The 115,343-nt window shown below is 72.5% G+C and carries 95 protein-coding genes and 1 pseudogene (1 of these 96 running past the window's edge); 65 read left to right on the top strand and 31 right to left on the bottom strand.

The window, feature by feature from the left end; all coding sequences use genetic code 11:
* Nucleotides 1-941 carry the 3' portion of an MFS transporter gene (locus ABGB05_RS08015; protein ID WP_347652551.1) on the top strand. 343 nt of this gene lie to the left of the window's left edge, so 941 of the gene's 1,284 nt are visible here — the last part of the coding sequence; its start codon lies beyond the left edge, outside the window; the stop codon is at nt 939-941.
* Nucleotides 942-958: 17 nt separating this feature from the next.
* Here ABGB05_RS08015 and ABGB05_RS08010 read toward each other — a convergent pair whose 3' ends face one another.
* The 3 genes from ABGB05_RS08010 to ABGB05_RS08000 are packed head-to-tail and all read right to left on the bottom strand — an operon-like array spanning nt 959 to nt 3,638.
* The gene (locus tag ABGB05_RS08010; RefSeq protein ID WP_347652550.1) at nt 959-1,720 is read right to left on the bottom strand and encodes a DUF4097 family beta strand repeat-containing protein; all 762 of its coding nucleotides are present in this window, start codon (nt 1,718-1,720) and stop codon (nt 959-961) included.
* Complete coding sequence (locus tag ABGB05_RS08005) at nt 1,720-2,364, bottom strand: response regulator transcription factor (protein ID WP_347652549.1); 645 nt, start codon at nt 2,362-2,364, stop codon at nt 1,720-1,722. The genes ABGB05_RS08010 and ABGB05_RS08005 overlap by 1 nt, the downstream gene beginning before the upstream one ends.
* Entirely contained in the window at nt 2,352-3,638 is a 1,287-nt protein-coding gene (locus ABGB05_RS08000) for a sensor histidine kinase (protein WP_347652548.1), read from the bottom strand. Before ABGB05_RS08000 ends, ABGB05_RS08005 begins: the two co-directional genes overlap by 13 nt.
* A gap of 133 nt (nt 3,639-3,771) precedes the next feature.
* Between ABGB05_RS08000 and ABGB05_RS07995 the strand changes: the two genes are divergently transcribed.
* From ABGB05_RS07995 to ABGB05_RS07960, 8 genes are all read left to right on the top strand, one after another.
* Nucleotides 3,772-5,955: an MMPL family transporter gene (locus ABGB05_RS07995; RefSeq protein ID WP_347652547.1), complete on the top strand. Its 2,184-nt coding sequence runs from the start codon at nt 3,772-3,774 to the stop codon at nt 5,953-5,955.
* Between the two features lie 257 nt (nt 5,956-6,212).
* Nucleotides 6,213-7,154, top strand: a complete 942-nt coding sequence (locus ABGB05_RS07990; RefSeq protein ID WP_347652546.1) for a TauD/TfdA family dioxygenase — start codon at nt 6,213-6,215, stop codon at nt 7,152-7,154.
* 4 nt (nt 7,155-7,158) lie between these two features.
* Complete coding sequence (locus ABGB05_RS07985) at nt 7,159-9,072, top strand: acyl-CoA dehydrogenase family protein (protein ID WP_347652545.1); 1,914 nt, start codon at nt 7,159-7,161, stop codon at nt 9,070-9,072.
* On the top strand, nt 9,069-10,790 hold the full coding sequence (locus tag ABGB05_RS07980; RefSeq protein ID WP_347652544.1) for an acyl-CoA dehydrogenase family protein: 1,722 nt from the start codon (nt 9,069-9,071) through the stop codon (nt 10,788-10,790). Before ABGB05_RS07985 ends, ABGB05_RS07980 begins: the two co-directional genes overlap by 4 nt.
* Before the next feature lie 29 nt (nt 10,791-10,819).
* Nucleotides 10,820-11,083: an acyl carrier protein gene (locus ABGB05_RS07975; RefSeq protein ID WP_347652543.1), complete on the top strand. Its 264-nt coding sequence runs from the start codon at nt 10,820-10,822 to the stop codon at nt 11,081-11,083.
* Nucleotides 11,084-11,245: 162 nt separating this feature from the next.
* Entirely contained in the window at nt 11,246-12,256 is a 1,011-nt protein-coding gene (gene sbnA / locus ABGB05_RS07970; protein WP_347652645.1) for a 2,3-diaminopropionate biosynthesis protein SbnA, read from the top strand.
* Nucleotides 12,250-13,278: a 2,3-diaminopropionate biosynthesis protein SbnB gene (gene sbnB / locus ABGB05_RS07965; protein WP_347652542.1), complete on the top strand. Its 1,029-nt coding sequence runs from the start codon at nt 12,250-12,252 to the stop codon at nt 13,276-13,278. Before sbnA ends, sbnB begins: the two co-directional genes overlap by 7 nt.
* Nucleotides 13,279-13,310: 32 nt before the next feature.
* The gene (locus ABGB05_RS07960) at nt 13,311-13,526 is read left to right on the top strand and encodes an MbtH family NRPS accessory protein (protein ID WP_347652541.1); all 216 of its coding nucleotides are present in this window, start codon (nt 13,311-13,313) and stop codon (nt 13,524-13,526) included.
* Nucleotides 13,527-13,671: 145 nt separating this feature from the next.
* On the opposite strand, the gene ABGB05_RS07955 is transcribed toward ABGB05_RS07960, so the two are convergent.
* Together ABGB05_RS07955 and ABGB05_RS07950 are read right to left on the bottom strand one after the other, a co-directional pair.
* Complete coding sequence (locus tag ABGB05_RS07955; RefSeq protein WP_347652540.1) at nt 13,672-15,873, bottom strand: BTAD domain-containing putative transcriptional regulator; 2,202 nt, start codon at nt 15,871-15,873, stop codon at nt 13,672-13,674.
* Nucleotides 15,874-16,121: 248 nt separating this feature from the next.
* The gene (locus ABGB05_RS07950; protein WP_347652539.1) at nt 16,122-16,904 is read right to left on the bottom strand and encodes an alpha/beta fold hydrolase; all 783 of its coding nucleotides are present in this window, start codon (nt 16,902-16,904) and stop codon (nt 16,122-16,124) included.
* Nucleotides 16,905-17,538: 634 nt separating this feature from the next.
* Here ABGB05_RS07950 and ABGB05_RS07945 point away from each other — a divergent pair.
* The 15 genes from ABGB05_RS07945 to ABGB05_RS07875 are packed head-to-tail and all read left to right on the top strand — an operon-like array spanning nt 17,539 to nt 31,920.
* Entirely contained in the window at nt 17,539-17,808 is a 270-nt protein-coding gene (locus ABGB05_RS07945) for an acyl carrier protein (RefSeq protein ID WP_347652538.1), read from the top strand.
* A 28-nt stretch (nt 17,809-17,836) separates the two neighbouring features.
* A complete protein-coding gene (locus ABGB05_RS07940; RefSeq protein WP_347652537.1) occupies nt 17,837-19,090 on the top strand; it encodes a beta-ketoacyl-[acyl-carrier-protein] synthase family protein in 1,254 nt (417 codons plus the stop codon).
* Nucleotides 19,087-20,253: a beta-ketoacyl synthase N-terminal-like domain-containing protein gene (locus tag ABGB05_RS07935; protein ID WP_347652536.1), complete on the top strand. Its 1,167-nt coding sequence runs from the start codon at nt 19,087-19,089 to the stop codon at nt 20,251-20,253. The genes ABGB05_RS07940 and ABGB05_RS07935 overlap by 4 nt, the downstream gene beginning before the upstream one ends.
* Complete coding sequence (locus tag ABGB05_RS07930) at nt 20,254-21,366, top strand: beta-ketoacyl synthase N-terminal-like domain-containing protein (protein WP_347652535.1); 1,113 nt, start codon at nt 20,254-20,256, stop codon at nt 21,364-21,366.
* Nucleotides 21,363-22,121, top strand: a complete 759-nt coding sequence (locus tag ABGB05_RS07925; protein ID WP_347652534.1) for an alpha/beta fold hydrolase — start codon at nt 21,363-21,365, stop codon at nt 22,119-22,121. Before ABGB05_RS07930 ends, ABGB05_RS07925 begins: the two co-directional genes overlap by 4 nt.
* Before the next feature lie 42 nt (nt 22,122-22,163).
* Nucleotides 22,164-23,123 carry a thioesterase gene (locus tag ABGB05_RS07920; protein ID WP_347652533.1) on the top strand — a complete coding sequence of 320 codons (960 nt, stop codon included), beginning with the start codon at nt 22,164-22,166 and terminating at the stop codon, nt 23,121-23,123.
* Nucleotides 23,124-23,127: 4 nt separating this feature from the next.
* The gene (locus ABGB05_RS07915) at nt 23,128-24,297 is read left to right on the top strand and encodes a beta-ketoacyl synthase N-terminal-like domain-containing protein (RefSeq protein ID WP_347652532.1); all 1,170 of its coding nucleotides are present in this window, start codon (nt 23,128-23,130) and stop codon (nt 24,295-24,297) included.
* Nucleotides 24,294-25,322, top strand: a complete 1,029-nt coding sequence (locus tag ABGB05_RS07910) for a beta-ketoacyl synthase N-terminal-like domain-containing protein (RefSeq protein WP_347652531.1) — start codon at nt 24,294-24,296, stop codon at nt 25,320-25,322. The genes ABGB05_RS07915 and ABGB05_RS07910 overlap by 4 nt, the downstream gene beginning before the upstream one ends.
* Nucleotides 25,319-26,185, top strand: coding sequence for an SDR family oxidoreductase (locus ABGB05_RS07905; RefSeq protein ID WP_347652530.1), 867 nt, complete (start codon nt 25,319-25,321; stop codon nt 26,183-26,185). The genes ABGB05_RS07910 and ABGB05_RS07905 overlap by 4 nt, the downstream gene beginning before the upstream one ends.
* A 55-nt stretch (nt 26,186-26,240) precedes the next feature.
* Nucleotides 26,241-27,365 (top strand): beta-ketoacyl synthase N-terminal-like domain-containing protein, encoded by a 1,125-nt coding sequence (locus ABGB05_RS07900; RefSeq protein ID WP_347652529.1) that lies wholly within the window; start codon nt 26,241-26,243, stop codon nt 27,363-27,365.
* Nucleotides 27,362-27,643: an acyl carrier protein gene (locus ABGB05_RS07895; RefSeq protein WP_347652528.1), complete on the top strand. Its 282-nt coding sequence runs from the start codon at nt 27,362-27,364 to the stop codon at nt 27,641-27,643. The genes ABGB05_RS07900 and ABGB05_RS07895 overlap by 4 nt, the downstream gene beginning before the upstream one ends.
* Nucleotides 27,640-28,605 carry a hypothetical protein gene (locus tag ABGB05_RS07890; protein ID WP_347652527.1) on the top strand — a complete coding sequence of 322 codons (966 nt, stop codon included), beginning with the start codon at nt 27,640-27,642 and terminating at the stop codon, nt 28,603-28,605. The genes ABGB05_RS07895 and ABGB05_RS07890 overlap by 4 nt, the downstream gene beginning before the upstream one ends.
* A gap of 11 nt (nt 28,606-28,616) precedes the next feature.
* The gene (gene fabG / locus ABGB05_RS07885) at nt 28,617-29,402 is read left to right on the top strand and encodes a 3-oxoacyl-ACP reductase FabG (protein ID WP_347652526.1); all 786 of its coding nucleotides are present in this window, start codon (nt 28,617-28,619) and stop codon (nt 29,400-29,402) included.
* Between the two features lie 17 nt (nt 29,403-29,419).
* Entirely contained in the window at nt 29,420-30,130 is a 711-nt protein-coding gene (locus ABGB05_RS07880; protein WP_347652525.1) for a DsbA family protein, read from the top strand.
* Nucleotides 30,131-30,138: 8 nt separating this feature from the next.
* On the top strand, nt 30,139-31,920 hold the full coding sequence (locus ABGB05_RS07875) for a fatty acyl-AMP ligase (RefSeq protein WP_347652524.1): 1,782 nt from the start codon (nt 30,139-30,141) through the stop codon (nt 31,918-31,920).
* Here ABGB05_RS07875 and ABGB05_RS07870 read toward each other — a convergent pair.
* Nucleotides 31,898-32,146: a hypothetical protein gene (locus ABGB05_RS07870; protein ID WP_347652523.1), complete on the bottom strand. Its 249-nt coding sequence runs from the start codon at nt 32,144-32,146 to the stop codon at nt 31,898-31,900. The two genes, ABGB05_RS07875 and ABGB05_RS07870, sit on opposite strands and share 23 nt — an antisense overlap.
* Before the next feature lie 436 nt (nt 32,147-32,582).
* Here ABGB05_RS07870 and ABGB05_RS07865 point away from each other — a divergent pair, with 436 nt between their 5' ends.
* The 3 genes from ABGB05_RS07865 to ABGB05_RS07855 are packed head-to-tail and all read left to right on the top strand — an operon-like array spanning nt 32,583 to nt 34,225.
* Entirely contained in the window at nt 32,583-33,395 is an 813-nt protein-coding gene (locus tag ABGB05_RS07865) for a Scr1 family TA system antitoxin-like transcriptional regulator (RefSeq protein ID WP_347652522.1), read from the top strand.
* Nucleotides 33,386-33,577, top strand: coding sequence for a DUF397 domain-containing protein (locus ABGB05_RS07860; protein WP_347652521.1), 192 nt, complete (start codon nt 33,386-33,388; stop codon nt 33,575-33,577). The genes ABGB05_RS07865 and ABGB05_RS07860 overlap by 10 nt, the downstream gene beginning before the upstream one ends.
* An 18-nt stretch (nt 33,578-33,595) precedes the next feature.
* Nucleotides 33,596-34,225 carry a hypothetical protein gene (locus tag ABGB05_RS07855; RefSeq protein ID WP_347652520.1) on the top strand — a complete coding sequence of 210 codons (630 nt, stop codon included), beginning with the start codon at nt 33,596-33,598 and terminating at the stop codon, nt 34,223-34,225.
* A 260-nt stretch (nt 34,226-34,485) separates the two neighbouring features.
* Here ABGB05_RS07855 and ABGB05_RS07850 read toward each other — a convergent pair whose 3' ends face one another.
* Complete coding sequence (locus ABGB05_RS07850) at nt 34,486-34,998, bottom strand: hypothetical protein (protein ID WP_347652519.1); 513 nt, start codon at nt 34,996-34,998, stop codon at nt 34,486-34,488.
* A 168-nt stretch (nt 34,999-35,166) separates the two neighbouring features.
* Between ABGB05_RS07850 and ABGB05_RS07845 the strand changes: the two genes are divergently transcribed.
* Both ABGB05_RS07845 and ABGB05_RS07840 read left to right on the top strand, forming a co-directional pair.
* On the top strand, nt 35,167-35,301 hold the full coding sequence (locus ABGB05_RS07845; protein WP_347652518.1) for a hypothetical protein: 135 nt from the start codon (nt 35,167-35,169) through the stop codon (nt 35,299-35,301).
* 9 nt (nt 35,302-35,310) lie between these two features.
* Nucleotides 35,311-35,826 (top strand): metallophosphoesterase, encoded by a 516-nt coding sequence (locus ABGB05_RS07840; RefSeq protein WP_347652517.1) that lies wholly within the window; start codon nt 35,311-35,313, stop codon nt 35,824-35,826.
* Between the two features lie 84 nt (nt 35,827-35,910).
* On the opposite strand, the pseudogene ABGB05_RS07835 reads toward ABGB05_RS07840, so the two are convergent.
* Nucleotides 35,911-36,297: pseudogene (locus ABGB05_RS07835) on the bottom strand (GNAT family N-acetyltransferase); the annotation flags it as partial.
* Nucleotides 36,298-36,436: 139 nt separating this feature from the next.
* On the opposite strand from ABGB05_RS07835, the gene sthA reads away from it, so the two are divergent.
* Both sthA and ABGB05_RS07825 read left to right on the top strand, forming a co-directional pair.
* Nucleotides 36,437-37,840, top strand: coding sequence for a Si-specific NAD(P)(+) transhydrogenase (gene sthA, locus ABGB05_RS07830; RefSeq protein WP_347652516.1), 1,404 nt, complete (start codon nt 36,437-36,439; stop codon nt 37,838-37,840).
* 101 nt (nt 37,841-37,941) lie between these two features.
* Entirely contained in the window at nt 37,942-38,670 is a 729-nt protein-coding gene (locus ABGB05_RS07825) for a CHRD domain-containing protein (protein ID WP_347652515.1), read from the top strand.
* Between the two features lie 161 nt (nt 38,671-38,831).
* Here ABGB05_RS07825 and ABGB05_RS07820 read toward each other — a convergent pair whose 3' ends face one another.
* Nucleotides 38,832-40,151, bottom strand: coding sequence for a glycosyltransferase (locus ABGB05_RS07820; protein WP_347652514.1), 1,320 nt, complete (start codon nt 40,149-40,151; stop codon nt 38,832-38,834).
* Between the two features lie 241 nt (nt 40,152-40,392).
* Between ABGB05_RS07820 and ABGB05_RS07815 the strand changes: the two genes are divergently transcribed.
* From ABGB05_RS07815 to ispH, 8 genes are all read left to right on the top strand, one after another.
* Nucleotides 40,393-41,781, top strand: coding sequence for a glycosyltransferase (locus ABGB05_RS07815; RefSeq protein ID WP_347652644.1), 1,389 nt, complete (start codon nt 40,393-40,395; stop codon nt 41,779-41,781).
* Nucleotides 41,782-41,796: 15 nt separating this feature from the next.
* Nucleotides 41,797-42,639: a DMT family transporter gene (locus tag ABGB05_RS07810; protein WP_347652513.1), complete on the top strand. Its 843-nt coding sequence runs from the start codon at nt 41,797-41,799 to the stop codon at nt 42,637-42,639.
* Between the two features lie 220 nt (nt 42,640-42,859).
* A complete protein-coding gene (hpnC, locus tag ABGB05_RS07805; protein WP_347652512.1) occupies nt 42,860-43,789 on the top strand; it encodes a squalene synthase HpnC in 930 nt (309 codons plus the stop codon).
* Complete coding sequence (gene hpnD, locus ABGB05_RS07800) at nt 43,786-44,664, top strand: presqualene diphosphate synthase HpnD (RefSeq protein WP_347652511.1); 879 nt, start codon at nt 43,786-43,788, stop codon at nt 44,662-44,664. Before hpnC ends, hpnD begins: the two co-directional genes overlap by 4 nt.
* Complete coding sequence (hpnE, locus tag ABGB05_RS07795) at nt 44,661-46,010, top strand: hydroxysqualene dehydroxylase HpnE (protein ID WP_347652510.1); 1,350 nt, start codon at nt 44,661-44,663, stop codon at nt 46,008-46,010. The genes hpnD and hpnE overlap by 4 nt, the downstream gene beginning before the upstream one ends.
* A 99-nt stretch (nt 46,011-46,109) precedes the next feature.
* A complete protein-coding gene (locus ABGB05_RS07790; protein ID WP_347652509.1) occupies nt 46,110-47,147 on the top strand; it encodes a polyprenyl synthetase family protein in 1,038 nt (345 codons plus the stop codon).
* A gap of 1 nt (nt 47,148) precedes the next feature.
* On the top strand, nt 47,149-49,353 hold the full coding sequence (shc, locus tag ABGB05_RS07785) for a squalene--hopene cyclase (RefSeq protein ID WP_347652508.1): 2,205 nt from the start codon (nt 47,149-47,151) through the stop codon (nt 49,351-49,353).
* Nucleotides 49,350-50,864, top strand: coding sequence for a 4-hydroxy-3-methylbut-2-enyl diphosphate reductase (gene ispH / locus ABGB05_RS07780; RefSeq protein ID WP_347652507.1), 1,515 nt, complete (start codon nt 49,350-49,352; stop codon nt 50,862-50,864). Before shc ends, ispH begins: the two co-directional genes overlap by 4 nt.
* A gap of 13 nt (nt 50,865-50,877) precedes the next feature.
* Here ispH and ABGB05_RS07775 read toward each other — a convergent pair whose 3' ends face one another.
* Nucleotides 50,878-52,086: an RNA-guided endonuclease TnpB family protein gene (locus ABGB05_RS07775; RefSeq protein ID WP_347652506.1), complete on the bottom strand. Its 1,209-nt coding sequence runs from the start codon at nt 52,084-52,086 to the stop codon at nt 50,878-50,880.
* A 240-nt stretch (nt 52,087-52,326) separates the two neighbouring features.
* Here ABGB05_RS07775 and hpnH point away from each other — a divergent pair, with 240 nt between their 5' ends.
* On the top strand, nt 52,327-53,331 hold the full coding sequence (gene hpnH, locus ABGB05_RS07770) for an adenosyl-hopene transferase HpnH (RefSeq protein WP_347652505.1): 1,005 nt from the start codon (nt 52,327-52,329) through the stop codon (nt 53,329-53,331).
* A gap of 83 nt (nt 53,332-53,414) precedes the next feature.
* Here the strand turns inward: hpnH and ABGB05_RS07765 are convergent, their stop codons facing one another.
* The 3 genes from ABGB05_RS07765 to ABGB05_RS07755 all read right to left on the bottom strand — a co-directional run bounded on the left by ABGB05_RS07765 (nt 53,415) and on the right by ABGB05_RS07755 (nt 55,743).
* Nucleotides 53,415-54,176, bottom strand: coding sequence for an SDR family NAD(P)-dependent oxidoreductase (locus ABGB05_RS07765; protein ID WP_347652504.1), 762 nt, complete (start codon nt 54,174-54,176; stop codon nt 53,415-53,417).
* Between the two features lie 125 nt (nt 54,177-54,301).
* Nucleotides 54,302-55,141, bottom strand: a complete 840-nt coding sequence (locus ABGB05_RS07760) for a helix-turn-helix transcriptional regulator (protein ID WP_347652643.1) — start codon at nt 55,139-55,141, stop codon at nt 54,302-54,304.
* A gap of 365 nt (nt 55,142-55,506) precedes the next feature.
* Nucleotides 55,507-55,743: a DUF397 domain-containing protein gene (locus ABGB05_RS07755; RefSeq protein WP_347652503.1), complete on the bottom strand. Its 237-nt coding sequence runs from the start codon at nt 55,741-55,743 to the stop codon at nt 55,507-55,509.
* A 466-nt stretch (nt 55,744-56,209) separates the two neighbouring features.
* On the opposite strand from ABGB05_RS07755, the gene ABGB05_RS07750 reads away from it, so the two are divergent.
* The gene (locus ABGB05_RS07750) at nt 56,210-57,109 is read left to right on the top strand and encodes a GGDEF domain-containing protein (RefSeq protein ID WP_347652502.1); all 900 of its coding nucleotides are present in this window, start codon (nt 56,210-56,212) and stop codon (nt 57,107-57,109) included.
* Between the two features lies 1 nt (nt 57,110).
* On the top strand, nt 57,111-57,392 hold the full coding sequence (locus ABGB05_RS07745; protein ID WP_347652501.1) for a hypothetical protein: 282 nt from the start codon (nt 57,111-57,113) through the stop codon (nt 57,390-57,392).
* A 69-nt stretch (nt 57,393-57,461) separates the two neighbouring features.
* On the opposite strand, the gene ABGB05_RS07740 is transcribed toward ABGB05_RS07745, so the two are convergent.
* A complete protein-coding gene (locus ABGB05_RS07740) occupies nt 57,462-57,860 on the bottom strand; it encodes a hypothetical protein (RefSeq protein WP_347652500.1) in 399 nt (132 codons plus the stop codon).
* 218 nt (nt 57,861-58,078) lie between these two features.
* Between ABGB05_RS07740 and ABGB05_RS07735 the strand changes: the two genes are divergently transcribed.
* From ABGB05_RS07735 to ABGB05_RS07715, 5 genes are all read left to right on the top strand, one after another.
* A complete protein-coding gene (locus ABGB05_RS07735) occupies nt 58,079-59,020 on the top strand; it encodes a hypothetical protein (protein ID WP_347652499.1) in 942 nt (313 codons plus the stop codon).
* Nucleotides 59,021-59,025: 5 nt separating this feature from the next.
* On the top strand, nt 59,026-60,612 hold the full coding sequence (locus ABGB05_RS07730) for an asparagine synthase-related protein (protein WP_347652498.1): 1,587 nt from the start codon (nt 59,026-59,028) through the stop codon (nt 60,610-60,612).
* 111 nt (nt 60,613-60,723) lie between these two features.
* Nucleotides 60,724-61,911 carry a hypothetical protein gene (locus ABGB05_RS07725; protein WP_347652497.1) on the top strand — a complete coding sequence of 396 codons (1,188 nt, stop codon included), beginning with the start codon at nt 60,724-60,726 and terminating at the stop codon, nt 61,909-61,911.
* 246 nt (nt 61,912-62,157) lie between these two features.
* Nucleotides 62,158-62,751 carry a response regulator transcription factor gene (locus tag ABGB05_RS07720; protein ID WP_347652496.1) on the top strand — a complete coding sequence of 198 codons (594 nt, stop codon included), beginning with the start codon at nt 62,158-62,160 and terminating at the stop codon, nt 62,749-62,751.
* A gap of 142 nt (nt 62,752-62,893) precedes the next feature.
* Nucleotides 62,894-63,499 carry a response regulator transcription factor gene (locus ABGB05_RS07715; protein ID WP_347652495.1) on the top strand — a complete coding sequence of 202 codons (606 nt, stop codon included), beginning with the start codon at nt 62,894-62,896 and terminating at the stop codon, nt 63,497-63,499.
* Nucleotides 63,500-63,530: 31 nt separating this feature from the next.
* On the opposite strand, the gene ABGB05_RS07710 is transcribed toward ABGB05_RS07715, so the two are convergent.
* The 6 genes from ABGB05_RS07710 to ABGB05_RS07685 all read right to left on the bottom strand — a co-directional run bounded on the left by ABGB05_RS07710 (nt 63,531) and on the right by ABGB05_RS07685 (nt 72,610).
* On the bottom strand, nt 63,531-65,012 hold the full coding sequence (locus ABGB05_RS07710; RefSeq protein WP_347652494.1) for a carbamoyltransferase C-terminal domain-containing protein: 1,482 nt from the start codon (nt 65,010-65,012) through the stop codon (nt 63,531-63,533).
* A gap of 19 nt (nt 65,013-65,031) precedes the next feature.
* Entirely contained in the window at nt 65,032-66,891 is a 1,860-nt protein-coding gene (locus tag ABGB05_RS07705) for an ABC transporter ATP-binding protein (RefSeq protein ID WP_347652493.1), read from the bottom strand.
* Complete coding sequence (locus ABGB05_RS07700) at nt 66,888-68,747, bottom strand: ABC transporter ATP-binding protein (protein WP_347652492.1); 1,860 nt, start codon at nt 68,745-68,747, stop codon at nt 66,888-66,890. Before ABGB05_RS07700 ends, ABGB05_RS07705 begins: the two co-directional genes overlap by 4 nt.
* 76 nt (nt 68,748-68,823) lie before the next feature.
* Complete coding sequence (locus ABGB05_RS07695) at nt 68,824-68,949, bottom strand: SapB/AmfS family lanthipeptide (protein ID WP_347652491.1); 126 nt, start codon at nt 68,947-68,949, stop codon at nt 68,824-68,826.
* Nucleotides 68,950-68,978: 29 nt separating this feature from the next.
* Nucleotides 68,979-71,747, bottom strand: a complete 2,769-nt coding sequence (gene lanKC / locus ABGB05_RS07690; protein ID WP_347652490.1) for a class III lanthionine synthetase LanKC — start codon at nt 71,745-71,747, stop codon at nt 68,979-68,981.
* A 656-nt stretch (nt 71,748-72,403) separates the two neighbouring features.
* A complete protein-coding gene (locus ABGB05_RS07685; RefSeq protein ID WP_347652489.1) occupies nt 72,404-72,610 on the bottom strand; it encodes a hypothetical protein in 207 nt (68 codons plus the stop codon).
* A 282-nt stretch (nt 72,611-72,892) separates the two neighbouring features.
* Between ABGB05_RS07685 and ABGB05_RS07680 the strand changes: the two genes are divergently transcribed.
* The 4 genes from ABGB05_RS07680 to ABGB05_RS07665 all read left to right on the top strand — a co-directional run bounded on the left by ABGB05_RS07680 (nt 72,893) and on the right by ABGB05_RS07665 (nt 76,439).
* Nucleotides 72,893-73,732: a methyltransferase domain-containing protein gene (locus ABGB05_RS07680; protein ID WP_347652488.1), complete on the top strand. Its 840-nt coding sequence runs from the start codon at nt 72,893-72,895 to the stop codon at nt 73,730-73,732.
* A gap of 79 nt (nt 73,733-73,811) precedes the next feature.
* On the top strand, nt 73,812-74,819 hold the full coding sequence (locus tag ABGB05_RS07675; RefSeq protein ID WP_347652487.1) for a hypothetical protein: 1,008 nt from the start codon (nt 73,812-73,814) through the stop codon (nt 74,817-74,819).
* Nucleotides 74,819-75,472, top strand: a complete 654-nt coding sequence (locus tag ABGB05_RS07670) for a hypothetical protein (RefSeq protein WP_347652486.1) — start codon at nt 74,819-74,821, stop codon at nt 75,470-75,472. The genes ABGB05_RS07675 and ABGB05_RS07670 overlap by 1 nt, the downstream gene beginning before the upstream one ends.
* Nucleotides 75,473-75,515: 43 nt before the next feature.
* Nucleotides 75,516-76,439 carry an inositol monophosphatase family protein gene (locus tag ABGB05_RS07665; RefSeq protein WP_347652485.1) on the top strand — a complete coding sequence of 308 codons (924 nt, stop codon included), beginning with the start codon at nt 75,516-75,518 and terminating at the stop codon, nt 76,437-76,439.
* A gap of 164 nt (nt 76,440-76,603) precedes the next feature.
* Here ABGB05_RS07665 and ABGB05_RS07660 read toward each other — a convergent pair whose 3' ends face one another.
* Nucleotides 76,604-77,905, bottom strand: coding sequence for an SLC13 family permease (locus ABGB05_RS07660; RefSeq protein ID WP_347652484.1), 1,302 nt, complete (start codon nt 77,903-77,905; stop codon nt 76,604-76,606).
* 120 nt (nt 77,906-78,025) lie between these two features.
* On the opposite strand from ABGB05_RS07660, the gene ABGB05_RS07655 reads away from it, so the two are divergent.
* Both ABGB05_RS07655 and ABGB05_RS07650 read left to right on the top strand, forming a co-directional pair.
* Nucleotides 78,026-83,863: a TIR domain-containing protein gene (locus tag ABGB05_RS07655; protein WP_347652483.1), complete on the top strand. Its 5,838-nt coding sequence runs from the start codon at nt 78,026-78,028 to the stop codon at nt 83,861-83,863.
* A 153-nt stretch (nt 83,864-84,016) separates the two neighbouring features.
* Complete coding sequence (locus ABGB05_RS07650) at nt 84,017-85,207, top strand: glycosyltransferase family 4 protein (RefSeq protein ID WP_347652482.1); 1,191 nt, start codon at nt 84,017-84,019, stop codon at nt 85,205-85,207.
* 33 nt (nt 85,208-85,240) lie between these two features.
* On the opposite strand, the gene ABGB05_RS07645 is transcribed toward ABGB05_RS07650, so the two are convergent.
* Nucleotides 85,241-86,503 carry a nucleotide sugar dehydrogenase gene (locus tag ABGB05_RS07645; protein ID WP_347652481.1) on the bottom strand — a complete coding sequence of 421 codons (1,263 nt, stop codon included), beginning with the start codon at nt 86,501-86,503 and terminating at the stop codon, nt 85,241-85,243.
* A gap of 502 nt (nt 86,504-87,005) precedes the next feature.
* Between ABGB05_RS07645 and ABGB05_RS07640 the strand changes: the two genes are divergently transcribed.
* Nucleotides 87,006-87,317, top strand: coding sequence for a CU044_2847 family protein (locus tag ABGB05_RS07640; RefSeq protein WP_347652480.1), 312 nt, complete (start codon nt 87,006-87,008; stop codon nt 87,315-87,317).
* The gene (locus ABGB05_RS07635) at nt 87,307-91,566 is read left to right on the top strand and encodes a trypsin-like peptidase domain-containing protein (RefSeq protein ID WP_347652479.1); all 4,260 of its coding nucleotides are present in this window, start codon (nt 87,307-87,309) and stop codon (nt 91,564-91,566) included. The genes ABGB05_RS07640 and ABGB05_RS07635 overlap by 11 nt, the downstream gene beginning before the upstream one ends.
* Before the next feature lie 37 nt (nt 91,567-91,603).
* Here ABGB05_RS07635 and ABGB05_RS07630 read toward each other — a convergent pair whose 3' ends face one another.
* From ABGB05_RS07630 to ABGB05_RS07590, 9 genes are all read right to left on the bottom strand, one after another.
* Nucleotides 91,604-93,043, bottom strand: a complete 1,440-nt coding sequence (locus ABGB05_RS07630; RefSeq protein WP_347652478.1) for a serine/threonine-protein kinase — start codon at nt 93,041-93,043, stop codon at nt 91,604-91,606.
* Nucleotides 93,044-93,196: 153 nt separating this feature from the next.
* Nucleotides 93,197-95,182 (bottom strand): hypothetical protein, encoded by a 1,986-nt coding sequence (locus ABGB05_RS07625; protein WP_347652477.1) that lies wholly within the window; start codon nt 95,180-95,182, stop codon nt 93,197-93,199.
* 60 nt (nt 95,183-95,242) lie between these two features.
* Nucleotides 95,243-97,603, bottom strand: coding sequence for a polysaccharide lyase family protein (locus ABGB05_RS07620; RefSeq protein ID WP_347652476.1), 2,361 nt, complete (start codon nt 97,601-97,603; stop codon nt 95,243-95,245).
* A gap of 392 nt (nt 97,604-97,995) precedes the next feature.
* Nucleotides 97,996-99,084 (bottom strand): ABC transporter ATP-binding protein, encoded by a 1,089-nt coding sequence (locus ABGB05_RS07615; RefSeq protein ID WP_347652475.1) that lies wholly within the window; start codon nt 99,082-99,084, stop codon nt 97,996-97,998.
* 60 nt (nt 99,085-99,144) lie between these two features.
* Nucleotides 99,145-99,996 carry a carbohydrate ABC transporter permease gene (locus ABGB05_RS07610; RefSeq protein ID WP_347652474.1) on the bottom strand — a complete coding sequence of 284 codons (852 nt, stop codon included), beginning with the start codon at nt 99,994-99,996 and terminating at the stop codon, nt 99,145-99,147.
* Nucleotides 99,993-100,901 carry a sugar ABC transporter permease gene (locus tag ABGB05_RS07605; RefSeq protein ID WP_347652473.1) on the bottom strand — a complete coding sequence of 303 codons (909 nt, stop codon included), beginning with the start codon at nt 100,899-100,901 and terminating at the stop codon, nt 99,993-99,995. The genes ABGB05_RS07610 and ABGB05_RS07605 overlap by 4 nt, the downstream gene beginning before the upstream one ends.
* Nucleotides 100,898-102,250 carry an ABC transporter substrate-binding protein gene (locus ABGB05_RS07600; protein ID WP_347652472.1) on the bottom strand — a complete coding sequence of 451 codons (1,353 nt, stop codon included), beginning with the start codon at nt 102,248-102,250 and terminating at the stop codon, nt 100,898-100,900. The genes ABGB05_RS07605 and ABGB05_RS07600 overlap by 4 nt, the downstream gene beginning before the upstream one ends.
* Before the next feature lie 198 nt (nt 102,251-102,448).
* Nucleotides 102,449-103,336 (bottom strand): SRPBCC family protein, encoded by an 888-nt coding sequence (locus ABGB05_RS07595; RefSeq protein ID WP_347652471.1) that lies wholly within the window; start codon nt 103,334-103,336, stop codon nt 102,449-102,451.
* Entirely contained in the window at nt 103,333-103,683 is a 351-nt protein-coding gene (locus ABGB05_RS07590; protein WP_347652470.1) for a metalloregulator ArsR/SmtB family transcription factor, read from the bottom strand. The genes ABGB05_RS07595 and ABGB05_RS07590 overlap by 4 nt, the downstream gene beginning before the upstream one ends.
* Before the next feature lie 133 nt (nt 103,684-103,816).
* Between ABGB05_RS07590 and egtA the strand changes: the two genes are divergently transcribed.
* The 10 genes from egtA (at nt 103,817) to ABGB05_RS07540 (ending at nt 115,191) form a co-directional block, all read left to right on the top strand.
* A complete protein-coding gene (gene egtA / locus ABGB05_RS07585) occupies nt 103,817-105,049 on the top strand; it encodes an ergothioneine biosynthesis glutamate--cysteine ligase EgtA (RefSeq protein ID WP_347652469.1) in 1,233 nt (410 codons plus the stop codon).
* Nucleotides 105,046-106,422: an ergothioneine biosynthesis protein EgtB gene (gene egtB / locus ABGB05_RS07580; RefSeq protein WP_347652468.1), complete on the top strand. Its 1,377-nt coding sequence runs from the start codon at nt 105,046-105,048 to the stop codon at nt 106,420-106,422. Before egtA ends, egtB begins: the two co-directional genes overlap by 4 nt.
* The gene (gene egtC, locus ABGB05_RS07575) at nt 106,423-107,187 is read left to right on the top strand and encodes an ergothioneine biosynthesis protein EgtC (RefSeq protein ID WP_347652467.1); all 765 of its coding nucleotides are present in this window, start codon (nt 106,423-106,425) and stop codon (nt 107,185-107,187) included. It abuts the gene before it with no gap.
* A complete protein-coding gene (gene egtD / locus ABGB05_RS07570) occupies nt 107,184-108,155 on the top strand; it encodes an L-histidine N(alpha)-methyltransferase (protein ID WP_347652466.1) in 972 nt (323 codons plus the stop codon). The genes egtC and egtD overlap by 4 nt, the downstream gene beginning before the upstream one ends.
* Nucleotides 108,156-108,394: 239 nt before the next feature.
* Nucleotides 108,395-108,982, top strand: a complete 588-nt coding sequence (locus ABGB05_RS07565; protein ID WP_347652465.1) for a TMEM165/GDT1 family protein — start codon at nt 108,395-108,397, stop codon at nt 108,980-108,982.
* A gap of 138 nt (nt 108,983-109,120) precedes the next feature.
* Nucleotides 109,121-109,336, top strand: coding sequence for a hypothetical protein (locus ABGB05_RS07560; RefSeq protein WP_347652464.1), 216 nt, complete (start codon nt 109,121-109,123; stop codon nt 109,334-109,336).
* A gap of 301 nt (nt 109,337-109,637) precedes the next feature.
* Nucleotides 109,638-111,125, top strand: a complete 1,488-nt coding sequence (locus ABGB05_RS07555; RefSeq protein WP_347652463.1) for a polysaccharide biosynthesis tyrosine autokinase — start codon at nt 109,638-109,640, stop codon at nt 111,123-111,125.
* A gap of 39 nt (nt 111,126-111,164) precedes the next feature.
* Nucleotides 111,165-112,409: a glycosyltransferase family 4 protein gene (locus tag ABGB05_RS07550; RefSeq protein WP_347652462.1), complete on the top strand. Its 1,245-nt coding sequence runs from the start codon at nt 111,165-111,167 to the stop codon at nt 112,407-112,409.
* Between the two features lie 277 nt (nt 112,410-112,686).
* Nucleotides 112,687-114,477: a DUF4012 domain-containing protein gene (locus ABGB05_RS07545; RefSeq protein WP_347652461.1), complete on the top strand. Its 1,791-nt coding sequence runs from the start codon at nt 112,687-112,689 to the stop codon at nt 114,475-114,477.
* Nucleotides 114,478-114,546: 69 nt separating this feature from the next.
* Nucleotides 114,547-115,191: a hypothetical protein gene (locus ABGB05_RS07540; protein ID WP_347652460.1), complete on the top strand. Its 645-nt coding sequence runs from the start codon at nt 114,547-114,549 to the stop codon at nt 115,189-115,191.
* The last annotated feature ends 152 nt before the right edge of the window (nt 115,192-115,343 follow it).

Raw genomic sequence — 115,343 nt, 5'->3', positions numbered from 1 at the left:
TGGTCTGGGTCTGGCACCTGGTGGTGGTCGCCTTCGTCCAGTCGAGTCTGGCCATCGTGCACCAGCTCGCCGAGCGATCGGCGGTCCGGAACCTGGTCACCCCCGGCCAACTGCCCGCCGCGCTGAGCCAGAACGAGGCCCGGCAGCGCGGCGCGATGCTGCTCGGCCGGCCGGCCGGCGGCGCCCTGTTCGAGCTGGTCCGCTGGGCGCCGTTCCTGGCCACCACGCTGGCCCACCTGGTTTCGCTGGTGTCGCTGCTGCTGATCCGCCGGCCGTTCCAGTCCACCGCGCCGGCCGGCGTCCCGGGCACCGCCCGGACCCTGCGGGCGGACCTCGTCGAGGGGATCGGCTGGGTGTGGCGCCGCCGGTTCCTGCGTACCGTGATGATCTTCATCGCGATCAGCAACATCCCGTTCGAGGGGCTGGCGCTGGCCGTGATGTACGTGGTCAAGCAGGACGGCGGCTCGGGCGCGGTGGTCGGCCTGCTCGCCGGGGTGAGCGGGGTGGGCGGCCTGCTCGGCGCGCTGGGCGGCACCTGGTGGCTGCGCCGGCTGGACCTGCGGGCGGTGGTGATCGGCGGCCTGGCCGGCTGGGCGCTGGTCATGCCGGCGATGGCGTTCACCCGCGACGTCTGGGCACTCGGTGTTCTTTTCGCCGCGATGAGCTACATCGGCGGGGTGTTCAACGTGGCCGGCGGGATCTACCTGGTCCGGATCACCCCGGACGCGCTGATGGGCCGGGTCGGCGCGGTCGCGACGCTGCTCGGCTCGGGGACGAACTTCCTCGGCCCGCTGCTCGCCGGCTACCTGCTCGCCGCGCTGCCGGTCGCCACCGCCGTGCTGGCGCTCAGCGGGGTGATGGTGGTGTTGGTCGCGGTCGCGGTGCTCAGCCCGGCGGTCCGGGCCGTGGTCGACACCCCGGAAGGCCGTCGGCTGAGCTGACCGGGGCCATCGGGGAATCAGCCGCCGGTGTAGGCGACCCGGACGTTGCCGTCCCCGGCCTGGGCGTCGATCCGGCGGGGCGCGGTCGGCTCCTCCCGTACGCTCACCGTCCGGGTTCCGGACCTCGCGCTGGCGTGCAGGTTGTAACCGTCCGGCGGCGGCACGGCGACGGTGATCCCGCCGGAGCCGGTCCGGACCAGCACCGTGGTCGGTGGCGTCGCGAAACGCAGCGCCACGTCACCGGCGCCGGACCGGGCCTGCACCTGGGGCGAGTGCAGGTCGGCCCCGTCGATCCGGCCGGAACGGGCGTCCAGCCGCAGGTCGCCGGCGACGTTCTCCACCCGTACGTCGCCGTTACGGCTGTGCAGGGTCAGTGGGCCGGTCACGTCCCGGACCGAGACGGTCCCGGAGCCGGTCCGCACCGTCACCGCCACCTCCGGCGGCACCTCGATCCGGTACGCCACCGCACAGCCGGGCAGCCGTGGCCGCGTACCGCAGTCGGCGGTGACCGACAGCCGGCCGTCGGCGTGCTCCTGCCGGACCACCGGCCGGCCGTACGACCAGGTGAGCCGCTGCTCGACGGTGGCCCGCCCGGGCGGGCCGGTGGTCACCTCGGCGCTGCCGTTGCCCAGCTCGACGGTGAGTTCGGTGACCGTGCCCTGGTAGCCGGTCCGCTCGGTGACCGTCTGCCGGGCCAGCCAGGACCAGGCCGACACCCCGCCGGCCAGGACGGTGACCACGGCCAGGGTGTGCCCGAACGGCCGCCAGAACCCGGCCATCACACCTCCCGCAGGAAGTGCAGCACGGCGAGCACCCGCCGGTGGTCGGCGTCGGCGGCGGCCAGCCCGAGTTTGGCGAAGATGCTGTTCACGTGCTTCGCCACGGTGCTCTCGCTGACCACCAGCGCGGCGGCGATGCCGGCGTTGGAGCGGCCCTGCGCCATCAACGCCAGCACCTCGGACTCCCGCTGGGTGAGCCGCTGCAGAGGGTTGGCCCGGGAGCGGATCAGGATCTGCGAGACCACCTCGGGATCCAGCACGGTGCCGCCGGCGGCCACCTGCCGCAGTGCGGCCAGGAACTCGGCGACGTCCGCGACCCGGTCCTTCAGCAGGTAGCCGACCCCACGGGTCGGCCCGGAGAGCAGTTCGGCGGCGTACCGCTCCTCGACGTACTGGGAGAGCACCACCACCGCGGTCTCTGGAAAACGGGCCCGTACCGTCAGCGCGGCCCGCAGTCCCTCGTCGACGAAGGTCGGTGGCATCCGGACGTCCACCACGGCCAGGTCGGGCCGGTGGTCGGCGACCGTGGCGAGCAGGCCCTCGGCGTCGCCGCTCGCGCCGACCACGGTCTCCCCGGCCGACTGCAGCAGCCGGACCAGCCCCTCCCGGAGCAGGACCGAGTCCTCGGCGATCACGACCCGCACGGCAGCTCCACGGTGATCCTCGTCCCGCCGCCGAGTGGGCTGGTGATCTCCAGGGTGCCGTCCACCGAGGCCACCCGCTGGGCCAGCCCGTGCAGGCCGGTACCGATACCGGGCCGGGCACCGCCCCGGCCGTCGTCGCTGATCTCCACGTGCAGCCGGTCGGCCCGACGCTCGGCGCTGACCACGACCCCGGTGGCCCCGGCGTGCCGGGCCGCGTTGGTCAGCGCCTCGGCGACCACGAAGTACGCCACCGCGCCGACCGCCGGTGGTGGTCGGTCCGGCAGGTCGACCCGGAGCCGGACCGGGACCGGGGCGCCGGCGGCCAGTCCGGAGAGCGCGGCGTCGAGCCCCCGGGCGTCCAGCACCGCCGGATGCAGGCCCCGGACCAGCCGGCGCAGTTCGGCGAGGGCGAGCTTGGCGTCCTCGTGCGCCCGGACGATCTCGGACCGCACCGGCTCCGGCAACCCGGTGGCCTCCTGGCGCAGCATGCCGAGGTTCATCGCCAGCGCGGTCAGCCGCTGCTGCGCGCCGTCGTGCAGGTCCCGCTCGATCCGGCGGCGTTCCGCGTCGGCCGCGTCCACCAGCGCGTTCCGGCTGGCGGTGAGCGCCTCGACCCGGCGGCTCAGCCGCTCGGTGCGGCTCGGGCCGAGCAACGCGCCGGCGGCCCGGGTGTCCCACGCGACCAACCGGATGGCCAGCCAACGTACGGCGAGGCAGCAGACCAGCCCGGCGCCGGTCAGCGCGGTCAGGATCACCGGCTCACGCGGACTGAGTCCCAGCACGTTGCGGTCCGGCAGCGTCCAGGCGTACGCCCAGACGGTGGTCAGGGAGAGTCCGACCGCCCAGCCGACCGCGCAGACCAGGAAGCTGACCGGGGCGAGGACCGCGGCGGCCAGGTGGTAGCCGAGCTGCCGCCAGGTGGTGGCGGCCCGGGCCTCGGCGAGCACCCGGCCGAGCCAGCTGGGCGCGGCGAACCGGTCGGCCCGGGGCGGCACCGTCACCCCGAGGCACTCCGCGAACCGGGCCCGGTGCCACCGGGTGAACAGCCGGACAGCGGCCAGCAGCACCCCGAGGGTGGGCAGGCCGAACAGCGGCAGTACGAGCAGGGCGGGGGCGCTCAGCACCGCGATCGGCAGCCCGGCCGCCAGGTGGGCGGTGCCGCGCCAGGCGGCGTACCAGCCGTCGGCGCGCAGTGCGGCCCGGAGCAGACCGTCGGACCGGGCGGCGTACGCGCGGCCGGCCGGCCCGGTCGGGGCGTAGCTGTCCGGAACCACCTGACCACCATAGGCAGTCCGGACCGGGGTGACCATCCGGTCAGGACCCGGACCGGTATGGAACCTGGTACCCAGAGGAAGACGGATACCGCCGCTACCGACTTTCGGTCTTCCGACCGGAAAACTCGACCGCATGGTGGCACGTATAGGACGTTTCTGTTACCGGCACCGACGCCTGGTGCTGATCGGCTGGCTGGTGGTGATCGTGGCCGGCGGGGTGGCCGCCGGCCCGGTGCTCACCAAGGTGGGATCGACCCGGGCCGTCCAGGGCACCGAGTCCGACGACGCACAGCATGTACTCCGCGCCGAGGCCGACCACGGCCTGCGGATCGTGACCCTGGTCGACGGGATCGACCCGGGCGGCGGCGCCGACGCCGCCGCGCTGGCCCGGGCCCGCGCCGACGTGGCCGGCCGCCCCGACGTGACCGGGGTGACCGGACCGGTGGCGGCCCGGGCCGGCGACGGCGCCAAGGTGGTCGTTACCCTGGACCGGTTCGAACGCTCCGAACGGGAGGCCGAGACGGCCGCGCTGGAGGCGGTCCAGGACCGGTTCCGGCAGCTCGAGACGGAACTGCCGGGCGCCACGGTCCGGTTCGGCGGCGCCGACCTCGTACCCCGACAGGCCGGCGGGGCCTCGCAGAACGATCTCACCCGGGCCGAGATCCTCGCCCTGGGCCTGACCCTGATCGTGCTGATCATCATCTTCCGGGGCTTCGCCGCCGGCAGTGTGCCGGTGATCGCCACGATCGCCACGATGACCGGCGCGTTGATCGTGGTACTCGCCTTCTCGTACGTCGTCGACCTGGACAACACCGTACTCAGCGTGGTGTCGCTGCTCGGGCTCGGCCTCTCCATCGACTACGGGCTGTTGCTGGTCTCCCGCTACCGGGAGGAGTTGGCGGCCGGTCTGGCACCTCCCGACGCGCTCGGTCGGACCTGGGCGACGGCCGGACGTACCGTCGCGTTCAGCGGCCTGACCATCGTCTTCGCCCTCGCCGGCCTGCTGCTGTTCGACATGCCCCGGCTGCAGGCGATGGGTGCGGCCGGCATCTCCGCCGCGCTGCTGGCGATGTTCTCCGCGCTCACCCTGACCGCCGCGCTGCTGCGGGTGTTCCGCCGGTTCGTCAAGCCGTCCCGGCGGGCGGTCCGCCTCACCGCGCTGGCGGCCGAGCGCGGCCAGTCCCGCGACGAGGTGGAACGGGGCTTCTTCAGCCGGGTGGCCCGGCTCGCCCAGCGCCGGCCCCGGCTGGTCGTCCTCGTCGTCACCGCGTTGCTGCTGATCGCCGCACTGCCGGTGCTGACCCTGTCCAGCCGGCTGCCGCAGCTCGCCGGCCTGCCCCGCAGCATCGAGTCGGTGCGGGTGGCGGACGAGCTCAGCGAGCGGTACGGGGAGAGCACCTTCCCGGCCGTCCGGGTGCTGGCCCGGACCGACCCGGCCACCCTGGGCGCCTGGGCGCAGCGGTGGCGCGACGACCCGCTGGTCTCCCGGGTCGCCCCGGCCGAGGCGGAGGGACCGAACCTGGCCAGCGTGGCGATCGACGTGCGCGGTGACAACCAGTCCGACGCGGCCCGGGACCTGGCGCTGCGGATCCGGGCGGACCGGCCGCCGGGCGTACAGAGCTGGGTCGGCGGGGACGCGGCGATCCTGCACGACCTGATGGTCCGGATCGAGGCCGGGCTGCCCCGGGCGATCGGGCTGACCGTGCTGGTGATGGTGCTGCTGCTGTTCCTGATGACCGGTTCGCTGCTGGTGCCGGTCAAGGCGGTGCTGATGAACGTGCTCTCGCTGGCCGCCACGTACGGGGTGCTGACCGCGATCTTCCAGCACGGCTGGCTCGCCGGTCCACTGGACACCCTCACCATCGGCGGGCTGACCCCGTACCTGATGGTCACGGTCTTCGCGTTCGCGTTCGGGTTCTCGATGGACTACGAGGTCTTCCTGCTCGGCCGGATCAAGGAGTACGTCGACGCCGGCCGGGACACCGACACCGCGGTCCGGCACGGGCTGCAGCGTACCGGCGGGGTGGTGACCGCCGCGGCGCTGCTCATGATGATCGTGTTCGCCTGTTTCGGCGCCGCGCAGGTCGGCGACATCGAACAGATCGGGGTGGGCCTGTTCGTGGCCATCCTGATCGACGCGACGATCGTGCGCTGCCTGCTGGTGCCGGCGACGATGACGCTGCTCGGCCGCTGGAACTGGTGGGCACCGGGACCGCTGCGTCGCCTCCACCGGCGGGCCGGGATCCGGGAGGGCGGGACGGTGGTCCCGGCCGGGCACCGGGACGCCGCGCTGACCGGCCCGGCCGCCGGCCGGTAGCCGCGGAGTCGGCCGGCGTCCGGGGCCGGGGCGTCGGCCGGCCCCGACCCGGCGTGCCGGCCGACAGCGGCCGAGCTGCCCGGCCACCCGTCCGTGATCCCCCGCACGGGCGCGGTGGCCGGGCCCAGCCGGTGAAACCGCCGGTCAGCCCCGGTGTTGCGGCTGGACACGGCGGTATAGCCCGGGTATAGGAGAGGCCCCCATGCTGCCCTCAGCGTCATCGACGTGTCGTGTCGTCTGGCGGAGAGGGACAGAACATGGCTGGCGTAGACACCTGGGCTCCACTGGAGATTCACCCGTTCGACGTCGCGGCGGAGCCGACGGCGGAGGGGCTGCGAGGCTTCCTCTCCGACACCGCGAAAATCGACGAGCTGCTGGTAAACGAGAAGGCCCTGGTGTTCCGCGGTTTCGGGATCACCGAACAGACCCTCGACCCGGTGCTGGACCTGGCGCTGCCGAACCGGCTGGCGTACGTGCACGGCAACACGCCGCGCACGAAGGTGGGCGACAACGTCTACACCTCCACCGAGTACCCGGCCGAGTTCACCATCTCGATGCACAACGAGTTGTCGTACGCGCACACCTGGCCGGCCCGGCTGATGTTCTTCTGCCAGCTGGCCGCGACCACCGGCGGGGCCACCCCGGTGGTGGACGGCGCCCGCTGGCTGGCGGCGCTGGACCCGCAGGTGCGGGCCGCGTACGCGGACGGGGTCTGCTACCGGCAGAACCTGCACGGCGGCCGGGGTTTCGGCAAGAGCTGGCAGGACACCTTCGAGACGAACCGCCGCGACGAGGTGGAGAACTTCCTCGCCCCGACCGGCGCGACCTGGGAGTGGCGCTCCGACGGGAGCCTGCGGATCAGCCAACTCCGTCCGTCGACGATCCGGCATCCGGTGACCGGGGTCGAGGTCTGGTTCAACCAGTCGGACCAGTGGCACCCGGCGTCGCTGGGTGAGGACACCGCCTCGGCACTGGCCCAGATCCTGCCCGAGGACGAGCTGCCGCAGTACGTCACCTTCGCCGACGGCACCCCGATCCCGCCGGAGTACGTCATCCAGGTGCGCGACCGTGGTCTGGAGGTCGCGGTCAACGTGGACTGGCGTGCCGGCGACCTGCTGCTGATCGACAACATCCTGGTCGGGCACGGTCGACGGCCGTTCACGGGTGCCCGCCGGGTGCTCGTGGCGATGTCGGACTGAGCCGGTGTCCGCCATCAACCTGCGGCACGACACCCCGGGGTCCCGTGACGGTACGTCCTCACGGGACCGCCGGCGTGGGCCGGACAGCCGGCACGCCGGCGGCCCCGACCACCACGCCGCCGGCGGTCCCGACCCCGACGTCAGCCGGGCCGGCGCCGTCGACCGTCACCACGCCGGCATGGAACGGCTCGAGCGGGCGCTCGGCGATCCGCGCGACCCGGCCGGAATCTTCTCCTACGCCGGCGCGGTGGCGCTGGACGAGCGGGGCGGGTTCCCGGACCGGGCCTGCCGCAGGCTGGACGAGCTGGGCCTGCCCCGCAGTTACGTACCGGCCGCGCTCGGCGGCGACCAGGCCGACTCCGAGCAGCTTCTGCAGGTGATCCGGGTGTTGTCCCGGCGGGACCTGACCCTGACGATCGCGCACTGCAAGACCTACCTGGGCGCGGTCTCGGTGTGGCTCGCCGGGACGCCGGAGCAGGCCCGCCGGCTGGCCGGTGAGGTGTCCCGGGGCGCCGTGGTGTCGTTCGCGCTGACCGAGCGGGCACACGGCAGCGACCTGCTGGCCGGCGACGTCTCCGCGACGCCCGGTGACGACGGCGGCTACCGGGTCGACGGCGAGAAGTGGCTGATCAACAACGCCACCCGGGCACGCTGGATCTGTCTGCTCGCCCGTACCGACCCGAAGGGCGGGGCGCGCGGCTTCAGCCTGCTCCTGGTCGACAAGGAGGCGCTGCCGGCCGGGGCGTACCGGTGCCTGCCAGACGCGCTGACCCACGGGGTGCGGGGCGCGAACATCAGCGGCATCGGGTTCCACGACGCCCGGGTGCCGGCCGACGCGGTGGTCGGGCCGCCCGGCACCGGCCTGGAGATCGCGCTGAAGAGCTTCCAGATCACCCGTACGCTCTGTGCCGGTATGTCGCTCGGGCTGGCCGACCGGGCGCTGCGGATCGCCACCGACTTCGCGGTGGCACACCGGCTGTACGGCCGGGCGCTGGTCGACCTGCCGCACGCCGGCCGCACCCTCGCCGAGGCGTACGCCGACGGCTTCGTGGCGGAGGCGGTGGCGTTGGTCTCCACCCGGGGCATCCAGGCGCTGCCCGGGGAGCTGAGTGTCGCCTCGGCGGTGGTGAAGTACCTGGTCCCGACCCGGACCGACCGGACCGTCGCCGAGCTGGGGCAGGTGCTCGGCGCCCGGGCCATGCTGACCGAGGGGTTCGCCGACGGCGGCTTCCAGAAGACCCAGCGGGACCACCGGATCGTCGGCATCTTCGACGGCAACACCACGGTCAACCTGAACGCCCTGATCAACCAGTTGCCGCAGTTGGCCCGCCGGTACGCCACCGGCACCGTCGACCCCGGGCTCGTCGCCGCCGCCACCCTCGACGCGGCACTGCCCACCCTGGAGCCGTCGCGGCTGGCCCTCACCTCGCGGACCGGGTGCAGCCTGGTGCAGGGGCTGCCGGCGCTGCTCGACGAGATGGCCGCCGACGCGGGGCTGCCGGACGGGCTGCTCGGGCAGCTCACGCAGGTCCGCGGCATGGTGGACGAGCTGCATGCCCGGATCGGCGCGTACCGGCCGGCGGCCCGCCAGGTGCCGGCGGAGGCGTTCGACCTGGCCCAGCGGTACGCGACCTGCTACGCCGTCGCCGCCTGCCTGCGGCTGTGGTGGCACAACCGGTCCAGCATCGGTGGTCCGACCGCCGGGCTCTGGGCCGACGCGCTCTGGCTGCGGGCGGCGCTGTCCCGGCTCCTCGACGACCTGGCACCGGACCTGGACCGTCAGTTCGCCGACGGCGAGCTGTACGACCGCCTGCTGCCGTGGCTGCGTGCCCAGCACCGCGACCACCGGCTCTTCTCGGTGCTGCCCTGCCGGCTCGGCGAGCAGACCGGCGCGGGGCCGGGGGAGGGGACGCCGTGACCCCGCCGCCGACGCCGGTGCGGCAACCGCCGGCCGGGCCCGACCTGGAACTGCTGCTCGGTGACCCGACGCAGACCGCCAACCCGCTCGGGTACGCCGCGCTGGTCGCCGCCGACGAGCGGGGCGAACTCTCCACGGCGGGGGAGCGGGCCCTGCACGACCACGGACTGAACGCGGAGTTCGTCCCGGCGGCGCTGGGCGGACGGCTCGTCGGCGCGGACCACCTGATGCGCCGGCTCCGCGCGGTCTTCCGCCGGGACAGCGCACTCGCCATCGGGTACGGGCTGACCAGCCTGATCGCCTCGGTTCCGGTGTGGACCTCGGGGCGGCCCGCGCAGCGGGCCCGGCTCGCCGAGCTGCTGCTCGCCGGTGGTCGGGCCGCGGCCTGCTACACGGAGCTGCCGCACGGCACCGACTTCGGTCGGGCCGAGTTCGCCGCCCGGGCGCAGGCCGGCCGGCTGGTGCTGACCGGGCGCAAGGACCTGGTCAACAACGTCGCGCGGGCGGACCTGTTGCTGCTGTTCGCCCGGACCGACGACCGCCCTGGCAGCCGCAGCCACTCGCACCTGCTGCTGGACCGGTCGACGCTGCCACCGGACCGGGTCACCTTCGGCCCCCGGTACCCCACCTCCGGGGTACGCGGCTGCCAGCTCGGCGGGGTGGCCTTCGACAACTGCCCGGTCTCCCCGGACGCCGTCCTCGGCGAGGCGGGGACCGGCATCGAGACGGTGCTGCGCGGCTTCCAGGTGACCCGCAGCGTGCTGCCCGGCATGGTGGTCGGCTCGCTGGACACCATGCTGCGGACGGTGACCCGGTTCGCGCTGGACCGTCGGCTCTACGGCGCTCCGGTGGCCGACCTGCCGCAGACCCGGGCCGTGCTGGGTGGGGCCTTCGCCGACCTGCTGGTCGCCGACTGCCTGGCCACGGTGGCCGTCCGGGCGCTGCACGTGCTGCCGGAGCAGGCCCCGGTGCTCGCCCCGGCGGTCAAGTACCTGGTGCCGAAACTGCTGCAGGACGCGGCGTACCAGCTCTCGGTGGTGCTCGGGGCGCGCGGCTACCTGCGCGAGGGCGACTACGCGATCTTCCAGAAGCACCTGCGTGACCTGCCGGTGGTGACCCTGGCCCACGCCAGCTCCGCGGTCTGCCTGGCCTCGATCATCCCGTCGCTGCCGGTCCTGGCCCGACAGGCGGGGGACGGGCCGGGGGAGGTATCGGATCAGCTGTACCGGTGGGAGGAACCGCTGCCGGCCCTCGACTTCGCCGGCCTGCAGCTCACTGCCCGCCGCGACGACGTCTGCGCCGACCTGCGCGCCGCGCACCGGGAACTGGCCGGGACGGGGGAGCCGCACCGGCTCACCGGGATCTTCGTCGCCGAGCTGGACCGACTGCGGGACCGTGCCCTGGCCCTGCCGCCCCGGGACCGGACGGTGACCGCCGGCCGACCCGGCTTCGCGCTCGCCGCCCGCTACACCGTGCTGCTCGCCGCCGCCGCCTGCGTCGGTGTCTGGCGGCACGCGCCGGCGGCCTCGTTTCTGGCCGAACCGACCTGGCTGGTCACCGCGCTGACCCGGCTGGCAGACCGGCTGGGCGCCGACGGCGGGCAGCGGTGGAGCACCGGGGCGGACGCCGAGCGGTACCGCCGGCTCTGCGCCGAACTGTCCGACCGGGTGGCCGACGCCCGGTCGCTCGACCTGGCCGACCGGCGGCTCGCCGGCTGAACGGCCCCTCACCGAACGGAGTCAGCGCCATGTCCGACACCACCATCTCCAGCACCCCGGCGGTGGCCGGGTGGCTCGCCGAGCGGGTCGCATTCTACCTGGAACGGCCGGCCGACGAGATCGACCCGGACGCCCCCCTGGTGGAACTCGGGCTCGACTCGGTGTACGCGCTCACCCTCTGTGGCGACATCGAGGAGCGGTACGGCCTCGTCGTGGAGCAGACCCTGCCCTGGGACTACCCGACCGTCAACGCGTTGGCCGGGCACCTCAGCGGGGTGCTGGCCGGGCGCTGAGCCCCCGACGGCCGGATATAGAAGCGCGATAGGCGCCGATCGCAGGATCGAATCGGCCCATGGCTGTGGCTTATGAACCAGCGGGATGGGCCTTCGCGTCGGAGTCGACCGGACCCGGCAGTGCTGAGGGGTAGGCCTGTGGCGACACAACCGCTAGACGGAATTCTCGCGACGATCGGGAACACACCACTTGTTGAACTGCGTCGGTTGTACCCGGACACCGACACCCGCGTCTTCGCCAAGCTCGAACGCGCCAATCCCGGTGGCAGCATCAAGGACCGCTCGGCGCTGAGCATGCTGCTGGACAGGGTCAGGTCCGGTGAGCTGGCGGCGGGCCGGTCGGTGGTGGTCGAGTCCAGTTCCGGCAACCTGGGGATCGGGCTCGCCCAGATCTGCCGCTACTTCGGGCTCAGGTTCATCTGCGTGGTGGACGCCAAGACCACCGAGCAGAACCTCAACATCCTGCGGGCGTACGGCGCCGAGCTGGAGGTGGTCACCGAGCGCGACCCGCTGACCGGGGAGTACCTGCCGGTGCGGATGCGCCGGGTACGGGAACTGCTCGCCGAGCTGCCGCACGCGTACTGGCCCAACCAGTACGGCAATCCGCTGAACCCCCGGGCACACGAGAAGACCATGCGGGAGATCGACGAGGCGTTGGACGGGCGGGTCGACTACCTGCTCTGCGCCACCAGCACCACCGGTACCCTCAGCGGCTGCGCCCGCTACGTACGCGAGCACCGGCTGCAGACCGAGGTGGTGGCGGTCGACGCGGTCGGCAGTGTCCTGTTCGGACAGCCGCCCGGCCGCCGGCTGCTGCCCGGACACGGCGCCTCGATCCGGCCCACCCTGCTCGATCCGGCCGACGCCGCCGAGGTGATCCACGTCAGCGACCTGGACAGTGTGGTCGGCTGTCGGCGCCTGGTGATGCGCGAGGCGATCCTCGCCGGCGGCTCCTCCGGGGCCACCGTGGCCGCGCTGGACCGGTTGATCCGACGGGTGCCGGCCGGCGCCACCTGTGTCCTCATCTTTCCGGACGGGGGCGACCGTTACCTGGGCACGATCTACTCCGACGCCTGGGTCAACCAGCACTTCGGCGAGGTCGGCCACCTGTGGAAGGAGCCCGCACCGGTCCCGGTCGGGGCGGTACGGGCGGCGGGAGCGGACGGATGCTGATCCTCGGACACGACGACGTACGGGCCCTGCTGGGTGGGGCCGAGCGGGAGATTCTCGACCTGGTCCGGGAGACGTACCGGCGGCACGAGGAGGGGCGGACGACGGTGCCCTTCTCGACGTTCCTGCGCTTCCCGGACTCGGAACGCAACCGGATCATCGGTCTGCCGGCGTACGTCGGCGGCGCCGAGCCGACCGCCGGGATGAAGTGGATCTCGTCGTTTCCCGGGAACCTGGCGCTGGGCCTGGAACGCGCCAGCGCGGCGATCCTGGTCAACTCGATGCGTACCGGTCGTCCCGAGGCGCTGGTCGAGGGCTCGGTCATCTCGGCGAAGCGGACCGCGGCCAGTGCCGCCCTCGCCGCCGACCTGCTCACCTCGGCCGCGCCGCCGCGCGGGGTGACCCTGTTCGGGTGCGGCGTGATCAACCGGGAGATCCTGCGTTTCCTCCGGGTGGCGCTGCCCTCGCTCACCTCGGCCACGCTCTACGACACCGACCCCGACCGGGCGGCCGAGTTCGCCCGGCGCTGCCCGGAGGTGGCACCGGGGATCGGTGTCGGGGTCGCCCGTGACGCGGCGGAGGCGCTCGCCGCGCAGCCGCTGGTCTCGTTGGCGACCACGGCGGTGCACCCGCACCTGGACCTCGCGGAGTGCGGGCCCGGCAGCACGGTGCTGCACGTCTCGCTGCGGGACGTGTACCCGGAGGCGGTGCTGCGGACCACGAACGTCGTCGACGACGTCGACCACGTGCTGCGCGAGCGGACCTCGCTGCACCTGGCCGAGCAGCTCACCGGCGGTCGCGACTTCGTCTCCGCCACCATCGGGCAGCTGATCGTGGGGTCCGTGCCGGTGCCGAGGCAACCGGACCTGCCCGTGGTCTTCTCCCCGTTCGGCCTCGGCGCCCTGGACATCGCGCTGGCCGACCACGTACTCCGCGCGGCGCGTCGGCTCGGCGCCGGCGTCTCCGTACCCGGATTTCTTCCCGGTGAGGTGCCCGCCGCGGCGGGCACCGGTCCGGTGGCATGAGGAACAGCCCGAACCACGAGGGAGGCGGCAGGATGGCCGACGAGGAGAACGAGAGTACGTACCGGGTGGTGCTCAACGAGGAGGAGCAGTACTCGATCTGGTGGAGTGACCGCGAGCTGCCCGCCGGTTGGCGGGCCGAGGGGACCGTTGGCACCCGCGAGCAGTGCCTGGCCCGGATCAACGAGGTGTGGACCGACATGCGCCCGGCGAGCCTGCGGTGGCGGATGGCCGAGTCCGGGGCGGTCTGACGCGCGCGGCGGGCCGAGGTACGACCGGTGGGTGGCCCGGACGGGGAGGTCCGTCCGGGCCACCTGCGTGCTGCCGCGACGGCGCCGGCGACGGGCGGCGCCCGAGTGGTGACTCGGGGGTGCCCGGCCGCCGGCGGTGGTGGTCTCAGCCGGCCCGGGCCGGCCGACCCGGTTCGGACCAGCTCGGTGCCGGACGACCGATCGCCCCCTCGGCCAGCCCGGTCACGTCGAAGAACGACCGCAGGACGTCCGCGAGGTCCCAGGCAGCCTGGTGCCGGCCGGTGGCCGAGGCCTGGTGCAGCAGGCCCACCAGTACGTCACGCTCGCCCTCGAACCAGTTCCGGGCGGTCTCCGCGGCGATCGACTCGGCGTACGAGCCGGGCCAGCCGACTCTCGGCCCGACCAGCCCGGGAACGCTGAGCAGCTTGCGGGCCTTCAGCGCGCGACCGAGCCAGCCGTCCAGGCCCCGGTCGATCGCCATCCGTCGCCGCTCCCGGTTGTCCTCCCGGAACGCCTGCTCCCGGGCGAAGACCGAGACCAGCGGTTGGAACCGGTAGCGGGGCCGTCCCTGGTACACCAGGCCGACCTCCAGCAACTGCGCGTCGACCAGGGTCTCCAGGATCTCCTCCACACGGCGTTCCGGCCGGCCGAGCATGGCGGCCGCGGCCCAGGCCGGGAAGTCCGGGATGTCGAGCAGGGCCATCTGTCGGAACGCCTGGCGGCTCAACTCGTCCAACCGCTCGTACGACAGGTGGAGGCTGGTGCGTACGTCCAGTTCGCCGCAGCGTAGCTCGTCCAGCCGGCGGCTCCGGTCGGCCAGCCGGACGGCGAACCGGTCGAAGCTCCAGGTCGGCTTGGCGGCGATCCGTACTCCGGCGATCCGGACCGCGAGTGGCAGACCGGCGCAGAGTTCGACGATCCGCTGGGCGGGACGGAGTTCCATGGCGACCCGTTGCGGGCCGACGATCGTGCGGAGCAGCCCGAGCGCCTCGTCCGCCGCCATCGGTTCCAGGCGGGTCACCTGGGCGCCGGGTGGGGCGGAGAGCCGGGTCCGGCTGGTCACGATGACCCGGCAGCCCGGTCCGCTGGGCAGCAGCGGACGTACCTGTACCTCGCTGGCGGCGTCGTCGAGCATCACCAGGGTCCGCTGCCGGGCGAGGTGGCTACGGTAGAGCTGGATCCGTTCGTCCAGTGAGCACGGTATGGCCAGTTCGTGCACGCCCAGGGCGCGCAGGAACCAGCCGAGCACCTCGAACGGGTTCTTCGGGTGCGGGCCCATCCCGTCCAGGTCCACGTAGAGCTCGCCGTCCGGGAAGTCGCGTCGGACGAGGTGGGCCACGTGCACCCCGAGGGCGGTTTTGCCGACTCCCGCCGCACCGGTGATCAGGATCGGCGCCGGCAGGTTGGCGGCCCCGGCCGCCGGTGGCCGGAGTGCGGCGGTGAGGTGCGAGACCTCGGCGGCCCGGCCGGTGAAGTCGACGGTACGCGGCGGAAGCATGGCGGGTCCGGTGTCCGCCCAGACCGCGCTGACCGGATCCCGGCTGCCGCCGCCGGCCCGTCCCCGGTCGAGGTCGCCGGTGAGGATGGCGTGGTGGACCGCGTTCAGCGTGGCGCCGGGATCCACCCCGAGTTCTTCGGCGAGGATCCGCCGTCCCTCCTGGTAGACGGCGAGTGCCTCGGCCTGGCGGTCGCACCGGTAGAGGGTGGTCATCAGCTGCGCGCGGAGGCGTTCCCGCATGGGGTGCTCGGTGACCAGGGCGCTGAGTTCGGTGACCAGCGGTCGGTGCCGACCCAGCGCCAACTCGGCCTCGATGCGACCCTCCAGGGTCAGCATCCGGGCCTCCTCCAGGTGCGGCAGTTCGGCGTCGGCGAGGTACTCGGTGACGTCGGCGAGGGCCGGTCCCCGCCAGAGCGCGAGGGCCTGGCGGAAGTGGTCCGCCGCGGTCTCGAAACGTCCGCCCCTGAGGTCGGCCTGCCCCTGCCCGCTGAGCCGCTCGAACTCGTCGTAGTCGAACCGGGCCCCGCCGATCCGCATACAGTAGCCGGGGCGCTGCCGGACGATCTCGACGGACGGACCGAGATACTTCCGGAGCCGGGAGATGTAGGTGTAGATCTGGGCGTTGATCGTGCTCGGCGGGTGCCAGCCCCAGAGCAGTGAGCTGAGCCGGTCGTCGGAGACCAGCCCGCCGCGGGCCAGCAGCAGTGCGGTCAGCACGGTCCGCTGTTTGGAGCCGTCGAGGGTGGCTTCGCCGCCGTCGTCGCCGAAGACCTTCACCGGGCCGAGGATGGCGAATCGCAGCTGTCGCTCCGTCGCCGCCGTTGTCTCAGCAACCGGACGGATCGGCATGGCCGATCACCCCACTGTCCACTGCCGGTGACGACGGTCGCACCCGTCGTCCGTCTCGTGTGGAAGTTCCACCCGGGTTAATCAATTGTCTGCGTACCGTTCGCCGCATCGCTTTCCCCCCGATAAAGCAATATAGATTGTCGCGAATCTAATGACGTCGTGTGCGGGTGTCAAGGTCATCCCGATTTTCGGAAGTCGGCCGGTCCTGGTCTATCGGACACCCGACACTGGCGATAGTGCGTCTGACGTCAAGCGGCGCGACCGCCCGTAATGCCGGCCAGGTGGCTCGCTATATTACTGACAAGTTTTCTTTCCTGTGGGTGCAGATAGAAGTGCCCGCCCGGCAGGACGTGGACCGTGCAACCGGCGGTGGTGACCTCCGCCCAACTCGCCATGTCGTCCGGCCGGTACGCCGGGTCGGCGTCGCCCAGGTATCCGAAGACCGGGGTGCCCACCGTCGGCGGCCGGTCCGGCCGGTAGGTCTCGATGAGTCGGTAGTCGGCGCGCAGCGCGGGCAGCAGCAGCTCCCGTAGGTCCGGATTGTCGTATACCGAGGCGTCCGCCGCACCGAGCGCGCGTACCTCGCGCACGAGTGCATGGTCATCCTGTCTGTGCAGTTCACCGTGGTTGGTTCGGGCCGGCGCGGGGCGTCCGGACAGGAACAGGGCGACCGGGCGGACGCCGTGCCGGGCCTCCAGTCGGGCGGCGGTCTCGTGGGCGATCGCCGCTCCCATGCTGTGGCCGAACAGGGCGAGTGGCCGGTCCGCGTACGGCAGCAGTGCCGCGCAGATCCGGTCCGCCATCTCGTCCATCGTGGTGATGCACGCCTCGGCCAACCGGTCCTGTCGTCCGGGGTAGCACACCGCGAGCACCTGTACGCCCTCGGGTAGCAGTGGCGGCCATCCACGAAAGGCGGTCGGCACCCCGCCCGCGTGTGGCAGGCAGATCAGCCGGAGAGTCGGGTTGTCGACCCGGTGATACGCGCGGAACCACACGTTGTCGGATATTCGGACGACCTGATTTGTGGGCACAAACGTCACTTCCCCCCAGCTTTCGGCGCGATATGTGAGATGCTTTCACAAGCATCCGTCGCGGCTCCCGGAGGCGGTTCCGCGAGGACCTTCCGTCGCTTCCCTCGGGCGGGGACAGCGTAGCCAACCGGTTCTCCCGGACGGTCCTCCGAGGACGCTTATGCGGTCATTAGCAAAATGAATTGCGACCGGTAAGGGTCTTGTGTCCGGTGCGTAGAGGGTGTCCGTCCGGTTAGCCGGGTGTTGCGGTCCGGTGACCGTGGACGGTTCCCGGTGATCCGGACGCGGTGACCGTGAAACGTCCCGTAACCGCTGTTGGTGACGGTGATGGCGGCCGATCCGTCCGCCCCGGCGGTGACCCGCCGGAGCCGACCCGCCGCCGCCGGCCCGACGAACGGCGAACCGGGGTCAGCGATTCGCGAAACCGATACGGAGATGCCGCAGGTTTCACCACATGAAACCGGGAGGGCTTGTGTCTCCGGCTCGTCTGATGTAGACGCGGCAGGCGGCGGCGTGGCCCGGCGGTGTCCCGGCCGGCCTATAGGAAACGTATAGCCACCGATCCCAGGCTCAGTGTCGTCGGTACCCCGGTCCCGGGGTGCACCGCACCCGTACCCATTCCCACGGAGGCGACATGACCAGCGCGAACCCGACCGTCACCCTCGACGACGAGCAGCGGCGGCAGATCAAGGACATCGTCTGCGAGATCCTCGAGATCGAGCCGTCGGAGGTCACCGAGACCAGCCTGTTCAAGGAGGACCACGAGGCCGACTCGCTGCGGGCGATCGAGATCCTGGCCGCGCTGGAGCGGAGCCTCAACATCACGATCGACCAGGCCGAGCTGAGCCGGATGGTGAACCTGGCGGGGGTCTACACCGTCGTCACCGAGGCCTCGGCGCGCTGATCGCGGCCGGACGCCCGCGGGGACTCTTATGAGCAGATCTTCGATCGACGCCGAACCGGCCGCCCGACGGGTCGTCATCACCGGCATCGGCGCGGTGACCAGCATCGGCACCGGCGTGCCCGAGTTCACCGCCGGGCTGCGGGCCGGGCGCAGCGGCGTACGGCCGATCACCGCCTTCGACACCAGCGGTTACGCGTACGCCAACGGGTGTGAGGTGGCCGGCTTCGAGCCGGACCGCTGGATCCACGAGCAGAAGGTCGACGAACTGGGCCGGGCGAGCCAGTTCTCGGTCGCGGCGGCCCGGATGGCGGTCACCGACGCCGGCCTGACCCCGGCCGGACTGCGGGACCGGCGGACCCTGGTCTCGGTCGGCACCACCGACGGCGAGTCCCGCGACCTCGACCAACTCGTCGGCCAGCAGGTCGCCGCCGGCCCCCGGCAGTTGGATCCGGTGCTCGCCCGGCGGGCGGTGGCCGGCCGGCTCTCCGCCGGCATCGTCCGCGAACTCGGCCTGGTCGACGTGGAGGCGGTCACCATCCCGACCGCCTGCGCGGCCGGCAACTACGGCGTCGGGTACGGCTTCGACGCGATCCAGTGCGGTGACGTCGACGTGGCGCTCTGCGGCGGTGCCGACGCCCTGTGCCGCAAGACCTTCACCGGCTTCTACCGGCTGGGCACCATCGCCCCGGAGTTCTGTCAGCCGTTCGACCGCAACCGCAAGGGCATCCTGACCGGTGAGGGCGCCGGACTGCTGCTGATGGAGAGCCTCTCCTCGGCGCTGGACCGGGGCGCCCGGATCTACGCCGAGGTGCTCGGCTACGGCCTCAGCTGCGACGCCCACCACCCGGTGGCACCGGACCGGGACAGCATCGCCCGATGTATCCGACTGGCCCACCGCAACGCCGGGATCACCGCCGCCGACGTGGACTTCATCTCCGCGCACGGCACCGGCACCAAGGCCAACGACGTCACCGAGGCCGGGGCGATCCGGGAGGTCTTCGGCGCCGACGTACCGCCGACCATCTCGATCAAGGCGATGATCGGGCACACCATGGGCGCGGCCAGCGCGCTGGCCACCGCCGCCTGCGCGATCGCGCTGACCGAGGGTTTCATCCCGCCGACCGTCAACCACGTGGAGACCGACCCGGCGTGCGGGCTGGACTGCGTACCGAACGAGGCCCGGCCCGCCCGGCTGGACGTGGTGCAGAACAACGCGCTCGCCTTCGGCGGCAACAACGCGGTGGTCATCCTCGGCCGGTACCCGACCGGCGGTCCGGCATGACCCGGCCGGGCGCCGACCCCGGCGTCCTGATCAGCGGTGCCGGGGCGGTGGCGAGCACCGGTGCGGAGAGCGGGGAGATCTACCGGGCGCTCTGCGCCGGCCGCAGCGGCCTGGCCCCGCTGCGCGGCTTCGACCCCTCCCGGTTCCGGGCCACCCACGCGTACGAGATCGACGACCGTCCGGCCCCGGGGGTGGACGAGCCGATGCGGGCCACCCGCTGGCTGCTCGAGGCGGTGGCCGCCGCCCTGCGGGACGCCGGGCTCGACGAGGACCTCGGCGACATCCCCGTGCTGGTCGGCACCACCCTGCGCGAGTTGCGCTCGGTGGAGCTCAGTTGGCGGGACCGGACCCCGGTCGACCCACGGCACCTGCACTTCGGCGCGGCCCTGCGCCGACGGTTCGGCGCGGTCGACACGCACACCGTGGCGAACGCCTGCGCCGCCTCGCTCTACACCCTCGCCCTCGGGGTGGAACTGCTGGCCGCCGGACGCGCCGACACGGTGGTGGTGGCCGGCACCGACACCATCACCGAGAGCACGTACGGGATGTTGGACCGCTGCTACCCGGAGGCGCCGGACCGGGTGCGGCCGTTCGACCGCAACCGCCGGGGCATGCTGCAGGGGGAGGGCGCGGCCGCGGTCGTGCTGCGCCGGGAGCAGGCCGGCTACACCGGCCCGGTACTGGCCCGGCTGCGCGGGGTCGCGGTCAACTGCGACGCGTACCATCCCTCGGCTCCGGACGCCAAGAGCATCGCGCTGGTGATCCGGGAGGCGCACCGCCGGGCCGGAGTGGGCCCGGCCGAGGTCGACCTGGTGATGCTGCACGGCACCGGGACGCCGCTGAACGACGAGGCGGAGGCGGAGGCGATCCGGGACGTCTTCGGCAGCCACGCCGGCACCCCGCTGATGACCGCGATCAAGTCGATGCTCGGGCACACCGCCGGTGCCTCCGGCCTGCACAGTCTGCTCACCGCCGCCCACGCGCTACGGGCCGGCCGGGTGCCGCCGACCCTCGGGATCACCGACCCGATCGACGAGATCGCCGACTTCCGGCTGGTCCGGGACACCGCGGTCGCCTCCGGTGACGCCCTGCGGGTGGCGCAGGTCGACTCGTTCGGGTTCGGCGGCCTCAACGCCGTCGCGGTACTGGAGAAGGTGGCCTAGGTGGACGTGGTGGTCAGTGGTCTCGCCGCGGTCGGTGTCGGCCTCGACTCGGTGGCCGACCTGCTCGCCGGTACGCCCGGCGGTGGGCGGCCGGCGACCGGCGGTGCCGGTCCGGACACCACGCCGGACGGCGGCGCGCCGGACGGCACCGCCCGCCCGGCGGACCCGACCCGCCGGCTCTCCGGGCGGGGGATGCGCTACAAGGACCGGGCCACCAAACTGGCGCTGCTCGCCGGACGGGACGCGCTGACCGACGCCGGCCTGCTCGCCGACGACCTGCTCACCGTGCCGGGCGAGTCGGTGGGGGTGGTGGTCAGCACCAACTACGGCAACGTGGACACGGTCTGCGAGGCGGTCGCGACCATCGCCGAACACACCTACCTCGGCACCAGCCCGATGGCCCTGCCGGCCACCTCCAGCAACGTGACCGCCTCCTGGCTCGCGATCACCCACGGCCTGCGGGGCGCCAACCTGACGCTGTGCAACGGCGCCACCTCCGGGCTCGACGCGGTCTTCTGGGCCGGCCTGCTGATCCGGTCCGGTCGGATCCGGGCCGCGCTGGTCGTCGGGGTCGAACCGGTGAACGACCCGGTCCGGTACGTCGTCGGGGGTGGCGACCCGGCCGCCCGGCCCCGGCTGCTCGACGGTGCGGCGGCGGTGGTGCTGGAGTCGGCCGACGCGGTGCGGGAACGGGGCGGGAAGCCCCGGGCCGTCCTCGGGCCGTACGCCCGCCGGGCCGAGCCGGCCGCGGCGGTGGCCGCGGTCCGCGCGGTCGAATCCCGACCGGTCGGTCTCTGGTATCCGCCCGGCCCCGCCCCGGTGCCGAACACCGGTGCCATCCCGCACGCCGGGGACGGCCCCGCCACCCCGGACGACGGGCCGGTCGGTGTTGGCGTCCTGCCCGACGAAGGCGCGCCGGCCGCCCGGGTCGACGACCTGACCCGCCGGTTCGGCGAGTGCTCCGGCGCACTCGGCGTGCTCCAGTGCGCCGCCGGCGCGGCCTGGCTCGCCGACCACCCGACCGAGGCGGTGTTGGCCACCGCCGGCACCGGCGACCGGGGCGGCGAGGACGCCGCCGCCGCGTTGATCCTCACCCCGGCGGGTACGCCGTGACGCCGTTGCCGGGCTCCGACACCCGGCTGCTCACCGCCGTCCGGTCGGCACCGCCCCGGGCCCTGCTGCTGCCCGGACTGGCCGGCAGCCCGGCCATCTGGCGGCCGTTCGCGCAGCGGGCCGGCAGGTGGCTGGAGGTCGAGACCGCCGCGCCGCCGTGGGCTGGTCCGGCCGGCTGGGCGTACGAGACCGACCCCGGCCGGTACGTGCGGGACGCGGTACGGGCCCTGCCCCGGCCACCGGACCTGCTGGTGGCGCACTCGTTCGCCGCCACCCTGGTGCTGGACCTGATCAGTCGGGGCGAGCTCGACGAACCGGTGGCCCTGGTGCTGGTCTCGCCGTTCTACCGGCCGAGCCCGACCGCCTTCGACTGGCGCACCATCGCCGGCTACCTCAACGGCTTCCACACCATCCTCGACGAGGGGCTGCGGGTCGGCTCCGGCGGGCGGCTGGCCGACGACGTACGCCGGGCGATGGCGCGACAGGTGCGGGAGCGGGTCGGGCCGTACGGCTGGGTCCGGTTCTTCGACCTCTACCTGCGTACGCCGTTCATGGACCTGACCCGGGTGCACAACCCGCTGCTGGTGGTCACCGGGGACCGCGACTTCGCGGCCGGTGCCGACGACGGCCGGACGCTGGCCGGGGCGGTACCCGGCGCGCGGTTCGAACTGTTCGACGACTGCGGTCACTTCGCCATGGCCGAGCAGCCGGACCGGTTCGCCGCCCTGCTGCACGAGTTCGTCGAAACGCTGTAGTCACCCGACCACAGACACCTTCCGACCATCCACGGAGCTGGAATGAACACAGTCACCGCCGCCCACCCGGTTGTCGCACCGGCCGCGACCGAGCCGACCCGGCTGGAGCTCCGGCCGCGCTACGAGGGCTCGAACATCTGCACCTGGATCGGCTTCAAGCACGTCAACTACCTGATCGAGGAGGCCGTCCTCGACCACCTGCGCCGCAACGGGCTGGCGCCGGGCTGGCTCTACGAGCGGTACGCGCTCGGCGTGGACCTGGTCGACATCGACACCCGGATCCTGCACGCGTACCACATCGACGACGTGGCGGTCGCCGAGGTGCGTCGCGACCCGAAGGTGCCGGACGAGCTGGCCTTCACCGTCGTGCTGAGCAAGACCGACGCGCTCAACACCCGGGCGGCCAGCGCGAAGGTGCGGGTCAGCCTCCGGCACGACCCGACGACGGGGCCGGCCGACCCGGTGCCGGATCCGATCGCCGGCTATGCGGTGCCGAAGCTGGGCCGGGCGCTGCCGGACGCCCCGCGACCGGTCCGGGTGACCGGGCGGGACCCGGGGGAGGCGCTCACCGAGGGCCGCAACGCGTACGCCTGGAAGTGGCGGATCCCGTACCCGTACTGCCACTTCACCAAGCGGGTGCAGATGTCCGGCTATCTGCGGCTGATGGAGGAGGTGGTGGATCTCTTCCTGGCCGACCGGGGTGTCTCGATCCGGACCCTGCTGGTCGAGCAGAACTGGATTCCGGTGGTGCCGCACTCCCGGATCACCATTCTCGACGAGGCGCTGATGGAGGAGGACGTCTGGACGGTCTTCACCGTCGAGGACGTCTTCAAGGGCCTGACCTACACCGCCCGGATGGACTGCTACGCGGTCCGGGACGATCTGCTGGTGCCGGTGGCGACCGGTCGGATCACCCACGGCTACGCGGTCATCGACAACCGCCGGGACTGGCACCTGGTGCCGTTCGACGACCGGATGAACGCCGCGCTGGAAGGCAAGTAGGGCCGTGACCGACGTCCTCGTCACCGGGATCGGTGCGGTCAGCTGCCACGGACGCGGCGCGGCGGCGCTGTGGCGGGCCATGCGCGACGCCCGGGTACGGCTGCCGGACCGGCCGGCGGACCCGCTGGCGCACATGGCGCTACCGCTGATCTACCTGGTGCCCGAGGACCACGTCCCGGCGGAACACCCGGGCCGGGCGGCGCAGTTCGCGGTGACCGCCGCCGCCGAGGCGTTGCGCGACGCCGGACTGACCGGCCGGGAGCAGACCCGGTTCGGGGTGGTGGTGGGCAGTTGCATGGGCGAGGCCGGGCTGCGGGAGGCGGACCGCTACCCGGAGTCGAGGACCGCCGGCCGGCGTCCGGCCTTCCAGCTCGCCACCCATCTCGGGGCGTGGCTCGGTGGGATCGGCGCCAACTCCAGCATCGCCAACGCCTGCTCCGCCGGCCTGTTCGCGCTCTGCACCGCCGTCGACATGCTGCGCTGCGGCGAGGTGGACGTGGTGCTGGCCGGCGGGGCGGACGCGTACTCCCGGGTCGCGCTCGGTTGTTTCAACCGGCTGGGTGCGGTGGACCCGGTCCGGTGCCGGCCCTACGACCGGCACCGGGCCGGCACGGTCTTCGGTGAGGGCGCCGGGATGCTGGTGCTGGAGTCCCGGGAGCACGCCCGGGCCCGGGGTGTCGGCACCGGCTACGCCCGGGTGACCGGTACCGGCTGGAGCTGCGACGCCCACCATCCGACCGCGCCGGAGCCGGCCGGTGACCAGATCACCCGGGCGATGCGGGAGGCGTTGGCCGAGGCCGGCGACGACGGGGTCGGCTGTGTGGTGCCGCACGGCACCGGTACCCAGCTCAACGACGTGACGGAGAGCGGCGCGCTGCACCGGGCGCTCGGCCCGGCCGCCGGGTCGGTGCCGCTCTACAGCCTCAAGGCGCTGATCGGGCACACCGGGGGTGCTGCCGCCGGCCTGGCCGCCTGCGCCGCCGCCCTGATCCTGCGGCACCGGGTGGTGCCGCCGAACGTGCCGCTGGACGAACCGGACCCGGCCTGCCCGGTCCGGCTGCCGGTCGGTGCCGGCACCGCGCTCGACGTCGACCGGGTGCTGGTCAACGCGTACGGCTTCGGCGGCACCAACGCCTCGGTGGTGCTCGCCGCCGACGGTGGCGGTGTGCGATGAGCGCCCCGGTCGGGTCTTCCCGGACAACGCCGGACGGCGACGTCCGACCCGCCGGGGCCCCAGCCACCGGCGCGGTGGCCCCGGACGTGGTGGTCACCGGGATCGGCGTGGTCGCCCCGGGGCGGCCCGGTGAGCCGTGGTTCGACCCCCGGGCCGAGCTGGGCGGGCGCGGCTACCGGTATGCCCCGGCGGCGACCCGGTACCTGCTCGCCGCCACCCGGCGGGCAATCGTCGACGGTGGACGGCTCGACCGGCTGCCGCCGGAGCGCCGGGGTGCCGCGGTGGCCACCAACGGCGGACTGGAGCCGCTCTTCGCCGAGATGGACCGGACCGTCACCGGGGCCGACGCCACCGAACTGAGTCCGGCGCTGGCGCCGTACTTCGCGATCAACGTGCTGGGTACCCGACTCGTTGCCGAGCACCAGCTCAAGGGCTTCCACCTGACGCTCACCTCGCCCCGGGTGGCCGGGTTCGAGGCGGTCGAGGCGGGCTGGCGTGCCCTGGCTGTGGGGCGCTGCGACACCCTGCTGGTCGGGGTCACCGAGGACGGCGCCGAGCAGGGCGCGGTGGCGCTGGTGCTGGAGCGGGCCGGTGCCGCCGCCGGACCCGGCCACGGTCGTCTCCGGGCCGCGACCCTCTTCGTTCCGCCGTCCGCCGTCTCCGACCGGGTACGGCTGACCGCCGCGCTGGACCGGGCCTTCGACCGGCTCGCCCCCCGGCCTGCCCCGGCCACCCCGGGCAACCTGACCACTGCGGGTACCCCGGCCACCCTGGCCAGCCCGGTCGAGCTGTTCGGTGACGGGTCACCGGTGGCCGACGCGGTCGGGGCGGCGGTCGCCGAGCTGACCGGGGTGAATCCGGTACCCCGACCGGTCGGCGCCGGCTGCCTGGCGCCGATGCTCCGGACCGCCCGCCTCTTCGCCGGCCCACCGGGCGAACACCGGCTTGTCGTCGCCACCGCCGAGGGCAACGTCGCCGTCGTCCGGGTCTCCGTCGCCGCCCCAGCCATCCGGGAGGAATCGTGATCGTTCCACTGCGTGGCCGTTGGTCGCTGGTCCTCGGTGCCTCCAGCGGCATCGGTCGGGCGATCAGCCTGGCCCTGGCCCGCGAGGGCGTACACGTGATCGGTCTGCACTTCGACACCGCCGAGCGGGCCGACGGGGTCGCCGACCTCGTGACCGAACTGCGCGGGTACGGCGTCCAGGCGCACTTCGTGAACGCGAACGCGGCCAGTCCGGCCACCCGGGCCGAACTGGTCCCGCTGGTCGCCAGGTTGACCGAGGGGGCCGGGCTGCACATCCTGGTGCACTCGCTGGCGTTCGGGACCCTGGTGCCGTACCTGCCCCGACCGGGGTACGACGACGGGATCGCCCGGCGCCAGCTGGAGATGACCCTGGACGTGATGGCGCACAGCCTCGTCTACTGGACGCAGGACCTGCGGGCCGCCGACCTGCTGCCGCCCGGCGCCAAGATCTACGCGATGACCAGTGCCGGCGTGCACCAGAAACTGCCCGCCTACGGTGCCGTGTCGGCGGCCAAGTCCGCCCTGGAGTCACACGTCCGGCAGCTCGCCTGCGAACTGGCCCCGGACGGGGTCGCGGTCAACGCGCTGCGGGCCGGGGTCACGGTCACCCCGGCGCTGACCCGCATACCCGGCAGCGCCGACTTCGTCGCCAACGGCGCCGACACGAACCCGCACGGCCGGCTCACCCGCCCGGAGGACGTGGGCGAGGCGGTGGTGTTGCTCTCCCGTACCGACTCGTCCTGGATCACCGGCAACACCATCGGGGTGGACGGCGGCGAACTGCACGCGGCGGCCGGGGCCTGGCGCCGCCCGCCGGCCAAGGCCGGCGACGGTTCCGACGAGACCGCCGAAAACCGAAGGTGAGCCGGTCCGGTGCCGGGCCGGCCACGGCCCGGGCCGGGTGATGGAGGAGGAAGACATGTCCCGAACCGACCTCGTCGTCTCCGGCTGGTCGGCCGTGTCACCGTACGGGCTGGGTGCCGAGCCGTTCGCGGCCGGACTGCTCGCCGGCGACCGGACCGTCGAGCAGCTGGACCCGCAGGTCTGGCCGGTGCCGGACGACCGGGCCGCCCTGGTGCCCGACTTCGACATCCCGACGGTGCTCGGCACCCGGGGGACCCGGTCGATGGACCGGATCACCGGCCTGGCGGTGAGCACCGTCGGCCTGCTCTTCACCGAGTACGGCCCGAAGCTGGCGGATCGGCCGGAGGACGTCGGCCTGGTGCTCGGCACCGGCTCGGGCAGCGTGCAGAGCATCATGGACTTCACCCGGGACTCGCTGACCGGGGAGAAGCCGTTCCACGTCGACCCGGCCCGCTTCCCGAACACGGTGATGAACTGCGCGGCCGGGCAGAGTGCGATCCGGCACCAGCTCAAGGGCCCGAACACCACGGTGGCCGGCGGCGCGCTGACCGGTCTGCTGGCGCTCAACTACGCCGGCCGGCTGCACCGGCGCGGGCGTTCCGAGGTGATTCTCTGCGGCGCGGTCGAGGAGTACTCGGTGCAGCGGAGCTGGCTGGAGTGGCACGCCAACGACGGCGCCGCCCCGACCCTCGGCGAGGGCTGCGCCGTGCTGCTGCTCGAGTCCGGGGCCAGCGCCGAGCGGTACGACCGGCAGCCGCTGGCCACCGTGCTCGGTGCCGGGTTCGGCGCGTTTCCCGACCGGTCGCCGGACCGGGCCCGGGAGGTGCTCGCCGGCTGCGTCCGCCGGGTGCTGGCCGACAACGGGGCAACCGGACCACAGGTACGGCTGGTCGCCCCCGCCGTCCCGCCCGGCCCGCTCGGCGACGCCGAACGCGCGGCCCTGGCCGACGTGCTCGCCGACGACACGGTGGTCCGGATCGAGTGCCGTGACCTGCTCGGCGACACCGCGGCCGCGTCCGCGTCCTTCCAGCTCACCGCCCTGCTCGCCGCCGCCGGGGCACGACCCGATCTCGCCGGCACGCTCGCCCTGGCCACCTCGGTCGACCAGGAGGGCACCGTCGGCTGCGCCCTGCTGCGGATCGGATCCGCGGCACCCGTCAACGAAGGGATCCGACCATGACCGACCAGCTCGCGACGACGGTGGAGAACAGCCGGCCGTTGGACAAGGAGGACCTGCGGCGGCTGATCGCCGAGGTGCTCGACGTGGAGACCGACGAGGTCTCCGACCAGGCGCACTTCGCCGACGACCTGGACGTCGACTCGCTGATGGCGCTGGAGATCGCGGTACGGCTGGAGAAGGCGTACCGCGTGAAGGTCGCCGAGTCGGAGATGACCGCGATCACCACCCTGGACGGCACGTACCGGCTGCTGGAGCGCAAACTCCAGGGGGCCGCGTGACCGCCCGGGCCACCCCGGTCGAGGTCGCGGTCACGGTGACGGACCGCACCCCGACGACGGCGACCGGCACCGTCCGGGTCGATCCGGCGGACCCGGTCTTCGCCGGCCACTACCCGGGCTTTCCGGTGCTGCCCGGAGTCCACCTGATCGAGTTCGCCGACCAGACGCTGCGCGGCTGGCTCGGCGTCGACGGTCCCGAGGGCCCGGTGGAACTGGCCGCCGTCGAGCGGTGCCGGTTCCTCCGGCCGGTCTATCCCGGTGACACCGTCACCGTGGAGCTGACCGTGGACCGGACCGACGACGGGCTGCGCTGCTCGGCGGGGGTCCGGACGGCGGCCGGCCCGGTCGCCGACATCCGGCTGCGGCACCGGGCGGCCGGCGCCGGGACGACGGCACCGGAGCCGGTGGCGGAACCTGACGGTCGGGTCGGCTCGGGCCCGGCGCTCGACGGGTCCGACGAGGGTGCCGCACTGTCGGCCGGACCGGCCCGGATCCGGCAGACCATTCCGCACCGGTACCCGATCCTGCTGGTCGACCGGGTCACCGAGGTCGTACCGGGGCGACGGCTCACCGCCCGCAAGGCGGTGACCAGCGCGGAACCGGCGTACGCGCGACTGGACGACACCGCCGACGACAGCGGGTACGCCTATCCGGTCCCGCTGCTGATCGAGTCCTGGGCGCAGGCGGCGGTGCTGCTCGCCGTCTGGGACACCCCGAACCCGGACGTGCTGGCCGGGAAGGTGGAACTCGCCGGCGCGATCAACAACATCCAGGTGACCGGTCCGGTCCCGCCCGGCGGTGTGCTGGAGCACCGGGTCGGACTGGTCCGGGCCGTCGGTGACACGTCGATCCTGGCCGGCGAGACCTGGTACGACGGCCGCCTCGTGCTCGCCGTACACCACTTCGTGCTCGCGCTGCGTTCGATCGACGTCCTGCGCCCGGCCGCCGCCGCGACGTCCTGAGGAGGAGCAACATGTCCACATCGCACAGTGGTCCGTCGGCCGGGGAGGCCGGTGCCGACGGGACACCCCCGGTCGCCGTGGTGACCGGGGGTTCCCGGGGGATCGGGCGGGCGGTGGTCGCCCGGCTGGCCCGCGACGGGTACGACGTCGGGTTCTGCTACCGGGCCAACGACGAGGCCGCCGAGCTGGTCGCCAAGGAGGCCCGCGAGTACGGCGTACGGGTGCTGGCCCGGCGGGTGCACGTCGCGGACCGGGCGGCGGTCCGGGGTTTCGCGGAGGAGGTCGAGGCGGAACTCGGCCCGCCGACGGTGGCGGTGACCGCGGCCGGCATCGTCCGGGACCGCCCGCTGGCCCTGATGAGCGATGCGGAGTGGGACGAGGTGCTGCGGGTCAACCTGGACGGCACCCAGCACCTGTGCCGGTCGGTCGTGTTCGGGATGATGAAGCGGCGCCGGGGTGCCGTGGTCACCCTCTCCTCGGTGGCCGGAGTCGCCGGCAACGCGACCCAGACGAACTACGCCGCCGCCAAGGCCGGGATCATCGGGTTCACCAGGGCCCTGGCCAAGGAGGTCGGCCGGTACGGGATCCGGGCCAACGTGGTCGCACCGGGTTTCATCACCACCGACATGACGGCCGGGCTGCCCGACAAGATCACCCGCGAGATGCTCGCCCGCGCCTCGCTCAACCGGTTCGGCACCCCGACCGAGGTGGCCGAACTGGTCTCCTTCCTCGCCTCGGACCGTGCCGCGTACATCACCGGCCAGGTCGTCCAGGTCGACGGCGGCCTCGCCCTCTAGCACCCCCGGGAGAGTTCATGCTGAAGTTCTACTTCTCCCTGCGCAGCCCGTACTCGTGGTTGGCGTACCGGGACCTCGGCACGCGGCACCGGGAACTGGCCGGTCGGCTGGAGTGGATCCCGTTCTGGGAACCGGACGAGGTGAGTCTGCGGATGCTCGGCGACGCGGGCGGCAAGTTCGTCTACACCCCGATGTCCCGGGCGAAGCACCTGTACGTGCTGCAGGACGTCCGACGGCTCGCCGCCGAGCGGGGCCTCTCCTTCGCCTGGCCGGTCGACCGGGCACCGTGGTGGGAGGTGCCGCACCTCGGCTACCTGGTCGCCAAGCGGCACCACCGGGGCCCGGAGTTCCTGGAGCAGGCGTACCGGGCGCGCTGGGAGCAGGGCCGGGACGTCTGCGACCGGTCGGTGGTGGCCGAGATCGGCGAGTCGGTCGGCATCGACCCGGGGGAGGTACGCGACGCGGTGGAGAACCCCCGGGTCCGGGCCGAAGGGGTGGAGGCGCTGCTGTCGATCTACCGTGACGGCGTCTTCGGTGTGCCGTTCTTCGTCCGGGGCTACGACCGGTACTGGGGGGTGGACCGGCTCGCCACGTTCGCCGCCGCGGTCGAGGGCGCCGACGCCGACGCCGAGGCGGCCGCCCGGCGGACCCTGAGCGCGGTTTCCGCCGTACCGGGGCGGGACGACGACCGGGCCACCGACGGCGGGCACGCCGGCGGCTGTGGCTGAGGTGGCTGATGAGTCTCTTCGTCGCCGCGCTGGGTGAGGTTGCCGCCCGGGTGCCGGACAAGCCGGCGGTGCTGTTCCACCGTTCCGGCGGGGTCGAGTCGTTGACCTACCGGGAGCTGGACCGGGCGGCCCGGAGCATCGCCGTCTGGCTGCGCGACCGGCTACCGGCCGGGGACGCCCGGGTGGTGCTCGCACACGGCCCCGGGCTCTCCTTCGTCACCGCGTTCGTCGGCTGCCTGTACGCCGGTGTCACCCCGGTGCCGGTGCCGCCGCCGACCGGTCACCGGCACCAGGTGGTACGCAGCGCGGGAATCGTCGCGGACTGCGGTGCGGCACTGGTGCTCACCGACCCGGAGACCCTGCCGGCGGTGCTCGCCTGGCGGGACGCCTCCGGTCTCGGCGACATCCCGTGCGCGGGTCCCGCCGCGATCTCGGAGGCGAGGGAGGAGCCGGGGAAGTCCGGCCCGGACCGCTGGCACCCGCCGGACCCGGACCCGGACCGGCTGGCGTTCCTGCAGTACACCTCGGGGTCGACAAGCGCGCCGAAGGGGGTCATGGTCAGCCACGGCAACCTGGCGCACAACATCGGGCTGATGCGCGACTGCCACGGCTGGCACGGCGACCTGGTGTTCTGCAGTTGGCTGCCGACGTACCACGACATGGGGCTGATCGCGATGCTGCTGACGCCGCTGTACCTGGGCGGCACGGCCGTGCTGCTGTCGGCGATGGACTTCCTGAAGCGGCCGTACCTCTGGCTGGACCTGATCAGCCGGTACCGCGCCCAGGTGAGCTGTGCGCCGAACTTCGCCTACGACCTGGCGGTGCGGCAGGTCGGTGACGAGCAGGTGGCCGGGCTCGACCTCTCCGGCTGGCGGTACGCCTGCAACGGCTCGGAGCCGATCAACGCCGGCACCCTGGAGCGGTTCGCCGCCCGGTTCGCGCCGGCCGGGTTCCGCCCCGAGGCGCTGCTGCCCGGGTACGGGTTGGCCGAGGCGACCCTCTACGTCTCCGGTACCCGGGTCGACTCGCCGCCGGTCGTCCGCCACGTGGACACCGCCGCGCTCGCCGCCGACAAACTGGTGGTGGCGAGTGACCCGACGTCGGCGGAGCTGGATGGTCCGGCGTCGACGACACCGCTGGTCAGCAGTGGGGTGGTGCGGGGGATCGAGGTGCTGGTGGTCGACCCGGCCAGCGGTATTGTGCTGCCGGACGGGCAGGTCGGCGAGGTGTGGATCGGCGGCGGGAGTGTGGCGGCCGGCTACTGGCGGCGGCCGGACGAGACGGCGGAGACGTTCGGCGCGCGTACCGCCGACGGGGCCGGACCGTTCCTGCGGACCGGGGACCTCGGCGCGTACCTGGACGGCGAACTGTTCATCACCGGCCGACGCAAGGAGATGCTGATCGTCAACGGGCGGAACCTCTACCCGCACGACGTGGAGCGGGAGGCGGCGGACGTGCACCCGGTCTTCGCCGAGTTGCCGACCTGCGTCTTCTCCGTACCGGGCCGGCAGGGCGAGGCGATCGTGCTGGTCCAGGAGATCCGGTCGCGCGGGCTGACCGGCGACGACCTGCGCGGGTACGCCCGGACCGCGAAGACGACGATGACGGTCCGACTCGGTGTCCGGGTGGGTAACGTGGTGTTCGTCCGTCCGGGGCGGATCCTGCGGACCAGCAGCGGCAAGATCCAACGTCGGGCCATGCGGGACCGGTTCCTCGCCGGCACCCTGGAGTCGTTGCACGAGGACCTGGACCCGGAGCTGCGGACGGTCACCTCGGCACCCAGCCGATGAATCGGGCGTACAGGTCCTGCGGGCTCGGGCCGCCCGACTGGTACCGGACGTGCAGGTCGCTGGTGGCGTCGTAGAGCATCGCGCAGAGATAGACCGAGAGCGCGACCCGGTCGTGGGCGTACTCGGTCAGCAGCCTCTCCCGGGCGGTGTCGCACGGCCAGGCGGCGGCGCAGACCCGGCACGACCAGAGCGGCCGTCGCGGCAGGTGCGGCCCGTCGGTGGTCACCGTCGCTCCCCGGGTACGTCGTGCCGCCCGTCCCCTGGCCGTCCCGTCCGGTACGTCCGCCGCTGGTTGAGCCCACCGCCGGGTGGCGGATACGGTCGCGGGATCGGCGGGACGACGGCGTCCGGGCAGCGCCACGGAAGGCCGCAGTGGCAGTAGCGCCCGAGTCGACGCCAGTTTCGGTGGTGCCGGGGTGCGTACCGGACGGGTGTGTCTCGCCGTCTCCGCCACATCAGAGTCTCCTTCGCCGCCGGTGGGACGGGCCGCTCCGGCTTGCCGTCCGGAGCGGCCCGGTGGCGACGCACCGGTCGGAGGCGGGGGGAAGGTCCGGTGCGTCGCCGCCCCCCACTCTGGTGACGATGTCGCTACTGTCGGAAGGATTCGTCCGCCTACCGGTGAGCCGTACGGCACCGGACCCCTCCTGTGCAGAGGAGCGCAGATGACCACTCCGCCCACCACTCCGCCCACGTTGGAGCTGTTCGCCGAGGAACTGCGGCTGGCCCGGACCGATGCCGGGCTGTCGCAGGAGGAACTCGCCGTCGAGGTCAACTACTCCGCGTCCCTGGTCGCCGGGGTCGAGCAGTGCCGGCGGATCCCGCAGCCGGAGTTCACCGCCCGCTGCGAGCGGGTGTTGAAGACCGCCGGCCGGCTGGAACGGATCCGCTGCCGGATCGGCCGGGAGGTGATCCTGCCCTGGTTCCGGGAGTGGGTGCTGCTCGAACGCGAGGCGACCATGCTCCGCTCGTATGAGCCGCTGGTGGTCTCCGGGCTGCTGCAGACCGAGGAGTACGCCCAGGCGCTGCTCGAAGGGGCCAGCCGGTTCACCGTGGCCCAGCTCGAACAGCAGGTCGCCGCCCGGGTCGAGCGGCAGGCGGTGCTCGACCGGGTGCCGCCGCCGACCTTCGTCGCGGTGCTGGACGAGCAGATTCTGCACCGCCCGGTCGGTGGTCCGAAGGTGATGGCCGGCCAACTCCGGCACCTGGTCGAGGCGGCCCGCCGGCCCTGGGTGCACATCCAGGTGGTGCCGCTCGCCACCGGGGCCTACCCCGGGCTGAACGGCGCGTTTGCGCTCGCCACCCCGGCCGAGGGCGAGGATTCGGCCTACCTGGACAACCAGCTCCAGGGCTACGTGGTGCAGCGCCGGGCGGACGTACTATCGGTGGCGGAAACCTGGGAGGTGGTGCGGTCCCAGGCGCTGTCGCAGGAGCAGAGCCTGCGGATGATCGAGGAGGCGGCGCGGAGATGGAGCTGACCGGCGCCCGGTGGCGCAAGAGCAGCCGGAGCAGCGGTAACGGTGGCAACTGCGTGGAGGTGGCGGACAACCTCCCCCACATCGTCGGTGTACGGGACAGCAAGGACCCGTCCGGGCCGGCGCTGGTCTTCGCGCCGGACGCCTGGCGGGCGTTCGTCGGCACGGTGACCGCACGGCGCTGACCCGACGGGCACGGGGGAGTGGACGACGCGGACCGGGCCGCCGCGCTCGACGGGATCCGGCGCAAACTGGCGCTGCTGAAGCAGCTCGAGGCGGAGCACGGCTTCGGTGTGGTGATCGAGGAGCAGGCCGCGCCGCTGGCACCGATCCCGGAACTACCGCCCGGCGTGGTCGAGGTGTTCAGTGTGGTCCGGCGGCTGGAGGGCAGCTACTTCCGGTTCCGGCAGCCGCCCGAGATCAACAGCCCGGCCGCCTTCCGGGACCGGGAACTCCTCCCGTACGACCTGCTCGGCCACCCGTTGAGCATCGGCTGGGAGATCCGGGACATCCCGGCCGACCTGGTCGCCGAGCGGGACATCGGCCAGCCGGTCTACCTCGACGTCACCGACGGCTACGTCTACCACCTGAACACCGACGAGTACGTCCTGCACATCAAGGGCGCGTACGACGGCGACATCGAGGTCGACGAGTTCGCCCCGGACGTCGTCACCTTTGTCGACCGCTGTGTGCTCGGCCCGGAGTACCCGGACGTGGTGGAGACGATCTGCGGCCCCTTCCACCGGAACCACCGGGTCCGCAAGGGACGGTTCAAGGGGCAGTACACCGACACCTGGCTCCGCCTCCTGGTCGCCGCCGGCCTGGCCGACTGACCGGCGGACCCGTCCCGTCGGGAAGTGACGGTCAATCGCCGGGCTGTGTCAGTCGCGACCGGTCCGGTGTTCCCGGCTGTGCTGTCGTACCTCGTCGACCTGTTCGCCGACCGCGTCGACCCGGGCGGCGAGCCCGGGATGGTCGGTACGCAGATGGCGGCCGGTGTCGGCGATCAGCTGGACCAGGACGGTCGGGTCGCTGGTGCCCAGCGCGTGGTGCAGCCGGTCCAGGTCGCCCCGGGCGGTCGGGGCGAGGTCGGTCAGCGCGGTGATCTGCCCGGCGAGTTGACGCAGGTCGGCGCCGTTGTCCCGGGCCCACCGGGCGCGACCGCGCGGTTACCGGCCCGGCGGTCCCGTTCGGCGCGTACCCGGTCGTCGCGGGTCCGGGGTGGGGCGCCCGCCTCGTCGGGCCGTAGCCGTAGGTACCGCCGTTCGGCGGCCTGCCGGCTGGCGACGCCGAGCGCCGGGGCGAGGTCGGCCCAACTCGCGCCTCGTTCGCGGGCCGCCTCGATCAGCCGTGGTTCCCAGGTCGCCAGCTCGGCCCGGAGGTGGCGGAGCTGGACGAGGGCGTCGAGCACCTGGCCGGCGGTCGGTTCGGCAGCGGCGTCGTCGGTGGTTCCGGGCACCGGGTCGGTCGGGGTCCGGGGCGCCGGGGTGGGCGGGTTGCCGACCCGGTTGGCGACGGCGCGTACCTGGTCGAGCGCGTGGCTGGTGCAGAAGGCAAGTACGGGCCCCGTCCCGTCCCGGGGGTCGCTGTTCGCCGGTTCGGCCATCCCGCCACCCCTTCCGCTGGTCCGTCGGCCGGCCCGGCTGGCCGGCCCTGGTATTCCTACTACGTCATCGATCCGATGACGAAGCACTTGTCGTCGTTCCGACGACATGGTACAACCGAGGTGTGGCGCATTGACAGCCCTGTTGTCTGAGCCAGGAGGTGGTTGACGATGTTGATGCGCACCGGCACCTTCCGCGAACTCGACCGGCTCGCGCAGCACGCCCTCGGCGCGCTGGGCACCGGCACCTGGTCCCGTCCGACGGCGATGCCGATGGACGCGTACCGCACCAAACAGGGTGGATAGTCTGGAGGCGTGCGCCTCGTGATCATGGCGGACACCCACCTGCCGAAGCGGGCCCGGGACCTCCCGGCCCCGCTCTGGGCCGCTGTCGACGACGCCGACGTGGTCATCCACGCCGGCGACTGGGTGGACGTCTCGCTCCTCGACGAGCTGACCGCGCGCAGCGCACGGCTGATCGGGGTGTACGGCAACAACGACGGATCCGAGCTGCGGTCCCGGCTGCCCGAGATCGCGCGTGTGGAACTGGCCGGGGTACGGGTCGCGGTGGTCCACGAGACCGGGCCGGCCGGTGGACGGGAGCGTCGCTGTGCCGCCCGGTTCCCGGACTGCGACGTTCTTGTTTTCGGACATTCACATATACCCTGGGACAGCATCGCCCCCGGTGGACTGCGACTGTTGAACCCCGGCTCGCCGACCGACCGGCGGCGTCAGCCGTACGCCACCTATCTCACCGCCACCGCCTCGGACGGCCGGCTCGACACCGTGGTCCTGCACCGGTTGCCCCGCCGGGGCGACCCCGATGCCTGATCGTGTCGCGGCTCGGCGGCTCCGGTTCAGCGGGGCCGGCTCACGCACCATGAAGACGTCCACCGGATCCTCGGTCTCCACAGTGAATCCGTGCCGTTCGTAGAGCCGTCGGGCCGAACTGCCCTGCAGTAGCTGCAGCCGGACCCGGATGCTGTCGCGGTCACACCGCTCCAGCAGTTCGCCCAGGACCGCCGTACCGATGCCGTTGCCGTGCAGGTGCGGGACCAGGTAGAAGTGCTCCAGCCAGTGGGCGTCCTCGGCCGGCCGTAGCGCCACGGAGCCGGCGAACGTACCGGCCGTCTCGATCACCCAGGTGTGCTCCGGGTGGAACCCGTTGCGCAGCCGCTGCCGTACCCGCCGCTCGTCGTACCGGCCGAGTCGTTCCAGATCCGGCCGCAGTGTCACGGCCCGCAACTCGGCGATCGCCTCGACGTCGGCCGCCGTGGCCGGCCGCAGTTTCCAGTCCCCCATGATCAACAGCCTAGTCGTCGGGTTTCCGCAGCTCCCGTCGGTCTTCGGCGCCGGATCGACCGTTCGGGGAGCGGGTCGGCGGCTCAACCGGCCGTTCGGCCCGGAGCGTTTTGATCAGCGGGCTGCCACACTGAGATCCGTGCATGACTTCGACGTCCTCGTCCTCGGCTCCGGACCCGGCGGTCAGAAGGCCGCGATCGCGGCGGCGAAACTCGGCCGCCGGGTCGCCGTCGTGGAACGACAGCACATGGTCGGCGGTGTCTGCATCAACACCGGCACCGTGCCGTCCAAGACGCTGCGGGAGGCGGTGCTCTATCTCACCGGGCTCAGCCAGCGTGAGGTGTACGGCCAGAGTTACCGGCTCAAGGAGGACATCACCATCGGCGACCTGACCGCCCGGACCCAGCACGTGATCGGGCGCGAGGTCGACGTGGTACGCAGCCAGCTCACCCGTAACCGGGTCCGGTTGATCACCGGCACCGGTCGGTTCCACGACCCGCACACGGTGACGGTGACCGACCCGGCCGGACGCGAGTCCAAGGTGACCGCCGACCGGATCATCGTCGCGGTCGGTACCCGGCCGGCCCGACCGGAGAGTGTGGACTTCGACGAGGCGACGATCATCGACTCGGACGGCATCCTCAACCTGGACCGGGTGCCGAAATCGATGGTGGTGGTCGGGGCGGGGGTGATCGGCATCGAGTACGCCTCGATGTTCGCCGCGCTGGGCACCAAGGTCACTGTGGTCGAGCGGCGCGACCGGATGCTGGAGTTCTGCGACCTGGAGATCGTCGAGGCGTTGAAGTACCACCTGCGGGACCTGGCGGTCACGTTCCGGTTCAGCGAGGCGGTGGCCGCCGTGGAACGGCATGCCCGGGGTGCGATCGCGGTGCTGGAGAGCGGGAAGCGGATCGCCGCCGACACGGTGATGTACTCCGCCGGCCGGCAGGGGCTCGGCGCCGACCTCGACCTGCCGAACGCCGGGTTGGAGGCGGATGCCAGGGGGCGGATCGAGGTCGACGAGCGGTTCCGTACCGCCGTACCGCACATCTACGCGGTCGGTGACGTGATCGGGTTCCCGGCGCTCGCCTCGACCTCGATGGAGCAGGGGCGGCTCGCCGCCCACCATGCCTGCGACGAACCGGCCCGGGACCTGTCGGACCTGCAGCCGATCGGCATCTACACGATCCCGGAGATCAGCTTCATCGGCCGGACCGAGGACGAACTCACCCGTGACAGGGTGCCGTTCGAGGTGGGCATCTCCCGGTACCGCGAGCTCGCCCGGGGGCAGATCAGCGGCGACTCGTACGGGATGCTCAAGCTGCTGGTCGCCCCGGACACCGGTCGGCTGCTCGGGGTGCACATCTTCGGTACCGGCGCCACCGAACTCGTCCACATCGGGCAGGCGGTGATGGGCTGCCTCGGCACCATCGACTACCTGGTCGACGCGGTCTTCAACTATCCGACCCTGGCCGAGGCGTACAAGGTCGCCGCGTTGGACGCGATGAACAAGATGCGGCACATCGCCCGACTGCGGGACTGACCAAACTGTCCTCGATCCGTCACTGCCGGCATATGGCGTTGTTGTCCTCGATCCGATACTCAGAGTAGTGACGTGGTTGCCATCGGTAGGAGGTGACGGTGGTGGTGAGCCGACGACGGCGCAGACTGGCGGCCGTGGTGGTCGTGGTCCTGGCTGCCGGCGCGGGTGCGGCCCGACTCGCGTACGGCAACGCCGAGCGGTACGACAACGGACGGCTGGACGCCGTGCACCTCGCCACCACCCGGCTCGACGGTGGCCGGTACGCCGGCGCCCGGGCCGAGGGTGGTGGCCGGTACGCCGGCGCCCGGGCCGAGGGTGGCGACCGGTTCGCCGGCGCCCGACCTGACGGCGAATGGTTCGCCAGCCCGGACGGCCGGGGCGGCGGGCATGTCTTCCGAGCCCGGTTGACCGGTTTCGAGGAGGATCCGCTCGCCATCTCCACCGCCGGCAGCGGCCACTTCTCGGCCACCGTCGAACGGTCGAGGCAGGAGATCGCCTACCGGCTCGGCTACGCCGACCTCGAGGGCGACATCACCCAGGCGCACATCCACTTCGGCGGCCGGGCCCGCAGCGGCGGGATCAGCGTCTTCCTCTGCACCAACCTCGGCAACGGGCCGCCGGGCACCCAGGCCTGCCCGGCCGCACCGGCCACCATCACCGGCACCATCAGACCGGCCGACGTGATCGGCCCGTCGGGGCAGGGCATCGCGGCGGGAGAGTTCGACGAACTCGTCGCCGCGATCCGGGCTGGTACGACGTACGTCAACGTGCACAGTTCGCGTCATCCCGGCGGGGAGATCCGGGCCCAACTTGATCACCATCGGCGCTGACCATCCGTCGTCCGACCGGCCCCTGTCGAGTCAGGACATCCGCGCCTTTACCACTGGCGCTCTTGACGTCACGCGGCGACATGGTTAAGGTCCGATAACTTTGTGACCCGGCTCTGTGACTGCGGCCACAGAGCCGTCCGGAGCAGGCCGCGGTCGACCGGTCAACGGGCCAGCCGGTCGACCGCGGCCACCACCGCCGAGGCCCCGTCCTCGTCGGCCAGCCGGGCGGCGAGCAGCCGGGCGCGGGCGCCGAAGGCCGGATCGGTCACCGCGGCCCGGACCGCGTCGCCGAGCCGGGCCGCACTGAGCCGCCGGAACGGGATCACATCCGGGCTGACCCCGAGCCGGGCCAGTCGGGCGGCCCAGAACGGTTGATCCGCCAGCATGGGCACCGGCACCGTCGCCACCCCGGCCCGCAGCGCGGCCCCGGTGGTGCCGCAGCCCGCATGGTGCACCACGGCGGCCATCCGGGGAAAGAGCCACCCGTGCGGCACGTCGTCGACGTACAACACCTGGTCGTCGCCGCTGCCGGCGCGGCCGGGACCGTCGTCGGGACCGCTGCCGGAACCGTCGTCGAGAGGGTCGTCGCTGCTCCGCTCCGGGACCGCCTCCGCACCGGCACCCTGCACGATGGCACGTACCCCGGCCCGGCGCAGCGCCCGACGGACCATGGCGTACAGCCGACCACCGGGGTCGGCCAGACTGCCGAAACCGACGTACACCGGGGCGTCCCCGGCGGCGAGGAAGGCCCGCAGCGCGGGCGACGGTCGCCAGTCCACCGGCGGTGCCGGCCACCAGTAACCGACCACGTCCAGGCCCGGTCGCCAGTCCGGCGGGCGGGGGAGCACGGTCGGGCTGAAACCGTGGCTGACCGGCCACCCCCGCACCGCGGCGTCCCGGTCGAGGTCGGCGAGGTCGCACTGCGGAAGGCCGAGCCGGGACCGGAGTCGCCGCGAGGCGTGCGCGTACACCCGACGGCCCAGCCGGTGGCCGAGCCGGCCGGCGGCCCGGTTGCCCCATCCGCCCAGCGTGCGGACGCCGAGCACGATCGGCGGAAAGGCCCGGGTCGGTTCCACCGGCTGGAGGAACACCCCGAGGCTCGGCACCCCGAGCCACTGCGCCACCGAATAACCCAGCGGCGCGGTGCTGGCGGAGAGCAGCAGGACGTCCACGCCGGAATCCGCCGCGGTGACGATGCTCTCGCCGAGCCCGTCGACGAACCGGTCACCGAGCCGGACGAACTCCACCAGTCCCGGAGCCCCCGGTACCCCGGGCCGTCGCCGGGACGGTACGCCGGTCCGCAACGCCGACAGGTCGCCGAGGACCGGACGGAACTCCAGGCCGGCACCGGTGACCAGATCGGCGTACGGGGCGGGCGCGGCGAGCGCCACCCGGTGGCCGGCCGCCCGCAACCGGGCACCGAGACCGGTGTACGGGGCCACGTCCCCCAGCGAACCCGCGGTGACGATGAGAACCCGCATCCGGACCTCCCGGCGGGCTGGTACGGGGACACCCGTACCAGCAGTGTAGGCGGGGCCGGCCGCCGGACGGGCCGTGAACGGGATGGTGGCCCGCCGGCAGGCCAGGTCGACAGGAGAGGAATCTTCACACCCTCGGCGGGTAGAAGGCCGGATGACCTCTACTCCCGGGTGGTTCCGGACGAACCGCGAGGAGGCCGCCGAGCCGCCGTCCGGTGGCCCCGGAGGGTCACCTCCGCGTGTGATGATCATCTACGCCAGCGCGGGGGCCGGGCATGACGGCGCGAGCCGGGAACTGGCCCACCGGCTGCGGGAGCGCGGCCTGCTGGCCGACTGTGTGGACCTGGCCGACATCTTCCCCTGGGGCCTCGGTCGGCTGCTCCGCGGCACCTACCACGGGATGTTGAGCCGGCTGCCCTGGATCTACGGGCTGCTCTTCTCGATCGGTGGCAACTTCAGCCGGGCGGCGCCGATCACCCGGACGCTGCTGCGGCCGGTGTGGCCACGGGTGCTCCGGGCACTGCCGCCGAACACCCGGGCCGTCGTGTCGACGTACCCGGTGGTGAGTCAGATCGTCGGGCCGCTGCGGCGCGAGGGTCGACTCGCCGTACCGGTGATCACCTATCTGACCGACTTCGCGGTGAACCCGATCTGGGTGTCGCCCGGCATCGACGTGCACTGCGCCGCCCACGTCACCACCCGCGCCGAGGCCCGGGCACTCGGTGCGGGGGAGGTCCGGGTGGCCGGCCGGATGGTCTCGGCCGCCTTCCGCCCGGGGGACGAGCAGGACCGGCGGCGGGCCCGGGAGAAACTCGGGCTTCCGCTCGACGCCCGGCTCGCGCTGCTGGTCGCGGGCTCGTGGGGGGTCGGGGCGGTGGCGCGTACCGCCGCGGAGATCGCCGCCACGGGGGTGGCGGTCCCGGTCGTGGTCTGCGGACGGAACGCCGCGCTGTACCGCCGGCTGCGGCGACGCGGCACCGGGTACGTCTTCGGCTGGGTCGACGACATGCCGGCCCTGCTGCGGGCCGCCGACGTCCTGGTCGAGAACGCCGGTGGGCTCACCGCGCTGGAGGCGATGGCCTGCGGGTTGCCGGTCGCCACCTACCGGCCGATCCCCGGGCACGGGCGGGCGAACGCCGCCACCATGGCCCGGGCCGGCGTGACGACCTGGGTACGCCGTCGCGTCGACCTGGGGCCGACGCTGCTGCGGCTCGCCGACCGGACGAGCGGAGAGCGGCAGCGCAACGCCGGGCTCGCGCTCTTCGGCACCGACCCGGCGGGGGTGGTCGCCGACATCGCCTGGGGCCTGACGGCCTCGACCGGTGCGCATCGACTCGCCGGCGAGGCCGGCCCGCACCAGCTGGCCGGGGAGGCCGGCCCGGCCGGTCGGGCGCCGGTCGGAGCGGTACCCGTCGACGACCCGGTGTTGCTGGAGGGCGCCCCGTTCCTCGAACCGCCGGTACGGATCGATGCCGTCGAGGTGCGGACCGGGCTGGCGGCGGCCACCCCCCGGCGGACCCTGACCCGGTGGGTCGGGCTGCGGGCCGGGATGGCCCGGCTCTGGACCGGTGTGGGCCAGCCGCGCCGGGACGGCGGCACCCGGCCGGTGAACCGGCCGGACCGGCGCGGCTGAGGTGTCGGGGGTCCGGTGAACGGCATCGCCATCGTGCTGGGGCTCGCCTCGGCCGCCTGCTTCGCGGTGAGTTCGGTGCTGGAGCAGCGCGCGGCCAAGCAGGAGCAGCCGACCCGGACCATCGACCCCCGACTGCTGATCCGACTCGTCCGCCGGCCGTTGTGGCTGCTCGGCTGGGTGCCGGACGCGGTCGGCACCGTACTGCAGGCCATCGCCCTGCGGTTCGGTGCGCTCGCCCTGGTGGAGCCGCTGCTGGTCAGCGGGCTCTTCATGGCGATTCCGCTGGAGGCGGCACTGGAACGACGGCGTCCGCACCGCCGGGACATGCTGGTCGTGGTGATCGGTGTGGTCGGGCTGACCGCCTTCCTCGCCACCGCGAACCCCCGGGGCGGGGTGGAGGAGCCGAGCGCACTGGCCTGGATCGGAGTGGGCGCCGCCATCGGTGTCCTCGTCGGGGTCTGCCTCGTCGTCGCCTGGCGGACCCAGAACGCGGCCCGGGGCCTCGTGTTGGGCATCGCCACCGGACTGCTCTACGCCCTGGCCGCGGCGCTGCTCAAGAGCGTGACGGAGAAGCTGCCGGACAATCCGGTCGGGGTGGTCACCGACTGGCACCTCTACGTGCTGGTCCTGGTCGGCGGAACCGCCCTGACCCTGAACCAGAACGCCTTCCAGGGCGGGCCGATCGCCGCCCCGCTCACCGCCATCGCGCTGCTCGACCCCTTTACAAGTGTGCTGATCGGCGTCACCGCCTTCCAGGAGGAGCTCTCCCTCGAGGGACCCCGCCTGATCATCGGACTACTCGGAGTGGTCGCCATGAGCCTCGGTATCTGGCTGGCCCGACGTACCCAGTCAAGCTGACACGCCGGTCAGTCCGCCGGGTCGACACCTGGGTGGACCTGTCGGGTTAGGTCGTCCCCGGACACGCCAGAAAGGATTTCGGCAGGCCGCACCGCCGAGGGTGGGAAGTTGGGTACGCTCGGTGAAGATTACTTAGCGCGAGCGATGGGTTACCACCAATCCGGCGCGATGGTCCGGCTGGGCTCGACGAGCCGGCCGGGACCTCGCGAGAGGCGGCAGCGTGCTTGATCTGACCGACGATGCCCCCGGCCATCCGTCTGCGGATCGGCCGGGCGAGCGCCGGCAGCCGGAAACCGTGCTGGCCGGTGAGAACTTTCCGGTCGCGTTGCGTGTCCTACCGGCACGGATCCGCCGGCACCTGCTCGCCCTCTACACCTACGCCCGGTACGTCGACGACCTCGGTGACGAGCCGGACACCACCGGACGCGACGAGGGCCCCGAGGCCCGCCTCGCCGCGCTGCACCGGTTCGAGCGCGAGGTACGGGCACTCTACGAGGGCCGGCTGCCCCGCCACCCGGTGCTGGTCCGGCTGGCGCCGACGGTCGTCGACTGCCGGTTCCCGCTCGACCCGCTGCTCCGACTGATCGAGGCGAACCGTCGCGACCAGCTGGTCACCCGCTATCCGACCTTCGGTGCCCTGGTCGAGTACTGCCACCTCTCCGCCGACCCGGTCGGCGAACTCGTGCTGCACATCTTCGGCGCCGCGTCACCGGCTCGGATCCCGCTCTCCAACCGGATCTGCACCGCGCTGCAGATCGTCGAACACCTGCAGGACGTCGCCGAGGACCGCCGTCGCGGCCGGATCTACCTGCCGACCCGCGACCTGGCCGCCGCCGGGGTTCCCGAGGAGGCCCTGGACGCGCCGCGGGCCGACGAGCCGCTCCGGAAGGTGATCCGCCGGCAGGCCGACCGGGCCGCCGAACTGCTCGACTCCGGCGCGCCACTGGTCGGCGACCTACGCGGTTGGGCCCGACTGGCGGTCAGCGGATACCTCGCCGGGGGCCGGGCCGCACTCGCCGCGCTGGCCCGGGCCGACCACGACCCGCTGCCCGGCCCGCCCCGACCGACCCGGTCCGGTCTGGCCGTCGCCTGGCTCCGGTCGCTGCGAACCCCCGCCGTCGCTCCGGGACAGAACGGAGTGGGCGGATGAGCGGCGACATCGGCCTGGAACGCGCCTACCGGGAGTGTGCCCGCGTCACCCGTACCCAGGCCCGCAACTTCTCGTACGGCATCCGGCTGCTCCGGCCCGACCGGCGGGCCGCACTCTGCGCCGTGTACGCGGTGGCCCGGCGGATCGACGACATCGGCGACGGCGACCTGCCGGCCGCCACCCGGCTGGCCCGGCTGGACCAGGTCCGGGCGGCGCTGCACCGGCTGCCCGACGCCGGCGGCGACCCGGTCCTGGTCGCGCTCGCCGACGCGGCGGCCCGGCTGCCGATCCCGCTGGCCGCCTTCGACGAACTGGTCGACGGGTGCCTGGCCGACGTACGGGGCACCCGCTACGAAACGTTCGAGGAACTGGTCGGCTACTGCCGCTGTGTGGCCGGCTCGATCGGCCGCCTGTCGCTCGGGGTCTTCGACCTGCGGCCCGGCGCCGACCGGTCCGAGGCGGCCGAACTGGCCGACACCCTCGGCGTCGCCCTGCAACTGACCAACATCCTCCGCGACATCGTCGAGGACCGCGGGGTGGGCCGGATCTACCTGCCCCGGCGCGACCTGGACCGGTTCGGCTGCACCGTCGACCTGGACGCCGACGGCGGGCTGGCCGATCCGCCGGACCGGCTGGCGGCGCTGGTGCGCTGGCAGGCCCAGCGGGCCGACCGTTACTACCGGACCGGGCTGCGGCTGTTGCCGATGCTGGACCGGCGCAGCGCGGCCTGCGTGGCGGCGATGGCCGGGATCTACCACCGGCTGCTGGCCCGGATGATCACGGATCCGTTGGCGGTCACCCGACGTCGGGTGGCCCTGTCCGGCTGGGAGAAGGCGTACGTGGCGGCGCGGGCGATGACCCGGAGCGGATCGTGAGCACCGAACAGGTCTGCGTCATCGGGGGCGGGCTGGCCGGCATCGCCTCGGCGGTCCGGCTGCTCGACGCCGGACACCGGGTCACCATGCTGGAGGCGCGTCCGGCGCTCGGCGGCGCCACCTACTCCTTCCGCCGGGGTGGGCTGACCGTGGACACCGGCCAGCATGTCTTCCTCCGCTGCTACCAGCAGTACCGGGACCTGTTGCACCGGCTCGGCAGCACGGACCGGGCGACGGTGCAGGACGGCTTCGCGGTGCCGATCATCCGGGCCGGCGTACCGCCGCACCTGCTGGCCCGCAACCGTCGACTGCCCGCCCCGGCACATCTGCTGCCGGCGCTGCTCGGCTACCGACCGCTGAGGTTCGGGCAGCGGCTGGCGGCGGTCCGGGCCGCCGCCGCGCTGCGCCGGGTCGAGCCGGACGACCCGGCCGCCGACCGGGTCAGCTTCGGCGCCTGGCTGGCCGCGCACGGCCAGGACGGCCAGACCGTGCAACGTCTCTGGGAACTGATCTGCGTCGCGGCGCTGAACGCCCCGCCGGAACGGGCGTCGCTCGCCCTGGCCGCCCGGGTCTTCCGTACCGGACTGCTCGACCGGGCCGACGCCGCCGATCTCGGCCTGCCCACCGCGCCCCTGGCCGACCTGCACGGCACCCCGGCCAGCGCGCTGCTGCGCCAGCGGGGCGCGACGGTCCGCACCGGGGTACGCGTCCACCAGATCCGGGCCGAGGGACACCGGTTCCGGGTCGTCGGCGAGGGTGGGGCGCTCACCGCGGACGCGGTCGTGCTGGCCGTACCGCACTCGCAGGCGGCCCGTCTGGTGCCGTCGGAGGCGGCTCCGGACCGGGCCCGCTGGGCGCGGCTGGGCGCCGCGCCGATCGTCAACGTGCACGTCCACTACCAGGAACGGGTCACCGAACTCGGCTTCGCCGCCGGACTGGACACACCGGTGCAGTGGGTCTTCGACCGCACCCCGCCCGACGTCTCCGGGCAGTATCTGGTGGTCTCCATCTCCGCCGCCGAACAGGTGCTCGGCACCCGGGCGAGCGAGCTGGTCCGGACCTACCTGGCCGCCCTGGGGGAGGTTTTCCCGGCGGCCCGGCGGGCGCCGGTCCGGGACGCGTTCGTGACCCGGGAACCCCGGGCGACGTTCCGGCAGGTGCCCGGCTCACGGAGTTACCGGCCGCCGGCGCAGACCCGGGCTCCCGGATTGGCGCTGGCCGGCGCGTGGACCGACACCGGATGGCCGGACACGATGGAGGGCGCGGTACGTAGCGGCCAGCGGGCCGCCGACGTGGTGCTCGCCCACCTCGGGTCGAGATCGGACCCGTCGGAGGAGACGGCATGACCGAGCGGAGCGAGGTGACGGCATGACCGAGCGGAGCGAGGTCATCGGCAGGCTCGGTCGACCAGGTCATGGCGGCGGCGAGCGTAGCGAGGAGAAGACATGACCATGATGCTGCCCAGCATCCTCACCCAGGTGGACGAGCTCGTCCAGCCCGAGATCCGGGCGGCGCTGGAGCGGATCGACGAGCGGACCCGGCTGGTCGCCGGATACCAGTTCGGGTACTGGGACGCGACGGGTGCGCCGACCGGGCGGAGCGGCAAGGGGCTGCGTCCCGCGCTGGCGCTGCTCTCCGCCCGGGTCGCCGGACAGCCGGTCGGGCGCGGGCTGCCGGCCGCGGTGGCGGTGGAACTGGTACACAACTTCTCACTGCTGCACGACGACGTGATCGACGGCGACCTGGAGCGCCGACACCGGCCGACGGCCTGGGCGGCGTTCGGCGTCGGTCCGGCGATTCTCGCCGGTGACGCGCTGCTCGGTCTCGCCGACGAGGTGCTCTGCGCCGCACCGGAACTGGACGTGCACCGGGGTCTGGCGACCCTGCACACGGCGGTCCGCCGGCTGATCGCCGGCCAGGCGGCCGACGTCGAGTTCGAGAACCGCTCCGACGTCACCCTCGACGAGTGCCTGGCGATGGCCCGGGACAAGACGGCCGCCCTGTTGGCCTGCGCGGCGACGCTCGGCGCGGTGGTCTGCGGCGCGCCACAGACGGTCGTCGACGGACTCGACCGGTACGGCGAGCGGCTCGGCCTGGCCTTCCAACTCGTCGACGACCTGCTCGGCATCTGGGGCGAGCCGGCGGTCACCGGCAAGCCGGTCCTGTCCGACCTACGGGCCCGGAAGAAGTCGGTGCCGGTGGTCCGGGCGCTCGGCGTGGACGGCCCGGCGGCCACCCGGCTCGCCGAGCTGTACGCCAGCCCGGGTGACCTCTCCGCCGCCGACCTCGCCCTGGCCGCCAACCTGATCGAGGAGACCGGCGCCCGGGACTGGACGGAGAAGCAGGCCGACCGGTTGCTCACCGAGGCCCTCGCCGAACTGGACCAACTCGGTGAGGTGGGTTCGGCGGGTGGCGCCGACGTGTCCGGGGTGCACGCCGACCTGGTCGCGATCGCGCACTTCATGACAGGACGGGACTACTGAGATGGCCGGACTCTTATCCACCGACGGCGTCACGACGGCAGCCACCGACGGCGGCACGACACCCGGGACGGTCGGGGCCCCGGCCGCCCCGGGGACCGGCGGCGTCACCGCGCAGTTGTGGGCGCAGGCCCGGACGGCCCTGGACCGTGCTCGTGACCTGCTGCTCTCGACGCAGCAGCCGGCCGGCTGGTGGCAGGGCGAGCTGGAGACCAACGTGACGATGGAGGCGGAGGACCTGCTCATGCGGCAGTTCCTCGGCATCCGTAGCGTCGAGCAGACGGAGCCGACGGCCCGGTGGATCCGGTCGAAGCAGGGGGCGGACGGCGCCTGGCCGACCTTCCACGGCGGACCCGGCGACCTCTCCACCACCATCGAGGCGTACGCGGCGCTGCGGTTGGCCGGCGACCCGGCCGAGGCCGAGCACATGGTCCGGGCCCGGCGGTTCGTCCTCGCCCACGGCGGCATCGAGCGGAGCCGGGTCTTCACCCGGATCTGGCTGGCGCTGTTCGGGGAGTGGTCCTGGGACCGGCTGCCGGCGGTGCCGCCGGAGGTTGTCCTGCTCCCGCCGCGTTTCCCGCTCAACGTGTACGACTTCGCCTGCTGGGCCCGGCAGACCATCGTGCCGCTGGCGATCGTCCGGTCCCTGCGTCCGGTCCGTCCGCTCGGCTTCTCGCTGCGGGAACTACGGACCGGCCGGCGACCCGACCCGGCGCCGTCGCTGCGGCACCGGGCCGGCTGGATGCACCGCCTCGACACGGTGCTCCGGCGGTACGAGCGTCACCCGGTCGGCCCGGTACGCCGCAACGCGCTGCGCCGGGCCGCCGAGTGGATCATCGCGCGTCAGGAGGCCGACGGCTCCTGGGGCGGGATCCAACCGCCCTGGGTGTACTCGCTGATCGCGTTGCACCTGCTCGGCTATCCGCTGTCGCACCCGGTGCTGCGGACCGGCCTGGCCGGACTCGACCGGTTCACCATCCACGAGCAGACCCCGGACGGCCCGGTACGCCGACTCGAGGCGTGCCAGTCACCGGTCTGGGACACCGCGCTCGCGACGGTCGCCCTCGGCGACGCCGGACTGCCGGCCGGGCACCCGGCGCTGGGCCGGGCCGCCGAGTGGCTGCTGGCGGAGGAGATCCGGGTGCCGGGTGACTGGTCGGTACGTCGACCCGGACTGGAACCGGGCGGCTGGGCGTTCGAGTTCGACAACGACGGCTACCCGGACACCGACGACACGGCGGAGGTGCTGCTGGCGCTGCGCCGTACCGGGGCGGACCCGGAGGTGCGGGCGGCGGTCGGCCGCGGGGTCGCCTGGTTGTGCGGCATGCAGTGCGCGGACGGCGGCTGGGGAGCGTTCGACGCCGACAACACCCGGGCGATCGCCCGCGACCTGCCGTTCTGTGACTTCGGTGAGGTGATCGACCCGCCGAGCGCGGACGTCACCGCGCACATTGTCGAGGCGCTCTGCGCGGAAGGGCTGACCGACTCGCCGACGGTACGGCGGGGGGTCTCCTGGCTGTTGCGTAACCAGGAGGCGGACGGGTCCTGGTTCGGCCGGTGGGGCGCCAACCACGTCTACGGCACCGGAGCGGTCGTGCCGGCGCTGGTCGCCGCCGGGGTACGCCCCGACGACCCGGCCATCGTCCGGGCGCTCTGCTGGCTGCACCGGCGGCAGAACCCGGACGGCGGCTGGGGCGAGGACATGCGCTCCTACCGGGACCCGATGTGGCGGGGGCGGGGTGTGTCGACCGCCTCGCAGACCGCCTGGGCCCTGCTGGCGTTGCATGCCGCCCGCTCCGCCGACACCGTGTCGGTGGGGCGTGGACTGCGCTGGCTGGTGGAGACCCAACGCCCGGACGGCGGCTGGGACGAGCCGCAGTACACCGGTACCGGCTTCCCGGGTGACTTCTACATCAACTACCATCTCTACCGGCTGGTCTTCCCGGTCAGCGCGCTCGGTCGGCTGCTGCGCGAGCCGGCCTGGCTCGGCGTGGCACCGCCCGCCGGCGCCGACCGGGACGGCGTGGCCGGACCGGCGGGGTCGGGCGAGCGGGTCGGGCTGGTCGACCGCGTCGAGGCCGGCCGGCGGATCGAACTGGTCGATCGCGTCGAGGCCGGCGAGCCGATCGGGTCGGCTGCCCGGCGTGGCCCGGCTGAACTGGTCGACCAGGGCAGTTCCGCGGTGGCTCCGAGCGGTGAACCGAGTTGACCCGGGGCGACTGGGTGCTGTTCGCGCCCATGCGGATGGAGGCCCGCGCGCTGCGTCGCGGCCTGCCGACCGGCGCCCCGCTGCACCGCACCGGCCGGGGGCTGACCCGGGCCGGGCGGGCCGCCGCCCGGCACGCCGACGCGGGCGCTCTGGTGGTGGCGGGGATCGCCGGCGGGCTCACCCCGACGCTGCGCCCCGGCGACGTGGTCGTCGCCACCGAGGTACGGCGCGCCGACCGACCCGACGACCCGGCGGTGCCCTGCCCGAGCGCACCGCTGGTCGCCGCCACGCTGCGCCGGCGTGGTCTGACCGTCCACCTCGGACCGGTGGTCACCAGCCGGCGGCTGGTCGACGGCCCGGACCGGGCCCGGCTCGCCGCGACCGGGGCGCTCGCCGTGGACACCGAGTCGGCGGCGCTGCTGGCCTCCGCCGCGGGCCGGCCGGTGGTCTGCGTACGGGTGGTCGCCGACGTACCGCCGCAGCGGCTGTACCGGCCGCTGACCTGGCGTCGGGTCCGAACCGCCCTGCGGACCCTGCCGAAGGTGGCGCCCGCGCTCGTCGAGTGGGCCGAGGCGGGCACGGTACGCGAGGTCGTGCTGGCCTCACCCCGTTCGTTCTGCGCCGGCGTCGAACGGGCGATCGGTGTGGTCGAGCAGGCCCTGGACCGGTACGGCCCACCGGTGTACGTCCGCAAGCAGATCGTGCACAACGTGCACGTCATCGCCGACCTGCAACGCCGGGGCGCGGTCTTCGTGGACGAGCTGACCGAGATTCCCGACGGTGCCGTCACGGTCTTCTCCGCACACGGTGTCGCGCCCGCCGTCCGGGTCGCCGCCGCCGCCCGGGGGCTGCCGGTCATCGACGCCACCTGCCCGCTGGTGTCCAAGGTGCACAGCGAGGCGCGCCGGTTCGCCGGGCGGGGCAACACCGTCCTGCTGATCGGACACGCCGGACACGAGGAGACCGAGGGCACCCTCGGCGAGGCGCCCGGGCAGATCACCCTGGTGGAGAACGTGACGGACGCGGAACGGATCGAGGTCGCCGACCCGGACCGGGTCTCCTACCTGGTGCAGACCACCCTCGCGGTCGACGAGGTGGCCGGGGTCCTCGACGTGCTCCGGCGGCGGTTCCCGGCGTTGACCGGCCCCTCGTCGGACGACATCTGCTACGCCACCACCAACCGGCAGGTGGCACTGCGCGACGTTGCCGCCGACGCCGACGTGGTGCTGGTCGTCGGCTCCGCGAACTCGTCGAACTCGCGCCGTCTGGTGGAGGTGACCGAGCGCGGCGGTACCCCCGCGTACCTGGTGGACGACGTCGACGAGGTCGACCTCCGCTGGCTCGCCGGGAAACGGACGGTCGGCGTGACCGCCGGCGCCTCGGCCCCGCCCCGACTGGTCGACGAGACCGTCACGGCACTGGCCGGGCTCGGTGCGGACGCGGTACGGGAGCACACCACCCGGACCGAGGACGTGCACTTCACCCTTCCCAAGGAGATACGAACACCTTGACATCCTCCCCGTCCTAAGGAACGGGGATTCCCTTGGTTGCCCTTGGGTTTTCCTGCTTCATCGTCGACTGCCCCGAACGGAGGTTCCCCCGTTGAGGTCTTACGCCTTCTCCACAGGCTGTCACCGCCAGTCCGGCGGCCAGAATGGTGCGGGCGGCGTTGACGTCACGGTCGTGGACGGTGCCGCACCGGCACGTCCAGGTCCGTACGGTCAACGGCATCCGTCCAGCGAGGGCACCACACGTCGAGCACAGTTTGGAGCTGGGGAACCAGCGGTCCACGACCACGAGGTTGCGGCCGTGCCAGTCGGCCTTGTATTCGAGCAGGGTGCGGAACTGCCGCCAGGCCGCGTCGCTGATGGCGCGGGCCAGGCTCCGATTCTTGACCATGTTGCGGACGGTCAGGTCCTCGATCACGAGCGTTTGGTTTTCACGCACGAGCCGAGTGGTCAGTTTGTGGAGCGTGTCGCGGCGCCGGTCGGTGATCCGGGCGTGCACTCGGGCGACCTTGAGTCGGGCTTTGGCCCGGTTCGCCGAGCCCTTCTCCTTCTTCGCCATCGCACGCTGGGCGCGGGCCAGGGCGGCGCGGTCACGGCGCTCGTGACGCGGGTTGGTGATTTTCTCCCCGGTGGAGAGGGTGAGCAGCGAGTCGAGGCCGGCGTCGATGCCGACCGCACCCGAGGCGGGGGTCTGGTCGATCACGTCGTCGCAGAGCAGGGACACGAACCATCGGCCGGCCGGGTCCTGGCTGACGGTGACCGTGGACGGCGACGCGTTCTGCGGCAGCGGCCGGGACCACACGACGTCCAGCGGTGTGGTCATCTTGGCGAGGGTGAGCCGGCCGTCGCGCCAGCGGAATCCGCTGGTGGTGTATTCCGCCGACCGGCGCGACCTCTTCCTGCTCTTGAACGTCGGGTATGTGGCGCGTCTGGCGAAGAAGTTGGTGAACGCGGCCTGCAGGTGCCGCAGAGCCTGCTGCAACGGCACCGAGGACACGTCGTTGAGGAACGCCAGCTCCTCGGTCTTCTTCCACCCGGTCAGCAGGGCCGACGTGGTGTTGTAGTTGATGCGTTCCTGGCGCAGCGTCCACGCCTCGGTGCGGGCCGCGAGCGCCATGTTGTAGACCAGCCGGACACACCCGAACGTGCGGGCAAGCTCCGCCGCCTGCTCCTCGCTCGGGTAGAAACGGTACTTGAAAGCCCGTTTCACCGTCTTCGTGGCCACAACTCACAAGATAGCAAGCTAGTTGGTGACCCTTGCGGTGCCGTGCGGATAGACACGATCCGCCCTGGCGGCAGATCAGCCTTTCCTGTCCTGCTCCGCAAGAGTTCCGTCTCCTCACCGGACCGAAAGGCCGGAGTATCCACGGAAGGAAGCCGATGACGGGGAGCGTTCAGCGAGGCGGTGCGACGGGTGGCGGTTCCGCCACCCGTACGGGGGCGCGAGCGGGAGCGGGGTGCTGACATGGGAATGCCACTGCGACAGAGCATGCGGATCGGCCGGTACCTGGTCGGGCAGAAGATTCGTCGACGGGCGCACTTCCCGTTGCTGCTCGAACTCGAGCCGCTGTTCGCCTGCAACCTCGCCTGCGCCGGCTGCGGCAAGATCCAGCACCCGGCGGACGTGCTGAAACGCCGGATGCCGGTGGAACAGGCCGTCGCGGCGGTCGAGGAGTGCGGTGCGCCGATGGTCTCCATCGCCGGCGGTGAGCCGCTGATGCACCCGGACATCGACAAGATGGTCGACGAGCTGGTCAAGCGCCGCAAGTACGTCTTCCTCTGCACCAACGCGGCGTTGCTGCGCAAGAAGCTGGACAAGTTCACCCCGTCCCGCTACTTCTCGTTCGCCGTGCACATCGACGGTCTGAAGGAGCGGCACGACGCCTCGGTCTGCAAGGACGGCGTCTTCGACGAGGCGGTCGAGGCGGTCAAGGAGGCGAAGCGTCGGGGGTTCCGGGTCACCAGCAACACGACCTTCTTCTCCACCGACACCCCGCAGACGGTGATCGAGGTGCTCGACTACCTCAACAACGAACTCGCCGTCGACCAGATGATGCTCTCCCCGGCGTACGCCTACGACAAGGCGCCGGACCAGGAGCACTTCCTCGGGGTGACGGAGACCCGGGCGATGTTCCGCAAGGCGTTCGCCGACGGGCGTCGGAAGAAGTGGCGGCTGAACCACTCGCCGCTCTTCCTCGACTTCCTCGAGGGCAAGGTCGACTTCCCGTGCACCGCGTGGGCGATTCCCTCGTACTCGCTGTTCGGCTGGCAGCGGCCCTGCTATCTGCTGGGCGACGGCTACGCGAAGACGTACCGGGAGTTGATCGAGACCACCGACTGGTCGTCGTACGGCCGGGGCAGGGACTCGCGCTGCGCCAACTGCATGGCGCACTGCGGGTACGAGCCGACCGCGGTGCTGGCCACCATGTCCTCGCTGCGTGAGTCGATCCGGGCCATCCGCGCCAACTGAGCTGTCGGGGAAGGGCCTCTCGGCTGTCCGGGGCCCTTCAAGACAGTCCACCCGTAGCGGTCGGCGAGGCCCGCCCCGGCAGGTCAGCCGTAGCGTTCGGCGAGCCGGCGGTAGGTGCCGGGCAGGGTCGCCCGGACCATGATCGGTAGGTACATCCAGCGCGGCAGGCACACCTCGTGCCGGCCGGTGAACATCCCGGTCAGCAGGGCTGCGGCCGCCTGGTCCGGGGTGACCGGTCGGGGCCGCCGTCGCGGGTACGGACGCCCACGCCGGTCGAAGAACGGCGTGTCGACCACCGCCGGTACCAGTTCGGTGACCACGATGCCCCGACCCGTCGTCTCCTTGCGGAGGCTGTCGGCGAAGACACTCAGTCCGGCCTTCGTCCCCGCGTACACCGCTTCCTCGCGTACGCCGAGCCGGCCGGCGATGGAACCGACGAAACCGAGATGCCCGGCACCCCGGGACAGCATGCCGGGCAGGATGGCGCGGGAGAGCAGCATCGGGGCGGTCAGGTTGGCCGCGACCAGGGCCCGGATCTGACCGTCGGTCATCCCGGTCAGCGGACCGGCCCAGCCCTGACCGGCGTTGTTGACCAGGATGTCCACCCGTCCCGCGACGTCGAGCACCCGGTCGGCGAGGGCCGCGGTCAGTTCCGGGTCGGTGAGGTCGCACGGGATCGCCGTACCTGCGGCGGCGTCGGCGACGGCGGCGAGCCGGTCGGGGTCGCGGCCGGTGACGAAGACCCGCGCTCCGGCGGCGGCCAGCCGGGTCGCCGCCGCCGCGCCGATGCCGGAGGAAGCCCCGGTGACCAGGGCGACTGTGCCGTCGAGTCGACGTGCTCCCATACCGGTAGTGTGGCGCATCCGGTGCCGGTGAACCGGCCGCAGCGCCGAACCGTCCGGCGATCCCGGCGGCGGGATGGGGTCGTGCCACGGCGCCGTGTTCCGCCGGCGGGCCCGGCCAACCGGGTTCAGCCGGTCGTGGCGTCGAGGTCGTCCAGCACGCCGCGCAGGAAGTCCGGGGCCTTGGTCGGTGGATCGGCCTCGACGCAGAGCCGTTCCATCGCCGCGGCGTAGTAGTCCACGTCGTCGCGTTTGTCGAGGTAGAGCGCGCTGGTGAGTTGTTCCATGTAGACCACGTCCGGCAGTTCCTGGTCCGGGAACCGCAGCAGGCTGAACGCGCCGCCGGCGCCGGCGTGTCCGCCGGCCCGGAACGGGATGACCTGCACGGTGACGTTGGGCAGCCGGCTGGCCTCGATCAGGTACTCGACCTGTCCCCGCATCACGTCGAGGCCACCGATCGGCCGGCGCAGCGCCGCCTCGTCCACCACCACCCACAGGTGCGGCGCGTCGGGGCGGTGCAGGATCTTCTGCCGGTCCATCCGGAGGTTGACCCGGCGTTCGATCTCCTCCGTCGGGGACCCGTCGTGGGCGAGCAGGACGACGGCCCGGGCGTAGTCCCGGGTCTGCAGCAGACCCGGGACGTACTGGACCTCGTATGTCCGGATCAGGGTGGCGGCGGCCTCCAGGCCGAGGTACGACTGGAACCAGTGGGGCAGTACGTCTCCGTACCGGTGCCACCACCCGGGATTGTTGGCCTGCCGGGCCAGGGCGAGCAGCGCGGCGCGTTCGTCCTCGTCGGTCACCTGGTAGAGGGTCAGCAGGTCCGCGACGTCGCGCTCTTTGAATCCCACCCGGCCCAGCTCCATCCGGCTGATCTTGGATCCGGACGCCCTGATCTCCCAGCCCGCGTCGTCGCGGCTGACGCCGGTGGCCTCACGCAGCTTGCGCAGCTGGCTGCCGAGCAGGATGCGGAGCACGGTCGGCCCGCCGGCGGCGCCGCCCTCGAGGGCCGACCCGGTGGAAAGGGCCGTTTCGCCGTCGGACGCCGCCTCTCCGCCGTGGGCCGATCCACGTCCGGACCGTGCAATCGTCACGTGCCGCCTCCGCATGCTCGACGCAGCCCGCCGAGGCTGGGCCAAGTCCGTCGGTAAGCATGCCATGGCCGGAGGGTGAGGAGGAAAGACCCCGGGGCTGATTTCCACCCGTCCGATCGGTCGGCCGGAGGCGGTGGTCGAACCGACCGGGAAGGATCGGGTCCGGGTTGCCGGTGTGGCGCCGCTCCGCGTCGGCGTTCGCCGGTCGGGACGTGCCGCCGTGGACGGCGGTGTGCCTGCTACGGGATCAGGTGGTCGAAGTCGCCGTCCCGGGCGCCGAGGATGAAGGCCACGATCTCGTCCGTGGTGTAGATCAGTGCGGGCCCGTCGGGGTCCCGCGAGTTCCGGATCGCCACGCCGGCACCGCCGGGCAGCTGGGCCATCTCGACACAGTTGCCGCTCGGATTGCTCCGGCGGCTCTTCTGCCAGGTCACGGTCGGCAGCTCGTGGGTGGACATGCCGTTGTAGGTGTTCATCGCCAGTCTTTCTGGAGGATCCCGGAAGGGCGGTGGGGAAGGCGTCGCGAAGCCTGGTGTGGTGCCGATTCCTCCCCGTGACGCGTCCTGAGTCATGACGGTGAACCGTCGACAGTCGCGCGTGCATGACCATCTGCACGTGCATCCGCTCTTGCGTCTGCACCTGACAGCGAGCATGATAGTGCCTGTACGGGTGTGTCCGTTTGTTCACTTTTGGTGACGGGGGCGGGGGACCATTGCTGGCGAGCCGGGGAAGTCGGAACGGGGTCGTCGATTCCCACCTGCGCTGCGGCCTGCGGCGATGGGCGTCAGCGCACCGCAACGGTCCGGTTTCCGCGCGTGCCGGGAGGGGCGAACTTCGATCACTGATAGTGATCAACGACCGGGTGTCGGTGGCCACCGGACACGGGTTCGGCGGTCCGTACGACGCGTCGCCGAGCCGGACCGTGTGAGGGGAACGGCCACTGTGGACCCGCTCACCCTCGCGGCCGGCGCCGCCGCGGTCGCCGGATTCGGCGCCGCCTGGGGCATGCGCAGCCGGGTCCGCACCGTGCAGGCCGAGGTGGCACGGCTCCGTGAGGAACTGCAGGCGGAGCGGCACGCCGCGACCCACGACCCACTCACCGGACTGCCCAACCGGCGAGCGTTCTATCAGCTCGGTGGCGCGCTGATGGCCGACCCCCGGCGACCTCCGCTGGTCGCGGTGCTGCTCGACGTCGACGACTTCAAACAGATCAACGACCGGTTCGGACACGCCGTCGGTGACCAGGTACTGATCGCCGTGGCCTGGCGGTTCGCGGCGTACGCCGGCAACACCACGGCGTACCCGGGGAACGGCACGGGTCACCCGGGGCGGGCCACGGCCCATGCCGGGCGCGGCGCGGCCTGCGTCGGCTCCGGCGCGGGCCAGGTGGGAAACGGTCCGGCGTACGTCGGCAGGAGCCTGGTGGCCCGGCTCGGCGGCGACGAGTTCGCGGGTCTGCTGGTCGGTGTGCAGGGTGACGGACGCTGGCTGGGTCAGACGGCGCGACGACTCGCCGAGCTCGTCTCCGCGCCGATCCAGCTGGCGGAGCGGGATCTCCGGGTGACCGCGTCGATCGGGGTGGCGCCGGTGCACGGTCGCGCGCAGCTCGCCGACGTGCTCGATCTGGCCGACGCCGCGATGTACCGGGTGAAGACCGAACGGGCCCGGATCGCCGGCGGCAGGCGGGGCCCGCGTCCCGTCGCCCCGCCGGCGCCCGGGCACGACCCGGCCATGATCCGGACCGGTCTCCCGGACCGCCCGGAGGACCGAATGCCGGACCTGCCCGGTCCACACCGGGAACTGATCGAGACGACACCGGCCGCCGAATCAGGAGGACAGTGAGATGCCAGTCCCCACCGTGGATCCGCACCGACGCGATCCCGCCGAGATCGATCCCACCGCCAGCTACCGACCCACCGACCCGGTCTGGGTCTACCGGGCGGGCACCTGGCGGGCCGGAGTGGTCGAGGCCGCGTCGGCGCTCGCCGCCACGGTCACCTACCGTCCGAACAGCGCCCGGGGCACCGGTGTCGACACCCTGACCGCGCAGTACATGATCCGCCGGGCCGACCCGGATCCGCTGCTCGACGCCGGGCCGAACCTCAGGATCCCCGCCCGGCGCTGAGCGGGCGGCAGCGGTTCCATCGGCGCCGGGAGCTCCATCGGCCGCGGGTCGGCGTGGCTACGGAGGTTGTCACCGGCGTTGCCGCCCAAGGTACGCGCCGAGTCCGGCCACCAGTCCGGTCCCGAGCGCGGAGCCGACGGCGACCAGGACGGCGCCGACCGGCCACAGCCCGTCGGAGTTCCGGGCGGTGACGGCGCTGACGACGAACGACGCGGTCAGGGCGGCCGGCACCACCAGGGTGGCCAGCCAGGGGTGGCCACGCCGGCCGGCCTCGAAGGTGAGTACGGCGAGGACCACGCCGAGGCCGAGAAGCTGCCACGCCTGGTACGGGCCGGTCTCGGCCCCGGTCGCCGGGTCGACGTCGCGTTCCCGGTCCCAGCCGAGGAGCGCCCAGTAGGCGGCGAGGGTGACACCGCCCAGGAGGACAGTCCAGAGTGGTAGGGAGCCCGGGCTCCGAGGTTCGGTCATGCTGTCGACCCTCCCGCGATCGGACCTGTCGGGCACGAGTATCCCTACTCACCTCCGGTACCGCAGGTCCGGACCGGCGGGAGATCCCTCCGGCCGTACCCCTCGCCCGACAATACGAATGCCGCTAATCGGAATAATCCGCGTTTTGTGACTTACCCGGTGTTACCGTGCCAATCAGCGGCGCTGTCTGCACCACATCGAAGCCGGGGGAGTCGGACATGCCTAGCCACGAGGTCGCCCGGGACGGCGATTCCCGGACGGTGACCGACGGGAGGCGGCCCGACGAAGCCGTCCACGTCTCCCTGTCGGAACTGGTCAGATACCGGGCGGCGGTGGCGGACCTGCTCCTGGAGGTGGCGACCCACCCCGGACGTGACGATCTGCCCAAGCTGGAGACCGTGCTGACCGAGCGGCTGGCCGGCCCGGAGATCAGCGCGGTGCTCCGCCGCCTGCCGGGTGGCGCCCTCGACGCCGAGGCGCGACTTCGACTCGAGGTCCGCGACTACCGACCGAACAACCGAGGGCCGGCCCGCGACCTGACCGCGCTGATCCGGATCTACCTGCTCAGCCGGATCGACGTGATGTGGTGGGGGCACCTGCCCGGATACCGGACGGACGTGGAGTTGCGCGACTCGCCGGAGTTGATCGACCTCGAGTCGTTGCGGCGGGGCGGTCTGCTCCGGTTCCGGTACCGCAGGCAGAGCGACCATCCGCTGATCCGGACGACCCGTGCGGTGGAGCGTCGGATCTGGCCGCACCGCCGACCGCCGGGTGCCGGCCTCCGGTCCACCTGCACCCGACCGGAGGCGGTGGCGCTGCTGAACCAGCTCGCGGTCGACCTGGCCGGGCGACGTACCGGCCCCACCCCGCCGCTGTGGGTGACCAGCCTGGCCCGCAGCCTCGAACACCAGCACCGGCTCCGGGCGCTGGGGTACGCCGCGATGCTGCCCAGCGGCCACTGCCTGGGGTACGCGATGGACGTGGAGATGGCCTGGTTCCGCCGGTTCGACGCGCACGGCGTACTCGCCGCCCTGCTGCGCGAACGCCAGGGCTGGGGGGACGTCAACGTGATCGACGAGGGGCAGTCCTGGCACATCTGCGTCAGCCCGCGCGCGGCCATCCGGTTGCGCCGTGACTTCCTGACCGCACTCGGGGGTTGATCGACATGTCCGGCATCGCGATTGTCCTCGGCCCCGGCGCCGACCGGGCCGGTTTCCACCGCATGCTGGCGAGCCTGGCGCCGCGCGGCGACCTCGCGGAGACCCGGCTCCAGCCCGACCTGTTGGCCGGCGTGCAGCGGCTGCGGATCGTCGACCGGGAACGCGCCCGACAACCGTGGTGCTCGGCCGACGGTCGTTGGCTGCTTTGCTACAACGGCGAGGTCTACAACCACCGGGACCTCGCCGTCGAGTTGACCCGACTCGGCCACCGGCTGCGTACCGAGAGCGACACCGAGGTGGTGCTGGAGGCCTTTCTGGCGTGGGGTCCGGCCGCGATCGGGCGGCTGCGTGGCGACTTCGCCCTGGTCGTCGCGGACACCGTCACCGGGCGGGTCTACCTGGCCCGGGACCCGCTCGGGGTCAAACCGCTCTACTGGTCGCGCCACCTGCGCCGGCTGCACCTGGCCTCGGAGGTCAAGGCGCTGGTACCGCTCGGCGCGACGATCCACGAGGTGCCACCGGGACACCACGGCTGGGCCGACGCCGAGCGTGGTCCGGACCTGGTGCCGTACGTGGATCTCGGCATGTTCGGGGCCGGTCGACCGGCGATCACCGACGCCGTCGAGGCGGCCCGACTGCTCCGTGCCGCGCTGCGGGACAGCGTCCAGGCCCGGGTCGCGACCGACCTCACCGTGGGCGTGAACCTGTCGGGCGGTCTGGACAGCGCGCTCACCCTGCTGCTCGCCCGCCAGCTGCATCCCGACTGCGTGGCGTTCACCGTCGGTGCCCCGGACAGCGAGGACCTGAGGTACGCCCGTCGGCTCGCCGCCGAGCTGGGGGTGCACCATGAGGTGATCGAGGTACGGCCCCGCGACATCGGTCGCGACGAGGTCCGGGAGGCGATCCGGATCTCCGAACTGACCGGGTACGGGGACATCATCAACGCCGTCGTCTCCGTGCCGCTGTTCCGTCGGATTCGCGACCTCGGGGTCCGGGTGGTCCTCACCGGCGACGGCGCCGCCCAACTCCTCGGCGGCTATCCGACCTACCACCAGGTCAACCCGGAGGCGGCCGGGCGGCTTTTCCGGCACCGGATCGGGAACCTCGGTCGGACCGAGCTGCAGCGGGTCGACCGGGTCGGCCTCGCACACGGGGTGGAGGCGCGGCTGCCGTTCCTCGACCCGGCCGTGCTCGACGTCGCGGCCCGGCTGTCGAGAGAGCTGAAGATCCGGCACGGCCAGGAGAAGTGGATCCTCCGGTACGCCTTCGCCGATCTGTTGCCGGACTATCTGCGCGACCGGCCGGGAAGGCCGATGTCGTACGCCTCGGGACTGCACGAGCGAATCCGCCTCCACCGACCGTCCTTCGCCCGGCACTACCGCTCGTTCGGATACGACCTGTGGGCGCCGATGCGCCGGGACTTCGACACGGTGCTCGTCCGGTGCGGTCACGACCTGGACCGGGCGTTGGCGGAGGACCGGGTCGGCCCGCACTATTCGATGTTCGAACGTGCCCGGGATCTTGCCGACGCCGCGCGGTGGAACGTCGCGCCGGTCGTCCGCCGACTGACCGGTTCGGCCGGCCGGGGCTGAGCGGTTCCGTCGTCCTTCCCGCGAGCCGCGACCAGGCTCACCACATGCGGCGTGATAGACACGGCGTTACGCTTTCGTACCTGTCCGCCTCATCGAAGGGTCTCTCTCGACATGGCAGCGGTGTCAGCAGCGCGGCGTCTGGCGGCGCGGTTCGGGCGGGCCGGTGGTCCGGTCGCCCGGATGCTGGCCCGGCTCGTCATGCTGGCCGGCTGCGCGGTGGTCGGTTTCCTCGCCTTGGCCATGCTGGACGGGTCCGCGTCCGCCGACGACCGTTCCCACCGGGACGGTCGGAACGGACTGCTCGACCGGGTGGTCGACGCGGAGCCCCGGCTCACCCGCCGGCTGTCGGACCAGCTACCGCCGCCGACCGTGGACCGCAGACCTCCGGTACGCGTCCCGGACCGTGCCCGTGTCCCGGGGCCGGGGCCGACCCTCGACCGCAGGTCGCCGGTACGGACACCGGAGCGGAAGCCGTCGGCACCGGCACCCGATCGGACCCCCTCCGTACCGACACCCGATCGGACCCTCTCCGTACCGGCGCCCGACCGGGTGCCGGCGGTACGGACAACCGACCGGGCACCGGCCGGACGACTTCCGGTGCGGGACGTGCCGGTAAGAGTCCCGGATGGGGATCTGACCAGCTTACTGCTGGACACCGGCGCCACCCTGGTGTTCGCCGTCCGGTCCGTGGACGACGTCGTGGCCGCGCCGGCGAGCGCCGTACCACCGCTGCCGGCGGCGGTGCCGAGGCTGCTGACGGCGGTGCCGAGGCTGCTGACGGTGGTGCCGACCGCGGCGACGGTGGTGGATCCCGTGGTTTCCGGTGCGACCGGCGTGGTCGGCAGGCTGCTGCCCGGCCTACCGACGACGGCTGCCGGCCCCGGACTGCGTCGCCACGACGTGATGCTGCTCCAGCGGGCCGGTCCTGTCGGTCCCGAGAGCCCATGCCCTGACGCGGTGGTGCCGCTCGGACCGGCGGCCGGGACCGGACCGGACCCGGCGCCGCCGGCTGGGCCGACCTGGCGGCTCGCGGCCGAGGCGGACGTTCCGGGCCCGGCCGCCACGCCCCGTCGTCCGGCCGGGGACCCCGCACCCGTCACCCCCGTTCCGCCACGCCGGCCGGACGGTGTCGGCCCCAGCGGTCAGCGGGTCGGTCAGGCGGGCGGCGGGGCCGGTCAGGCGGTGACGCTGCCGGCGGGGGCCGGCTGTTGTACCCCGCCTCGCGCGGATCCGACACCCCCGCACATCGACGCGTACGGCGCCGGTCGCTGGCCCGCCGTACCCGCGCTGCCCGGCTGACCCGGCCGCTGACCGCCCTCGGCGTCCGGGGCTGTCATCCCTCCGTCGAGTCCTTCCGGTGACCCGGAGGGTGTACGGAGTTCTTCCACCGATCGCACGGCGTCGGCCGTCGGCGCATCCGACGGCCCGGTCGACGGTGGCGCGTTCGTCGAGCTCGTGATCAGTACCACCCGGACGCACCGGGTGGATACCGAGGTTGTCGCAAGGCTTGGGTACCCAGATCGGAGTGACCTCATGATCCGCGTGGTGATCGTGGAGGAAATGGGTCTGTTGCGGGGCGCGTTACGCGCGATGTTGTCGAGTGAGGAGGACCTGGAGGTGGTGGCGGACCTCCACGAGTCGGGTGACCTGGTGGCACTGGCCCGTACGCGCCGACCGGACGTGGTCGTGGCCGACCTGGACCTGCCGGGGGTCGACATGCTGGCGGTGCTGGCGCGGCTCGCCGTGGAGGCGCCGGACAGTGCGGTGCTGACGTTGAGCGCCCAACTGACCTCGGAGGTGTTGCAGCGGGCGCTGCGGGCGGGCGCGCGGGGAGTCGTCGACAAGAACGTGCCCCCGGGCGAGCTGACCCGGCTGGTCCGCGCTGTCGCGGCCGGTGAGCGGGTGGTCGACCCCGGCGCCGCGGTGGCCGCGCTGATGCCCGTCGAGGGTCCGTTGACCGAGCGGGAACTCGAGGTGTTGCGGATCGTCGCGGAAGGACTGCCGTTGAAGGAGATCGCCCGTCGGTTGTTCCTCGCTCACGGCACGGTACGGAACCACCTGTCGGTGATCATGCGTAAGACGGGGACGCGGAACCGCCTGGAGGCGGTCCGACAGGCGCAGCGCGCCGGCTGGCTCTGACCGCCGACGCCACGCTGTCGGGTGCCGCCGACCGGGCCGGTCCGGGCCGGATCGACGGCGCGCGGCTGCTCCAACAGGCGCGTCCCAGGTACTCGTGTTTGAATGTTTACGCGTAGTGATCTCGTGATGACAAGTGGCAGGGGTGAACGTGATTCGGACGCTGCTCGCGTTGAACGGCGCTCTCATCCGTGGCGCGCTGGCCTTCGTACTGACCACTCAGGAGGACATCGAAGTCGTCGCCGAGGTGGAGCGGGCCGAGGACATCGCCCCGGCACTGCGGGCGCAGCGTCCCGACGTGGCGGTCGCGGACGTCAAACTCTTCGGCGCCGGTGTGCTCTCCGGACGGAACGTGGCCGCCGAGCCGCCACCGGTGCTGGTGCTCGTCGATCCGCGCCGGCCCCGGATGCTCGGGGAGGCGCTGCGGGCGCAGTGTCAGCGGCTCGGTTTCCTCGGCAGCGACGTCGCACCGCAACGACTTGTCGACGCGGTACGGCAGCTCGCGAACGGCGGCTCCGTCGTCGACGCCGACCTGGTCGTGGCGGCGTTGAACCGGGACAACCCGCTGACGCCACGCGAACTGGAGGTACTGGAGATCGCCGCCGAGGGGTGGCCGGTTCGGGAGATCGCCAGCAAACTCTCCCTGTCGCCGGGAACCGTCCGCAACCATCTCTGCAGGATCGGGGGCAAGACCGGGGCCCGGACCCGGATCGAGGCGGTCCGGATCGCCCGGGAGCGGGGCTGGGTCTGATCCGTGCCGGGAGCGGGCCCGCCCGACCTGCCTACAGCACCGGTACGCCGGTCCGGTCGGCGAACCAGCGGGCCTGTTCCCGGTCGTTGACCAGCGGCTCGCCCTTCAGGTTGAGACTGGTGTTGAGCAGCATCGGGCAGCCGGTGCGCCGCTCGAACTCCCCGAGCAGGTCGTACAGGCCGGGGTGCTGATCGCGGGTCACCGTCTGGACCCGGCTCGTACCGTCGACGTGCACGATGCCGGGAAACGCCCGCGGGTCGCGGCACCGGGCGGTGAACTGCATGTACGGCGACGACCGCACCGGCATGTCGAAGTAGCGGTCGGCGAGTTCCTGCCGGATCACCGGTGCGAACGGCCGGAAGGGTTCCCGTCCCTTCACCCGGTTGACCCGGTCCCGGCTGTCCCCGGGGCGCGGGTCGGCCAGCAGTGACCGGTTGCCCAGCGCGCGGGGGCCGAACTCGGCCCGGCCGCGGGCCACCCCGACCGGCCCGCCGGCGTCCAGTGCCGTGGCCAGTTCCGCGACCGGGTAGTCCCCGGGGATCAGGGTGCCGAGGTACGGCCCGGACCAGCGGAGCTGGCGGCCGAGGAGCGCGGCGGCCGCGCCGAGACTGGAACCGGCGTCACCGGGGTTCGGCATCAGGGTCACCCGGTCGAAGCCGGAGTGCCGGGCCAGCACCTCGTTGACGACGCAGTTGAGCCCCAGCCCGCCCATCACGGTCAGCGTGTCGCCCGGCACCCGGTTCCGCAGCCAGCGGGCCGCCGTGAGCAGGACCTCCTCCGTCACCACCTGGATGCTCGCGGCCAGGTCCGCCGGGTCGGCGGAGGGCTGCCAGTCTCCGATGCCCCGGTGCACGTTGCGACGCAGCCGGAAGGTGGGCGGGGTCAGCGCGATCAGTTCCTCCTTGATCCGGTCGACGTGACGGGGCCGACCGAGCGCGGCCAGGCCCATCACGATGAACTCCTCCTCGTTCGGGGTGAAACCGCAGCGCCGGGTGAAGGCGCTGTAGAGCAGGCCGAGACTGTGCGGGTAGCGGCAGCGGGCGTACACCTGGTGACGGCCGTCGCGGAACTCGCCGAGGGTCAGCGTCTCGAACTCGCCGATCGCGTCGGCGGTGAGTACGGCGGTCCGCGCCGTCCCGCTGGTGAAGTGACCGGCGGCGGCGTGCGCGTGATGGTGTCCGACGTGGTGGACCGGCACGCCGCGCAGTTCGGGCAGGCCGAGTCGGGCCAGGTAGCGCCGGGGCAGGTCGGTGCGGGACACCGCGTGGCGGAGCTGCCCGGCCCGGAGGTGTCGGAGCTTTTTGCGCAGCGGACGTTCGTACCAGGCGACCACGTCCGGACGTCCCCAGGAGAGGGCCTCGGCGAGCAGGCCGGGGGCGAGCTCCGGGTCGTTCTTGCGGCGAGAGTAGCGTTCGGCGTGCCCGGCGAAGAGGATCTCGTCGTCCCGGACGACGCAGGCCGCGGCGTCGTGGGAGAGGGCGCTGAGCCCGAGCACCTGGGTCAGTCTGCTCACCACCGATACCCGGCGACAATTATCGAAGAGAGTCTATCTGCTCCGGGTCGGCCCGGGAACCGTCGATTCGAGCCGTCGACTCCGTTGCCGGTCCCGAGTGCGGTGGCGCCGCGTCCGTCGGCCCCGCCGGAGCGCCCCGCCAGTGACCGACCAACTCCCGGTAGGTCGCCGAGCCGGCGAGCAGTTCGTCGTGCCGTCCCGACCTCGGACGGCCGCCGTCCAGCACCAGGATCCGTCGGGCCCGCAGCGCGGAGCTGATCCGGTGCGCGACCACCACCAGCGCACCGGGCCGGGCCGCGAAGGCGAGCTCCACTCTCGCCTCGGCGGCCGGATCCAGGTGGCAGGTCGCCTCGTCGAGAATCACCAGGGGGGCGGGGGAGAGGTAGGCGCGGGCCGCCGCGACCAACTGCCGCTCACCGGCCGACAGCGTGCCGGGGTCGAGCGTCGCGGCCAGGCCGCCGACCCGGTGCACCAACGGCCCCAACCCCAGCCGGTCCACCACGGCCGACAGGTCGGCGTCCGGTGCGTCCGGACACAGGTAGCGGAGGTTGTCCCGCAGGGTGCCGGTGAAGACGTACGCCTCCTGCGGGATGAGCACCCGACGTGCGGCCAGGCCGGCCGGACCGCTGCCGTCGACCGGTGACCCGCCCAGCCGGACCGTGCCGTGTTGCGGCCGGAGCAGCCCGGTGAGCACCGCGGCGAGGGTGGACTTCCCGGCGCCGCTCGGCCCCACCACAACCAGGTGGTCCCCGTCGGACAGGGTCAGGTCGAGGTCGTCGAGCACCGGCCGGGCGTGCGTGCCGTACCGGAAACCGACCCCGACGAGTTCGGCGTGCGGCGTCGGACCTGTCCCCGGCGATCCGATCGGTGCCACCGCCGGTGGCGCGTCGTCGGCCTCCCCCGCCAGGCCGGGGGACGTCGGCGGGCCCGGTCGTGCCGTCGCGGCGAGGATCCGGTCCAGGGTCACCGCATACCGCAGTCCGCCTCCGGCGATCCCCTGGACCAGCGCGTGCAGCGCCGGTTGCAGGCCGGTCGCGACGTACACCAGGGCGCCGAGCACGGCGCCGGCGGTGAGTCCGGACCGGACCAGCCACGGCGCGGCGAGCAGCAGGACCGCCAGCGGTAGCCAACCACCGACGGCCAGGCTCAGGCTGCGCAGCGCGGCCATCCTGGCCAGCGCCCGCTCGGCCGCCTCCTGCCGGTCCACCTGCCGGCCCACCCGCTCGGCGACAACCTCCTGCCCGCCGCAGGCGGTCACGTCCCGGTGGCCGGTCAACGCGGCGCCGGCCTCGGTGCCGAGCAGTTCGTCCGCCCGGACGTACGCCCGCTGCCGACCGATCATCGCGGGCAGGGTGGCGGCGAACAGCAGCAGACCGACGGCCAGCGGCACGGCGACCACCGCCGCGACGAGCGGGGTCAGCGAGAGCAGCCCGAGCAGCGCCGCACCGGCGGTGAAGAGGAAACCCCGGACCACCATGACCAGACCGGCGAAGGTGTCCCGGACGATCTCCACCTGGTGGGTCAACCGGGCCACCGCGGCGGTGTCCGGGCGGGCCCCGGCGCTGGTCGAGTGGTACAGCGCACCACTGACCACCCGGTGCGCCAGGTCGTCGCGGACCGGTTCGACGATGTCACCGAGGCAGGCGTACGCCCGGAGGGTGCCGACCGCGCCGACCCCGATCGCGGCGGCGAGCAGCGCGAGCCAGGCCAGTCCGACGCCGGGCCGACCCGCCAGGAAACCGTGGTCCACGGCGCGGGCGGTCAGTTGACCGGCGAGCAGCGCCGGCAGCGCCTCGGCGGCCGACCACGCCGCGAGCCGGCCGAGCGGGCGGCGTCGACGGCGCAACGCCCCGGTGGTGAACCGGAGAACTCCACTCACCGGATCACCTCCACCGTCCCACCCGTTGTCCCGGACGCCGCCGGCTCCGGGCGGTCCGCCGACAGTTGCGTGGTCGGCCGGTCAGATGCCGGCTCCGGGCCGGGGCGCTCCGGCGCCGGGCCGGGCTGGAAGACGGCCCGGTAGGCCGGGTCCTGCCACAGCTCCCGGTGCCGACCGACGCCGCGCAACCGTCCACCGTCGAGCCAGGCCACCAGGTCGGCGGCGGCGGCGGTGGCCGCCCGGTGGGTCACCACCAGCCGGGTACGACGATCCCGCTGCGCCGTGACGGCCCGGGTTATCCGGTGCTCGGTGGCGGTGTCCAGACTCGACGTCGCGTCGTCCAGGATGAGCAGCCGGTCGGCGAGCAGAGCACGGGCCAGACCCAGCCGTTGCGCCTCACCGCCGGACATCGGCGTGTCGACGAGCCGGGTGGCGTACCCGTCGGGCAGTCGCTCGACGAAGTCGTGGATGGCGGCGGCCCGGGCCACGCCGGTGAGCCGTGCCGTCGGCGCCGGGGGCCGCGGTCCGGCCGGGTGTCCGTGCTCGGGTCCGTCCGGGTGTCGGTCCCCGGGGCCGGCCGCGCCGAGGAGGATGACGTCGGCGACGGTGTCACCGATCAGGACCGGACGTTCGAAGCCGTACCCGACGGCGCGGCGGAGTACCCGGCGGCGCAGCCGACGCAGCGGCACCCCGTCGAGCAGCACCTCGCCGGCGTCCGGGTCACGTAGCCGTCCGGCGACCGCGGCCAGGGTGGACTTGCCCGCGCCGGAGGGACCCACCACGGCCACCGTGGCACCGGGCGGCACCCGGAGGTCGACGGCGTCCAGCACCGGTCGGCCGTCGTCCGTACAAACCGTCACACCGTTCAACAGCAACGCGCCGGGCCCGGGCGGCAGGGTCGCGGTACCGTACGCCAGCACCGGTTCGGTGAGCACCGTCGCGACCCGGTGCGCGCCCGCCCTGGTGCGGATCAGCCGGTTCAGCGTGGCGACCACCGCGCCGAGCCCGGCACCGAGCGCGGCGTACTGCAGCGCCGCGAAGAGCTGTCCCGGGGTGAGTCGGCCCTGCGCCACCGACCAGCCGCCGACCGCGACGACCGCGAGCTGCAGCAGCGGTGCGATCGCCGCCGTCCGGGCGGAGGCCCGGGCCAGCGCCGCCCAGGTACGGGTGCCGTGCCGGCCCAGTTCGGGCAGCGGTGTCAGGATCCGGTCGATCTCGACGTCGACGGCGCCGGCGGCGGCGATGGTACGGGCGCCGTGCAACGCCTCCGACAGTCGTCCGGCGATCCGCCCCTGCGTCCCGAGATAACCGGCCGCCGCGGCGGACGCGTCGGTGAGGAAGGTCCGCAGCCCGAGGGCGAGCACCAGCAGCCCGGCGACAAACGTCGCGGCGAGACGCCAGTCGAGCAGGGCGAGCGCGATGACGCTGCCCAGCGAGGGGAGTGCGGCGGTGAGGCCGAGGACGACGGTGGCCCCGACCTGGCCGGCATCGGCGGCCTGCCCGACGAGCCGTCCGATCAGGTCGCCGACCGGGTGCCGGGCGGCGGCGCGCGGGTCGAGGGCGAGCAGGTGTCGGAGGAGGTGGTGGCGCAGTCGGGCGGTGGCCCGGGCGGTGCCCGTACCGGCGGCCAGGTTGCTCAGCGTGTCGGTGGCGACGAGCACCACCACCAGGCCGCAGGCGACCAGCGGCCATGAGGGGTCGGTCTCGCCGAGCGCGGCGTCCACGGCCAATCCGAGCGCCGCGGGGAGTAGCAGTTCGGCCCCCGCACCGAGGAGCGCGACGATCGCGAGGATGCCGGTCCAGCCGCCCCCGTACCGGATCGCCCGGCGGAGCAGCCGGTCGCCGTCGTTGGGCATCGCATCACGCTCCCGGTCACAGGGGGTTGCCCTGGGTGGGCACGTTCACCCACCCAGGGCCCCGGACGCACACTGCTCAGTTGCAGGTCGTCACGGACAGCGAGCTGTCGCCGCAGAGCAGCAGGCTCGCGCGGCTGCCGCCGCCACCGCCGCCACCGGTGCGGTCGGTCAGCTCCATGCCCTGAAGGTCGAGAAGCGCCATGGTGTACACCTCCCCTCGAGGTATCGGTTTCATCGTGCCCCCCGCTCGCGCGGGGGGAGCTGGGTCGCGCCGGTGAGCGGCGCGAGGAACGGCAGCGTCGTCGAACGGCCGCCCCGGGCCGCCCCGGTGGCGAGCAGGACGCCCGCCGTGCCGGTGGCGAGGTCCATCGACAGCCGCAGCAGCTGCTCGCCGGGGAAGGCCAGGAACCCCCGGTACGGCATCGCGTGCCAGGCCAACCGGGACACCTGGCGGTGCAGCTCGGCCCGGTCGGCGGCCGTGGTGCGATCGGTGTCGGCACCTGTCGTGCCGGTCCCGCGGGTGTTGCCCGATGGGGTGCCGGCCAGGGTGTCCGCCCCGGTTCCGGGGTCCGCACCGTCGACCCGGGCGGCCAGGTAGGCGATGATGCCGGCCCGTCCGGCGAACAGGCCGGACTGGGCGTAGAAGGGCGCCCGGGCCGCCTGCCGGATGGCGTCGGCCGAGGCCACCAGGTCGGGTTCCGGGCGGTGCCGCAGGTACTGGTCGAGGACGATGCCGATGCCGACACTGCCGTGGGCCAGGTACGGCATCGTCCGCCAGCCCTCGTTGACCTCCAGCGCGCCGTCCGGGCGCAGTACGCACCGGCGCAGGTCGTGCCGGAGCGCGGCACCGGCCCGGTCGAGCAGCGTACGGTCACCGGTCAGCTCGTACAGTCGGACGAACATCAGGGCGGGGCCGCTGCGTCCCCGGGTCAGGCCGGCGTACGGGTGCTGCCCACCGCTGATCTCCGGCCCGGTCACCGGGCCGACGCTGTCCGGGTCGTCACCGTCCGGTCCGGCCGGTGACACCGGCTCGCCCAGCCGTTCGGCGACCAGTTCGGCGGCGCGCCACGCGGCGTCCCGCAGCCCCGGTTCACCGGTGCGTCCGGCGAACTCGGCGAGGTTGAGCGCGATGCCGGACAGTCCGCTGACCAGGTCCGGCCCGAGTTCCTGCCAGGGTTCCCGCAGGCAGATCTCGAGTACGTCGAGGGCCTCCTGTCGCCGGCCGAGACCGTCCAGGGCGTACGCGACCCCGTGCAGTCCGTCCCAGAACCCGCAGCGGGTGCCGGAGGTCGGGTTGAGGGCCCGGGTCACCAGCCAGTCCACGTGTCGTTCGTCGGGCTGCCCCGCCCCGGTGACCCGCAACGCGTGCAGTACGCCCGCGGCGCCGTACCCGAGGTTGAGTCCGCCGGTGCGGAACTGGTCGATGTCGCCGGGGAAGAGCCGGTCGTCGCGGTCGGGCGTGGCACTGGCCAGGATCGCCCCGGCGATCCGGTTCCGCAGCTCGGGCCAGCTCTCCTCGCCGGCGCCGAACGGTTCCGCGCCGGGCACCGGCCGGGCGACCGGCCCGCGGGAGACCGCCGAGCTGGAGACCGCGGCGCCGCTGATCTCCTCGACCGCCCGGTCCAGGAAGTCGCGCGGGACGGGGAAGTGCGCCGAGATGATGTCGGCGAAGTGGGCGGCCTTGGTCGGGGCGAGCCGGACCAGCGGGGTCAGCGGCAGGAACAGCGCGAGCCGCAGGCAGGCGAGGGCGTACCGGTCCACGGCGGACCCGGTCCGGTCGCGGGGAGCGGCGAAGCCCTGGTTTCGCAGGGCGGGTCGGGTCGCCTCGCCGACCGGCGCGGCGACCTCGAAGTCGACCAGGGTCACCCGGTCGTCCGGCCCCACCATGATGTTGAACAGGTGCAGGTCGCCGTAGACGACGTCGTGCGCGGTGATCGCGTCGACGATCCGTTCGACCTGTTCGTGGATCCGTATCGCCCAGTCGGTGTAATCGGCGAGTTGCCGGTCCGTGGCGTCGGGGTCCACCAGCGGGTACCGCTCGACCAGCAGCTTGTTCAGCGCGCGGCCGTCGATGTACTCGAGGGCGAGGAAGTGGTGGTCGCCGAGGGTGAACTGGTCGTGCACCCGGGCCACCTGGGGTACGTCGGCGAGTCGGCGCAGCATCTCCGCCTCGCGGTGCAGCCGGGTCACCGCGTCCCTGCCGTCGGCGTCCAGGCCGGCGTGCGGGCGGGCCTCCTTGAGCACGACCTGGGTGTCGGTCCGCAGGTCGCGGCCGACGTAGAGGCCGCCGCCGTTCGAGAAGTGGATGACCCGTTCGATCCGGTACGGCAGGTCGGTGGTGGAGACGGCACCGCGGGCGGCGACGTGCGGCTCGAGGAAGGCGGGCGGCTCCACCCAGTCGGGTACGTGGAACACCGGGTCGCGACGGTCCGGCACCAGTGTGCCGGTGTTGTCCTCGATCGCCGGTACCACCTGACCGTCGTCGGAGAGGCAGTAGCGCGCCGCGAAGCCACCGTAGCGGACGTAGACCGGGCCGGCGCCGTAGCGCAGGTCGCTGAGGATGTACGGGCCGACCTCGCCGTCGAGTCGCTCGGCGAGTTCCTTGCAGGCCAGCTCGAGTTCGGCCTCGTCCCGGGGGTAGACGGTGACGAACTTGCCACTGGAGCCGCGACGGGCGTACTTCGAGTTGCGCAGCAGCAGCATCCGGGGGCCGCGGAGGAACTTGAACGAGAGGCCGCGAGGTACGCAGTAGTCCCAGACGCTCTCCAGCACCCGCTCGGCGTTGGCCAGACCGGCCGAGACGTGGATCTTCCAGCCCTGCTGCGGCAGCGATCCGTCCTCGGGTCCGTAGATGAACCAGTCGTCGCTCGGCTCGCGGCGCCAGCCCGTCGGTACGGGCCGGTCGGCCACGGCGAAATCGTCGGTGACGGCGGTGGTGGTGCTGAGGGAGTCGTAGAACAGCGGGTCGACCGCGCAGTAGGCGTCGTATCGTTCGTCCATTGTCCCGGCTCCTCGGTTGCTACCTGGGGACCTCTGTTTCATCGACGCATCCGAGTCTCCTTGGCGGCTCCGAGTTGTTACTAGTGTGTTAAGTCATCCTCCGGCGTGCGTCCCGCACGGGTACTTATGACAAATGTCAGGGCGAGCGATTGATTGATGTTGACCTATATAGACATGTCCGGAAAGTGTGCCTGACGCCGAGTCGTGCGACTGTTCTTCCGTCATCCGCGGGTCGGGGTGCGCCGGGTCCACGAATGTGAATATGAATGGCCCTACGAGGGCCTTCCGCTGGGATGGTGAAGTATGGGCGAACTGCCCTGCGGCCTGCGGGATAAGCCGTACCCGACCGGGTGCGAGGCGCCCGGCAGGACGAGGTGGCGGTGATCGTCCACATCGTCAGGAAATGACGAGGCGAATAGCCCTCGGATTTGTTCGGTGGCCTCCGACGAGACCGGTGTGCCGGCTCACGTCCGATGTCGAACATCCTTCACCGGCTGGCCGCCCGGTCGATATCGGCCGTTCATCCGAGCGGTATGCGCAGTTCGGTCAGCGGCCCCGACAAACACGAACACCCCCGCTGTCCGGGTACCGGTTCCAACGGAATCGGTACGGACCGCGGGGGTGGGCGCGGCGGGCCGGCAGGTGCGGCCCCGCGTTCACTGTGAGGGCTGCGGCACCTCGCACTCGATCTCCGGGTTGAGGCCGACGTAGTTCAGCGGTCCCGCGATGATGGTCACCACCGTGGTGCCCGCCTCGGCGCAGTTGTTGTTGTCCCGGTCGAAGTAACCGCGCTGCCCGGCGGCGATGGCTCCGATGATCAGCCAGATCACCACGATCACGCCGCCTATCGATCCGTAGCGCACGATGGCCTCCTCGCAGGGGAACGGGATCGACAGCCGGTGGCCCCGCCGACTGTCGACGGCCCTGATACCCGGTGCGGTGGGCCCGGCAAACGTGGTGCTGGTCGGCAGGGTGGCGGTCGACCGAGCGTCCGGACCCGGGTCGGCACGGCAGGTCGACCGACTCGCCGTGCCGGTGCCACGCCACCGGGGCGGATCCGCCGCCCCGGCCGGCCCGCGTGTTTCCATGTGGACCAGGAGGCGTACCGGAGGGGTCGGCGCCGGCGGGAGGACGGGGGAGGACCGATGCGGGAGTCAGCGCCCCGACCCACCCCGCCGACCGCCGAGGCCGACGGGCGGCTCGTCAACCGGCACCGCTACGGCGACGGCGGCGCGGTGCACCGGTACGTCGCCGACCCGTACCACCGGGTCCGTCGGGAACTCGCGATCCGGATGCTGCTCGACGGGCTCCGGTCGGATGACGACGTCGGCGTCGCGCCGGCCCCGGACGCCACGCCGAACCGGGACGCCCGGAACGGCCGACCGGTGAGCCGGACGCCGAGCACCCGGGTCACCGGCCGCCCGGTGCTCGAACTCGGGTGCGGGCCGGTGAGCATGCTGGCCGACGTACCGGATCCGCCCTGGCCGGCGGTGGTCGCGGACCTGGCCCTCGACGTGGTCGTGGCGGCCCGCCGACCTGCCGTCGGCGCGCTCTGCCTGGACGCCACCCGCCCCTTCCCGCTGCGGACCGGCACGCTGGCCGGCGTGCTGATGGGGGAGCTGATCGAGCACGTCTACGACCCGCTCGCGTTGCTGCGGGAGTGTCGCCGGGTGCTCGCCCCGACCGGGCTGCTGGTGCTGACCACACCGAACCTGGCGGCGTTGCAGGACCGGCTCACGTTCCTCTTCGGCCGGGCGCCCCGACAGGTCAACCCGGCCCACCCCTACCTCTGGATGCACATCCGCCCGTTCACCGTGTCGCTGCTGGGCGACGTGCTGCGGCGGGCGGGGCTGGAACCGGTCCGGGTCCGGTCCAACTACGTCGGCTGGCGGATGCGCGGCGGGCGGTGGGTGAAGTCGCGCACCCTGGCCCGGCTGCTGCCGGGACTCGGCGGCTCGCTGGTGGTGGCCGCCCGACCCCGGTGAAATACCACCATCCATAATGGTTCGTTACCGATTGACCTGCGACTATCATGAGTGGATCGTCGTCGGGCGGGGAGTGACAATGGCGCGCCTTCTCAGCTGGGTCGCCAGCAACCTCGATGCCTTCTTCGGACTGGCCATCGCGCTGACCGTGGCCATCCTCGGAATCATCGACGACGTGCCGCAGGACGTGGTCAACAGCGTGATCCTGTTGATCCTCGCCCTGCTCGCCCAGGCCCTGCTCCGGGAGCGGTGGCGGCGGGACACCGCGGAGAAGGCGAGCCGCCGGATGCTGGCCGAGAGCAACACCCGGCTGGATCAGCTGCTGCCGCACCTGGCCCAGATCACCGCGGACGACGGCGTACTGGCCCGGGCCCGGTCGGCGATCAACAGCGCCTCGATGGTCCGGGTGCTCAACGGCGCGGAGGTCGGCGCGGCGCACGCCGAGGCCCGGGCCCAGACCGACCGGTGGCGGTTCCGGGGCGGCACCGGCACCTACACCCGCGCGGTCACCCTGCCCGAGTGCATCGAGCACGCCCGACGGCGCAACGGCACCCTCGACTTCGGCATCGAGATCATCGACCCGACGGACGAGCAGGTCTGCGAGCGGTACGCGCAGTTCCGGCGCAGTCTCTCGGCACGTCCCGACGCCACCGGAGAGCGGTGGACGGTGGACCGGACCCGCAAGGAGTCCTATGCCACCGTGCTCGCCGCCTGCTGGCACCAGCAGCGGTCCGGACTGCTCAACATCGACGTACGACTGTCCGGTCGGATGAGCACGTTCCGCTACGACCTGTCGTCCAGTTGCGTCATCATCACGCAGGAAAATCCGCAGACTCCGGCACTTCGCATCGATCGGCGGGAAATCTACTACCACCGTTATAGCATCGAGCTGCAGTACAGCCGCGAGCAGAGCCGTCGGGTCCCGATCGAACAGGCGAGGCAGGTGCAGCTGGACGACGAGCCGTCGGTCGAACAGACCCGCAGGCTCTTCGTGGCGCTCGGTCTGCCCCTCCCGCGCGCCTTCGGTGACCGGGAGGTCTCGGACATCATCGTGAAGGCGATCCAGGCGAGGAACCCCTACGAGTGATGAACTATCCCGAGCTCTACCAGGAGATCGGCCGTGGCACCGGCAGCCGGCGGGTGCACGCCTGGGTGATCGACGTGCTGACCGAGATCGCGGACGGTCGCCGTCAGCTGCGGGCCGTCCGCCATCCGCTCGGGTTCATCTGCCTGCCGATCGACCGCAGCGGCGACGACGGTGTCTGCGTCCACCTCTGGGCGGCGGACCGCCCCGCCACGGCACCGGTCACCTCGGGCATGCACTCGCACAGCTGGGACCTGCTCAGCCAGGTGCTCTACGGCGAGGTGCGCAACGAGATCATCGAGGTGACCGAGTCCGCCGTCGCGCCCACCCACCGGGTGCACGAGGTACGCAGCCGGGGTGACCTGGACGAGATACGGCCGACGCCACGACTGGTCCGGGCCCGGCTCGGCGCCGTGGAGCGGCACGCCGCCGGAGCCACGTACGCGTTGTCGGCCGGTAGCTTCCACACCTCCGAGGTGCCCGACGGCGCGGAGGCGGTCACCGTCGCGCTCGGCCGGACCGCACCCGGAACCCACGACCTCAGCCTGGGCCCACTGCACGGGCGGGTCGAACAGAGCCGACGGGTGCGCTGTGACGCGGTGGAGACCGCGCGGGCGGCCCGGGGGATCGCCGAACGGGTGGCGGCGCACGCATGACAGGTGACGAGCGGTAGACCCGCGGCGAGGCTGGAGGAGTCCGATGGCGCGTACCAGGACCAGGACGGGGACCCCACCCGATCTCCGGGAGGCCCGACGGTTCGCCGTCGAGGCGGCCACCGCCGCCGGGCACCTGCTCCGGGAAGGGGTACGCGGCGAGCTGAACGTCCGCGCCAAGGGCCCCGGCGACGTGGTGACCGACCTCGACTTCGCCGCCGAGCGGCTGCTCGTCGAACGGATCCGGGAACGCTTCCCGGCGCACGAGATCTTCGCCGAGGAGGGCGGCCGGTACGCGGCGGCCGAGGACACCTGGACCTGGCTGGTCGATCCGCTCGACGGGACCAACAACGTCGCCATCGGGTTGCCCGCGTACGTGGTCGGGCTCGCGCTCTGCGCGGACCGGGTGCCGGTGCTCGGGGTGGTGCACGACCCGGTCTCCGGGCGTACCTGGTCGGCTGTGCGCGGCCACGGTGTGGTGGTGCACCCCGGAACGACGGCGGACCTCGCGGCGGCCCCGGTACCGCTGCGGGTGCCGCACCGGCCCGTGCCGGCGGCGCCGGTGCTGGCCTGGACCCAGGGCCACGACGTACGCCGGGACGACAGCACGCTGCGGGCGTTGAAGGTGGTGCTGGACAGCACCGCCCGGCGGGTCCTGCAGCTCTGGGCGCCGCTGCTCTCCTGGGTGATGCTGGCCCGGGGCGACATCGACGGCATCATCGGCTACCGGCCGGAGGCGGTCGACCTACCGGCCGGTGTGCTGCTCGCCACCGAGTCGGGGATGGCGGTCCGTGCCCTCGACGGCGGCGAGTTCGACCCCCGGATCGGCGTCCCGGCCGAGCGGCGCAGTTTTGTGGCCGGCCCGCCGGAGAGCATCGACCGGCTGGTCAAGCTCGTCACCGCCGCCCAGTGGATCGAGCCGGAGATGCGCCGGCTCACCCCGGTCGACCCCGCCACCGTCGGCTGGTGATGTCGGAGGGAGTTGCTAACTTCCGCAGGTGACCTACCAGAACGTGCACCCGGTCCGGACCGTCCGCGCGTCGCGCCGGCACCGACGGACTGGACGACGGTCGGCAGACCTCGGCGCGGATGACCCTTTCCGGTCGTCCGGCCCGGGCCGGTGGCGCCGGCGTCTCAGGAGACGAGTAGCAGGGCGCCGACCGTGGCCGTCGTGCAGCAGACCGCGAGCACCAGGCCGGTGGCCATGAACCGGCCCAGTGGCACCCGTACGCCGTACGCGGCGCAGCGCTCGTACCAGATCAGGGTCGCCAGCGAGGCCCACGGGGTGGCCAGCGGCCCGACGTTCGTCCCGACCAGCAGGGCGAGCAGCTGGGTGTGGTTCGCCTCCGGGATCGCCGCCTCACCGGCGACGTACGCCGGCAGGTTGTTGACCACGTTGGAGAGCGTGGCCCCGGTGGCGCCGGCCCGGAACGCGCCCAGCGCACCCGGGTCGGCCCCGACCAGGGCGGTGACCAGTTCCTCCAGGCCGTACCGGCCGACCGTCTGCAGCACCAGGAAGAGGCCGGTGACAAAAACCAGCAACCGCCACGGGACCAGGGCCGGAGTGAGCCGCTCCCGGGCCCGGAACAGGAAGCCGACCAGCACGATACCGGCGGCGACCGCCGAGGCGAGCCCGATCTCGACCCCGAACAGGATGCCGGCGACAAAAAGCAGGCAGGCGGTGAGCGCCGTCCGGTAGAGGACCGGGTCGGCGGGAGCCTGCGGAGCCGGTGGTGTGAACCGGTCGGCACCGCGCCGGCCCCGCCGCCAGTACCAGCCCCAGAGCGCGACCATGGTGACGGCGATCGCCACCAGTTGCGGCAGCCACATCCGGGCGGCGAACGAGACCGGTTCCAGGTTCACCCGACCGGCGGCGAGAATGTTGGTCAGGTTCGACACCGGCAGCAGCAGGCTGGCGGTGTTCGCGAGCCAGACCGTGGTCATCGCCAGCGGCACCGCCGGGATGCCGAGCCGGACGGCGAGCGCGAGCATCACCGGGGTGAGCAGGACCGCGGTGGTGTCGAGGTTCAACGCGATCGTGGTGACCGAGGCGAAGAGTACACAGAGCAGGAACAGCGCGGGATAGCTGCCGCGCGCGGCGGCGGCCAACCGGGCGGCGATCACGTCGAAGACGCCGGCGGTCGCGGTCAACTCGGCGACGATCACGATCGTGCCGAGGAAGAGCAGGATCGGCATGATCCGGGCCATCGTGGCGTCGGCCTCGGTGGTCGGCAGCAGACCGGTCAGGACGGCGAGCACTCCGGCGACCAACAGCCCGACCGCGATCCAGTCGAGCACCCCCAGCCGCCGCCACCAGGGCCGACGTGTCGGATCGGGGACCGGCGGGGCAGGGGCGTCGGGCCGGCTCGGCGCGACGGAGTCGTCGGGTCTGCCCGGCGCGACGGAGGAGGACGGGCCGTCCTGGTCAATGCCCACAGGCCAGGATCTTAGACACCACGACGGGTCGCCCGGCGGGGCCGCAGGTGGCGTCGTCCGGCCCGGCCGCCGGCGTCGCGGGTACGCCGGAAAGCTCCCCGTCCCCGGCATACTGTCCGGATGGTAGGTCGCGTGCCGTCAGCCCGGGCCGAACGGCCCATCGACTTCTTCATCAGCTACTCGCCGGCGGACGAGCGCTGGGCGACCTGGCTCGCCTGGGAGTTCGAGGCGGCCGGCTACCGCACCATGTTGCAGGCCTGGGACTTCGTACCGGGCACCAACTTCATCGACTTCATGGACCGGGGCGTCCGGGAGGCGTCCGTCGTGGTCGCCATCCTCTCCGAGCGCTACCTGCGGTCGACCTACGGCAAGCTGGAGTGGCAGGCGGCACTCCGGGCCGACCCCACCGGCGTCGGCCACAAGCTGGTCACCGTCCGGATCGAGGACTGTCCGCTGGACGGACTGCTCGCCACCATCACGTACGTCGACCTGGTCGGTGTCGTCGACCCCGTCGAGGCCCGCAACCGGGTCCTCGGCCGGATCCGCCAGGCGCTCGACGGACGGGCGAAACCGGTCGAGGACCCGGGCTTCCCGGGGCGGCCCGGCAGCTCCGGCGTCGGGGTGTTGGAGCAGGTGGCGGCCGGGGCGAGGCGGGGGCACATCCGGTCCCGGCGGACCCCGATCAACCCGCCACCGTTTCCTCCCACGGTGAGCGCCGGACCGGGCACCCGTACGGCGGTGACCGTGCTGCAGGTCGCCGGGCCCCGGTTCGGCCGGGGACTGATCGAGCCGGGCGCACCGGTGACCCCGGGCGAGCTGCAGGAGAACATCATGGGGGAGCTCACCCTCCTGATGAACGACGGGGTGCCCCGGCCCGACCTGATCGTCGTCGCCGGCAACCTCACCGAGTCCGGCAGCGCCCGGGAGTTCGAGGACGCGTTGAGCTTCCTCACCGGCCTGCGGGTGCTGGTCGGGCTGGAGCCGCACCGGCTGGTGGTGGTTCCCGGCCCCCGCGACATCACCCGGGCGGCGAGCCGCGCCTACTTCGCCACCTGCGAGGCCGACGACGTCGACCCGCAGCCGCCGTACTGGCCGAAGTGGCGGCACTACGCCCGGCTCTTCGACGAGGTCTACCAGGGGCTGGACGAGCCGATCTTCGACAGCGAGCAGCCGTGGACCCTGTACGCGGTACCGGACCTGCAGGTCGTGGTGGCCGGGCTGAACTCCACGATGGCCGACAGCCACCGGGACGAGGACCACTACGGACACCTCGGTGAGGCCCAGGCCAGCTGGTTCGCGCAGTGGTTGCGGCCGTACCAGCAGACCGGGTGGCTGCGGCTCGGGGTGATGGCGCACACCCCGGGCGACGTCGACCCGTACCCGGTCGCGCCCGGCGCCGTCGCCGAGACCGCGCTGCGCGACGGCACCACCTTCGGCCGGCTCGTCGCGCCGATGCTGAACCTGCTGGTCTCCGGCGCCACGGCCCCGGGCAACACCGACGACCGGGACCTGCCGCTCGCCCCGGCGGTCACCGGCGGACGGGCCCAGGTGCTCCGGATCGGCGCGACCGGCCTGACCCGCTGGGTGCTCGGCCGGGACGACCGGTACGACGCCGGTGAGGAGATCCCCCGGCGTTGGTCGAGGGTCGAGGCGACCTTCGGCACCACCGGGCCGACCCAGGTGCCGGGTCAGCGTGGTTCGGGTCCCGGCGAGGCGACCGGGGTCGGTGCGGCCGGTCCGGAGTTGGCACCCGACCGGGGTGGATACCGGGTGGACGACCCCGACCAGGTCGTCGACCCGGTCGAGGAGCTGCTCGACCGGATCACCGAGGTCTGTGAGGCCCGGCACGACCGGGTGCTGATCCGGCGCATCGACGGGCGGCGCGCCGAGGGCGAGCGGCCGCACCTGTTCGTCACCTACCGCGAGGACGGCGTGGTCCGGCAGCAGCGGATCGGGGTGACTCTCGGGCCACCCGGCCCGGCCGAGATCGACGAGTTCGCCCGTCGGGTGCACGCCGCCAACCCGGAGATCGGCTCGGAACTCGTCTACGAGGGACCGCGGTTGCCCCGCGCCCAGTACGACGAGGCGCTGCGCCGGGGCGTACGGGTGGTGAACCTGACCGAGTTCCAGGGCCTGCTCGACCTGCGCGACTACGTCGCGGCGCAGACCGCGCGCCTGCAGGCCGACCAGCTCTACCCGCCGCAGTTGTACGTCCCCCAGCGCTACCGCCACCTGGTCGGCGGGGAGCAGGGGGTGCAGGAGGACGTGGTCGAGGAGCTGCTGGACCTGGTGACCGAGCCGGACGGCCGGTTCGTCCTGGTCCTCGGCGACTTCGGCCGGGGCAAGACGTTCGCGTTGCGCGAGGTGGCCCGTCGGCTGCCGACCGCCGCACCGGACCTGATCCCGATCCTGGTGGAGCTGCGCGCGCTGGACAAGGCACACTCGGTCGACGGTCTGGTCGCCGCCCACCTGGCCAACCACGGCGAGCAGGTGATCGACCTCAAGGCGTTCCGGTTCATGCTCCGGCAGGGCCGGATCGTGCTGCTCTTCGACGGCTTCGACGAACTTGTCGCCCGGGTCACCTACGACCGGGCCGCCGACCACCTGGAGGCGCTGCTGCACGCCGCCGACGGGGCGGCGAAGGTGGTGGTGAGCAGCCGTACCCAGCACTTCAAGACGACCTCCCAGGTCTTCACGGCGCTCGGAGAGCGGGTCGGGCTGCTGCCGCACCGTCGGGTGCTCACCATCGAGGACTTCACCCCGGGGCAGATCCGTACCTACCTACGGCACCGGTACGGCGGCGACGAGCAGGCCGCCCAGGAGCGGATGGACCTGCTGCGGGGGGTGCAGGACCTGTTGGGACTCTCCCGGAACCCACGGATGCTGGGTTTCATCGCCAACCTGGACAACCGGCGACTCGCCGCGGTGGCCGGGGCGAGCGCGTTCAGCGCGGCGGCGCTCTACCGGGAGATCCTGGCGTCCTGGTTGGAGTTCGAGGAGCGGCGCACCCGGGACGTGCCGGGGGTGCCGGTCAACCTCGGCCGCGGCGAACTCTGGACCGCGGTGACCCGGCTGGCGTTGCGGCTGTGGGAGAGCGGCGAGTCGTACCTGCGGCTGGCCGAGATCGCCGAGGTCGCCGAGACGCTGACCGACCTGGCCGACTTCCGGCTCTCCCGACAGCAGGCGGCGCACGCGGTGGGGGCGGGCAGTCTGCTGGTCCGTACCGACGAGGGGCTGTTCGGTTTCATCCACGCCTCGGTGGTGGAGTGGCTGGTGGCCAACGACCTGGCCGACCGGCTGAACCGGGGCGAGTTCCCGAACGCCCTGACCCGGCGTCCGCTCTCCCAGCTCACCGTCGACTTCCTCGCCGATCTCGCCGACGCGGCGCGCTGTGAACGGTGGACGGCGACGGTGCTCGCCGACGAGTCGGCGGGTGAGACGGTCCGGGCGAACGCGTTGCGGCTCAGCGCCCGGCTACGGCTGCCGGCCCGGGCCGACCTGCGGGGCGCGGTGCTGCGCGGTGAGGACCTCTCGCACCGGGACCTGGCCGGTGCCGACCTGAGCGAGGCGGACCTCGGCGAGGCCCGACTGGTCTCCACCAACCTGCGCGGGGCGAACCTGCGGGGTGCCCGGCTGGCCGGCGCGCGGCTGGACCAGACCAACCTGGCCGAGGCCGACCTGCGCGGCGCCGACCTCGGCGGGGCCCGGCTGCTCCGGGCCGACCTGCGGCAGGCGGCGGTACGGGGTGGCCGGTGGCACCGGGCGGCCCTGATCGACGTGGCGGCCGATCCGGCGCTGCTGCTCGCCCCGGAACTGCGCGGTGCGGTCGTCGCGCCCGGTCGGCCGGTGGTGCCCGGGCTGGCCCCGCCGGCGGTCGGGGTCGGATACGGCTTCGAGGTGGGCCGGATCCCGGACCCGGCGGCGTACAGTCCGGACGGTGCGACGCTGGCGGTCGGCACCGACGACGGCGGGGTGCTGATCTGCGACACCGCCGCCGGCCTGCCGGTGCGGACCCTGCAGGGGCACCGGAGCCGGGTCTACCTGGTCGACTACGACCTCGCCGGACACCAGCTGGTGACCGCGTCGGCCGACCTGACGATCCGGCTCTGGGACGCGGACCACGGCGACCTGCGGCACGTCCTGGAGGGGTTCCGGGACTGGGTCTGGCCGGTGACCGTGGACCCGGGCCGGGGCAGGCTGGCCGCCGGTGACGCCGCCGGGGTGGTCCGGATCTTCGACACCGCGACCGGCGAGCTCCGCCACGAGTGGCCCGGACACGCGTCGCCTGTCTGGACCGCCGCGTTCAGCCCGGACGGGACGTTGCTGGTGGTGGGGGACAGTGTCGGCACCGTGCGGGGCTGGGATACCGGCACCGGCGAACTCCGCTACGAGCACCGGGACGCGGAGGTCGGATACCGGTTGCGGATCGGTCCGGACGGCACGTCGCTGGCGGTCGCCGGGCAGGGCGGCCGGGTCCGGATCCGGGACGCGGCGACCGGCGCGGAACGGCTGGTGCTGCGGGGCCACGAGGCGGACGTCTACGCGGTGGACTTCGCCGCGGACGGTGGCCTGCTGGCCACCGGGGATACTTCCGGCCTGGTACGCCTCTGGGAACCGGCGACCGGGCGGCCGGTCCGGTCCCTGGCCCGGCAGGGCGGTGCCATCTACAGCGTACGGTTCAGTGGTGACGGTGCCACCCTGGCGGTCGCCTCCAGCGACGGCGGGGTGCGGCTGTGGGACGTGGCCTCCGGCCAGTTGCGGCACGAGCTGAGCCGGCACCGGGGTTCGGTCTGGCCGGTCTCCTTCCACCCCTCCGGCGAGCAGTTGGTGACCAGCAGCAACGACGGCACGACCCGGTTGTGGGACGTGGCCTCCGGCCAGTGCCAGCACACCCTGCGTGGGCACGGACGTCGGGTCACGTCGGTCGCCTTCCGGGAGGACGGGTCGACGTTGGCCAGTTGCGGCAACGACGGCGTGGTCCGGCTCTGGGACCCGCGCGGCGGGCGCTGCGTCCGGGAACTCGCGGGTACCGCGGACCGGCTCATCTCGGCCGTCTTCTGCCCGGGCTCGCCGCTGCTGGCCGCGGCCAGCGGTGACGGCGGTGTCCATCTGTGGAACGTGGAGACCGGGTTCGACGAGCGGGAACTCGACGTCGACACCGACCATGTCTGGGCGGAGGCGTTCAGCCCGGACGGTGACGTGATGGCCACCGCCAACGACGACGACACGGTACGGCTCTGGTACCGGACCACGGGCCGGCACATCGGCACGCTCACCCCGCACCGGGGTCGGGTCCGGTCGGTGGCGTTCAGCCCGGACGGTGCGACGATCGCGACCGGCTGCGACGACCGGCTGGTCCGGCTCTGGGACACCGCCACGGGCACCTGTCGGCTGGTCCTGGAGCACCACACCGACCGGGTGTACGCGGTGGTGTTCAGCCCGGACGGCCGGCTGCTGGCCAGTGCGAGCAACGACGGTACGGCCGCGGTCTGGGACACCGGGACCGGGACCCGGCTGCGGGTGCTCACCGCGCACACCGGTCGGCTCTGGACGGCCGCGTTCAGTCCGGACGGGACCCTGCTCGCGACGGCCGGCGACGACCTGGTGATCCGGCTCTGGGATCCGCGTACCGGGCGGCGGCACGGCATCCTGGCCGGGCACAGCCGGCGGGTCTGGTCGGTGGCGTTCAGTCCGGACAGCACCCTGTTGGCCAGTGGCGGCGACGACGGCACGGTACGGCTGTGGGACGTGGTCGACCCCGAGCACGCGCAGCCCCGGCTGACCCTGCTCGGCCTGAAGGACGGCTGGGCGGCCCTGAGCCCGGACGGCCGGTACAAGTTGGAAGGTGACAGCGTCGGACAGTTCTGGCACGCCGTCGGCACCTGCCGGTTCGAGGTCGGCGAACTCGACGCGTACCTGACCCAGGTACGCCGACTGCCCTCCGAGGCACCTTTCTAGACGCTCGTCGTCACGGTCAGTAGTTTCCGCTGATCACATCCGGAAATGTGTCCATAGGCGGTATAACGGACCAAGAGTGAATTTCGGGCATCTCTCCTGGTTGGTGGGAACCACCGCCGACCGGGGATGCCGGGACTCGCGAAAGGTCTGAGAATGCGACCACTTCGGGTGCTGCGGATCATCTCCCGGATGACCGTCGGGGAAGCCGCCCCGCAGGTCGGTGCCCTGCTGCGCGGCCTCGACCCGGACCGCTTCGAGCAGCGGCTCTACGCCGGTCCGGTCGAGCCGGGCGAGCCCGACTACCGACGGCTCCGGGCCGCCGACGTACCGGTCCGGCTGCTGCCGGAACTCCGCCGTACGGCCCGGCCGACCGACCGGCTGCGGGCACTGTCCGCCCTGGTCACGGCGATGCGCGAGTTCCGGCCGGACCTGGTGCACAGCCACGATCCGCTCAGCGGCGCCCTGGCCCGGGCTGCCGCCCTGGCGTGCCGGGTGCCGATCCGGGTGCACAGCTACCACGACCATCCGCTGGCCGGGCGTCGGTCACCGACCACCCGGTACGCCACCGGCCTCGAGTGGGCGCTCGCCCGGACGACGTCCGCCCTCGTCGCGGTGAACACCCAGGTCCGCGACGAGCTTCTGGCCGCCCGGATCGGCCGCCCCGACCAGTACACCGTCATGCCGCCGGGAGCCAGCCTGTCGCCCGTACCGGACCGGGTCGAGGCCCGCCGTCGGCTGGGACTGGCGGGGACCGGACCGGTGGTCGCCTCGGTGGGGGCGGTCACCGCGGTCAAACGACCCGACCGGGTGCTCACCGTGGCCCGCGCGGTCCGCCGACGGGTGCCGGACGCCCGCTTCCTGTTCTGCGGCGAGGGCGACCACCTCGCCGAGACCGTCGCCGCCGCCGAGGCCGACAACCTGGCGGTGACCTTCCTGCCCTGGCGGTCGGACGTCGAGACGGTCTACGCCGCGGCCGACGTCGTGCTGCTGACCTCGGACCACGAGGGCACCCCGCTGGCCGTGATCGAAGCCGCCCAGGCCGGCCGGCCGGTGGTCGCCACCGACGTCGGCGGGGTGGCCGAGGTGGTCCGGCACGAACGGACCGGGCTGCTCTGCGACCGCCGGGACCTCGACGGCCTGTGCCGTGCGGTGCTGCGGCTGCTCGGTGACGCCGAACTGCGGGGGCGGATGGGGCGGGCGGCGGCGGCCGACACCCGGGAGGCGTTCGGAACTCCCCGCCTGGTGGCCGCCACCCGGGACCTCTACCACCGGCTCGCCCTGGCCCGGGGCGGATGGGCCCCGGAGTACGTGGAGCCCGTACCCACGCTGGCCCGCTGCCGCTGAACGGCCTACTGCCGGTGGTGGTGACGCGGTGGGTCAGAGACGTTCCACGTCCGGCCCGGTGCACCGGTTGCGGCTGTCGAAGACGTACCGGGCGGTCCGGGTGACCATGTCGTAGTCGAGACCGTCGTGATCGGTCACCACCACCACCGCGTCGGCGGCCCGGACCTCCGCCTCGGTCAGCTCGACGACGGTGACCCCGGCCGGGACGGTGCCCGGATCGGCGTACGGCTCCACCGCCCTGATCCGCGCTCCCAGGGCGAGCAGTCGGTTGGTCACGTCGACCGCGGGGGAGTCCCGGAGGTCCCCGGTGTTCCGCTTGTAGGCCAGCCCGATCACCAGCAGGTTCGCGTCCCGGATCGCCCGCCCCCGGGCGTTCAGGCCGGCCATCACCCGCTGCGTCACGTACTCGGGCATCGCGTGGTTGATGTCCCCGGCCAGCTCGATGAACCGGAACTGCCGGCCGAGCCGACGTTTCACCTGCCAGGACAGATAGCACGGGTCGATCGGCAGGCAGTGCCCGCCGGTGCCCGGCCCCGGGGTGAAGGACATGAAGCCGAACGGCTTGGTCGCCGCGGCCCCGATCGCCTGCCAGACGTCGATGCCGAGTGCGTGGCTGAACACCGCGAGCTCGTTCACCAGTGCGATGTTGACCTGGCGGAAGGTGTTCTCGATCAGCTTGGTCAGCTCGGCGACCCGGGTCGAGTCGACCGGCACGGTCCGCTCCACGATCCGGCGGTAGAACGTGTCGACCCGGCTCAGTGCCGCCGCGTCGAGACCGGAGACCACCTTCGGGGTGTTCTCCAGGCGCCAGGTCCGGTTGCCCGGGTCGATCCGTTCCGGACTGTAGCCGAGATGGAAGTCGCCCGGGCTGCGCAGCCCGCTGCCCTGTTCCAGCACCGGCCGGAGCAGCTCCTCGGTGGTGCCCGGGTACGTCGTCGACTCCAGGATGACCGTGCAGCCGGGGCGGACGTACGGGCCCAGCGCTGTTCCGGCCTGCTCCACGTAGCTGAGGTCGGGTACGCCGTCCCGCAGCGGCGTCGGCACGCTGATCACACAGACGTCGAAGTCCTTCGCGTCGGCGTAGTTGCCGGTCGGCAGGTACCGCCCGGTGGCCAGGGCGGCGGTGAGCCGGGCGTCGGTGATGTCCTCGACGAAGGAGTGCCCGCTGCCGAGCTGCCGGATCCGGCTGGCGTCGACGTCCAGTCCGACCACCTCGAGTCCGGCCTCCACGGCGGACACCGCGAGCGGAAGGCCGACGTACCCCTGGCCGATGACAACGAGCTTTTCCCTGCTCATCTGGGCTCCCACGGTGGGCGACAACGTGGTGCACACCATAGGATGATTTATCAGTGATCACATTGGAAACGCGGATAAAGGGAACTATCTCGCGTTATCAGGTCAGCGGACGCCGTGCCGGGTCGGCGACCGCCCCTCTTGATGGGCGGTCGTCATCGAATCCCACCGCGTAGGCAGCATGGCGGCAAGCTGGTTGGCGACGCTCCGGAACCGGCCCGCCGCCACTCGCCCCCGGTCCTTTCCACGTGGTCTCGCCCACCCGGTCCTGGGCCGTCGTACCGGGGTAGCAAGCCGGTGGCCGAGCGGCTTGGCCTGGGCGACCTCGGGGACGTCGTTTTCGATCAGCCAGGTTTTGTGGCTGTGGCGCGGGTTGTGCGCTATCGGTATGGTGCGGCCGTAGTCGTCACGTCACAAGGGCGATCGGGTTCGAGGATCGTGGCATTGGCCTGGGGAGGCGTCGTTGACTGGTCGTTCGGTGGTAGTTCCCGTCTCCGTGGCGGGTGTGGAGCTTCAGGTCGAGGTGGCCCGTCCGGTTGGTTCAGAGGAGACCGGGCGCGGGGAGATGGTGCGCGACGCCGTGACGGACGCGTTCGATCGCGCCCAGGACGCTATTGTCGCGGTGGCGAAGTCGACCGTGGGCACCATCGCACAACTGGGTAAGCAGTCGTTGCGGCCCGACGAGGTTGAGGTCAAGTTCGGATTGAAGTTTTCGGCGCAAGGCAGCGTGATCGTCGCGGGTGTGTCGAGCGAGGCGACTCTGGAGGTGGCACTGACGTACCGCGCTGCGGCGGAGCACAACCTCGATGATGCCTGACGAAAGGGTTCCGGGGTTCCTTGGCCGGGTTCTCGATGTGGCGGGCCGCCCCGAAGGCACATGTTTTCAGGTAGCGCCCGGCGTGTTCGTCACGGCCTGGCATGTGCTGCGGAACATAGGCGTGGGCACGGCAGACACCGGAGATATCGGTGGCGTGGTGCAGGTGGATCCGTTGGCTGGTGGGCACGGCTTCGCGGCGCGGATCGTCAACGTCGACCGGGTGCACGACCTCGCCGTGTTGCGCGCGGAAGGCAGGCTTCCTGCGGTCGCACCGGGCGTGGCGGCCACGGATGCCGTCGAGCTTCGGGCCGAGGTGGTGGTCACCGGCTCGGTGGATCTGCCGGACTTTCAGGAGTATCGCTTCCTGGACGCGCCAGGGCATTGGGCGGGTGGTACGACCCGGGACGGGGTACGGCTGGGTCGGTTGACGGCTAGCGCGGTGATGCGGGGGATGTCGGGTGCCCCGGTGCGGGGTGCCGATGGCACGGTCGTGGGTGTCGTGTCGGCCCGGTACAACACCAATGACAACTGGGGCCGGGACACGGTCTGGGTCGCGCGAACGGAAGACCTGGCACCCCTGCTGCGCGATGTCGGTGTCGAGCCGCGGCCGAGCGAGAAGGCCGAGTACGTCGAACCGCCCGTACCAGGTATTTGCCCTTATCCCGGCTTGTCCGCGTTCACCGCGGGGCAGGCCGAGTGGTTTTTCGGCCGCGAGGAGCTGACCGCGAAGCTGGTCGATCGACTGGTCGTGGCCAGGGATCGGGGATTGCCCTTGCTCGTGGTAGGCGTATCCGGCTCGGGCAAGTCGTCCTTGTTGCAGGCCGGTCTCGTGCCGGCGTTGTCGCGCGGCGACCTCCCGATTCCCGGTTCGGCAGATTGGCCACGGATCCGGCTGACGCCCGGTTCGAGGCCGCTGACCGAATTGGTCAGCCACATGGCGGTTCTGGCGGGCAGTTCCGTCGGAGCCTTGGTGGACGAGGTACGGGACGCCCCGATCAGGTTCGCGGCGCTGGCCCGCCAGGCGGCGCTCGCGGACGCGGGTAGGAAGGGACTCGACCGTGCCGGGCCGGTGGTGTTGATCGTCGACCAGTTCGAGGAGATCTTCACGCTCTGCGGCGACGCCACCGAACGGGCTGCGTTCATCGCGGCCCTGCGGGCGGCGGCCGACAGCGTCGCCGGCGACGAGACCACCCCGAGCGCGCTGGTGCTCGCCAGCCTGCGAACAGATTTCTTCTCCGCCTGCGCCGAGGAACCGGGCCTGGCCGAGATCCTTCAGGACAACCAGTTTCTTGTCGGTCCGATGACGATCGCCGAACTGCGGAGCGTCGTGGAAGGACCCGCAGTCGTCGTCGGTCTCGACATCGAGCGGGGCTTGGTCGATCGGGTACTCGAGGACGTCGTCGACGCCGCCGGTCACCAACCGGGTACCCTGCCGTTGCTCGCGTACGCGCTGGAGGCCACCTGGAACAAGCGGCGCGGCAACACCATGGCCCTGGCCAGCTACCAGGAATCCGGTGGCGTTCGGGGCGCGATCAGCGAGGCGGCGGAGAGGCTGTTCACCTCGTTGTCCGAGCCGGAGCAGAAGATCGCCCGGCGGATGTTGCTGACGATGGTGGCTGTTGGTAACGGTGTCGATGACACCCGTCGAAGGGTGCCGAAGTCGGAACTGGCCGGTGGTGGCGACGACTCGGTGACCGTGCTCAACCGGTTGGTCGCCACCCGGCTGGTAGCCCTGGACAAGGACACCGTCGAGATCGCCCACGAAGCCCTGTTGCGTGCCTGGCCACGGTTGACCACCTGGCTCAGCGAGGACCGGGCAGGTCTCATCGTGCACCGCAGGCTCACCGATGCGACCAACGACTGGCTGAGCCTGGATCGGGACGGTGGCAGCCTGATTCGGGGTGCTCGGCTGGCCGACACCCGGGCGTGGCTGGCCGAACGCGACGACCGCCTGACCGGCCTCGCGGACGTGGAACGTGAGTTCGTCGCGGCAAGCGAGGCTGCGGAGGAATCCGCGCGCGAAACCGTCCGGCGCAACAACCGGCGACTGCGTCGTGGGGTGGTGGGGCTCGCGTTCCTGCTCGTTGCCGCCCTGGTTGCGGGCGGGCTGGCGCTGTGGCAACAGCGGGTGGCGGACGAGCAACGGTACCGGGCCGAGCAGCAGCGAGCCGTCGCGCTGTCCCGGCTGCACTCGTCGGAGGCGCTGGCCACCCGCGACAGCGACCCGCGCCGATCGCTGTTGCTGGCGATAGCGGCATGGCAGGCCGCGCCGACCGAGGAGTCGCGCGGCGCCATCCTGAGTGCACAGGGAATTCCCTACCGGGGCGTGCTCGGCCCCGTCGCGGCCCGGCTGTTCGACACGGCTCTCAGTCCGGACGGCACGCTCGCCGCGTTGGCGGCATCCGACGGCTCAGTGACGCTGTGGGATACCGAAAGTCGCCGACAGGTCGCCGAGTTGACCGGCGCGGACGGCAACCTGCCAATCGTCGAGTTCAGCCCGGACGGCAACATACTCGGCACCGCCCACGCCAGTGAACGAGCCGAGCATCGGCTGCGGTTGTGGGACGTACGCACCCGCGAACTCATTCGCAGCCTGCCCGGCGACGCCGTCAGTATGGCGTTCAGCCGGGACGGGACCTCCATGGCAACCGCATCCCGGAGCGAACCCAGCATCGTGTTGTGGGATGTGGCGAGCGGACGGCGGGTGCGTACCTACGACAAGGGCAGCGGCACCGCGTTCGGAGTCGCGTTGAGCCCGGATGGCTCGCTGCTCGCGGCGGGTGGCGGCGACAACAGCGTCCGGGTCTGGCAGACCGCCACCGGACGCCGGGTGGCGGTTCTGGACGGCCACGAGAAATACGTGACGAGCACGAGTTTCAGTCCGAGCGGCCGGCTGTTGGCCAGTGGCAGCGCCGACGGCACGGTGCGGTTGTGGGACGTACGCGCCGGCCGGGCCGCCAGCGTTCCGATACTGCGCCCACCCGGCGGAAACGAGTTCGTCAAGGAGGCGGTGTTCAGCCCGGACGGGCGACACGTGATCGCCGGTATGAACCGAAGCAGAAGCGTTCAGTGGTGGAGGGTTGTCGACGGTGCCGCCGTCCGCTCGTTCGTCGGACACACCGAAGGCGTGGTGTCGGTCGGGTTCAGTCGGGACGGACATACGGTGCTCAGCGGCAGCCTCGACCGGTCGGCGATTCTGTGGCGGGCGCAGACCAGGGTTATCGACCAGTCCCACGCACCCACTGCCGTGGCGTTCAGTCCGGACCGACGTCTGCTGGCCTTCACGAGAGGCAGCGTGGTGACGCTCTGGGACCTGGCCAAACAGTCCGTGGTCCGTGAGCTGAACACCGGCGTGGTCACTTCGCTTTCCTTCAAACCGGACAGCGCCGCGCTGGCGACGGCGGGCGCCGACGGAACCGTACGCCTGTGGAATCTCGCGACCGGACAGGCGGGTAGGCCCGGCGCCACCGGAGATGGCACGGTGCCCTACGCCGTCCAGTACAGTCCGGACGGCAGGGTCTTGGCGGCGTTCGGTGGCCCGTCCCTGGACGCGATAAATTCGGGCGACGTCACGATTCTACGTCTTCGGCTGGTGCTATGGGATCTCGCCAGCCCCAACTCGCCACCGGTGCTGATAACGTACGAACCCGACGACGTGTCGCACGACCCCTATCCGGGAGGCAATATCGACTTTTCCCCGGATGGGAGTTTGCTCGCCGTACCGTTGAGCAACGGGACGATCGAGCTGCGCGCCCCGCGTACCGGTGATCTCGTCGACACCCTGAATGGCCGTCACGGATTTGCCAGTGCGGTGGCGTTCAACCAGGACGGTACGCTCCTGGCCAGCGGTGGTAACGACCGGAAGCTGCGGCTGTGGGACGTCGCCAGCAGAAAAGAGGTCGGCGGTGCGTTGAGCGGGCATGGCGGCGCCATCAGGGGAGTTGACTTCCTGCCGGACGGCGACACACTTGCCTCGGTCAGTGACTATGACGTCTCGCTGCGTCTGTGGGAGGTGTCGACACAGCGATTCTTGGCGGCGGTACGCACCTCCACCTCTTCGAACGCTCTTGCCGTGCAACCCGACACCGGTCTGATCGCCGTTGCCGGCGTGTATTCGCAGATCAATATTGTGGATCCCGACCCCGACCGAGTGGTGTCCGACGTCTGCGCCGCACTGCATGGCACGCAGACGGTTGCCGAAGCGTGGAAAGCCATCGGCAACGATCCGGACCAGGCCCCACGGTGCTGAGCTGTGGTGCGTGGCTGGAGGCCCGGGTTCCTGAGCGCTAGCCCTGGTTCGGATTGACCTCACCACTGGGCGGATCGGCGGGACCGCCGGTCGTCGGTGCTGGCGTGGTCGGCTCGGCCGGCGTCGTCGGCGCCACGGTCGGATCGGTCCCGGGCCCGGGGTCCGGGCTGGACGGGCTCGCGCTCGGCGTCGGAGTGGGGCTCTTCGAGCGGGTCGGCCGGCCCGGTTGATTGTTCTGGCCCTCCGACTCCGCGCTCCTGGTCTCCTCCGGTTGGCTCGGCTGCGTACTGGGGCCCGCCGTGACCGTCGGCGACGTCGGCAGGTTCGTCGCCGGGGCGCCGTCGGGCCACTGGATCGCGATCAGGGCGGTGACCGCCGCCGCGACGATCCCCACCGCAGCGGCGACCCCGGCCAGGGTCAGCGGGCCGACGCCGGACCGCTCCGGTCGACCGTCGTCGCCGGACGCCACCACCACCGGATTGTCGGCCAGGGTGTGCGATGGCCGCCCGGTTCGTCCGGCGGGCGCCTCACCGGCGCCGTCCGGCGCCGCACCGGCGATGGCCACAACCGGTGCCTTGTCCGCCTCGGCGTCGTCCCCGCCGGCACCGCCGACGACGGCCAGCGCGGCGGCGTCGGCCTCGGTCACGGACGGGTGGCGGGCCGCCGCCCGGGCCGCCCGGGCGAAGGCCGCGGCGCTCGGATAACGGTCGGCCGGCTCCTTGGACAGTGCCCGACCGATCAGGGCGGTGACCGCCTCCGGCACGGTGTCGGGCAGCGGTGGCGGCTGCTCGTGCAGGTGCTTCACCGCCACCTGCAGCGGGGTGTCGCCGGTGAACGGTGGGCTGCCGGCGACACACTGGTAGGCGACCGCCCCCAGGGCGTAGATGTCGGTGGCCGCCGAGACCGGCCGCCCGGAGGCCTGCTCGGGCGCCATGTAGAGGGCGGTGCCGGGTACCGCGTTCGAACTGGTGATGCTGGTTATCTCCACCGAGCGGGCCACTCCGAAGTCGAGCAGCCGGACCGTGCCGTCGGCCTGCACCAGCAGGTTGCTCGGCTTGACGTCCCGGTGCACGATCCCGCGCAGATGCGCCGCGTGCAACGCCTGGGCGACCTGACCGACCACCCGCAGCGTCTCGACGAGTCCCAGCCGTCCGGCGGCCCGGATCCGCTCGGAGAGCGGTTCGCCGTCGACGTACTCCATGACCAGGTAGTCGGCCCGGCCGGTCGGCTGGTCGTCATTGCCGTAGTCGTAGACCTGCACGATTCCGGGGTGCCGGAGCGCGGCCAGCATCCGCGCCTCGGCCCGGAACCGGGCGATGAAACCGGGGTCGGCGAGCAGCGCCGGCAGCAACACCTTGACCGCCACCCGGCGACCCAGCACGACGTCCGTGCCGCGCCACACGTCACCCATCCCGCCGGTGGCGACCCGCTCGTCGAGACGGTATCGGCCGCCCAACACGACTCCCGATTCCAGCACGTGCACACCGTACCCAGCAGTCGCTTCCGGTACGCAATCGTGCCGGCCGGGTGGCCACCGGGTGACCGGCCGGTGTCGGTACGGGGTCCGCCCGGGGTCGTCCCGCGCGGACCCGGACCGTACCGACGGTGGGCGTCACCTCGCCCGGCGCAGCTACCCGGCGGTGATGCTGGTGAAGGTGTACGTGGCGGCGCCGATCCGCAGGGTGGTGACGACCGGCGCGTCGGCGTGGCGGGAACTGGTGTGCCGGACCCGGAGCTGCTGCCCGTTCTCGACCACACCCGGCCTGCTGCTCCAGCCCCCTCGGGTCTGGTACTCGCCGTTGACGACGCTGACCGGTGTCGGCCCGGCCAGGCCCGTCACCGTCCACTTCCCGCTGCTCACCGTCTTTCCCCGTTTGACGTCGGTCGCGTCGGGGAACGGCGCGACGTCGAAGACCTTCCGGCACATCTCGACGAACGCGGGCCAGCCCGGGGCGTCGACATGGCCGGCGTTCTGCCGCCGGTAGCCGATGTACCCGTCGGTGAACGCCTGGTCGAACGGCGGGGTGCCACCGATCGACTCGCCCGGGCCCGAGGTGAACTCCGTGCCCGGCGGGACGACCAGTCCGTCGACGCCGACCAGGTTGTAGACCGCGGTGGCGTGGACGCCGGCCAGGTACATGCCCCGGGGGTCGGCCCAGGCGTCGTTGTTGTTGCCGCCGGTGATGTACACCACGCGCGGCGCGGCCAACGCCACCATCGAGTGTCCGTCGACACTCATCAGTTCCAACCTGCGGGGCTTGTAGGTGCCTTTTTTCGCCAGGCCGACGCCAGGGTTCTCCGGATCGTCGACCAGCGGACCCATCCACCTGAAGTAGTTGCCCGCCATCCAGTGGTACTCCAGGCTCTCGCCGGCGTTGTCCGGGTAGTCGCCCTCCACCTCGAGGTCCTGCCCCCAGTGCCGGCGGTTCATCCGGGCGCCGAGGGAACCGGACGAGCTCGCGTACGCCGCCTTGATCCGGGGGTCGTACGCGGCGGCGACGGTGGCGGCCTTGCCGTACCGCGAGTGCCCCTGCACCCCGATCCGGTTCGCGTCGACACCGACGTATCCGGTCGGCGCCGCGAAGAAGTCGATCAGACGGCTGATACCCCAGCTCCAGGCGGCCAACGTGCCCCAGTCGCCGGGCTTGCGCCAGTTCCCCTTGTTGACCAGCCCGATGAGGTAGCTGGAGAGGTTGGCCCCGCCCCGGTCCGGCTGGAGCTGGGCGTTGGCGAACCCGAAGATGCCCCACCCCTCGGGTCCGAGGTTTGACCACCGCCCCGTGCCACCGAAGACGACCACCACGGGGACCGTGGCCCGGGCCTCGTACGCCGCCCGGGGTATCCGGAGCGTGCCGAAGATCCGTGGCGCGTTCCGCACCTGCGGGTAGCCGGACGTGTCGAGGTTGCCGGTCACCGTCCGCTCGGCGTACGCGACGCCGTCCGCCTCGCCGTAGCTGACCTCGCCGAGTTCCCAGGTGATCCTCGGCCAGCGTCGGCGGTCCGGGATCCTGCCGTACAGCTCCTCCCGGGCCGCCTGGAGGATCTCCGGACGGCGTTTGTCCCACCAGTCGTCGGCGGTACGTACCGGGGTGCCGTTCTTCGTTGTCAGCAGGTCGATCGGGGTGTACTCCCAGCCGTCGACCTCGGGGTTGTCGCCGGTTCCGACGCCGATCGCACCGTCACCGGTCGCGTCGTCGTAGCTTGTCCAGAGCCCGAACAGCGCCCCCCGTCGCATGGGGTGCCCGCAGGAGTCGAACCAGAGCCGGTCCTCGGGTTTCCCGGTCACGTTCGGAGGACGGTTCGGGTCGTCGAGCCACGAGGAGCGCAGGGTCGGCAGCGTGATACCGAGTTGGCAGAGCATCTGGTCCCGGTCCTGGACGGTACTGGTCGACGCGGTCGGGAGAGCCCCGAACCGGCGCACGCACGCGTCCGCGGCGGCCCCGCCCCGCCTGTCGGGGCTCGCCGCGGCGGGTGTCGGGCCGGCCGCGTGCGCGACCGCCACGCCCAGCGGTGAGACCCCGACGGCCCGCAGCAGGGTCCGTCTCGAGGTGCCCCGGGTGCCGTCGGTGTCCGCACCGGCGTTGTGGCGTCGGTCCGGCTGTTCCGGATTCTCCATTGGTTCACTCCTGTCGGATCGGGTGGTGGTGTCCGGTCGGCGCGCGGCACACGGGGACGGTCAGCGTCCGGTGAAGACGGTGCGGGCCCGCCCGCCGTTCGCGCTGACCCGGACCTCGAACCTGCGCCGGGAGAGGGTCGGGGCTCCGGTGAAGTCCACCCGAACCTGGAACGTCGCGGAGCCGCCGGGCGGGATGCTGGCCGCGACCGGGACCGGGAACCGCTCCGGATCCCGGCTCGTGACGACGTGGCCGGACCTGCCGGCCTTGCCCGGTCCGGTAGGCGCGAAGCCGTCCAGGCGTACGTCGTTGGCGGCCCCGCCGCCGGTGTTGGTCACCTCAACCGTCCAGACCGTCGTGCCCGGGCGGCCGCGGTCTCCACGGTCGACGTCGACCACCCGACCGGTCAGCCGGGCCCGGCCGGGCGCGGTGTCCTCGTCGACCTCCAGCAGCAGCGTGTCCCAGCCCAATCCGTTGCCGTCCCGGGTACCCGCGCCGCGGGTGAACGTGATCGTGTTCCTCCCGACCACCAACATCGACGCCGGGAAGGAGAGCGTGCCGAGCCGGGGGTAGCCGCTACGGTCGGCCTGGCGGGCGATCGTCGAGTCGTTGTTGTTCGGCAGCGAACCCGTGATCCCGCTGGTGGCACCGTTGACCGCCACGGTGGGGCGGCCGCTGCGCTGCATGGAACTGGAGAGCGTGAGGTACGCGGTGCCGCTGTACGCCCGGTCCAGGTCGAACGCGACCGTCCAAGTGCCCGCGTTGGTCTGGGCGTAGTACCAGTCCTGCGGCTCCCAGCTCTCCCCGATGGTGAAGGTCAGGTCGCCCGGTATCCGGGCCGGTTTGTCGAAGTTGCGCGGGTTGGCGAACGTCTCCGGGTCGGTGGCGAGCGCGAACTCGCCGCCCATCCGGTCGGCGGAGCCGATCTGCCAGAGGAAGGTGGTGTGGTTGGTCGGCGCCCACTCGATGTCGCCGAGGTCCTGCTTTCGTCCGCCCACCGTGATTCCGGTGAGTTTGAGCTGGTCGGTCACCGAGCCGCCGGCGGCGAAGACGTAGAGGGTGTACGTGCCGGGCGTGCGGGTGCCCGGCTGCCAGGCCGGCGGGATCCCGGGCAGACTGAAGGTGCCGTCGTCGGCCGTCTTCACGAAGTAGGTCGGTTCGTGGATGGTGTAGACGTCGGTCACGTCCTGGGTGGAGAGCAGGAGCCAGTGCCCGCCGGCGGGTCGGCCGTCGGCGATGCGCAGCCGACCGGTGACCGTGGTGCGTTCGCTGGGCGGCGGATAGAAGGGGTCGGCGATCCAGGACGAGCCGGCCCGGTTCTCCCTGATCTCCGCCTGGGCGGTCCGGGCCGCCTCGGCGATCATCGTGTCCGGGTCGTCCGGGTCGCCGGTGTTGACGAACGTGTACCAGGGCCCGTACAGCCGCTGATATCCGGGGAAGAGCGGGTACGCCGGCAGCCCGTAGTGGTTCGCGCCGAAGTAGTTGCAGATGATCGCGTCCTGGTGGATGGCCAGGTCCTGGTGGTTGGGCCCGACGCCGTAGAAGGCGCACAGCGTCTGGTCGGTCACCCCGCCGAGCGGGGTGAACCAGGCGCCGAAGCCGTGTCCGTAGTGCCCGAACATCGGGTTCTCGTGGTGGTACAGGCTCCATTCGTACTTCGTGTAACGGCTGCCCGGTGGCAGGTTGCCGGAGTTGCTCTCCGGCGACGGCAGGTTCGGGTTGTTGATGCCGTCGATCGGCTGGGTCTCGCCGCCCTGGGTTGCCAGGTAGGCGTACGTCGGCTGCTGGCCCTTGCCGCGCTCCCAGTTGAACGCGTGGTCGAGGATGGCCCGGTCCCATCGCGTGTTCATCCGGACCTCGTTGATCGACTGTGCGACCACTGCGGTGAGGATGTTGTATCCGTAGAGGCCCCGCTTGCCGCGCCGCATGATCAGGTGGTGTTCGTGGCGCAGCTGCGGGCTGGTGTTGTCCACGAACGCCACCTCGACCAGGTCCCTACTGACCCGCAGCACCCGCACCTCGGTGCAGACCAGTCGGCTGGCCCCGCCGGCCGCGTCGACGTAGAACGAGTGCTGCCGGTCCGGGTCGAACGGTGCGGTGCCGTTGAGGTTGTGCGCCAGCTCCACCCCGTCCACCACGACCGAGGTCGCGGTGATCGAGACGTCGGTCCAGCCGGTGAGGATGCCGCCGGCGGCGTCGTCCCGGCCGAACGTGAACCGGATCAGTCCGTTGTCGAGCACCAGCGCGTCGAGGTCGCCCGGGAAGGGGTACGTGCCGGGCGCCGCCGGCGCGCCGTTGATCAGGATTTGAACGTCGGGCGACTTCGGCGCCGCCGAGGCGGCGTCCCGGCCCAGCAGAACGGGTGCCGCGGCGGCGGCACCCACCAGGCCGAGGGCGGTGCGACGGGACATCTCTGCGGCCATGTGACTGACTCTCCTGTTCTCCGTGCCGGGCGTCGGTGGTACGGGAGCCGGCGGTGGCGGGTGAGCGGAATCTTCCTGTCGAAACGGGTGCGCGGGATCCTCCGGGCGGATCTCCGGGGCGGCACGCGCGTCGGCGTCGTCGACGGCCGTACCGGTACGGCCGTCGGATGTCGCGAGGCTGGCGGAGCTGCGATGTGAACGATTCAGCCGGCGGCGCGCGCGGCACCGTCGTCCGGAGAGGTGGGTCTCTGAACGGCTCTTCGAGGCAGGAGAACGATGGCAGGTGGCGGTGCCGGCGCTGCAGCCGCCGTCGACAGGAAAGCGCTTGCTTGAATCGATTCAGGTTTCAAGATTGTTGCGGCCGGGGACACGGCCTGTCAAGGGTCGCCCCGCTAGTCCGACAGCCGGACCGCCGACGAGTCGGGCCGGTAGAACCGCATCATCGCCGGGTCGACGGCCAACCACACCGGACTTCCCGGGCAGATCCGGAAGGTCGGCGGCGTCTGCACCTTGACTCGCCGACCCGCCAGGTCGACGGTGAGCAGGATGGTCGCCCCGGTCGGCTCGACCACCTCCACCCTGGCCGCCAACCGGTCCGGTCCGTCGGCGTCGAACACCTCGATGTTCTCCGCCCGGACGCCGATCGTGACCTCGCCGTCCGGATGCTCCGCGAGCCCGGACGGGGCCGCGGTGCGCTGGTCGCCGATCCGCAACGCCGGCCGGTCACCGGACCGGTCGAGCCGGGCCGGCAGGAAGTTCATCGGTGGTGCCCCGAGGAAACCGCCGACGAACTGGTCGGCGGGGGCGTCGTACACCTCCAGCGGAGGGCCCACCTGGGCGACCCGTCCCTCCCGCAGCACCGCGACCCGGTCCCCGAGGGAGAGCGCCTCGGCCTGGTCGTGGGTCACGTAGACGGTCGTGGTGCCGAGCTGGCCGACGATGCGCTTCAACTCGGTACGGAACTCCATCCGCAGCAGCGCGTCCAGGTTGGACAACGGCTCGTCCATCAGCAGCACGTCGGCGTCGACCACGATCGCCCGGGCCACCGCCACCCGCTGCCGCTGGCCGCCGGAGAGCTGCGCCGGATAGCGGTCGAGGTAGTCGGTGAGGTGCAGCAGTTCGGCGGCCTCGGCGACCCGCCGGCTGATCTCCGCCTTCGGCGTCCTGCGCATGGACAGCCCGAAACCGATGTTCTGCCGGACCCGCAGGTGCGGAAAGATGGCGTACGACTGGAAGACCATCGACAGACCACGCTCGCGGGCCGGCAGGTCGGTCACGTCCCGGCCGCCGATCTGCACCGTCCCCGAGTCCGGCGTCTCCAGCCCGGCGATCATCCGGAGCAGCGTGGTCTTGCCGCAACCGCTCGGGCCGACCAGCACCAGGAACTCCCGGTCGCGCACCTCGAGGCTGATGTCGTCGGTGGCGCGGGTCCTGGTCCCCGGGTACGTCTTCACCAGGTTCCGCAGCACGATCTGGGCCAACGTCCGTCCTTTCCTCGGTGCCGTCCGAACCGTCGCCGGGCCGTCGCCCCGGCCGGTCGGTCAGCGGATCGTGGTCCCCCACATGTTCAACAGGTAGCGGCGCATGAAGGCGATGAACACCAGGGCCGGCACGACCAGCGCGAACCCGCCGGCGAACCGGAACGCCAGCGGTGAGTCGGCGAGCGTCGACAGCACCTGGGCCGGCAGGGTACGGCGGCCCAGGGTCAGCACCGCCGCGCCGAGCACCTCGTTCCAGGAGGTGACGAAGGTGAAGATGGCGGCGGCGGCGATCCCGGGCAGTGCCTGGGGGAGCACCACCCGGGCGAACGCCCTCGGCGCGGTGGCGCCGAAGACCATCGCCGCCTCCTCGTGCTCGACCGGTACCGCGACGAAGATCGCCGAGGTGATCAGCACCGTGGTCGGCAGCGCCAACGCGGTGTGCAACAGGGCCACCGCGTACGTGGTGTCGTACAGCCCGGTGGCCAGGAAGACCCGGGCCAGCGGAACGGAGAGCACGACGATCGGCAGAGCCCGGGTGAGCAGCAGGAACAACTGGTACGGCTGCCGTCCCCGGAAGGCGTACCGGGCCACCGCGTACCCGGCCGGCACCCCGAGGGCCAACGACAGGACGAGACTGAGCAGTCCCACCTCCACCGAGTTCTGGAAGCCGGCGAGCACCCCGGTGGTGTCCAGGAAGACCCGCATGGTCTCCACCGACGGGTCGGTCGGGACCAGCGGCAGCGGAAACGTGTTCAGCGACTGCCGGCTGGAGAACGCGGCCAGCGCGATCAGGTAGATCGGCAGCCCCATGAAGAGGGTCACCGCGACACAGGCGACGTGCACCACCACGGTCCGGCGCCGGGCGGACCGGGCGCGCCGTACCCGCGGAGCCGACGGCGGCCCGCCGCTCACCGCAGGCCCCCGGTGGTCGGGTCGCGCAGCACCCGCAGGTAGACAACCGCGGTGCCGATCGACATCAGCAGGATCACCAGTGCGATCGCCGCTGCCACTCCCTCGTTCTGCAGCGTCACGTACCACTGGTACGTCTCGCCGACCAGCAGCGGAAAGCTCCGACCGGTGAGCGCCTGGGCGACGGCGAAGGTCTGCAGCCCGAGAATGGTCCGCAGGATCAGCGCCACCTGCAGACTCGGCCGCAGCTGCGGCAGGATCACGTACCGGAGCCGCTGCCAGTACGTGGCGCCGAACACCGCCGCCGCCTCGTCGTAGTCCCGGGGCACGTTCTGCAGCCCGGCCACCACGATCACCAGCACCAGGGAGGTGGCCCGCCACAACTCGGCCAGGAGCACCGCGACGAACATGGTCGTCTGGTTGTCGTAGGACAGCCACGCGTACCCGTCGCCGAGCCCGAGCCGGGCCAGCAGCGAGTTGAGGTAGCCCCGGTCGGCGAAGATGGCCAGCCAGACCAGCCCGGCGGCGAGGTCGCTGATCGCCAGCGGCACGCACCAGACGTAGAAGTAGAACGACGACAGCCTCGGACGTTCCCGCAGCAGCAACGCCATGGCCAGGGCGAACCCGAACTGCAGCGGGATGAGGACGACGATCAGCAGTGCGGTGTTGCGGGTGGCGTCCCAGAAGTACGGGTCGTCGACCATCCGGCGCAGGTGGGCGAGGGTCGTGCCGTCCTGGTCGGTGAACGCCTGCGCCACCCCGACCACGATCGGCCAGAGGAAGAGCGCCGCCAGGAAGAGCAGGGAGGGGGCGACCAGCAGCACCGGCGTCGGGATCCGGGAACGCCGTCGACGGCGGGTCGACCCGGGTACGGAAGGCGGAGCCGGCGCCTCCGGGACGTCGGTCACCGCACCCGGCACGACTGCCCCGCGGTGACCGGGTCGGGGCGCCAGCACGGCACCTTGACCTCGTCCAGGATCCGGTTCAGTTCCCGGGCCTGCCGGTCCAGCACCTGCTGCACCGGGCGGCGGTCCAGGCAGATCTCCTTGAAGCAGTTCTTGAAGATCTGCGACACCTCGCCGTCCCGGGCGCCGAGCCCGACCGGCGGCAGCGCCAGCACGGCGCCCTCGGCCTCCTGCTGGCGGCGTACCGCCTCGGCCTCCAAGGCGATCGCCGGCGGCAGGTCGGCCGGCAGGGTGGTGTCGACGACCGGGAAGAAGGCGTTACGGCGCAGCACCTCGAGCTGCACCTCCGGGGTGGTGAGCGTCTCGATCACCTGACGGGCCCGGTCCGCCTCGGGCGCGCCCTTCGGAATCGCCAGCCCGGCGACGACGAGCAGGTAGCCGAGTCCCTTCGGGCCGCGGGGCGCCGGTGCCATCACCCAGTCGTCCGGCCGGTCGGCCGGGGCGGCGACGAGCCGGGCGACGTGGTCCCAGGCGATCAGCACCTCACCGCGCTGCAGCGGCTCCTGCATGTTGTCGAAGTTGGTCGACGCCGGGGCTGTCTCGGCCCAGAGCGCCGTCATGTACCGCCAGGCCTCGACCGCCTCGGGGCTACGGAACGTGGTCATCTGGCCGCCGGTGAAGCTCGGCAGCAGGTAGCCCTGGAAGAACCGGTGGTAGAGGCCCTTCGGGCCGCACGGCAGGCCGAGCACCGGTCGGCCGCCGTTGCCCCGCCGGGCGTCGGTGACCCAGGTCAGGAACTGGTCGTAGGTCAGGTTCTGCACGTCGGCGCCGCTCGGCAGCCACTCCAGGGCCCGCTTGTGCACCGCGAGCACGTACGACGCCTGCATCCACGGCAGGTAGGCGGTGGCCCCGCCGCCGAGTCGGCCCAGTTCGGCGATCTCCGGCGGGAACCGCCGGTCGGCGAGCCTGCTGGCCAGGTCGTCCAGGTTGACCAGTCGGTCGGCGTGCGGGGCGAGGTCGCCGTGCAGTCCACCGGCGAGGCTGACCTGGACCCGGTTCGCCGTCACCTGCGAGGTGATGGTGGAGGCGAAGACGTTCGGCTCCACCGGGTTGTACGCGACGCCGCCGCCGGTGACCCGCTCCCGGAGGATCTGTTCGAAGCGCTGGCGTTCCTCGACCGGGGTGAACTGGGTGGAGATGAAGGTGATCGCGCCCTCGGCGTCCGAGCCGGTGGTCGAGGCGCCGCCGCAGGCGGTCAGCAGCGGGGCGGCCCCGGCGGCCAGACCCAGGCCGAGTAGTCGACGTCGGTCGAGAGTGAACTCCCTGGTGGCCGACCCTTCGCGTGGTGCCATCGTGCCTCCCCGTGGTGGTGGCGGCCGGCCCGGTGAGCTGCTGCGGCACCGGGGCCGGCTCGAGCGGAGTGTCACAAGTGCACATATTCGCAAGCATCGTGTCAAGTCGAGTGCCCCGGTCAGCTCCGCCGTCCACCACGCCGCCCGGCCCGTTGTCTTCCCGCGTCCTCCCCCTCCGCCGTCCCGACTCGCCCGTGGTCAGTCGTCGGCCCGGTCCGCCGCCTCGGCCAGCCGACGGGCGAGTGATCCGATCCGGGCCCGCCACCCGGTGAGGGCCGCCGCCCGGTCGGCGACCGCCTCCGCCGGGCCGGTCTGGGTGAGGAGCAGGCGGGCCCCGTGTCCGGTGCCGGGAGTCAGTTCCCACCGGACCCGGCCCTCCGGCCGGTCTGTCGCCGGCCACGCGTACTCCAGCAGGGTGGGGGCGTCCAACGCGGTGATCACCCCGGTCGGGAACTCCGCCGTGGTGAATCCGGGCGGGGGCGGAGCGCCGAGGGCGATCGCGCGGCCGCCGTCGGCGGTGGTCAGAACGGCCCAGACCCGGTCCGCCGGCTGGGTCAGTTGCCGGGCGAAACGTACCCGCCAACCCTCCGAGACAGCCTCGGCAACCCCCTCGTCCAGCCCGAACGCCTCGGCGTACGACTCGTGTAGCAGCCCCGAGGGGCGGCCGGCCGGGCCGGTGGGCCGGCCGTCGGCGAGCCGCTCCAGTTCGTCCAGGCAGGTCCGCCAGCCGGCGGCGTAACTCGCGGCGGCGGGTCGGTCGTCGAAGGTGTGGCTGAACACGAGTAGGCAACCGGAGGCGTCCGGGAGCAGTTCGATCCGGAACAGTTCGGTGTCCCAGCTGAAGGCGAAGAGCCGGGGCGGCTCGTACGCGGTGACCGACCCCACCGACTCGGCCGCAGGATCCTTCCCGAAGCCGAAGGCGATCCGACCGCCCGGTCGCGGCTCCAGCCGTACCTCGGCGGGGAACCACCGACGCAGATGCTCCGGCTCGGTCACCGCCGCCCAGACCTTTGCCGGAGGGTGTGCCAGCCGTCGTTCGATGCGGAGCACCTGCCGTCCGTCCGTGGTCTCCAACCGCTCGTTCACTGTTCCTCCTCCGGCCCGGAGTGCCCGGCCTGGTCTATGGTCTCCGGCATGGTGTCGAGGTGTCGTTCGAGGGCGTCGAGTCGACCCGCCCACATCCACCGGTACGGCGCCAGCCAGGCGTCGAGCTCGGCGAGCGGCTCGGGGCAGAGCTCGTACCAGCGGCGCTGGGCGTCGGGGCGGACCCGGACGAGTCCCGCGTCGCGGAGCACCCGCAGGTGTTTCGAGGTGCCGGGCTGGGTGATACCGAGCTGTTCGGTCAGTTCGGTGACCGACCGTGGGCGCTCCCGGAGCAGGTCCAGGATCCGGCGGCGGATCGGCTCGGCGATGACCTCGAACGGTGTGGGCACGACCCCGAACATACCTAGCCGGTAATATTCCTGCAAGGTCATATACGCGGTGTCGAGCTCCGGTGTGCTCCCTGCGGATCCGGGTAAGGAGAAGCGGCCGTCGGGAGCGGAGGCTCGGGAGGAGGTGCGGGCGATGATGTCGTCGGATCTGGAAAGCGGCACCGTCCTGCGGACCGTCGCGGACGCCGAGGGGTACGTCGCCCGGATCTGTTTCAAGACCGGACCACCCACTCTGACCGGCGTCGAACTCGAGTGGACCCTGCACGACGCCGCCGAACCGACCCGCCCGGTCACCCCGGACCGGCTCCGGGCCGCGCTCGGCCCGCACGCCCCGACCACCCTCGCGCCGGACGCTCCGGCGGCCCCACTACCCGGCTCCGGCACCGTCAGCGTCGAGCCCGGCGGTCAGGTGGAGATCTCCACCGCCCCCCGTCGGTCGCTCCGCGACCTGCACGACCACACCTCCGCCGACATCCGGCACCTCACCGGGCTGCTTGCCGCCGCCGGCCTGGTCCTCGGCCGGACCGGGATCGACCCCTACCGGCCCCCGACCCCGGTCGTCGACACCCCCCGCTACCGGGCCATGCGGTGCGCCTTCGACCGGCTCGGCGCGGCCGGCCGGACGATGATGTACAGCACCGCCGGGCTGCAGGTCTGCCTCGATGCTGGCACCGCCGACCAGGTGGTCGACCGGTGGGTCGTGGCGCACGCGGTCGGGCCGCCGTTGCTCGCGACCTTCGCCACGGCCCGCCGGCACCAGCGTCGGGAGACCGGCTGGGCGTCCGCCCGGATGGCCGCATGGCTCTGCATCGACCCGGCCCGGACCCGCCCGGTCTGGTCGCCGGCCGCGGCCCCGGGCGACCCGGCCGCCGCGTGGGCCCGGTACGCCCTGGCCGCGCCGCTGCTCTGTGTCCGCCGGGACGGCGACGACTGGACCGCGCCGTCCGGAGTCAGTTTCCGGGACTGGCTGGTCGGCGCGCTGCCCCGGCCACCGACCACCGCCGACCTGGACTACCACCTGAGCACGCTCTTCCCGCCGGTACGCCCGCGCGGCTACCTCGAACTGCGGTATCTCGACACCCAACCGGACGGCGAGTGGATCGCACCGGTCGCGCTGCTCACCGCACTGCTCGAGGACGACCGGACCCGCGACGCCGCCCGGGCCCTGGCCGAGTCGACCGCCGACCGGTGGACCGAGGCGGCCCGGCGCGGGTTGCGTGACCCGGCGCTGGCCCGGGTCGCCGACGAGGTGCTCGACCTGGGACTGCGGGCGTTGGACCGGACCGGTCTGCCGGTGCCGGTGCGGACGGAGATCGAGGCGATCGTGGCGCGCCGGCTGGCCGCCGGGCGGGAGGAACGAGGATGAGTCACACCGAGGAGCGCACCGGCGTCGCGGAACTGACCGGCTCGGGCGAACGGCTGCGCGGACGGATCCACGCGGAACTGACCCGGGCCCGGCGGCGCAGCCAACTGCTCACCGACGCGGTCGACGAGCACGACCTGGTACGCCAACACTCGCCGATCATGTCGCCGCTGGTCTGGGACCTGGCCCACGTCGGCAACCAGGAGGAACTGTGGCTGGTCCGGGACGTCGGCGGCCGGGACCCGGTCCGCGGCGACATCGACGACCTGTACGACGCCTTCAAACACCCCCGCCGGGAGCGTCCGGCGCTGCCGCTGCTCGGACCGGTCGAGGCCCGCTCCTACGTGGCGACCGTCCGGGACAAGGTCCTCGACCTGCTGGCCGGGGTCCGGTTCGGGGACCGTCGGCTGCTCGCCGACGGGTTCGCGTTCGGCATGATCGCCCAACACGAGCAGCAGCACGACGAGACGATGCTCGCCACCCACCAGCTGCGGGTCGGACCGCCGGTGCTGACCGCGCCGCCGCCACCACGGGCGACGGTGCCGGTCGCCGGTGAGGTGCTGGTCCCGGCCGGCGCGTTCCTGATGGGCACCTCGACCGACCCGTGGGCCCTGGACAACGAACGTCCGGCACACCGGGTGGAACTGCCCGCGTACGTCATCGACGCGGCGCCGGTGACCAACGCGGCGTACCTCGCGTTCGTCGCCGACGGCGGGTACGCCGACCCGCGCTGGTGGAGCGAGGCCGGATGGCGGCACCGGTGCGAGGCCGGACTGGTCGCGCCGATGCACTGGCGGCGCGACGGTACGGACTGGGGCTGCCAGCGGTTCGGCCGGTTCTCGCCGCTGATCCCGGACGAGCCGGTGGTGCACGTCAGTTACCACGAGGCCGAGGCGTACGCGGCCTGGGCGGGGAAGCGGCTGCCGACCGAGGCCGAGTGGGAGAAGGCGGCCCGGTGGGACCCGGACACCGGCCGGTCCCGCCGCTATCCCTGGGGCGACGAGGAGCCGACGGCGGAGCACGCGAACCTCGGACAGCGACACCTGGCGCCGGCGCCGGTCGGGGCGTACCCGGCCGGGGCGTCGCCGCTCGGTGTGCACCAGTTGATCGGGGACGTCTGGGAGTGGACGTCCACCCCGTTCCACGGCTACCCGGGCTTCGCGGCGTTCCCGTACCGGGAGTACTCGGAGGTCTTCTTCGGCGAGACGTACCAGGTGCTCCGGGGTGGCTCGTTCGGCACCGACCCGGTGGCCTGCCGGGGCACCTTCCGCAACTGGGACCTGCCGGTCCGCCGGCAGATCTTCAGCGGTTTCCGGTGCGCCCGGGACGCTACCGGCGAGGAGGCGTACGCCGACGACCTGGGCCGGACCCGCTGAATGTGCCGGCACCTCGGCTATCTCGGGCCGCCGGTCCCGTTGGCCGCGCTGCTGTTCGACCCGCCGTACTCGCTGGCCCGGCAGTCGTGGGCGCCGCGCGACATGCGCGGTGGCGGCACGGTCAACGCCGACGGCTTCGGGGTCGGCTGGTACGGCAGCGACCCGGTGCCGCTGCGCTACCGCCGGGACCGTCCGATCTGGTCCGATCCGGCGCTGCCGGCGTTGGCCGCGGCGACCGTCTCCGGCGCGGTGCTGGCGGCGGTCCGGTCGGCCACCGTCGGGATGCCGGTGACCGAGACCGCCGCCGCGCCGTTCGCCGACCACGCCTGGCTGTTCAGCCTGAACGGGGTGGTCGCCGGCTGGCCGGACTCGGTGACCGGGCTGGCCGGCCGGCTGCCGGTCCGGGACCTGCTCCTGCTCGACGCCCCGACCGACGCCGCCCTGGTGTGGGCACTGCTGCGGCACCGGCTGCGGGCCGGGGCGCCGCCGGCCGACGCGGTCACCGAGACGGTCGGCGAGCTGGCCGCCGCCGCGCCCGGCTCCCGGCTCAACCTGCTGCTCACCGACGGACGCCAGGTGGTGGCCAGCGCGGCCGGCCACGCGCTGTCGGTACGCGCCGGCGGGGGATCGGTGCTGGTCTGCTCCGAACCGTTGGACGACGACCCGGGCTGGCGGCCGGTCCCGGACGGCCACCTGGTGCTGGCCACCGCCGACCGGTGCGAGATCCGACCACAGGACTGGTTGATCGAGAGGGGAAGAGGTTGACCGCCGAACCGCTGGAAATCCATCTGACCGACGAGGACCTCGACCGGGCGCTGCGGGCCGACGTCCGGGCCGGGCTGACCGCGGTACCGAAGTGGCTGCCGCCGAAGTGGTTCTACGACGCCCGGGGCAGCGAACTGTTCGAGCGGATCACCCGACTGCCGGAGTACTACCCGACCCGGACCGAACGCGCGGTGCTGGCCGAGCACGCCGGGCAGATCGCCGGGACCACCTCGGTCAAGACGCTGATCGAACTCGGTTCGGGCTCCTCGGAGAAGACCCGGCTGCTGCTCGACGCGCTGACCGCCGGGGGTGACCTCGGCACCTTCGTTCCGTTGGACGTCTCGGTCAGCGCCCTGCGCCAGTCGACCGCGCGGATCGCCGCCGACTATCCGGGACTGCGGGTCCGGGGCATCGTCGGCGACTTCACCCGGCATCTGGACCGGCTGCCGACCGGCGGCCGGCGGCTGGTGGCCTTCCTCGGCGGCACGATCGGCAACCTGCCGCCGGGCGAACGGGCGACGTTCCTGCGGTCCATGCGGGCGGCCCTGGAACCGGGCGACTGGCTGCTGCTCGGCACCGACCTGGTCAAGGACCCCGGGGTGCTCGTACCGGCGTACGACGACGCCGCCGGGGTGACCGCCGAGTTCAACCGGAACGTGCTGCGGGTGCTCAACCGCGAACTGGACGCCGACTTCGACCCGCAGGCGTTCGCCCATGTCGCGATCTGGGACCCGGACCAGCGGTGGATCGAGATGCGGCTGCGGGCCCGCTCCGCGCAGCGGGTCCGGATCCGGGACCTCGACCTCGACGTCGACTTCGCCGAGGGCGAGGAACTGCGGACCGAGATCTCGGCGAAGTTCCGCCCCGAGGACGTGGACACCGAAGTGACCGCCGCCGGCCTCGCGACCCGGGACCGGTGGACCGACCGGAACGGGTGGTTCGCGCTCTCCCTGGCCCAGGCGGTGTGACGAGGCGGCGCGCCCGCGGTGACCCGGCCCACCGCCGCGCCGGATCCCGGTCGGGGTCCGGTAGGCTGTCCGGCAGCGAAGGGGAGTAGCTCCCAACGTCGTGGTCGACACACTGGCGCGTACTGCGCGCCCGGCCACGCGGCCTCACTCCGGTGGGGCGGGCGAGACCTTCGACTCAGGCAGTGATGCCGGGTCGAGGTCGCCGTACCCCTGTCCCGGCACGACCGGGAAAGGGAGTCATGGAAGATTTCAGCGCCGCTCTGGCGATCAGTTTCGGGGTCATCTTCGTCGCCGAACTCGGCGACAAGTCCCAGTTGATGGCCCTCACCTTCGCCACCCGTTTCAAGGCGCTCCCCGTACTGATCGGCATCACCGTGGCGACCTCGGTGGTGCACCTGGCCTCGGTGGCGCTCGGGGTGGGGCTCGGCGCGGCCCTGCCCACCGACTGGATCGCGCTCCTCGCCGGGCTGGCCTTCCTCGGCTTCGCGGCCTGGACGTTGCGCGGTGACAAGCTCACCGAGGAGGAACGCCGCAAGGCGAACCGGACCACCCGGTCCGCGATCATCGCCGTCGGGGTCGCGTTCTTCCTCGCCGAACTCGGGGACAAGACCATGCTCGCCACGGTCACCCTGGCCACCCAGCACGGCTGGTTCGGCACCTGGCTCGGGTCCACCGTCGGCATGGTCGCCGCCGACGCGTTGGCCATCGCGGTCGGCCGGATCCTCGGCCGCCGTCTTCCGGAGCGGGCCATCCGGTACGGCGCGAGCGTGCTCTTCGCGATCTGTGGGCTCTGGCTGCTGCTGGACGCCGTCCGACAGCTCACCTGAGCTGTCGGCGGGCCGCTTCGGGGCCCCGGCACACCCGGTGGCACGCACACCGGGTGTGTGTCGCCCGCCGACCGGGTACGCCGTACGGTCCGGGACGGACGTTTCGCCCGTTGCCGGCCAGAACGGAGGACTACCGCGATGACCAGGCACGATGAGCCCAACGAGTACGGCTTCGCCGGTGATGCGACGGCACCCCAACCGGAGCCGCCGCACGAGCGGGACGAGGTGAAGGAGGAGGCCGAGGAGGCCGCGGTGCCGGGCTCGGACCTGTCCCGTGAGTTCCGCGAGGCGCTCGCAGACTCCGCACTCGATGACGACGACGAGGAGCCCGGTCAGGGTCGTCCGGGACGCTGACCCTGCACCATGATCCGGCCGGTACGCGCTCCCGTCGGGCGACCGGCCGGATCATCGCATCTCACCGGAGCTCGCGTCCGGCCGTGACCAGGCATCGGAGACCGTGATCCGCTCATTGCCTCCCGTTACTTGTTGGTGCCGGTTGGGCCGAGTGTGGCTACTGAGGGCGTTCAATCATCTACATTCGGTAGGAAACGTCGAGCGACAAGTGTGAACTTTTCATACTGTCGCATTTTTTCGGAGCACTAGAGGTCTTTGGCACCCCACAACCGGTTGGTGCTGAGACGGGAGGCCTGGCCTGATGGAGCTGCACAACTACCTGCGCGCGCTGCGCCAACGCTGGTGGGTGGTACTCGCGACGGTGATGGTCGCGCTCGGGGTCGCCGGATTCCTGACGGTGCGCGCCACTCCGCAGTACGCCTCCTCGGTGACCTTCTTCGTCACCTCACCCGGCCAGGGGATGAGCGACGCGTACCAGGGTGGGCTCTTCCTCCAGCAGCGGGTGAAGTCGTACGTCGACCTGCTGACCAGCGACCGGCTGGCGCAGACCATCGCGGCGGAGGAGCGGGTCGGGTTGACCGCCGACGAGGTCCGGTCGCGGGTCACCGCGCGGGTCGAGGCGGACACCGTGCTGCTCTCCGCGACGGTCGTCGACAGCGACCAGGCCAGGGCGCTGCGGTTGACCGAGGCGTTGGCGGCGCACTTCGTGAAACTCGTGCAGACCATCGAGACCCCGCCCGGAGCCAAGGACGCGCCGATCAAGATCGAGGTGGTCGGCGGCCCCCGGGCCGGTACCGAACCGGTCTCCCCGCGTCCGATGCGCAACCTGGTCCTGGCCGGCCTCCTGGGGCTGGTCCTCGGGGCCGGCCTCGCGGTGTTGCGCGGGCTGACCGACACCACCGTCCGGGACGGCGAGGCCCTCCAGGAGGCGACCTCGGTACCGCTGCTCGGCAGCATCCCGTACGACGGACACGCCCGGTCGAACCCGCTGATCGTCGGTGCCGCGGCCCAGACGGCCCGGGCCGAGGCGATGCGCAAACTGCGGACGAACCTCCGGTTCGTCGACGCCCAGGAGCCGGCCCGGGTCATCGCGGTCACCAGTGCGGTCCAGGCCGAGGGGAAGTCCACGCTGGCCTGCAACCTGGCGATCACCCTGGCCGAGGCGGGCTGGCAGGTCCTGCTGGTCGACGCCGACCTGCGCCGTCCCCGGGTGGCGGGTTACCTCGGCATCCCCTCCGGCGCCGGCCTCACCGACGTCCTGATCGGCGAGGTCGCGGTGGAGGACGTGCTGCAGCCCTGGGGCGACCGGTCCCTGCTCGTCCTGCCCGGCGGATCCGTCCCGCCGAACCCGAGTGAACTGCTCGGCTCCAAGGCGATGGCGGACCTGCTGCTGTCGCTGCGGGAACTGACCGACATCGTCATCATCGACACACCGCCGCTGCTCGCCTTCACCGACGGGGTGGTGGTCGCGGTACAGGCCGACGGGGCGCTGTTGGTCTCCCGGGGCGGCAAGACCCCACGGGCGCAGAGCGCCGCCGCCGCGCGGGCGCTGCACTCCGTCTCCGCCCGGGTCCTCGGCTGCGTACTGAACATGTCGAAGGAGAACAAGATCGACGTGGAGCAGTACCGCGCGTACCGGCGTGGGGCACCGACGGAGAACCTGCTCGGGACGCGGGACGCCGCCCGGGACGCGGCCAGGAACGGCTCCGATTCCGCCCGGATCCCCCCGAACGGCACCGGCTTCGGACTGCCGGTGGACACCGAAGAGCTCAGTCGGGTGTCGCGATGAGGCGCGGCACCGGCTGCGGAGGTGAGCGGGGGATGAGTGATGAGGATCGGAGTCATCTCGTACTGGTATCCGCCCGAGCCGGCGTTCGTACCCGGGTGCCTGGCCGAGGAGTTGGCCGCGCGGGGGCACGAGGTTCGGGTCCTGACCGGTTTTCCGAACCATCCGACCGGGCAGGTCTATCCCGGGTACCGGCAACGGTGGCGGCACCAGGCCGAGGACGGCGGGGTCACCGTCCGTCGGGTGCCGAGCTACGTCAGCCATGACGGTACGGCCGCCCGGCGGGTGGCCCGACAGGTGACGTACGCGATGAGCAGCGCGCTCACCGCGCCCGGCTACCTGGCCGGGGTGGACGCGGTGTACGTCCACTTCCCGCCGGCCGGCGCGTACGCGGCGGCCGGCCTGCTCCGGCTGCTGCGGCGGATTCCGACCGTGCTGCACGTCCAGGACGTCTGGCCGGAGGCGGTCGGCGCCGGTTCCCCGGACGGCCGGGCCGGAGCCGGCGGGATGATGTCCGGGCTGCTCGGCCGGACGATGCGGGCCATCTACCGGTCCGCCGCCGGCATCGCGGTGATCGCGCCATCGATGCGGGACGTGGTCATCGAGCGGGGCGCCGACCCGGACCGGGTGCGGGTGGTCCTCAACTGGACCGACGAGCGGCTGTTCCGACCGGTCGGGCCGACCCCGTCGGCCCGGCGGGCGATCGGCCACCGGGGGCGTACCACGATCATGCACGCCGGGACGATCGGGCCGTTCCAGCGGGTGGACACCGCGGTCCGGGCGGCGGCCGCGCTGGACGGTCGGCTCGACGTGGACCTGGTGCTGGTCGGCTCCGGTCCGGAGGAGCGGCAGAGCCGGCGGCTCGCCGAGGAACTCGGCGCCGGCAACGTCCGCTTCCTCGGCTGGCGTCCGCCGACGGAGATGGCGGAACTGTACGCCGCCGCCGAATACCAGCTGGTGCTGTTGCGCGATCTGCCGGCGTTGCACGGTGCCGTGCCGTCGAAGCTGCAGGCGGCGCTCTCGGCCGGTGCGCCGGTGGTGGCCTCCGCCGGTGGTGACACGGCGGACCTGGTCGAACGGGCCCGGGCTGGCCTCTCCTGCCCGCCCGAGGACTGGCAGGCGCTCGCCGACCGCTTCGCGTTGGCGGCGATGATCCCGAGCGCGGCGCGGGAGGAGATGGCCCGGAGGGCCCGGGACAGTTACCTGGCCCGGATGTCCCTGCGGACCGGCGTCGACCAGATGGAACAGCTGCTCGCCGAGGCGGCGGCGAGTCGGGGCCGCCGGTAGGTCCGCAGCCGGGGCCGACGGCCCCGGCTGCGTAGCGCACCACGGCGGGCGGTGGTGACCGCGTGGCCGCTGCGCGTGCGGCGTCGCCCCGACCTGAAACCCGGGTCGGGGCGACGTCATGTTCATTTCATCCCGATCGCGAGTTTTATTCAAGAAGCGACGAATGCGAGCGGTAAATCGTTAGAAGTACCAGTAGTGGACTCATCAGGGTGCTATAGAGATATGGGACAGTAATGGTGATGTGTCCGATTTCGTCTTGGGTCAGAGGAGAGCGGTGGTGGCAGTGGGAGACCTCTCCCCGGGCCGGCGGAGCAGACGCCGCCGGAAGGGCCGGCCGAACCTGCGCCGGATCCTGCTCACCACCCTGGTGGTCAGCTGCCTGCTCGCGCTCTCGGTCGGCTGGGTGGGGCTGCGGGGCTGGCAGGCGCGGGGACACCTGGAGAACGCGGCCGACCTCGCCCAGGAGCTGAGCCGGCAGGTGCTGGACGGAGAGACGGTCCAGGCACGCCGTACCCTCGCCGCCCTGCAACAGCAGACCGCCGCCGCCCGGTCGCGTACCGACGACCTGGGCTGGCGGGCGGCCGCCCACACGCCGTACGGCGGCCAGACCCTGGTCGCGGTCCGCGGCCTGGCAGAGGGTATCGACGAGCTGGCCCGACGGGCCTTCCCGCCGCTGGTGGAACTCGACTTCGAGGTGCTGCTGCCCCGGACCGGCCGGATCGACCTCGCCGCGCTCCGCGCCGTCCTGCCCACGGTCGCCCAGGTCGACACCGCCGTGCAGGAGGTCCGGGAACGCCTGTCGGAGCTGCCGGCCGACGGGCTGTCCGCCCCGGTCGCGGACGCGGTCCGGCAGACCCGGGCGGAACTGGACCGGCTGGTCGGCTTCACCGGCGCGGTACGCCGCAGTGGTGCCCTGCTGCCGGCACTGCTCGGCGGCACCGGGCCCCGGACCTACCTGATGGTCTTCCAGAACCTGGCAGAACCACGATCGACCGGTGGGATCTTCGGCGCCTACGCGGTCCTGCGGGCCAGCGGCGGCGAGGTGAAGATCCTCAAACAGGGGCCCACCAGTCACCTGGAGATGTTCGAACGCCCGGTACTGCAACTCTCCCGGGAGCAACGGGCCCTCTACACCGACCTGCTCGGGATCTACCCTGCCGACGTCAACCTGACCCCGCACTTTCCCACCGCGGCCAAGCTCTACCGGGAGATGTACCGGCGCAGCGTCGGCGGCACCGTCGACGGTGTGGTCGCCACCGACCCGGTCGCGCTCTCCTACCTGCTCCGCGCCATCGGACCGGTACCGGTCTCCGGGCACCCGACCCTGACCGCCGGCACCGCGGTCCGCAGCCTGCTCTCCGACGCCTACCGGCGCCTCGACCAACCGATCCACCAGGACGGTTACTTCGCCGCCTCGGCCCGGGCCGTCTTCGACGCGCTGTTGACGCGGCCGGTCAACCCCCGGGCGGTGGCGCAGGCGGTCGGCGACGCCGCCGCCGAACGTCGGATCCTGTTCTGGAGCGCCCGGCCGGAGGAGCAGAAGGAGATCGTCGCCAGTCGACTGGCCGGGGTGCTGCCCGACCGGGAGACGGTGAACAACGTCGGGGTGTTCCTCAACGACGGGGGCGGCTCCAAGCTCGGCTACTACCTGAAGCGCGGCGCCGAGCTGACCGTCGGCGACTGCCGCCCCGACGGCCGGCGGGAACTGCACCTGCGGCTCACCCTGCAGTCGACCGCGCCCTCGTCCGGCCTCAGTAGTTCGGTACGCGGCCTGGCGCTGGCCGGTGACCCGTACACCGCCCGGCTAGTGATCTACGTCTTCAGCCCGCTCCGCGGCTCACCGTTGACGGCGCGGCTGGACGGCAGACCGGAACCGATGGGGGGTGGCATCGAGCGTGGCCGGAGGGTCGCCGTACTCGGTGTCGACATCGGCGCCGGACGTACCCGCGTACTGGAGATCAGCCTGCTGACCCAGGCGAACGCCAGCGGCGCGGCCGAGTTGTGGCTCACCCCCGGCACGACGCCATGGACCACCCACGTCAGTCCCGCACCCGCGTGCGGCCAGTAGGTCCACACGCATCCACCACGTCATGCGATCCCAGATGACGGCAAGAGATCAGTAGAGAGAGGATCCACCATGCGGCTATCCCGCATCATCGGCTCGGCCGTGGCGACGCTCGCCACGGTGGGCGCGTTCGCCATCGCGGGGGCGCCCGCACAGGCCCAACCGCTACCACAACCGCCCTACCCGCCACAGGCGCCGGCGCTGACCGTCAGCGACTCGACGGTCGAGGCGGGCGAGGCCTTCACCGTGTTCGGCTCGGGATTCGGCGGTAACGAGCAGGTCCGGCTCGACTTCGCCACCTCGCCGCTCGCCCTGCCCGCACCCGGTGCCCAGCCGGCCGGCGCGGGCACGGGTGGCGTCGGCGCGATGGACCCGCTCGTCCGCCAGGCGGCCCAGACCGTGTACACCGACCCGACCCGCATCACGGTCCGGGCCAACGCCACCGGCGAGTTCTCGGTCCGGGTCAGGTTCACCCGCCAGGTCACCGTGGTGATCACCGCCACCGGGCTGACCACCGGCCGGGTGGACAGCACCACCGTCACCATCGTCACCGCGCAGCCGGGGCTGCCGGTGACCGGTAGCGAGACCGGTTCCCAGATCACCCTGGGTGCGACCCTGCTGATCGCCGGTGCGCTGCTCGTCCTGATCGCCGTCGCGTGGCGGCGCAAGGGCCGGCGTACCGGCGGCCGGTCCCGGCAACTGACCTCGGTCGGCTGACCCCGGTGACCGGGTCGGGCAGCACGCCGACCCGGTCACCGCGACCGGCGCCCGCCCGGCGTGTCACTCGGCCGGCGGGCGCCGGTCCCGGCGGGCCCCCCCCGCCGGCGCCCCCGTGAACGGTCGGGCGGGTCCCGGCCCCCCCCCACCGG

The organism is Plantactinospora sp. B5E13 (assembly GCF_039871775.1).
Lineage (GTDB): Bacteria > Actinomycetota > Actinomycetes > Mycobacteriales > Micromonosporaceae > Plantactinospora.
This window is presented reverse-complemented; position numbering and strand designations above follow the sequence as displayed.

What these genes read in the sequence shown, in the direction of transcription:
- shc (WP_347652508.1), top strand. Translation starts at nt 47,149, where the DNA reads ATGGCCGGACTCTTATCCACCGACGGCGTCACGACGGCAGCCACCGAC.
- ABGB05_RS07820 (WP_347652514.1), bottom strand. Translation starts at nt 40,151, where the DNA reads ATGCGGGTTCTCATCGTCACCGCGGGTTCGCTGGGGGACGTGGCCCCG.
- egtB (WP_347652468.1), top strand. Translation starts at nt 105,046, where the DNA reads ATGAGTCACACCGAGGAGCGCACCGGCGTCGCGGAACTGACCGGCTCG.
- lanKC (WP_347652490.1), bottom strand. Translation starts at nt 71,747, where the DNA reads ATGGACGAACGATACGACGCCTACTGCGCGGTCGACCCGCTGTTCTAC.
- ABGB05_RS07645 (WP_347652481.1), bottom strand. Translation starts at nt 86,503, where the DNA reads ATGAGCAGGGAAAAGCTCGTTGTCATCGGCCAGGGGTACGTCGGCCTT.
- ABGB05_RS07865 (WP_347652522.1), top strand. Translation starts at nt 32,583, where the DNA reads ATGACCACTCCGCCCACCACTCCGCCCACGTTGGAGCTGTTCGCCGAG.
- ABGB05_RS07990 (WP_347652546.1), top strand. Translation starts at nt 6,213, where the DNA reads ATGGCTGGCGTAGACACCTGGGCTCCACTGGAGATTCACCCGTTCGAC.
- ABGB05_RS07625 (WP_347652477.1), bottom strand. Translation starts at nt 95,182, where the DNA reads ATGGAGAATCCGGAACAGCCGGACCGACGCCACAACGCCGGTGCGGAC.
- ABGB05_RS07920 (WP_347652533.1), top strand. Translation starts at nt 22,164, where the DNA reads ATGAACACAGTCACCGCCGCCCACCCGGTTGTCGCACCGGCCGCGACC.
- egtC (WP_347652467.1), top strand. Translation starts at nt 106,423, where the DNA reads ATGTGCCGGCACCTCGGCTATCTCGGGCCGCCGGTCCCGTTGGCCGCG.
- hpnD (WP_347652511.1), top strand. Translation starts at nt 43,786, where the DNA reads ATGAGCGGCGACATCGGCCTGGAACGCGCCTACCGGGAGTGTGCCCGC.
- ABGB05_RS07725 (WP_347652497.1), top strand. Translation starts at nt 60,724, where the DNA reads ATGGCAGCGGTGTCAGCAGCGCGGCGTCTGGCGGCGCGGTTCGGGCGG.
- ABGB05_RS07995 (WP_347652547.1), top strand. Translation starts at nt 3,772, where the DNA reads ATGGTGGCACGTATAGGACGTTTCTGTTACCGGCACCGACGCCTGGTG.
- hpnH (WP_347652505.1), top strand. Translation starts at nt 52,327, where the DNA reads ATGGGAATGCCACTGCGACAGAGCATGCGGATCGGCCGGTACCTGGTC.
- ABGB05_RS07680 (WP_347652488.1), top strand. Translation starts at nt 72,893, where the DNA reads ATGCGGGAGTCAGCGCCCCGACCCACCCCGCCGACCGCCGAGGCCGAC.
- ABGB05_RS07880 (WP_347652525.1), top strand. Translation starts at nt 29,420, where the DNA reads ATGCTGAAGTTCTACTTCTCCCTGCGCAGCCCGTACTCGTGGTTGGCG.
- ABGB05_RS07815 (WP_347652644.1), top strand. Translation starts at nt 40,393, where the DNA reads ATGATCATCTACGCCAGCGCGGGGGCCGGGCATGACGGCGCGAGCCGG.
- ABGB05_RS07755 (WP_347652503.1), bottom strand. Translation starts at nt 55,743, where the DNA reads ATGAACACCTACAACGGCATGTCCACCCACGAGCTGCCGACCGTGACC.
- ABGB05_RS07900 (WP_347652529.1), top strand. Translation starts at nt 26,241, where the DNA reads ATGTCCCGAACCGACCTCGTCGTCTCCGGCTGGTCGGCCGTGTCACCG.
- ABGB05_RS07765 (WP_347652504.1), bottom strand. Translation starts at nt 54,176, where the DNA reads ATGGGAGCACGTCGACTCGACGGCACAGTCGCCCTGGTCACCGGGGCT.
- sbnB (WP_347652542.1), top strand. Translation starts at nt 12,250, where the DNA reads ATGCTGATCCTCGGACACGACGACGTACGGGCCCTGCTGGGTGGGGCC.
- ABGB05_RS07655 (WP_347652483.1), top strand. Translation starts at nt 78,026, where the DNA reads ATGGTAGGTCGCGTGCCGTCAGCCCGGGCCGAACGGCCCATCGACTTC.
- ABGB05_RS07730 (WP_347652498.1), top strand. Translation starts at nt 59,026, where the DNA reads ATGTCCGGCATCGCGATTGTCCTCGGCCCCGGCGCCGACCGGGCCGGT.
- ABGB05_RS07700 (WP_347652492.1), bottom strand. Translation starts at nt 68,747, where the DNA reads ATGCCCAACGACGGCGACCGGCTGCTCCGCCGGGCGATCCGGTACGGG.
- ABGB05_RS07745 (WP_347652501.1), top strand. Translation starts at nt 57,111, where the DNA reads ATGCCAGTCCCCACCGTGGATCCGCACCGACGCGATCCCGCCGAGATC.
- ABGB05_RS07740 (WP_347652500.1), bottom strand. Translation starts at nt 57,860, where the DNA reads ATGACCGAACCTCGGAGCCCGGGCTCCCTACCACTCTGGACTGTCCTC.
- ABGB05_RS07670 (WP_347652486.1), top strand. Translation starts at nt 74,819, where the DNA reads ATGAACTATCCCGAGCTCTACCAGGAGATCGGCCGTGGCACCGGCAGC.
- ABGB05_RS07945 (WP_347652538.1), top strand. Translation starts at nt 17,539, where the DNA reads ATGACCAGCGCGAACCCGACCGTCACCCTCGACGACGAGCAGCGGCGG.
- ABGB05_RS07565 (WP_347652465.1), top strand. Translation starts at nt 108,395, where the DNA reads ATGGAAGATTTCAGCGCCGCTCTGGCGATCAGTTTCGGGGTCATCTTC.
- fabG (WP_347652526.1), top strand. Translation starts at nt 28,617, where the DNA reads ATGTCCACATCGCACAGTGGTCCGTCGGCCGGGGAGGCCGGTGCCGAC.
- ABGB05_RS07540 (WP_347652460.1), top strand. Translation starts at nt 114,547, where the DNA reads ATGCGGCTATCCCGCATCATCGGCTCGGCCGTGGCGACGCTCGCCACG.
- ABGB05_RS07790 (WP_347652509.1), top strand. Translation starts at nt 46,110, where the DNA reads ATGACCATGATGCTGCCCAGCATCCTCACCCAGGTGGACGAGCTCGTC.
- ABGB05_RS07635 (WP_347652479.1), top strand. Translation starts at nt 87,307, where the DNA reads ATGATGCCTGACGAAAGGGTTCCGGGGTTCCTTGGCCGGGTTCTCGAT.
- ABGB05_RS08010 (WP_347652550.1), bottom strand. Translation starts at nt 1,720, where the DNA reads ATGGCCGGGTTCTGGCGGCCGTTCGGGCACACCCTGGCCGTGGTCACC.
- ABGB05_RS07560 (WP_347652464.1), top strand. Translation starts at nt 109,121, where the DNA reads ATGACCAGGCACGATGAGCCCAACGAGTACGGCTTCGCCGGTGATGCG.
- ABGB05_RS07620 (WP_347652476.1), bottom strand. Translation starts at nt 97,603, where the DNA reads ATGGCCGCAGAGATGTCCCGTCGCACCGCCCTCGGCCTGGTGGGTGCC.
- ABGB05_RS07845 (WP_347652518.1), top strand. Translation starts at nt 35,167, where the DNA reads ATGTTGATGCGCACCGGCACCTTCCGCGAACTCGACCGGCTCGCGCAG.
- ABGB05_RS07975 (WP_347652543.1), top strand. Translation starts at nt 10,820, where the DNA reads ATGTCCGACACCACCATCTCCAGCACCCCGGCGGTGGCCGGGTGGCTC.
- ABGB05_RS07665 (WP_347652485.1), top strand. Translation starts at nt 75,516, where the DNA reads ATGGCGCGTACCAGGACCAGGACGGGGACCCCACCCGATCTCCGGGAG.
- ABGB05_RS07850 (WP_347652519.1), bottom strand. Translation starts at nt 34,998, where the DNA reads ATGGCCGAACCGGCGAACAGCGACCCCCGGGACGGGACGGGGCCCGTA.
- ABGB05_RS07600 (WP_347652472.1), bottom strand. Translation starts at nt 102,250, where the DNA reads ATGGCACCACGCGAAGGGTCGGCCACCAGGGAGTTCACTCTCGACCGA.
- ABGB05_RS07960 (WP_347652541.1), top strand. Translation starts at nt 13,311, where the DNA reads ATGGCCGACGAGGAGAACGAGAGTACGTACCGGGTGGTGCTCAACGAG.
- ABGB05_RS07935 (WP_347652536.1), top strand. Translation starts at nt 19,087, where the DNA reads ATGACCCGGCCGGGCGCCGACCCCGGCGTCCTGATCAGCGGTGCCGGG.
- ABGB05_RS07910 (WP_347652531.1), top strand. Translation starts at nt 24,294, where the DNA reads ATGAGCGCCCCGGTCGGGTCTTCCCGGACAACGCCGGACGGCGACGTC.
- ABGB05_RS07940 (WP_347652537.1), top strand. Translation starts at nt 17,837, where the DNA reads ATGAGCAGATCTTCGATCGACGCCGAACCGGCCGCCCGACGGGTCGTC.
- ABGB05_RS07735 (WP_347652499.1), top strand. Translation starts at nt 58,079, where the DNA reads ATGCCTAGCCACGAGGTCGCCCGGGACGGCGATTCCCGGACGGTGACC.
- ABGB05_RS07675 (WP_347652487.1), top strand. Translation starts at nt 73,812, where the DNA reads ATGGCGCGCCTTCTCAGCTGGGTCGCCAGCAACCTCGATGCCTTCTTC.
- egtA (WP_347652469.1), top strand. Translation starts at nt 103,817, where the DNA reads ATGATGTCGTCGGATCTGGAAAGCGGCACCGTCCTGCGGACCGTCGCG.
- ABGB05_RS07550 (WP_347652462.1), top strand. Translation starts at nt 111,165, where the DNA reads ATGAGGATCGGAGTCATCTCGTACTGGTATCCGCCCGAGCCGGCGTTC.
- ABGB05_RS07650 (WP_347652482.1), top strand. Translation starts at nt 84,017, where the DNA reads ATGCGACCACTTCGGGTGCTGCGGATCATCTCCCGGATGACCGTCGGG.
- ABGB05_RS07555 (WP_347652463.1), top strand. Translation starts at nt 109,638, where the DNA reads ATGGAGCTGCACAACTACCTGCGCGCGCTGCGCCAACGCTGGTGGGTG.
- ABGB05_RS07955 (WP_347652540.1), bottom strand. Translation starts at nt 15,873, where the DNA reads ATGCCGATCCGTCCGGTTGCTGAGACAACGGCGGCGACGGAGCGACAG.
- ABGB05_RS07895 (WP_347652528.1), top strand. Translation starts at nt 27,362, where the DNA reads ATGACCGACCAGCTCGCGACGACGGTGGAGAACAGCCGGCCGTTGGAC.
- ABGB05_RS07860 (WP_347652521.1), top strand. Translation starts at nt 33,386, where the DNA reads ATGGAGCTGACCGGCGCCCGGTGGCGCAAGAGCAGCCGGAGCAGCGGT.
- ABGB05_RS07695 (WP_347652491.1), bottom strand. Translation starts at nt 68,949, where the DNA reads ATGGCGCTTCTCGACCTTCAGGGCATGGAGCTGACCGACCGCACCGGT.
- ABGB05_RS07875 (WP_347652524.1), top strand. Translation starts at nt 30,139, where the DNA reads ATGAGTCTCTTCGTCGCCGCGCTGGGTGAGGTTGCCGCCCGGGTGCCG.